Raw genomic sequence first — 102,973 nt, forward strand, 5'->3', positions numbered from 1 at the left:
ATGCAGGAACGGGTTGAATTTATCGGTGGGGAATTTGAGATAATGAGCGAAGCTGGCTTGGGCACCGAAATTACTGTGCTATTGAATTTGGAAGAGTTAACGTATGGAACAGCCAATTAATATTGTCATTGTCGATGATCATCAGGTGGTGTTAGATGGTTTTACGGCACGTCTAGAATTGGAGCCCGGTATTGAGGTGGTTGGTACCGCCAGTAATGGACTAGAAGCGATTGAAGTAGTAAAGCTGCTGCGGCCGGACGTGATTTTGATGGACATTAGCATGCCCATAATGAACGGTATAGAAGCCACTGGGGTGATCAAAGAAGCAATGCCAGACAGCAAAATCCTCATGTTGACCATGCATGATAACCGAGAATATATCATGAAAGTGATGCAGGCGGGGGCGATGGGGTACATGCTAAAAGAAATTTCTGCTGAAAAAATGGTCCAAGCGATCAAAACCGTCAATCAAGGCTCGACCTACTTTTGTGAATCCGTCACACAGACGTTATTTACGCAGGAAGTCATTCCGGCTAGCCAAAAACCTAACCCTTTAAGCCGCAGAGAAGAGGCAGTGTTAAAGTTGGTTGCTCAGGGACACAGTAGTAAAAAAATCGCCACGTTATTGAACATCAGTTACCGAACAGTAGAAACGCATCGCCATAACATCAAACATAAACTCGATTTGCACTCTACCGCTGAGTTGGCGAAATACGCATTTGAAACAGGACTAACTTAGCAGCGTGGCGGAGTTCATCGTGGGATGAGTGCTCGCTAAAAACGAGCACGTGTAAGTGGCTAACGCATATTACTGTGCTTTGTACTCGGTCTGGGTAATGCTTCCTAGTTCTAGCATTGGAGCAACGTCTATATCTTCAGCGTTCATCATTGCTGAAATACGCTGTACTGAAGACAACAGCAAAGTTTGTTCCCATTCTTCCAGTTTTTGGTAGCGATTAATGAAGTGTTCCTGTAACGGAGTTGGCGCTTGTCTTAACGCCTCCTGTCCCTTAGCAGTCAGTACCGCATGGACTTTGCGTTTGTCTTGTACACTACGTTGACGCTCAACGAACTGGCCTCGTTCTAGCCTGTCCAGTATGGTCGTCGCTGTTGCTTGGCTCATATTAGTATGGCTAGATAATTGCTTTATCGTCACGTTATCTAACTCATTGATGGCTTGCATCAAAATCAATTGTGGGCCGGTCAAGCCAGACTCTTTGCTTAGTTTTTTTGAGTGTAAATCAATAGCGCGGATGATCTGACGAATCGAGACCAATACTTCTTCGTACTTTTCCAATTTTTTCATCCAGTCTGTGTGAATATTTAACGAGCCGACACTAACTTAAAAGTACGTCTATTTAAAGAGATCCAATAAAAAATTATCTCAATAATATTCATTTTTTCTTCTACTGATAAGTCAGCACGATACCAAACCTACCGATTAACAAATCAACCCGATTTATTTGGGTTCTCTTCAATCGCAAAAAGCTCTAAAACCGATAGTGAAAACGATAAATTTATTATAGCAGTAATTATTTGTGGTCTAACTAATTGAAAAGCTAGGTGCTACCTCTCTTTGCCAAAAATCTTTGATAATCATGTGGTAAATTTGGCTTTTTTGTCGGTTTTTATAGACAAAATCAATATGGGTGTTAGGATCTTGCGCCGTCATGGAATGTAAATCGCATCGTGTTCGAATGATTTTTTATAGTTGGATGCGAAATGAGTACAGAGAAATAGAGAGGAACGATGACAAAGGGTATAGATAAGTACAGTATCGATAGTACCGACTATACAGTGGGGCAAGATAATGTGCAGAAATGGGGATTTGATGTTCATAACCCTGTGTTTGGTATTAGTGCAGGTTTAATCGCACTATTTTTGGTCGCAGCATTAGTTTTAGACGCTCACACTGCTAAAACAGTACTTGATGGGCTAAAGTGGAAAATCATCGGCTCATTCGATTGGTTGTTCATTATTTCAGGTAATATTTTCGTTATTTTCTGCTTTGCGTTGATCTTGTCGCCTCTGGGTAAGATCCGGCTCGGTGGCAAAGATGCGGTAGCCGACTATTCTTTTATGTCTTGGCTGGCAATGCTATTTGCAGCCGGTATGGGTATCGGTTTGATGTTCTGGAGTGTTGCAGAGCCGGTCGCTTACTTTACAGGCTGGTATGAAACGCCGCTTGGTGTCGAAGCAAACACGCCTGAAGCAGCAAGACTGGCATTGGGCGCGACGATGTTCCACTGGGGACTTCATCCATGGGCGATTTACGGCGTTGTTGCACTTTCCTTAGCATTTTTTGCCTACAACAAAGGCCTGCCACTTTCAATGCGTTCTATTTTCTACCCGCTGTTGGGTGATCGTGCTTGGGGCTGGGCTGGCCATATTGTTGATATTCTTGCTGTGCTTGCCACATTGTTTGGATTGGCGACGTCACTGGGTTTAGGCGCACAACAAGCAGCGAGTGGTATTCATCATGTATTCGGTGTTGATGCAGGTATTGGTTTACAGATCGTTGTTATTACGGTCGTTACGTTACTTGCAGTTGTTTCGGTTGTCCGTGGTATTGATGGTGGTGTGAAAGTTATCAGTAACATCAACATGCTGGTAGCTTTCTTGTTACTTGTTCTCGTCGGTTTGATTGGCTGGGCAGCGAGCTTAGGATCGATTCCAACGACACTCATGGCTTATGTTGAAAACATCATCCCTCTGAGCAATCCGTTTGGTCGTACTGATGAAGCGTGGTTTCAAGGTTGGACTGTGTTCTATTGGGCTTGGTGGATTTCATGGTCACCATTTGTAGGCATGTTTATCGCCCGTGTTTCTCGTGGCCGTACCGTACGTGAATTCATTACCGCTGTTCTGCTTGTTCCAACGTTTGTAACAGTGATTTGGATGTCAGTATTTGGTGGATTGGCAATAGAGCAGGTCGTCGATAAAGTAGGAATACTGGGTGAGAATGGCTTAACTGATGTTTCGTTGGCTATGTTCCAAATGTTTGATGCGCTCCCATTCGGTAACATACTGTCAATCATAGCGATTGTACTGGTATTGGTGTTCTTTATCACGTCATCAGACTCTGGCTCTTTGGTTATCGATAGTATTACTGCTGGTGGTAAGGTTGATGCACCTGTGCCGCAACGCATTTTCTGGGCGTTCATGGAAGGGGCTATCGCAGTTGCTCTGCTGTGGATTGGTGGTTCAGAAGCGGTTCAGGCACTCCAGCTGGAGCGATTTCAACCGCATTGCCGTTTACTATTATCCTGCTTGCTATGTGTGTCAGCTTAATAATGGGTATGAAAACAGAACGCGACTACTAAAGTGTAAAGTAGCTTATCTAACAGCGAGTTATCAAGCCAGCATAATGCTGGCTTTTTTTTGTGCTATCTTTCTGACGATCGACAAAAAAATGGCACGTAAAAGTATCTATTTTACAAAGAGTTAGTGATAGGTGTTGGTGGTTAAAATTTGGTGGATATCTGTAGGAAAGCGTGTAATATCTCCGCACCTTAATAGTTGTCTAAATTCAAGTTCATCTAATGAAGCTATCACTAAAACAAAAACTTATTGGAGCGAGTTTATCTGCCGTCGTTGTTATGGCAGCAGCTCTTACTTGGTTGTCTGCCAGTCAATTGTCCGAACAAACGCGTTCAGGTGTTTATGCCAGAGCCCAGAGCTTGAGTAGTTCTGCTTCAGAAGGGATCTCCGACTGGGTGAGCATTAGAAAAGAGATTGCCTCTGCATTTAATGATTACTCTACGGAGCAAGATGTTGTTCCTTTCTTACAACAGTCCCGTAAAGCGGCTGGCTTTGACGATATCTTTTTAGGAACACCAAGCGGGGGGATGTTCCGTTCTCACCCTGAGCGCAATCGTGCTGATTACGATCCCAGAACACGCCCATGGTACAAAGATGCCAAAGCGGCAGGAAAGCAAATTATTACAGCGGCCTATCAAGATGCAATTACCAATGCGTTGTTGGTGACGATTGCTGAGCCTGTGATGAAAAGTGGCAAACTGGTTGGTGTCGTTGGTGCAGATGTACTGATTGACCAACTGATCAGTGATGTTATTAATATTGACGCAGGCAAAAATGCCCACGCGATGTTAATTGATATGAAAGATGGCACTTTTCTCGCTCACCCTGATAAAAGCTTAGCTCTTAAGCCCATCAGCAGTTTGCTTAAAGGGTTTTCTGAGAGTGATATTCAGCGTGCTGCCGAGCAGGCGAAACTGGTCAGTATTGTTGTTAATGGTCAAGAGAAGTTTTTTTACTTCAAGCAAGTCGCGGGTACCCAGTGGATATTTGCTATAGAGATGGACCGTGCTACGGAAGAGTCAGGCAAATCTGACCTGATACGTGGGTTACTTATTGCAGCCGTATTGATTACTGCGTTGGTGATTGCGTCAGTATCGTGGCTGGTGAGTTACTTGTTCCGTGACTTAAGCCGAGTATCTGATGCACTGGAAGAAATCGCGTCTGGTGACGGTGATCTAACACAACGTCTAGAGCCTCGCAGTGATGATGAAGTTGGTCGATTGGCAGGTAGCTTTAACCGTTTTGTCGGAAACATGCACACCATGGTGACAAAGTTAAGCCATGTGTCAACCGCTCTTGCTGAGCAAGCTCGGACTGCTGCACAACAATCTGAGGAGCGTAGCCAGCGAATTTCTTATCAGCAAGATGAGATCAATATGGTGGCAACTGCAGTCAACGAAATGGCGGCAGCAACGCAGGAAATTGCTGGTAATGCGGACAGCACGGCAAATAACTCTGAAGAAGCAGTAGCGTCTTGCGCTCATGGTTCTACTCAGGTTGCTCAGACCCAAAGTTCAATACAGAATCTGGCTCAAGAAGTGCAAGTTGCGACAAACGTGATTCAAGAGCTTGAAGCGCATGGTAACAGTATTAATACGATACTATCGACTATTCAAGGGATTGCAGAGCAAACCAATTTACTTGCGTTAAATGCAGCCATTGAAGCGGCACGTGCCGGTGAGCAGGGGCGCGGCTTCGCTGTCGTTGCTGACGAGGTTCGTGTATTGAGTCAGCGTACTCATGCGTCGACGCAAGAAATCCAAGAAACGATTGAAATGCTGCAGGGAACCACAGCGAAAGCCGTTAATATCATGGGAGATAGCCGCCGACTGGCAGAAACGAGTGTTGATGACGCGAATTCTGCAGCAACGAGCTTAACTCAGATTCATAGCGCTGTAGAAAGAATTAGTGATATGGCGATGCAAATTGCCTCGGCGGCAGAAGAGCAAGCTTCAGTGACTTCGGAGATAACACGGAACACAGAAGGGATCCGAGATGTGTCTAACGAGTTGTCACAGGAAGCGGGACAAGCTGCAGAGCAGGCGGCGTATTTGTCGCAGTTATCCCATGAGTTGGAACAAGAATTAAAGCGTTTTAAACTGTAACGTTTAAGTCGCTAAGCGAGTACTAATCGTAGTAAATAACTGGTCATTCTAGCTTGTTAAAATACTCGCTAACGGCGTTATAAATTTCTTGTCATAACGTTCGCGTCATAATAAATAAAGGAGCCGAGTCGGCTCCTTTATTATTTTCGGACTTTATCTTCAGGACCGCTACAACCAAAAGTGGCTAATGGGGTCGCTATCGTCGTAATGGTGGGCGATTTGCGCTTGCAGTAATTCAGCAGTCGCGATGGCATCAGTAAGTGCATGGTGTGGCGTGTAATCAGGTAAACCATAACGACGACGAGATTGCGCCAGCCTGACGGATTCAGGCTTCTTACCTTTTATCTTTTCCCACAAGTTGCGGGCTCGAGTGTGTTGGATGGTTTCTTCGAGTTTGAGTGTATCGACAACAGGGAACTCGATGCCTTCTCCGATTCTACTCTTAAGGGCATTGTTGAGAAATTCACGCTCAATACGGCGATAATGAACCACGACGATTTTGCCACTTAAGCAAGGCAGCAATTCTTCAAGAATATCGCTTAAATCCGGCGCGTCGATCAAGTCACTATGGGTGATGCCATGAATAATGACCGAGTCTTCTTTTAACTGTTTCTTAGGTCTCACTTTCCAATGGCGTGAGTCACGTAAGAATACACGTCTCAGATTGAAGGGGACCAATCCAATCGTAATAATGTCGTGTTTCTCTGGGTTTAAGCCCGTAGTTTCGAAGTCCATTGCCACGAACTCTATCTCAGAAATAGGGGTCTCTGGTGCTGGAAGTTCCGTACTATAAAACGCGACTAAACGATCATCATTTGCCAGCTCGCGTTTTTGAGCAAACTTTGCTGGCCACTGAATGATAGGTTTTTCAAAAAGCCATTTGAACATGTTCAACCTCACTTGAAGCTCTTTGTTGCTTGATAGCGGAACTTAAGGAAGTTCTGACCATTACTTAAGATTTGGAATGCATCTTTTAGATTACGACGCTCGAAATCTGACAGGTTTTCTGGCTCGATATTATTGTCTGGCTCGATGTTGAGTTCGACGTCAGTGGCTTGGTGACGAATTCGCACCATTGAGATAAATTCCAACGCGTCCTTTAGATCTTGTGCCCGACCTTTCGGTAATATCCCTGCGTCAATGATATCATCAAGGCGTTCAAATGAGTTTTGAGCTCTAGAGCCAACAGCGAGCGAGTGCACCCTGATTAAGTCACTAATGGCGCAGTGCCACGACGTTTGAGGTTGATTGAGTTTTTGTGTTGACCGTCTTTCTCCATGACAAAGTCTTTAAAGAAACCAAGTGGCGGCGTACGGTTAAGCGCATTACGAGCAAGGCAAGCGAGGAACCGGTTATTTTTACGCGCGCGACGCACAATAAAACTGGTGAGCTGCTCAGCCCACTTCAAGCGACCGTAGACACCATCTAAGTCAAAAAAGATTGATGCATTGAGTAGCGCTTTAGGGTTTGGGTTATCGATCCAATCAGCGAAGCATTCTTCCCATTGCGAACGCGTCATGCGCCACATGGGATTCGTTGCCATGATGTCACCGGTACAATATTTATAACCGCATGCGTCAAGACCATCACTGACAAATTTGGCGAGTTCTGCAAAGTATTTGCCATGCTTCTCTTCCTCGTAGCTTTCGTCAAGAATAATCGCATTGTCTTGATCGGTAACTAAAAGCTGTTCATCTCGCCCCATCGAGCCGAGTGCAAGGAAACAGTATGGGATAGGCGGTGGACCTAATTCTTCCTCTGCCATCTCAAGTAATCGCTGTTTGAAACTACGGCCGATCACCGACATCGCGCTGCCAACCATATGAGAATTAGCATCTTCATTTACTAAGCGAACAAAACTGCTTTTCACTTCTGCTGCGACAGCTGCCAAATCTTCGATAGTTTGTTGCTGGAAAATACTACTAACAAGCAGGAGTGAGCTTTGAGATTCATAACGAACGATGTCCGTCGTTTCAATAATACCGATTGGCAATTGATTTTTAACGACGGGTAGATGATGAACGTTATAGCGCAACATGGTTAGCATCGCTTCATAAACGTAAGCGTTGTGATCTAAAGACATCACTTCGGTTGTCATCACAGTAGACACTTCGTCTTGTGGAGAAATCCCTTCAGCGAGCACTCGTGCACACAAATCTCTGTCCGTAATTATACCGACAACTGGGGATTGTGGGTCATCGTCGTCTTGAACGAAATCCGGATCAACAATAAGCAGCGCTGAGATATTGTCATTTGCCATCAGTTGCGCTGCTTGTTGTATTGTGTGATCACGTGGAATCGTTGGCACATCACGGGTCAATAAGTTTTTCACCTTTGACGTCGTCAAATCATTCGCATCTTTGTTGACCGATATCGCTTGACGCAAACGAGAGCTGTTTTCCACCTCGACAAAGTCAGCAAAAGAGTCGTACTCCTCATAAATTTCTTGAAATAAATCTACAGGGATACAATAGAGGAGGGTGTCCTCGATGGCTTTAACCGGGAAACGGACTTTGTTGTTGGTAAGAAGCCCCATTTGGCCAAATAGATCGCCTTCGTCTAGTCGGTTATAGAGTTCTCCTTTTCGTCGATATACTTCGACGACACCACTTCTGACCACATAGAGATCTTGAATATCGTCACCAAAATGGATGATGGGAGTATCTTGGCGATAATACGAGATTTCGACGCTTTCTGTTATTTTGGTGAGAACATCTTCAGGAAGTTCATTGAATGGGGGGTACTTGGCGAAAAAGTTATAGATCTCGAGAAGTTCTGCTTCCATCAAGGTACCTTTTGGTTGTGCAAAGAATAAAGTAATCTTAACGTAGTTTTAAAACAGAGTCTTATCTGATATCTATTTTTGCTGTTTATTCATAAGATTCGGATGTGTAACACGGCAAATCGTAGAGAAATTGGTTAGCATACTGTCTGATCTTAGTCTGTTGTCTGAGTCAGCGGTTTACTTAGATGGGTGTCAAAGATCGTTTTCGTGTCTCTCATGGAAGGAAATGGAATGATAAGAAGTTTGTTATTTTTACCGCTCGTCGTTTTTCCTGCAGTTAGCAGTGCGTCAGATGCGAAGCAAGTTGAAAAGTTTGGTTATGAACACATTCACCTTGATATTGGTGGCGGTACCACCGATGAAGAATGGTTGGATAATTCAAACGTGACGTCAATTGGCCTAGGTGGTAATTATTTGTTTTCCGATAATTGGCTCATGAATATCGACTTTTCCGCGCAATTTTTTCACCCTGACAATTATACGCTTCGGGTCGATCGTCTCATGGCGGGCGCTGGTTATCGTTATGGTATCAATGAGCGATTTGATGTGTACGGTATATACAGTTTAGGCGCGATTAAAGCGAAAGCGACGGATGATGAGACGGACAAAAGTTTGTCCTCTGACAGCGAGTTTATTCATGCTTTTGCAGTCGGGGGGAGCTACTTGGTTACTGAACAGTTAAGTGCGACAGCGGAAGTAAAATTGAACTTCAGTGATATTGTCGATGAAAATATTTATAAGTTTGCTTTTAACTACCAGTGGCACGATGTGATTGGAACTGGTCTATATTATCAGTTTCGTGACACCGATTATGCAGGTGAAAAGCCAGGTTATATCAATGAGGTTGGTTTAAGCTTTAAGTTTGTTTATTAGATTAAATAAATGTATTCGGAGCACCGTTTATCGGTGCTTTTTGTTTATTTGAGCGTACAGTGCTCCAACCACTTGCATTTTCGAAGCATTTTGACAGAAATGAGATGCGAAAATCCGACGAAACTTTTATCCTAACCCAGTTTTTTAAAGGAAGTTGAATATGATCATCAAACCTAGAATTCGTGGATTCATCTGCACGACAACGCACCCTGTTGGCTGTGAAGCTAATGTAAAAGAACAAATAGCTTACACGAAAGCACAAGGCCCAATTAAAGACGCGCCAAAACGTGTTCTTGTTGTAGGTGCATCAAGTGGCTACGGTCTTTCTTCTCGTATCGCGGCGGCATTTGGTGGCGGTGCAGCAACCATTGGTGTGTTCTTTGAAAAAGAAGGCACAGAGAAGAAACCAGGTACTGCAGGTTTTTATAATGCAGCGGCTTTTGAAAAGTTAGCGCGTGAAGAAGGCCTCTATGCGAAGAGCCTAAACGGCGATGCTTTTTCAAATGAAGCAAAACAGAAGACTATTGATCTGATCAAAGCAGACTTAGGTCAGATTGATATGGTGGTTTACTCTCTGGCTTCTCCAGTACGTAAAATGCCAGAAACGGGTGAAGTCATTCGTTCATCTCTGAAGCCTATTGGTGAGACTTACACATCAACAGCGGTCGATACCAATAAAGATGTCATCATCGAAGCAAGTGTTGAGCCAGCAACAGAAGAAGAGATCAAAGATACAGTAACCGTAATGGGTGGCGAAGACTGGGAACTTTGGATCAACGCGCTTTCTGAAGCGGGTGTGTTGGCGGATGGTTGTAAAACCGTTGCGTACAGTTACATTGGTACCGAGCTGACTTGGCCAATCTATTGGGATGGCGCATTAGGTAAGGCTAAAATGGACCTAGACCGTGCGGCTAAAGCGCTTAATGATAAACTACAAGCAACAGGTGGCAGCGCAAACGTTGCGGTTCTGAAGTCTGTAGTGACCCAAGCAAGCTCTGCAATTCCAGTGATGCCACTGTACATCGCAATGGTGTTCAAGAAAATGCGTGAACAGGGTGTGCATGAAGGTTGTATGGAACAAATCTATCGCATGTTCAGCCAGCGTCTTTATAAAGAAGACGGTAGCGCACCAGAAGTTGATGAGATGAATCGTTTACGTCTTGACGACTGGGAACTGCGTGACGATATCCAGCAACACTGCCGTGAGCTATGGCCACAAATCACCACAGAGAACTTAAAAGAATTGACTGACTACGTTGAGTACAAAGAAGAATTCTTGAAACTATTCGGTTTTGGTGTTGACGGCGTAGACTACGAAGCGGACGTAAACCCAGCAGTAGAAGCAGATTTCATTCAAATCTAATCTATTTGCTAGATATGACAAAGGCGCTCATTGAGCGCCTTTTTTGTGTTTCATGTTTTATGTTGTGTATGCTTGATGGCTTGTCGCTTAACACATCAACTTAAGATAATAAGAATGGTACCTGCTAACGTCATTAAGATATTCGCTATCGCATAAGTGCCGGCGTATCCGAGAGCCGGAATCGTCGATTTCGCATAGTCGTTGACCACATCCATGGCTGGAGCACAAGTACGCGCACCAATGATCGCGCCAAACAACATTGCTCTGTTCATTTTTAGCAGATACGCACCGACAAGATAGGCAAGTGCGACAGGAACCACGCTGACGATAAATGCGAGCCCAATGACCTGAGGACCCACTTGAGTTAAATGCTCGAACATCTTGCCCCCAGCACTTAAACCGATCCCGACCATGAAAAACATGAGACCGAGGTCTTTAACCATGTTTAACGCCCCTTGAGGAACGTAGCCAAAAGTTGGGTGGTTGGCTCTTAAAAAGCCTAGTGAAATGCCTGACAACAGCAGGCCTACAGCGTTACCTAGGCTAAAGGAGACTTGACCGAACGTCATTGTCACCAAGCCAAACATAATCCCTAAAATAAAGAAGCTGCAAAATGCCAGCAAGTCTGCCATTTGACTGTGTATGGAGATAAATCCAATTTTTTCTGCAAGTCCGTGAACTCGGCTCTTCTCTCCACTAACTTGAAGAATATCGCCTTTAGCTAAAACAATGTCTAAGTCCATGGGCATTTCAATTTGTGCACGAACGACTCGGTTTAAAAAACAGCCGAACTCTGAAAGGTTCAAATCAGACAGACGTTTGCCTGCAATAGAGTCGCTTTTTACCACAATTTCTTCTTCAACGATGCGCAAGTCGAGTAGATTACGATCAAAGACTTCTTTACCATGACGAAAGCTTGGATCTAGACGCGCATGACTATCCGGAAAGCCAACTAAAGCAATTTCATCACCTTCTTGTAAAATCGCATCTCCATCGGGGTGGGCGAGGATACCATTACGCCGTATCCGTTCAATATAGCAACCAGTTTGTCGATAAATGCCTAACTCTCTGAGGTTTTTCCCTCCCGTCCAGTCGATCAGTTCTGGTCCTACACGGTACGCACGAATAATAGGCAAATACACTTTTCTTTGACTGTTGTTACCAAGGCCACGCTCTTTTGCGATTTGTTGCGCTGAATCTGATAGGTTTTGTTTTTGCAGTTTTGGCAATAGCTTAGCGAACATGATCATGCTGATTAAACCAACTAAGTAGGCCATTGCATAACCGACAGAGAGGTTTTCCAATACCACTGCAAAATCCATATTTCTTGGAACTGTCGCTAAGCCTGAGTTTAGGGCATCTTGAGCACCTACTAGAACGGGGGTCGCAGTAAGTGCGCCTGCCATCATACCCGCAGAGAGTCCAAAATCGAGCCCAAAATAATGGCTGAGCCCGTAAGTTAAGCTCAAGGCTGACACGAGCACCGTCATACTTAAAATAAAGTAGTGTTTGCCATCTCTAAAAAAGATCCCGAAAAAATTGGGGCCAGCTTCGATACCAACGCAATAAATGAATAGCATGAAGCCAATGGTTAACGCCTCAGCGTTAAAAGAGAAACCAAGATGGCCCATGATAAGCGAAGTAACAAGCACGCCAATGGAGTTACCGAGTTGTAGTTTACCAATACGTATCTTGCCGATAGCAAGACCAATGGCTAATACAAAGAAGATCAAGAGGATAGGGTTTTGTTCTAGAAGTTGTACGACGTCTATGTTCACAGCGTGGCTCGGTAGATTATGTGCCAAAAGATATATTTAAGAACGAATTGTAACCAAATATTCTGAAAAGATAAGTGAATTTTTTAAGTTTTGACATTATTTGATGTAATGCAACTGTTGTAATACTAATCGTAGTAAATAAGTGTTCATTTGAACCAGCTACAATGACCAGTGATTTACTGCGATTAGTATAACGTAAGGTCTGGGTTTAGAGCGGATACAAAAAAAGCCGTTATACACGGCTTTTAAAAATTCACTTGTCTTTTATTACGCTTCGTCGAACAGGCCTAGATGTTCTTTTGCATAGGCTTCGAACTCATCGCAACCGCCAATATGTTCTTGGTCGATAAAAATTTGAGGAACTGTTTCAACAGGCTTGCCTACGGTCTTTTCAAGATCAGCCTTAGAAATGCCTTCTGCGTGGATATCAACATAACGGTAGTTAAAGTCTTCACGTTTTTGTTTTAGTGTTTCTGCATGCTCTTTTGCACGTACACAGAAAGGGCAAGCTGGGCGACCGAAGATAACAACGAACATAATCTTAATTTCTCCTAAACATATTTTTCTAGACAGCGTACACCTGCACAGGAGTATCGAACGCTCCCTTTTGTTGAGATAACTATGCCTTATCCAAATATAGAAATAAAGCAGCAATTGCCTCTCGCTCTCATAGTCAAAACCTATCGGACAAAATCTATACGAGCATTAACGAGCGTGATGTGATTTGACGCATAAAAGCATGTGTATCGTAAGGTTATTGGTAGCAAAGTGGATTTGGTCAACTTTTTTTTTCAGAAAATCATAGCACTCTAGTGAGAGTGGATATTTGGGGAGAAAGTGTATGTTTCAGTTTATGACGGCAACTCGAATTATTTTTGGTGAAGGGGCACTACAGTCGTCGTTATCGGTCATTAATCAATTTGGTTACAGTGTGTTACTGGTGTCAGGACAAGACACTAAAAGAGCTGCGCCGATTTTAGCTTACCTAAAGTCTCAAGGGATGCGTTACCAGCATGTAGCAGTGCGCGGTGAACCCTATATTACCATGGTAGAAGAGACAGCCGTAATAGGTCGTAAATTTCAACCTGATATGGTTATTGCAATAGGAGGTGGAAGCGTCATCGATATGGGCAAAGCACTGGCTGCTATTATTCCAAACTTGGGGGATGTTTATGATTACGTAGAAGTGGTAGGTAGAAATGTGCCTTTAAAAACCAAACCTATTCACTTTATCGCGATACCAACGACTGCAAGCACGGGGGCTGAAGTGACCCGTAATGCTGTATTAAAATCTGGACAAGACCAAGTTAAAGTGAGTTTAAGAAGCCCGGATATGCTCGCTGATGTAGCCATCGTGGACCCTACGTTAACTTATGGAACAGACCAATACACGTCTGGACGTGGGGCGATGGATGCTTTCACTCATCTCATGGAGGCGTATGTCTGCGGAGATCCCAATCCACTCACTGATATGATATGTGAGGAGGGATTGCGTCGTTTGAGCCGCTCGGTCATATCCGCCTGCAAGTATGATGATCATATCGCGCGTTCTGATCTGTCTTTTGCTGCTTTGCTGGGTGGCATGGCGATCACTAACGCAAAGCTTGGAGCCGCACATGGGTTGGCCGCGGCTTTGGGTGGTAAATTGTCTGCACCGCATAGCATTATCACTGCGCGCCTTGCTCCTCATGTGATGAAAGAAAACATTAAAGCGGCAAAAAGGGTCGGCCGTAAAGAGGTGATTGAGCGTTATCGTCGACTCGCACAGCTTGTCACTAAACGCGTCAACGCGAATGAATATGATGGTGTGCTGTGGGTCAATATGATTTTGGATAAGTTAGACATTCCTTTGCTAAGTCGCTTTGGGTTGTGTCAGACATCGTTTGAACAGATAGCCAAAGATGCGCTTAAATCTATCGCCATCAAAGGTAATCCTTTGCCATTGAACGAAGAGAGATTGATTTATATTTTGAAGCAGGTGTGTGAAAACTGTGAAGAAAAAGCAGAGGAGGACGACAATGGAAGTTACGCTGTCGACATCTTAGAGCAGGAGTCGAGATCGAATTTTTCTAGTGTCAATGATTAGTGCTTCTACCTCGAGTCATATCAACCAGAGAAAGCGAAGGAGCAAGTAGTTGTTAAGGCGCAAGTAGTTGTTAAGGCGCAAGTAATAATTAAGGCGTAAGTAATAGTTAAGGCGGGTATACTCTCTGAGTATTGAAGGCCGTAAAGAAAAAGAAAAGGGGAGCTAAACGGAGCTCCCCTTTATACTCTTCACCAATACTGAGTTTAACTAAGCGGTGATCTCACGATCGATCATATCGCTAATATTGACTCAATTTATCGTAACGACTGTCCTTTAGGGCGTCTTTGACTCGCTTTAGGTTTTCGCGGAAACCTGAACCACGGCGGAGTGTAAATCCTGTTGCGAGTACGTCAATCACCGTCATCTGTACAACGCGGCTAGCCATCGGCATATACACGTCTGTATCTTCAGGAATGTCTAAAGTGATAGCTAATGAGCTAGCTTTCTCAAGCGGCGAGTCTTTTGCCGTAATGGCAATAACGGTTGCGCCATTTTCTCGAGCGAGGTTTGCTATTTCTACCTGACTCTTAGTGCGACCTGTATGAGAAATAAGTACGACCACATCATTATCACTGCAGTTGATACAACTCATGCGCTGCATAACGATATCTTCAAAACAGGTAATTGGGATGTTAAAGCGAATAAACTTGTTTTGAGCGTCTCGGGCAACAGAAGATGAAGCACCAAGACCGAAGAACGAAATACGTTTCGCTTGAGTTAGAAGATCCACTGCACGGTTAACTTGCATGGCATCCAAACTGTTTTTTGCTACATCTAAACAGGCCATGGTCGATTCGAAAATCTTATGCGTGTAAGCATCTGGACCATCATCCTCTTCCACGTTGCGGTTAACATATGGCGTTCCGTTAGCCAGGCTTTGTGCCAAGTGAAGTTTGAAATCCGGAAACCCTTTGGTATCCAGACGGCGGCAGAAGCGGTTAACAGTAGGCTCACTCACGTCAGCCATTTTGGCTAACGTTGCAATGCTAGAATGAATAGCAGTTTGTGGAGACGCCATAATTACTTCTGCAACTTTGCGCTCTGACTTACTGAAATTCTCCAGATTTTTTTGAATTTTTTCTAATGTATTCATAGTGTTCACGAGGGTATGCAGAACAACTCGCTGGCTCTGTTAACGTGTGTTTTAGGGGCGTTAACGATAACAACCAGCGCCATAAATGCAGTATAAACCTGATCTTCAATCGGGCTAAACCAATAACGGATACTAATTAGTGAGAATTTGACAGGCCTCAAACAAAATGTTCTAAAAACTACAGAATTGAATGGTGAACCACAGAAGTTTCGCTCTACTAAAGCGATATTAGTGGTTGAGTTACATCAAAAAGAAAGAAATTTTCAATTTTATGTAACTCGAACTTGTCGTTATTGCGCCAAAATATGGGCAGCCAAATCCTGTATTTTTGAGGTCAATATCGGCGCTTGTTGCGCTATCTCTCTTTGCTCATCGAGGACGGCATTGAGTATTTCTGTCGTCGTCAATGGGTTCGCAAGGACAACGCGGAACACTATGGTATTCATGCGTTGCCACTGTGAAGGGTTAAGCCGAGTACGAGAAACAAAAGACTTGCCTGTTTCGCGTTGGCGTTTTTGGATAAATTGGGTCAACTCGTTAAGCAGTTCATTGAGTTGCTCTTGTTGTTTTCCTTCTGCTTTCTCCAGAGCCTCATGAATACGAGGTGGTAGATAGCGATAGGTAAGTAAACACAGCTCAGGCTCAGAAACCAGTTCAAAGTCATCTTGTTGTTTGATGAGATCGGCGAAATAGCGTGCTTTAGCGATACTTTGATCAATGAGCAATTCATAACCTGGTCGGCTGATTATATGCATGGCGGCATAGACCAACATGGCCATTCCAGAGCGTGAGCCTTCCAACGTGTGACTGCCCAAATCTTTCGAGCCTTTACGCAAAATGTACTGTGCATGATGCTCGACGGACTTCATTGCATCGGGGTCTTTAAAGAGCACCATGCCGGCTCCCATCGGGATGTACAGTTGTTTGTGTGCATCAATAGTGACTGAATCGGCCTGTTCAATACCACTCAATAGGTGACGGTGGTGATTAGACATGAGCGTAGCGCCGCCCCAGGCCGCATCGACATGGAAGTGGCAGTCATGTTGACGGCAAACATCCGCGATGTCTTTAAGTGGATCAACACTGCCTGTTTCAGTTGTGCCAGCGACACCGATGACGGCAATGGGCTTGATCTTCTGCTGCTCGAGCTGAACAATTTTTTGTTTCAAATCGTCGACAATGATTCGGTTTTTGCTGTCGGTTTTTACGGGAACTAAACCATCTTGACCTAAACCAAGCACATCTGCGGCTTTCTTTAGCGAATAATGTCCACGCTCTGAAACTAGAACAGCTAGGCCTTGATAGCCATAATGCGTCATGGCTTTGAATAGACCTTCTTTCTCAACGCCTTTGAAGTCATTACGTGCTCTCAACGCTCTATTTCTTGCTACCCAAAGGGCGGTGATATTGGCAATCGTACCGCCTGAGCAAAAAGCGCCAAGTGAGTGATTGGCACTGTGCATCCACTGACTGTAGAACGCATCCGTTTGACCGTAAATTAAACGATGTAGCATGCCTAGAACCTGACGCTCTAACGGCGTAAAAGCTTTCGACGTTTCAATTTTGACCAAGTTTTGGTTTAAGGCGATCATGATCTTCGATAGCGGCATCAAGAAGTAGGGTAACGCCGAGGTCATATGACCAATAAAGCTTGGAGCAGCAGTATGAACAGAATGAGATACAAGCGTATCCAGCAGGTGTTCTGTGTGCTCGGAAACGAATTCAGGTTGTTCGGGGATCTGAGCAGAAGAAAAGTCTTTTTCGATCTCACGTAAAGGCTTTTCTTCTGCCACGATGTGCTCGCGAAGAAATTGATTTAAGTTTCTAGAGAGGCTTTCCTCTATTTTTGTTAACGTTGAGTCTGGACCTTCTGGGACTGTAAAGATCTTCAACAAGCTCTCGAAGTTAACGTCAGCAGTTCTTTGTTCCTTAACCATAGCGAAGAATCATTTCTAGTTATTTTGGTAGTGCAGGCCGAACAATCTAAACTAAAACGGGCGCAAAGTCCCGTTTTTATTAGTAGAGCGAATGCAAGTGAAAAGAAAATAATTAAGAATAGACCTTATTCCCCAAAGAAGCACACGCGACACCCATGCCGTCGCCCAATCATAAGGGAAGCATGGTGACAGTTTATCATTCAGTGCTATTTGAAAGGCGCGACGATGTCGTTACTCACAGTGCTGTTTTTCAATACTTTCTATGGATTGATTGTACTTGTTGAGCGCGGAATCTATCTGCTTTGGGTGGCTGAGCAAATCAGCGAAAGCAGAGCGAAGCTCATAGTTTTTCGGGTGATTAGCTGACTGACGGTCATTGAATGTCTGTTGAGCCGCTTTGCCCAGCGCATCGCTTCTACTCGCGAGCTGCTTCACATCATGTTGCTCAAGCTTCAACCACGCTTCGATGGGTTGCTCTGTCGCAACACGGCTTGGATCGTTAGCTAAAAAGTAATGTACCGCTTCTCGGCTCAATTCAAAGTGGTGTTTGCGGCCTTCAAGAAACCATTGACTCACTTCGTCTAACTCTGGGTATTGGGCAGCGGTTAAATCGACAAGATCCTGATACCACTGTAGAGATGCATCGACGTAACCGTCATATTTATTCGCCAGGCACTGCTGATCCGCGGCAAAAGTAAAAGTAGAGCTAGTTGCGATGAGCGCTGCAACGACAAAGCGTTTCATTCGTTTTCCTTTTAAAGTCTTACCATTATAACTAACCGTTAAGCGTATCCGAGGATAGCGGCTTTCATTTTGTTTTGCTGTATCGTTCCATTTTGCTACCCATTCCATAAGCAAATGGAGGACAAGTGAATATGAAAGCGTGGTCAATGTATTGACCACCTTGATGTTAATCAGGTATTTGAGTTATTGCTGCATTGTAATAGATGTGAAACTGAAAACCTGAGATCTAGCTAGCAAGTGATACAAAGAAAAGCATCATAACGGGTACAAGTAAGCTCAAAATAAAGCCGCTCACGATGGCAATCGGTACGCAGCGTACTCCGCCTGTAGTTTGTATGACTGGTAGCGTAAAGTCCATAGCTGTTGCTCCTGCGTAACCAATAGAAGTCAATGGGTAACTACGGATAAGCAACGGAATGACCACCAAGGCAACAAGCTCACGCATAAGCTCGATCAAGAACGAAGCCCCGCCAAATACGGGACCAAATGCATCTCCCATTAAAATGCCAGCTAATGAATACCAACCAAATCCAGAAGCCATCGCCAATGCTTGATAAAGTGGAAGGTCCAAAATAAAAGAGGCAATGATGCCGCCGAGCATGCAGGTTGCAATGATCACGGCCGCAATGGCCATACCTTGTTTGTTTAATAAGATCTGGCGAAGTGTAAGGCCACTGTTACGCAGTTGGATGCCAATAAAAAACAGCAATAGAAACAATATCCACTCACTTGCTGTGTCAACCCAGCCTAAGCCAATAGGTAAGATAAGTCCGGCAACCAAACCACCGCCAACAACGACGATCAACTTTAGCGATTCCAAAGCCATCGCTGACAAAGGTAGCTTCGTGTGAGTTTGATCGGTTCGAAGGGGAATAATTTTGTCTACGACAGGTAGGGCTAGGAGATTACAAACACTCAAGCAAACAAAAAAAGTGCCTGCATAAAGTAAGATACTTTGTAAATTACTGCCCAAGTTATCTAAGGAGGCCAAACTAAGACCCATCAACGACAAAATGATGTAGATAAGGTAAGAGGTGGATTGGTTGATTCTCTCGAGTATCGATGCACGAGAAATTGGTATTAAATAGCCCACAACCAGTGGTGCGAAAATAAATAGCATCCCTGAGAACATAAAGCTCAATGATTCCTTTTTGAGATCAGTTTAAGAAGGTTATTCCAGACAATCCGCAGCTCATTGTGTGCAATGGACTACGTTCAAAGTATTTGATCATAGTTTGACCTTGCCCATCAAAGCCATCACAGGCCGCTGGCAAACAGAACGTTACTCATTCCGTCCTTAAAGTCATCGTCGCTGAGATTGCTAAGTGCGTACAACACTTCCGCACCCACGATATCGAATTCAACTTCGTGGTCTTCGATCTCTTCATCTTGATTACGGAACATCAACAAGTGATTGGCAATTCGCGCAATATCGAGATAAGAAACCTCTGAACGTGATTCTGTCAATTTCTTGTTTGACGACACTTCGCGGAAATCATTATCGAATCCCCAGCGCTTTAGGACTAAGTTGCTGGTATCCGCGCAGCGCGTTTGAAATATTTGTAGAGCAATCTCCGGGTCAAGGTAGTTCCCGTTGTCGAGATATAAGTGATATTCGTTAATAAGACAAAATAAGCCTATATCGGCTAACAAGCCAACCAACAGCGCTTTTTCTTGCTCTAAATGACCGTAGGTGTCTGGAGATTGCTTTCGAAATTCTTGAACTACCATCACCATCGTTGCACCTAATTCGCGAGAAACGGAGGCACTCTTAACGAGAATCTCATTGCATTCTTTAGTGAGGTTTACTGAATGTTTTAATTGTTCAATTGCTTGGGCTGTCACTATGTCGCGAACCCGCAAAATGCCAAGTCGAGAAACCGCAGTAGTGAGATCATTACAGGTGATATTCCGACGGTTAAAAACAACAGAGTTAGCAACTCGAATGACGACAGCGGCGAGGTCCGGGTCCTCTATTAGACAATTTGCCGTATCGGCAATAGTTGTCGTCTCTTCCAAACACAATTGTTGAATCTTTAGCACAACATCAGGAATGGGAGGCAGAGAGATTTTGCCAGTGGAAATTGATTGTTCCACCAACTGCGCAAATTCAGACTCTAGAGCTAGTATCAGCTTTTCTTTATGATTTGGTAGCCAAAAAAACGATAAATGTTCCATCATGACGTTGTAATTATTAATTTTCGTACAGTGTACCCTTACAAGACATTCATTAGCAACGAAATGCGCATGTCATCCTCGCAATTTCTATATTGATCATAGCGATGGCGTAATTGGGGCATCCGTGGTGGGGTGTATAAAAGTTGCGACTTACTGAGATAAATGTGAAATTAATCACGTATGGAATATATATACTTTTTTATCTGTGAGCTATGTCCTAACTTATTTTTCGTCGTTAAGTATGATTGAGCAGTTGGTGAGCACAAATCACAAAAATATCATCAACAAATGATTATTTATTAAATTCGCTACAAGCTGCTGTTTATCTGGTGACATCGCTAATCGGGGTAATTTATTCAGATTAAAGAGGTCAATGGACATGACAGACCAAGCTTTTTTTAAATACGTACGTAATTTTAGTCACTATCAGAAACGTTCCATGTTCGGTGGTATCGGTTTGTTCAGTGACGACGCCATGTTTGCACTTGTAAGCAACGACTGCTGTTACTTGAGAGGTGGGAACGGGTTAGACGAAGCATTCACTGAACTTAACTGCGATAAATATAAGCACGTTAAACGACAATCGACTGCGACAGTTAACTACTATGACGTGACGGATCTCTTCGAGTCTGGCTTTGCTGGCTTGGATGATCTACTGCAAAAGTCAATTGACTTTTCTGTAAATGAACGCAAATACCAAAAGTCTTCTGCAAGCAGACGCCTTAGAGATTTGCCGAATATGCAATTGACGCTTGAGCGCATGGTTAAAAAGGCGGGAGTTGATGATGTAGAAACATTTCTGCAACTTGGGCCGGTAGAAGTATTCAATAAAGTGAAAGTCGCCTACGGTAATGATGTTGACGTCAAGTTATTGTGGAAATTCGCTGGTGCTATTGATGGTATCCATTGGAAGCTGTTACAAGAACCCCGTAAAAAGCAGTTGCTTTCAATGTGTGAATAGATCAACTTGGGTTCAGATGATGGATTTGTTTGGATGAAGTTGGCGAGTCGCAAAAGTGAGTGTCGAAAGTGGAATAAGGATGTAACTCTTTTGACCACTTCATCTAGGTCAGTCATTGAAGCCTAATTGCATCATTGATAACGTGGTTAGATATTAATTCAGCATAAAAAACCGAGGCCAACTATTTGGCCTCGGTTTTTTATGTTCGCTATGTGTACACTCTAAGTGGTCGTACTAAAACTTAAAGCGTGTAGTTAGCATGATTTGGTCGCCGTAGAAGTCGTTGATACGCGCTTCAGCACCAAGAGAGAATAGCTCTGTTGAATGGAAACGAGCGTAGGCAGAGCCTGTGAAATCATCGTCATCATCGATTGAGACGTAGCCGACTTTACCACCCACTTCTAGTTGAGGACCTAACCATTGGCGAATGCTAGGTTGAGCTCCATACCCATATCTGTGCTACTGGAATGCGTCGGTTGAACAGTGCGAAGCAGCATTTCACCCGTAAGATCTGCCCAGTTGTTGACTGGTGAATGAAAGCCAAAGCCAACAGCAGAGTCGAAATCGTTATCAAACTCAGAGTCAATTCGAGCGACGACGTGTGCATTTGGATGAATCGACTTGCTCATTCCAGCTCCAAACGTCACCGGGCTGACGCCGATACGAGCTTCGAAATAGTCGTAGCTAAAGTTACTCATCGTTGCAGGTGTAGCGGCTAGAGCCTGGCTTGATGCCAGCAATAGGGCAGTGGCTAATAGTGTTTTGCGCATAACTTACGATAAACCTTATTGATTGTATCCATGGATCGCCAGTTTTACTCATCGCAGTCAGGGTTGTGTCATTCTAGCTTGTCAAAGTGCTATTTTTAACCATTGCTTGACGTTGATTCGTATAACCATTTGAACCGTAATCTGATTTGTACGACATCATAATAAAAATGGAGGTCGACGACCAACTCAAATGTGTCGATATTTTGTCAATTTACGTGATAAGTATATTTAAGCAATATTTATGCCTAAATGATATGCAATGCTGTGTTTTGCACAATTGATTTAGCATGCATGTTTACTCCGGGATGTTTTACTCTCCAAAGCTGGCTCTGCGATCTGCCATGGCGGTTAAGATGGCTTCTGCATCCAGTATTTTTGTCCAAGAGAGCAGGTTATCGTCGTTTTTTATCACAAATGTTGTCAGTTGTGAGGTGATGATTTGTCTTAATTCCTCTCCTTTCCACGGCTTAGCGATATAGTAGTCTAGACTTTCATGATTGATTGCTTCAACGGTGTCTTCGAGCCCGGCTTGCCCCGTCAGCAGTACTTTCCGCGCTGACTGAGTGTCAGCGTTTTGGTTCAGCTCTATCAAAAAGCTTATCCCTGTTTGCTCCGGCATAATATGATCACATAATATCAGCGCAAGTTTGACGTCATCCTGTGCCATATCCTCAATGACTTGCCGCGCTTCTGTGACAGACTCGGCGCCTTCTAGAATAAAATTGTCTTCAAATGGTGTGAGATCTTGTAGAACGCTCTCCAACACTGCTCGTTCGTCATCGACGCATAAAATCAGATATTTAGTCATGTTTCACTCCCTCTTCGAAAACCGGTAACCAAACGGACATACAAGTATATTTATTGGGCTCTGAATCAACATCAATCCATCCTTCGTGCGCCATAACGATCTGTTGACAGATGGACAGTCCGATACCTAAACCAAAATTGCCTTCCTTTTTTGTTGTAAAATTGAGCTCAAAAATTGCATTTTTTTGCGAGTCTGGGATGCCACATCCATTATCTTCGAATGAAACCACTGCATATTTACGCTGATTTTTCTCTCTCAATCGAGTTTGTATTGTTAATACCCCTTTGTCGGGGAAAGCATCAATGGCGTTTGAAACAAGGTTCGTCCACACTTGTTGCAGCGCTATAGGTTGGCAGAGGATGCGTGGCAGCTTTGCATAGTCCGTAGTCACTTGGTGCATTTTCAGCTTGTTTTCGAAAATAACCAAGGTATCTTCAATGCCTTCATGAATATCAGCGTAGTGCATACGTTCGTCATCTTGTCGCGCATAACCTTTCAAACTTTTTACCATGTCTGCGATTCGGGCAGCACAGACGTTGATCGAGCGAAGTGAGGAGCCTACTTGGTAATACTGCGACAATATACTCAGTGTTTCGCTCGCTTTTGCTTGTTGATGAGATAACTGGATTAATAGTTCAGCATCTGATTCCAAACCAAGGTTAACCACTTTTTTTGCCAATGCTCGGTCAGATAGAGTAAAACGAAGTTCATTTACTCTTGCTCGAAGCTCCGCGGTAGAAGCAGGGATTGAACGCTGAGCTTTCGATAGTATCTCTATCCCTTTATTCTGTAACGCTTCCGGTGGTGATTCAGCGAGCAAATGCTCAAGTGTGTGGGTCAAATTTTCCACGCCGCGAAGAATCGCAGCGATAGGGTTATTGAGCTCATGAGCTACGCCTGCGACGAGTTGTCCGAGCATGGCCATTTTTTCTCTCTCAATGAGTTGTTGATGGGCGGACTCGAGCGACTCAACGGTTTTCTGTAGCTGCAACTTGGTATTGATGCTGCGTTGTAGGCGACGGTTAAAGTGACGCAACAATAAATTGGTGAAAAGAGGGAGAAGATTCGAATCACTTTGCATGACATTGCGAAAAGTGTTGCGATCCAGTTTTATTACCTCGGTTTTAGTCAGAGTCAATGCAGTAGAGAAGGAGCATTCTCCGGTCACAAAAGACATGCTGCCCACAATATTTCCTTTTGTGTACCGAACCACTTCACGTTGGACACCATGTTCATCACGTTTATATAGGGCAACGTCACCATTGGTGATGAACCATAAGAAACTATTGGGCTCACCTTCTATTGTCAGCAAATGCTCTGGAGAGTAGGTCCGACATGCATTGGTTTCATCACGGGATGCAAAAAAGTGTTCTAATGCACTAATGACCTGCTCAGCCAACTCGTTATCAGACATTGAGTGATAGTCTTGCAGAAACCCTGCTTGATAGGTGCGCATTTGGTTCTCGATGTGAGCTCGCATCAATTTATGCGGGTCGAGTACTTGGCTGTAACTCAGCAGATCTTCGCCACTTTGCCGTAAAATAAACTGAGTCAACTCTTTCTTAACAGTGTTGAACAGGACATTGTCTGGAAGTGGTTTGGTGAGACAGTGATCTAGTCGACCTTCATTTACTGCCGTGAGAATGGCATTGATATCAGAAGAACAACTGATGAGAATTTTTCTGGCGAGTTCAGTATGGGGCGTTCGGTCTAAGCGATAAGAAAATCGACACCATTAAATTCGGCATGATGACTTGCAATAACCAGTGCGACGGTTTGTTCGCGCTCTTCGAAGTACTCTAGCGCGCTATTTGCCTCCTCGATTGACTCAACAGAAAGAATATCGAACTTGCTGGCGAACGCCGATAGCTCCAACCGAAACTGTTCGGCACTGATAGGATTGTTGTCGAGGCACAGTACAGCATAACGATTCAAGGGGGCGGCTCCAATTTAATATACCTGCAATGACATTATCAATAAAATGAGAGAATGAGTGCGAGCTGGGTATGATTCCTAGGGACTGGGTTAAACTAAGCATCAATAGTCTGATTTATCTCAATGTTTTATTAAGATGCTCAAATAAATTCAACTTGTTACTGTGTCTGAAGTTCAAGTCATTCTGGTCGAACTAAGTATCTTGAGGTTATTTGGGTATAAGGTAGACTGAGCACAAACCATTGAAAAGTGACATTATGCAAAACTTAAAAAAAATCGGTGCCATTGGCGGCGCTATTTCTCTGGCGCTTTGTTGGCCCTTGGCTGTGGGGCAAATAGGACAATCCATCATTGAGGACGGCGTCCAAAATCTGGACGACAGTATGCTAAAAGGGGAAGTGGTAGAGTATCAACGCGGTTATCTTTCTTCTGTCGTCTTAACACGTTACACGGTCGTCGATGCCGATCTTAAAGCACTACTAATGAACGACGGCTTGCCGACCACCTTTGATGTCACAAGCGATGTGAGCCATGGTTTAACCAGCCTAACCGCTGATTCTAAGTTGGTTGATAACGATTTTCTTCCTCTGTCGATGCATAGCCAAACCCAGCTCAATGGCAACACGGCATTTACTCTCAATTTAGACAGCTGGCATTACCGTAACGAAACACAAGGTGTCTCTGTTTCCACCAGCCCAGCACAAGTAACTGGCGATGTAACAGTACTTGGCGACATTAATTATCAGGTGTCGGTTCCTTCCGTACAGGTTGATTTTGTCAATGGCGAAGAGTTACACCTCAACGCACTCACAGGGAAGGGTAAAGGAAAGCAAGTGAAAGGGTACTGGCTGGGTGAGCAAACATTTAATTTAGAGAAATTGGATGTGGTTGACTCAACATTAACACCAGTCTTTTTCATTGAAAATGCAAGCTACACTGGCAATACAGGTACGGATGAGTCTGGTGAGAAGCTAAGCAGTCAACTAAATCTAGAAGCCCAAAAACTGCGTTTGACTGATGGTACAGATGTCGATGACTTTAAACTTGATTTTGCTATCAGGGACGTTGATAGCCAGTCATTTGATCAAATCATGTCAATTTATCAAAATACTCCTGTGCTTGATGAGCAAGATGTGTCGCGTTTGTTGCCGCACATCGACACACTATTTAGCAAAGGCTTTAATTTGTCTGTCAATGAGCTATCGCTTGCTTTCGGAGAGGGTAAGTTTCATAACGAATGGCAACTGTCTATCCCTGAAGGAACTGACAATGTTACCCAAGATCCAATGAAGCTAATGAACGCGACCAATGGAATGCTGAGTACTTATTTCTCAGATGCGTTAGTCGAGCGTTACCCATTCATTCAAGAAAGTATCGATGAGTTGTTAATCATGGAGCTCATCAATAAAACTGATGACGGTTACGAGCTAAAAGCCCAAATTAGTGACGGAAAATTGAAATTTGAAAACGGGCATGAGTTGCCTCTACTCGCACTAATAATGCCAGCTTTGATGCAAAAATAGAGTATTTTTTGTCTGAGCCTATATTGTTTAAGTACTTATCCAAGAAAAAGAGGTCGTAGGACCTCTTTTCTTGTTTTTATAAGCTCTAAAACGTGATATTAATCTCGTAATATTTACGTAGCAGGAGCAATGAGCATCATGGAACAAAATACGGACAGCGTATTTAACTTCAGTGCAGGACCAGCCGGTCTGCCAAAAGCAGTTATGCAACAAGCACAAAAGGAACTTGTGGATTGGCAAGGTCTTGGAACCTCGGTGATGGAAATCAGTCACCGAAGCAAAGAATTCATTAAAGTTGCTGAAGAGGCAGAGCAAGATCTTCGAGATCTGCTTAACGTGCCAGACAACTATAAAGTACTGTTTTGCCAAGGTGGTGCTCGTGCTCAGTTTGCCGCTGTTCCATTAAATTTGTTGGGTGATGCAACGACTGCAACATACATTGATGGCGGTTATTGGGCGGAAAGCTCGGTAGCCGAAGCCAAAAAATACTGTCAGCCAGACGTTTTTAACGCTAAAACTGAGATTGACGGTAAACTGGCTATTTTGCCAGCGAGTGACTGGAAGATCGCACCAGATGCGGCATATGTTCATTTTTGCCCAAACGAAACTATTGATGGTATTGAAATCAATGATCTACCCGTGACGGACAAGCCAATTGTTGCCGATATGTCCTCAACAATTTTATCGCGTGAGATTGATGTATCCAAGTACGGTGTGATTTATGCTGGCGCGCAGAAAAATATCGGCCCTTCAGGTATCTCTATCGTTATCGTACGTGATGATCTACTCGGCATGGCTAAGCAAGTATTGCCAACCATTTTAGATTACACTGTGCTTGCTGAAAAAGACTCTATGTTTAACACGCCACCGACATTTGCTTGGTATCTATCAGGTCTAGTATTCAAATGGCTTAAAGATCAAGGCGGTGTAAAGGGGATTGAAAAAGTGAACCGTGAAAAAGCGGCGTTACTTTATGATTATATTGATCAGTCTGATTTTTACCGCAACGAAATCCATCCGGTAAACCGTTCACTTATGAATGTCCCTTTCCAATTGGCTAAACCAGAGCTTGATGCGACGTTTCTTCAGCTCGCTGATGAGAAGGGCTTAAAAGCGTTGAAAGGACATAGAGCTGTCGGTGGTATGCGTGCATCTATTTACAATGCGATGCCGTTAGCAGGTATTCAAGCTCTTGTTGATTTTATGAAAGAGTTTGAACAAGCACACGCTTAATATCCATCGCAGTTATTCACTGAGATAAGTAAGAAAGAAAAAGCGCCGTAATTTACGGCGCTTTTTTAGTTTTCAATGTTCTCAGGTGACACTTTCCAACGGTGAATTTTTCAAGGAACGATGCCTTCAAGGAGCAATGGTTTTCACGGAACGCTTGTAGTCGAAACTTATCATTTCCCAGAGCATACTGTTTTACAAGGACTGCCACAGCTGGTGGTAACGACCTTGTTGAGCGATTAACGTTTCATGATTGCCTTGCTCTATAATCTCACCTTGCTCCATCAAGCAAATGTTGTCCATATTCTCCAAACCTATCAATCGATGGGTAATAAAAACAACGGTCTTGTTAGCAAAATGGACATCGAATAGCGTCATGATTTTTTGCTCTGTTCGTTTGTCTAAACCTTCCGTTGGCTCATCTAAGAGTAGAATAGGGGAGTCACGTAGTAGAGCGCGAGCGATCCCGATTCGACGCTTCTCTCCACCGGAGAGTTGTCGTCCTCCATCTCCCAGCCAAGCATCTAATCCCGGCTGTTCTAAGAGTTCTCCTAGTTCTACTTTCGCCAAAATATCAGCAAGTTGCTCATCGGTCGCTGTTGGTGCGGCCAAAAGCAAATTGTCACGCAGTGTCCCATTGAGTACATCGACACGTTGACTAACAACCGTGATCGCAGCACGGAGGTCTGGCTCGCTCCAGTTTTTAAGTGGGACGCCACCAATAAGAATGTCACCTTGATTTACGTCCCAGTAGCGGCAAAGTAGCTGGATCAACGTAGACTTTCCAGATCCCGTTTGCCCAACTATCGCGGTCTTACTGCCGTTCATGAGTGACAATGATAGTGCTTTAAGGACCTTTTGTTGACCATCAGGGTAAGTGAAGTCGACGTTGTTAAACTGGATGTTCAGTGGTGCATGGCTGTGTTGTGATTTGAGCGGAAATTCCACCTCTGGCTTAGCGAGAATGATCTCGTTCAACCGACGTGCAGAAGTCAGTGTCTGACCTAAGTATTGAAACGCGCCCGCTATTGGCATGAGTATTTCAAAGCTCGCCATGGTTGCAAAGGCGAACAACGCGATCCAAGGGTCGGGCGCTCGTCCACCGACGCCATCCGCCGCAAACCACAACACAGCAACCAATGTTAAGCCATTGACCAGCAATAATAAGCCTGATGCCATACCTGTGAGGTTCGCGTTCACGAATTGGTTTGAGAGTAACTGATGTTGTTTTTCCAAGATACGGCTACGGTAACGCTCTTCGGCACCAAAGATACTTAATTCACTATAGCCTTGCAGCCAATCAAGTGTCGCAATACGAAGTTGCGCTTTATTCTGCGTCAGATGTTCGCCATTACGTTTTCCTAGCTTGTAAAAGAGCACGGGCCAGACAAATAGCATGATGGTGAGAATAGCACCCAATAATAGTGCTAAATGCCAATCGAAAAACGTCAGAACAGCGGTTAAACACAGTATGCCGAGTGCGCCAATGACGACGGGGCTGATTAGACGCAGATAGACATGATCCATTGCGTCGATATCTGCAACTAAGCGGTTAAGAAGGTCTGCATCGCGCAAGTTGCCAATACGACCTGGAATCAACGGAGTCAGCTTCTGAAAGAAGAAAATACGCAAGTCCGTTAATAGCTTAAATGTCGCGTTATGGCTCACAACGCGTTCACCCCAACGACCTGCTGTTCGGGACATTGCCGCGCCTCGAACGCCAGCGCCAGGCAACATATAGTTGAAGGTTTCGCGCGCAATAGTCAAACCTGCGACGGCTGCAGCGGATATAAACCAACCTGATAACGTCAACAATCCGATGGATGCCGCTAGTGTAAGAAACGCCAGAAGCATGCCAAGAGAAAGTCCAAACCAATGTTTTTTATACAGTTTTAGATAAGGGAGTAATTCACGCATCTAAGTTCCCCTTGTCTGATTGTTGATGGGCTACGTTCGACTCCAACATTTCTTTAAACAGTCCGTCCTCTGTGGACAGCGCTTGATAACTGCCACGCTGTACGATCGTGCCGGATTGCATCACCAAGATTTGATCAACGTTTTGTAGCGGTGTCAATTGGTGAGTAATCATTAAATTCGTCGACGTTTGAGTGTATTTATTGATGCCATCCATGACTAATTTTTCACTCCGTGCATCCAAGCTCGCGGTGGGTTCATCGAGAAGCCAAAATCGTCCATTCTGCAACATCGCTCGCGCGAGCGCTAAACGTTGAGCTTGACCGACTGATAGACCACCAGAACGATCGGAGATTGGATAGTCCAAGCCATGCATATTGACGAACTCAGTTGCATGCGCATCTTCTAGAACGCTGTTGACTTGACTGTCTTGAATGCCTTGCTTTCCTAGTGTGATGTTATCGCGGATATTGCCATGCAAAAGGGTCGGGTTCTGACCTATCCAGCTTATGGTTGAACGCCAAGTACTTAAGTCGAGCAGAGAAAGTTCGTAGCCGTTAACTTTTAGACTACCTTGATATGGCATAAAACCAAGAATCGTATTTACTAAGCTGGTTTTTCCGGCACCACTTGGTCCGACGATAGCGGTACTTTTGTTGGCTTCTAGTTGAAAAGAAACCGGCCCGACAAGTTGTTTACCTTCTGGACTAAAAATGATCAAGTCGTTCGCTTCTACTTGAATAGGGCCCGTAGTATCCAATGTTTGACTGCCATCTTTAACGTGGTCCACTTCAAGGTTTAGAAACTCGACAATATTTTCTGCTGCACCTACCGCTTGCTGTTTCGCGTGATAGAAGGTCCCTAAATCACGTAAAGGTTGATAAAACTCAGGCGCAAGGATGAGAATGAAAAGCCCAGAAAACAATGTCACAGTGGCCCCGTAATACCCAAAGTTTAACTCGCCGATGTAACTAAATCCGAAGTAAACGGCGGTAATCGCGATAGAGATAGAAGTAAAAAACTCGAGTACAGCTGAAGAGAGAAATGCAATTTTGAGTACTTCCATCGTACGAGTACGAAATACTTCTGATGCGCCTCTCATGACCTCGGTTTCTGATTCTACTCGGTCAAATAGTCGAATTGTTGTCAGTGCTTGTAGCCGATCATAAAAATGACCAGATAGGCGCTGCATTGCTTTAAAGTTTTTTCGGTTCGCTTCTGCCGCTTTTCTGCCGACCAAAGCCATGAAGATCGGCACTAGAGGTGCGGTCAGTAGGAAAATTAAACCCGCAGCCCAGTTGACGGGGAATACCACAATCAGAATGATAAAAGGCACGAAAACAGACAGTGACATCTGAGGCAAATAGCGTGAGAAAAAGTCCTGCATGTCTTCCACTTGTTCAAGCAGTAGGGTTGCCCAACTGCCCGCTGGTCTACCTTTGATATAGGCAGGACCGAGCTTATGGACTTTATCTAAAATAAGCTGGCGAATATATACTCGGATCTGCTCTCCGCAGCGGTAACCTGCGACTTCACGACCCCAACTACATGCTGCGCGACCTATTACCGCTCCAATCAAGCCGCCGAAGTACCAAATGAGTTCACTTTTATCGACTTGTTCGATGATAAGTTGGTGAAGAATGGAGGCGAGCAGGGCTGCTTGAGCCAATAAAAACACGCTTGACAGTACGCCTAGGCCGATAGCAATCATAAGCCAGCGTTTGGCTAACTTACTTTGTTGCTTCAGCCACTTGTTCAAGCTGCTTTGCTTTTTCTTATCCATTATGAAGGCTTAATATTCATTGTGTTATTGAGGGGGTAGTATACAAAATAAAACCCAGCGGGAATACCGCTGGGTTTTAAGGTTATGGCATAAAATGACGAGTTACTTATCGTTTAGTGCGTCCAAAAACCGTTCTGCATCTAATGCAGCCATACAGCCAGTTCCGGCGGAGGTAATTGCTTGGCGATAGTTATGATCCATTACGTCACCAGCGGCAAATACGCCGGGGATGCTGGTTTGAGTGGCGTTGCCGTCTAGGCCTGATTGAACGATGATGTAGCCATCTTTCATCTCCAATTGCCCTTCAAAGATCTGCGTATTGGGCTGGTGGCCAATCGCAATGAAGGCACCCATGACATCGATGTCTTCCGTTGAGCCGTTCTTCACATCTTTAATGCGGACACCGGTAACCCCCATGTCATCGCCAAGAACTTCATCAAGAGTACGATCGGTATGAAGGACAATATTGCCGCTCTCTACTTTATCCATTAAGCGGTTGACTAAAATCTTCTCAGCTCGGAATGAATCGCGACGGTGAATTAGGTGAACTTCTGATGCAATATTTGAAAGGTAAAGCGCTTCTTCAACGGCAGTGTTACCACCACCAACCACGGCCACTTTCTGATTCCGGTAAAAGAAGCCGTCACAGGTAGCACACGCTGATACACCACGTCCCTTAAAGGCTTCTTCTGAATCCAGTCCAAGGTATTTCGCGGATGCGCCGGTAGAAATGATCAATGCGTCACAAGTGTATTCACCAGAGTCACCTTTAAGGCGAAACGGACGTTGGGTGAGTTCTACTTGGTTAATATGATCGAAGACGATTTCTGTCTCAAAACGTTCTGCATGTTCTTTCATGCGTTCCATCAGGTCAGGACCAGTCAAACCTTCAGCATCGCCCGGCCAGTTTTCAACTTCGGTAGTTGTGGTCAACTGACCACCTTGTTGCATTCCGGTCACCAGTACTGGATTTAGATTAGCACGCGCTGCATACACGGCAGCGGTATACCCCGCTGGACCAGAACCAAGAATTAATAGTTTACAATGTTTTACGTCGCTCATTATGGCTCCAAAAAGGGCTGAACATTAAGTTGATTGTATGGAAATTCTTATGTCATTAAAAGTATAAACAATGATTGTGATCGAATAATTGGTTATAGATTAGAACGGGCTTACAGATGATGTAATGAAGTTAGCTTCTAGCATAAAATTCTATTTGTAGTGTAGAACACTAGTTTCAAATATCGCTTAGATGATAAATTGAAGTATGGTGCTGTGTATGTAAGTTTTTATGGTTCTTTGTCTTATTTTTTGTTTTTTGTTGAAGCTATCAACGTTAAAAGCTGGCAATTGCAGAATATTTGCGTAACCTAGTATGTGAAATAAATGTTAAATAAATGTACCTCATTAAAGGAGCCAATGATGTTACATTCACGCGAAAACACTCTGCATTTAACACAACTCAGTATGTCCGCGATTGAGCAACTTTCACCATCGTTTGATCAACTTCCACATACTGATCATGCTGATGGTCAATATCGATTACGACGTTATTCGGTCGTCAAGTTTGAAAATGGCGATGTTGTTGATCTTAATCGAAGTCACTTTGTCCAGTCTTCGGAGATCAACCACTTTCAAGGGGATGTGATTCGCCAGTTTGAACCGATTGAAAAGACCATACTCAATAGTGCTGGTTTTAGAGAAATGTGTGAGGTGTTCGTGAATGCGAACGCTCTCTCCAATGGACAAGAAATCGAAGTTCATCAAATCCGAATTACCGCACTCCAAGATGAAACGCAAGTTGCACCAGAAGGCGTACATCAAGACGGTTTCGATCATATTGCAATGGTAGGTGTGCGCCGTCATAACATCATTGGTGGTGACATTTTGCTATACAGTAGCCATAACCAAGCCCCTTTCTTCCGTAAAGTCCTGGAAAACGGAGAGGTGGCGATGTTGGCAGACAGCAAACTTTGGCACAACGCTTGTCCAATTCGCTCGGTGATTGATGACCAAGCGGGTCACATGGATTTGTTTGTACTTACGGCAACGGATAAGCAAAATGGACTTCAATCTTAATCATATCAGACAACAGTTTCCGGCGTTGTCTCAGTACCACAACGATAAGCCGGTCACTTTTTTTGACGGGCCCGGTGGTTCCCAAGTGCCGCAATCAGTATTGGACGCCATGGTTGAGTACCTTGGGCATTTTAACTCCAATTTAGGCGGTCACTATTTTTCCAGCCAAAAGACGGTCGATATCATGCAAAATGCGCGTGAGTCAGCTCAAGCACTGCTGAACTCACCGTCGTCTGGGAATATCGTATTTGGGGCGAACATGACAACGCTGACTTTCCAATTAAGTCGGGCGATCAGTCGTGAGTGGCAAGAGGGTGATGAAGTCATTGTCACGTCATTGGATCACTATTCAAATGTGTCAAGTTGGCAGCAAGCGGCTGAGGACAAGAACGTAACAGTGCATCAGGTGCGGGTTAACGAATCGGACTGCACCTTAGATCTTGAGCATTTTGAACGCTTACTTTCGGATAAAACCCGTTTAGTGGCAGTGACGTATGCGTCTAACACCACGGGTTCGATTGTCGAGATGCAGCGTGTTATTGAAATGGCACATCAGTCGGTGCTTTAGTTTATGTGGATGCCGTTCATTATGCCCCGCACCATCTGATTGACGTTCAATCATTGGGATGTGACTTTTTAGCGTGTTCTGCTTACAAGTTCTTCGGTCCACATGTAGGAATCGCTTACGTAGCGGATCAGTGGCTACACAGTATTAAACCTTATAAAGTCGAACCTGCGACGAACATAGGCCCTGGCCGGTTTGAAACCGGAACGCAAAGTTTCGAAGGTCTAGCTGGAGTTTCTGCGGCGATTGAATATCTTGCTCAATTCGGAGACAAAGGGCTTACACTTCGTCAAAGGCTCGAACAAAGTTACGCGATTTATAATCAGCATGAGCAGCAACTGAGTGCTCGCTTTTTACAACGATTACGTGGGCTTAGTGGTGTGACATTACTTGGAATCGACGATGACGATAGTCAGCGTCGTACGCCAACGTTCGCTGTCACGTTTGACAAGTATCCTCCGGAGTTTATCGCTAAAACTTTAGGAGAACACAACATTTGTGTTTGGAATGGACACTTCTATGCATTGGGCTTAGTACGTCAACTTGGGATTGAAAAATCAGGCGTGGTAAGAATTGGTTGTATGCACTATAACACCGTTGAAGAAGTTGACATGTTGTTTGATGTACTGGAAAACATCTTAGATATGTAGCATTGCTGATAATAAAAGCTCGAGCAATTGGCTCGAGCTTTTTTGTATTATGCCGGAGTACAGTAAGCAAACTTGTGAGTAAGAACTATGCGCTGACTTCGACTTCGTATGATGTGAACTTTCTAACATTAATCACACCGGTATCAAAGATGAGGTACTGACCTTTGATGCCTTGCAAAATCCCAGTCACAACAGGATTCTTATCAAAATTATGTGAGGTGATTTTCGTTGGGTGTTGCTCTACCGGATAACTTAGATCTGTGATGCTCTCACTCAGAACTTCAATCGCATCCTCTCCATACTGCTGTCTGATTTCTGCAATTTTTTCTTCTACTAGTGGCAGTAGCTCTGCAAAACGCTCTTGCAGAGCGATTGGCTCACCGTCGCCCTTCAGTAGTGTGCGCCAGTTCGTTTTGTCAGCGATATGTTTCGCTAGCTCGACTTCAATCAAACCCGAAATGTGACGCGTCTTAACTTTGAATACGGGTAAACCCTGCGTCGCGCCTTGGTCTATCCAGCGTGTTGGAATTTGCGTATGGCGGGTGATGCCAACCTTCAAGCTTGATGTGTTGGAAAGGTAGACGAAATGGTCCACCATACAGTTTTCTTCCCCCCATTGTGGCTCACGGCATGTGCCTTGGTCATAGTGACACGTTTCGGGCTTCATGATGCACATATCGCAGCTGGCAAGTTTTCTCATACACACAAAGCAGTGGCCTTGCGAGTAGCTTTTTTTGGTTTTCTTACCGCATGAGCAACAATAAATATTGCCAGTGTGAGTGAGAGTCAGTGATTGACCCAGATAAGGTGAAAGATCGACTTCCTCTTCACCGACAGGAAGACGATAGCTGACAGTACCATCGAGTGACGCTCGCATTTTATTCAAGGTACCGGAAGCAATTATTGACATGACATTACCCATTATTATGTTTTTGCACAGTATATACTGATCATAAGGCAAGGGGCAGGGGGAGGTGAGTGATAGGGTAATTTATCACCGACAGTTTTTGCTGATCTCACGCGTTGCGTGAAGTGATACGCAATTCATTTTAATAGTTACTAATCCTACAAAATTGTAGGGGAATCCTGCTTGCGTTGTTGGCCTAATCTACCCAAAGTAAACATGTTAACTAAAAATGAACTCTCCGCCAGGACGCAACAGTAAAAGGTCAAGTGAGCAAACCTCATTCGTTAACCACCCTGTGTTACGCAGCGCTAATTTAGGTTTTACTGCCCATGAGCAAGATACATAAATTCATCTTTTCTCTTTCTACTTGTACCATATTGCTGGTCATCTTCTATTACCTGTTTGGTGATACACGTAAACTGGAGATTACGCCTGATAGGTTCAACTTTTATGCGACCAAAGATTCAGACGAAGGTGGAGTCAGCGAGGCTGAAATAAGTATCGATCAACAAAGTATTACTTTGAACTGCGACATCAAAAAAGACCAGTACGCGTGGCCGTATTGTGGTATTTCGATATATATCGATGTAGTGAATGCAACGCAAGGTCTAGACTTATCTAGCTATCATACTATTCGGCTCAAGTTGCGTTATGAACAGGCCGGAGATGATGAGCAAAAGAAAGCGCTGCGTTTGTACTTGAGAAACTACAACCCAGAGTATTCTAATCCCGATGATGAATACACCATCAAGTATAATGGCATGCAGTTTTCTCCCTCCGATTTTGGTGAAATGATTGAAATTCCCATTGAGAATTTGCAAGTTATGACTTGGTGGCTAGCCGACAATAAAGTCGCCATCGAACATTCGGCCCCCGAGTTTACCAATATTACCCGGATTGACATTGCCACTGGAGCAAGCGCTCCTTTAGGTAAACACAAGATCATCTTTGAAAAGATAGAACTAGAAGGGCAATATTTTTCGCTAGAAACTCTGCTGCTGTGGTTAGTGTTTGTTTGGATGATGTTAGGGCTGACTTTTTCGTTAAATGAGTTACATCGCAATCGACGCGCGTACGCGAACGCGATGCGACGCCATCGCCATTTGGAAAAAGTGAATAGTTCATTACGGGAAAAAAACAATGAATTTGCAGAGCTTGCTCATCGTGATGCCGTAACTGGTGCGATGAATCGCCATGCTGTACGGAATTGGCTTGATGAACAATCAAAACATCTGAGGAGAAAAAATGATGCCTTGTCCATTCTTTACATGGATATTGACCATTTTAAAACAGTCAACGATACGTTTGGCCATCAGATAGGAGATGATATTCTTCGCGAATTCGTCATGGTTGTAGCGGGCGCTCTGAACACGGGTGACAAGCTTGTTCGTTGGGGTGGGGAAGAGTTTGTCGTTTTTTGTCCGAGTACGAATATTGAGTACGCGATCAGTCAGGCCGAAAAAATTCGTAAAAAAGTCAGCGCACATATTTGGGTTCACGGAGAAATACTCACGTGCAGTATTGGTGTCGCGAACTTGCACAATGAGAGTGTAACGGAAAGTATCGCCCGAGCGGATGAAGCACTGTACAAAGCAAAGAGAAATGGACGCAATCGAATTGAAGTTGATTTTAAGGTGTCTGGTTGTGATGCAAATCGTAGTAAATAACTGGTTATTGTAACTAGTTAAAATACTCGATAACTTCGTTGGCTTGTTCGTTTACAAACTAAGTTGATTGTAGAATAGCGACTTATCGTAAAATTTCGCCTCGTTCTCAAGCATTTTTCCTACTCTATTTATGAGCACTTATTTACTGTGATTGGTATGGATTGTTTACTTCAGGTTTGAGTAGGTATGGTTGGTCGCGAATAACAAAACCCAAAAAATGGTGGTCGAACGACCACCAAAGGGGGAGTTGCTGGACTTTAACTGATGCCAGTTGCCAGCAGTGTAGTGCTAAAATTGTTGAGTTCTTTTTACCAGAATATCCATGCAAACAGTGTTAAAACGCCAATACATACAATGTTGAGTACCAGACCGATACGCATCATCTCTTTTTGCTTAATATGACCCGTACCAAATACGATGGCATTAGGAGGGGTCGCGACTGGCAACATAAAGGCGCAAGATGCAGCAACCGCGATTAACGCTGACAGGATGACCGGAGACATACCTAGTGCTTCTGCAATGGTGGCAAAAACGGGGACAAGCAATGCAGCGCTAGCGGTGTTACTTGCAAACTCAGTGAGAAATACCACAAAGGCGACAACCGCTAAAATGGTGAGAAGTATACCTGCTTGCTCCAAAAATCCTGATAAGCTATGAGCGAGGAAGACACTTGTCCCCGTCTCTTTTAAAATGTTACTTAAACAGATACCACCACCAAACAGAATCAGCACGCCCCAATCGGTCGTCTTTTCAATATCCTTCCATTCAACTGCGCGAGATGCACCAAGCAGCAGTATGGCTCCGATAGCAACCAGAGTATCAAATTTGGCGAACCCGCCCAGCATGGCGTTAATTGGCTTACTGAAGATCCACAATGTCACGGTCAGTAGGAAAATAGCCAAGGTGATCTTTTTGCCATTGGTCCATTCTACCGGCTTATGATCCAGCTCGAACTTGTGGCTCAAGTCAGGTTTAGTCATTGCGTAAAGAATAAAAATTGCAATTGGCATTAATAGCATAGAGATCGGTAAGCCAAGCTCCATCCACTCTGTGAAGTTTAAGCCTACCTCTGCCGCTGCAATCGCGTTTGGAGGGCTACCTACTAGCGTCGCAATGCCACCGATCGAGGCACTATAAGCAATACCAAGTAAGACGAATAAATAGGTGCTGTGGCTTTTCTTTGCATCCAGTTTTGTCATTACACCCAATACGAGCGGCAACATCATTGCTGTCGTGGCGGTGTTAGAGATCCACATCGACAAACCCGCACTAACACCAAACAGCATGAAAACAGCGACCGACATTTTGCCGCGAGCCAGCAAGAGTACTTTGTCGGCAATTGCTTGGTCTAATTTCTGTTTATGTAAGGCAGCGGCAAGGGCAAAGCCACCTAAAAACAAGAAAATGATTGAGTTAGAAAAATTGTTGAGTGCGGTTTGGGTATTGAACACCCCGAGAAATACCGCAAGTAACGGTATCAGTAATGCCGTGATACTGACGTGTATCGCTTCTGTTAACCAAAGTATGGCGATAAAAACTAAGATACTCAGGCCTGTTCTGATCTCTAGATCGAAAGGTAGGGTGTTAAACAAGGTAATGAACAACAGAATATTTGCGTTCAATATCATGCTGTTGCGGGTGAAGAACCAATTCTTCAATGTCACAGCGAGTGCGGTCATGGGTTGTGCTCCTTTTGCATTGCCTTTTTATCGATTTTTTATGGCAAAGTAACTAACTTGTAGGTGTTCGTTGAATAAATGTTACTGTGAATGCGGCAAGGATTTTGGCTTGAATCGTAGAGAAAATAAGAAAATGTGAAGTGAATAATTGGAAATGGGTAGATCACTACCCATTTCTTTTTACAAAATTGTTACCTTTTTATTCTATCGGTATTTGTCTCTCTTCCCGAGGCTCTTTGACGGCAATGATCGGTTCTTTAGGGCCTAAAAATCGAGGTTGAGTGTTAATGATATAAAGGTCTAAGAATGCTTTTACACGGGCAAGGAGTTCACGCATTCGCATTGACACAATCTGGGTGTTTGCCTCCGGCCCTGCGACAGCAAAGCACTGTGCGTCGATGTTGTACGCATCAGCAATGAAGAGCGCTCGTTCGCAATGAAAGCGCTGCGTCACGATCAGGAAGCGCTCCGAAGCAAATATCTTCTTAGCTCGGACAATGGAATCGAGTGTTCGAAAGCCAGCATAATCGAGATGGATAAATTGCTCCGGCACGTTGGCTTTAAGCAGATCACGTTTCATTGTCCACGGTTCATTGTAAGAGCGATGAGCGTTGTCACCGCTAAGCAAAAACTGTTTTACTTTTCCTTTGTCATAAAGGTCAATAGCTGCATTGATGCGATGAGTATAATAAGTATTGAGGGTCTTGCCGATGTATTTACTGGTACCCAATACGACGGCCACCTCGTGTTGAGGTAGCTGGTTATAATCGGTAAAAATCTTGTCTTTAGCTTGAAGCACTACCCAGCGGTCAATGGCAATGACGGAAACAAACAGGCTAAAAATAGCGATCGACAAAATCAAAGCAAGTCTTTTCAAAGACAACTTAGGGATCCACTTTGACTTTATGCGAGAAAACAACAAAACGTTCCATATCCTTAAATAAAAGAGTCTGCCCACATCATATCTGATAGAGATAAAAAGAGAGAAGTCGATTTATGCCAAAATACGGTTAGAATGCTAAAAACAGCTTAAAAAACAAAAGCCCCTATCAAGTAGGGGCTTAATTACTGCTCAAAATGTCTTATTATTTAGAACGCGGTACGTTTATAGCGTCGGTACACCGGTTGCCAGAACGCTTGTTCTATGGCTTGGTGCAGCGCTTCATCAGTAATTTCTAAAGCAACACCTTGCGCAATGGCTTTCTTTGCAACGGCAAACGCGATTTTCTTGGATACCAAATGAATCTCTTCCAATGGCGGTAATAGCGCACCTTGACCGTAGATAGCGAGAGGAGAACACTCTGCAAGAGCACGGCTAGACTCCATCAACATTTCATCAGTAACACGTTTTGCGTTAACCGCCAACACACCAAGCCCAATACCTGGGAAAATGTAGCTGTTGTTACATTGGGCAATAGGGTAGCTACGACCTTCGTGAACGACAGGCTCAAATGGGCTGCCTGTGGCGACTAACGCTTCTGCGTTTGTCCAACGAAGGATATCGTTCGGCGTTGCCTCAACACGACTCGTTGGATTTGACAATGGGAAGACAATAGGTCGAGGACAATGCTTGTGCATCTCTTGGATGACTTCCTGACTGAATAGACCCGGAGCGCCGGATACGCCGATGAGTACAGTTGGCTTAGCGTTACGCATTACATCAAGTAGTGAGAAACCATTGCTTCATTTTCCCAGTTATCCGTATTTACTCGTTTCTGCACCAGTCGTTGTTGGAAATCGAGTAAGTTTGGCATACCTTCTTGGAGCAGGCCCCAGCGGTCGACCATGTAAACTTGAGAGCGAGCTTGTTCATCAGAGATACCTTCCGAGACCATTTGCGCAATGATCGCTTCGGCAATGCCGCAACCTGCAGAACCAGCACCTAAGAACGTAATTCTCTGTTCAGAAAGTTGGCTACCTGCTGCTTTACATGCCGCCAACAAAGAGCCAACCGTTACAGCAGCCGTGCCTTGAATATCGTCATTGAAGCAGCAAATGCGATTTTTGTAGCGTTCCAAAAGTGGCATTGCGTTTTTTTGCGCGAAGTCTTCGAACTGAATTAATGCATCTGGCCAACGGCGCTGTACGGCCTGAATGAACTCTTCGACAAACGCATCGTACTCTGCTCCAGTAATGCGTGGGTGACGCCAACCCATATACATTGGGTCTGCCAAACGTTGTGGGTTATTGGTGCCGACATCTAAAACAATCGGTAAGGTATAAGCTGGACTGATGCCTCCACATGCCGTGTACAGGGCAAGTTTACCAATTGGAATGCCCATGCCGCCAATGCCCTGATCGCCTAAACCTAAGATACGCTCGCCATCGGTAACGACAATCACCTTCACGTTGTGGTTCGCGGCGTTGTTTAACAGATCATCAATACGGTCTCGGTTTGGGTATGAAATAAACAGACCGCGGCCACGACGGTAAATATTAGAGAAGTTTTCACACGCGGCACCAACTGTCGGTGTGTAGATGATTGGCATCATTTCAGAAACGTGGTTCTGCACTAAGCGGTAGAATAATGTCTCGTTGGTGTCCTGGATGTTGCGCAGATAAATATGCTTATCCATGTCACTTTCAAAGCTAGTGTACTGTTGGTATGCACGTTCTACTTGTTCTTGAATAGTTTCTGTTGTTTCTGGTAACAGACCTTCTAGGTTAAAGGAGATGCGTTCCTCAGCCGAAAATGCACTACCTTTGTTCAACAGAGGAGTGGCCATAAGCGCTGGGCCCGCATAGGGAATGTATAAAGGACGTTTATCGTTGTTCATTGGGTGCCTTGTGTAGGGTTAGAGGAGCGGACGAATTTTAACGGCATCACCATTTAGTTGTAAAGATTCGTTGACTTACATCAATGTAATATCGTGAAAGTAGTCAATTGATGATGCAAATATCAGTAAGTATTGCTTTGAATCGCGTGTAAGTGTGCTTGGTTCAGCTCGGCTCGCTTAACCAAGCATCAAAAAACGGTTTGTGTATAATGCAATTTCACATCACCATCTAAATCACTGCTATATGTTCCAACTACCTATTGATAGCTTACAAGCCGAGTTTGACCAAAGCATCCAACAAAATCACTTAGTCATCGAGGCGGAGACCGGGTCAGGGAAATCAACCCGATTACCAATGTGGGCCACGAAACATGGTCGGGTGTTGGTTATCGAACCACGTCGAATTGCTTGTACTTCGTTGGCTGAGTTTCTTGCCCAACAATCGGGAGAGCCTCTCGGTCATCGAGTAGGGTACGCTATCAAACTCCATGCCTGTTTTAATGAGTATACTGATGTGGTCTTTGCCACACCAGGTGTCGCGCTGAGATGGTTCGCGGAAAATAAGTTAGAGCATTTTGATATTGTCATTGTGGATGAGTTTCATGAGCGTCGCTGGGATATCGATCTATTAACGGCCATCTTAAAGCAAGAGCAACGCCATCGAGTAGTCGTCACGTCAGCGACCATAGAAGGTGCAAAACTTGCTTCTTACTTAGGTGCAAAGAGATTACGCGCAGAAGGACGTTGCTACCCAGTCACTGTTGTTCACCGCTCGAGCGACAGTCGTCACTTGCCTAATAAAAAAGATTGCGAAGTTGAAGTGGTTCGAGCAATCACAGAAGCACTCGAAGATGAGCAAGGAGATATTCTGGTGTTTCTTCCTGGGCGCAAAGAGATCACGCAATGCGCGCAAATGCTCCAGCACTTGAAAGATGTCTTGATCGTTAAATTGCACGCTTCGGTCAGTGACGAAGAAAGGCATCTAGCTCTGAATACACAAAACCAGCGAAAAGTCGTGTTGGCAACCAATGTTGCAGAAACATCGCTAACCATTCCAAATATACGAGTGGTCATTGATTGTGGACTCGAGCGTAGAACGCTGCAACGTAATGGTCGCACTGCGCTGACTCTAACATACATTTCCAAAGCCAGTGCGGCTCAACGAATGGGGCGTGCAGGACGTATCGCAGAAGGTACTTGTATTCGCTTGTTTGGAGAGCATGCGCCTTTAGAGTCCGTTACCCCTCCTGAGTTGCAACGAGAAGAATTAATCGAACCCGTATTGGCGTCCGCGAGTTGTGGATACCCCATTGCGAGGCTGACATTTTTGGATCCGATACCTGAAAAGTCCCTCGCTCTGGCTTATCAAACATTACAGGCAATGGAAGCGATAGATGAACAAGGTGAAATTACACTGCATGGACACAAAGTGTATCCATTACCAATCGATGCGCTGTTTGCTGATCTTGTTACACGAATAACCGCAAAAGCCGAAAAAGAAGCAATGATTGACTTAGCCGCCGCATTATCTGTTCCTGCACAACTGTATCAGTTGCAAACTGGTGAAGCGGCCGAGGCATTAGCCCAGCAAGAGCAAGCAGGTTGTGATGCGTCATTGATGATACGTTTGGTTCGTGGAGAGTCGTTTACGGGGTTAGTGGTTGATCCTAATGTTTTGAATGAAGCTCAAGGTTTATCAAAGCAAATGAGAGATGTGTTTGAATTACCTGATTTAGAGGCTGCGACACGATATCGGCGCTCTGAATTGGTCAAGTCGATTGCAGCGCTACACCCGGAATTAGTGTTTGTACGCCGACAGCGTCGCCGAGATGCCCTAGGCAATGGTTTGATGGAGATGGTGATAGGACGGCATAGCCGCTTCGCTGATAAGGAAGAAGCGGCATTAATACTCGATAGCCATAGTGTGCCTGGTAGAGGGGTAAAACAGACGTTGAATTTAGCGTCGGTAATGATGCCTATTTCGATGGAAACGCTAAGAGAGTTACCGCTTGGCGAATGGCAGCAAGGGGAAACAAATTACGAAGAAGCCACGCCCAGAGCGACAATGCACTTAGTGTATGCGGGTAGAACGATATGCACTGAATACCAAGCATTACTAGGGGATGTCGCGATTAACTCCATTATCGAAATGATTGAAGAAGAAACGTTGTGGCCTGGATTCGCCACTCTGAGAAAACAGCAAATCCAGCACTGGAAGATATACAACACGCTCGGACTTAACTCGGATTCGATAGATAACGTGGCGTTGGAATCGTTAACGTTTTCTGGTTGGCTGAACGAACAGCTCAAAGCTTTAGGCGTGGAAGATATTGAGGATATGGCATTAATTGAGCCAGACGACCTCCCTTTTTCTGGCATCCCTGAGTGGGAATATGATGACTTTGCCCAGACATACCCATTACTCGTTGTTTTGCCAGAGTTAACTTTGAGTATCGAATACTATCCATCGCGTAAATTGGTCCAAGTGATACACCTGCAAGGTAAACGAAAAGGGGATCCTAAACGTTGGGAGTTACCCCGCTGGTCGGGCTGGAAAGTCCAATACAAAAAGGCAAGCCGCGTTGTTGATATCAAGTAATAAACAGATCCAAAAAGAATCACTATGGGTGTAATCGATGAAGGTATTTGAACGTGAGCCTTACTAAGGCTCTGAAGATTTGCTTCATTTATACTTTGTAACGTGAAATATTAATCAATTGGTTTCCTATATGGCGAACCTGTACATGACTTGTTATGAATCTGGTTTTAATATTTCCTTTTGCATGTATTTTAGGGCATAAAAGACGATTGTTTTATATCCTATTGATATATCGAAATAGTTGAATCATATTAGAATTGTCTGAATTAAATGTGTTGAGGACATCGTATGGTTCATCAAGGCAAAACGTGTATTGAGTTTGACTACACCAGCTTTTTAGGTGCAACAGCAAGTAAAAAATGGACCTTCTTCGAAGCTTTCGCCACCATTGCGCCCATTTTTGGACTGATGTGGAAGAAGAATATACAAGATTCCATCAACCCAGAAGAGCGGTTATGGGAGGCAGCATTGAAGTCGTTGTCTTCACGTCAAAGTGATGAGTCTAACTTGGTGTGCTTAACCCGATTAGCGCAGGATGAAGGTGTGCGTGAATTGCGCATTGTGATGCCTTATGCATTGGACGCCAAGCAAATTGAGTACATCGAAAATCGAAGTCATCTAAAAGTTGACACGACAGAACAAGATATTTTGAACATCAAGTTTTAATGTGGTCTGCATTTTTCTTGAACATTTGCAGTCACAGTGATGTGGGAGATTTCTGCTACTCAAGTTACTGTTTTTTGATTTTATTAAGCCAACAGAAAAAGTCCGCATCATAGCGGACTTTTTATTACTGTTGTTCTGAGTTATTGCTGTTGCTCTAAGTTATTTGTTCTGGTCAGAAAACTCAGTCGATCAATCCATATTCCTTGCTCAGGATATCAATGATTTCAGCTTTAGGGTTATCGCTCAGATTCAGAGTCTTACCTGTAATTTTTTCTGCGATGCCAATGTAGGTTTTCGATATGTCCATCAAAGATTCAACAGGCAGCGCGTTCTCGCGTGCTAACGCTTCTCTCTCTGGCATGCGTTCTTTATTTAATAAAATATCTGGATCAGGGAAGTGGTTTAGCAGAAACTGACGGAAGCCTTCTTTCGAATTTTCTACAATTTTGCCAGCTTGGTATTCTTTTGCATCCCAAATTCGTGAAGAGTCTGGTGTGCCTACTTCATCCATGTAAATGAGCTTTTCTTTGCCGGCAGCATCCTGCACGTAGCCAAACTCGAACTTAGTATCGACGAAGATTTGATCGATAGCGGCTAGCGCATCACTAATGACATTAAAGCCTTCTTTTAACAATTTTTCGTACAGAGCAATATCGTCGGCGCTAGAGAAGTTAAAAGCGTCAAAGTTGTCGACTATGTTTTGGCGAGTGATGTTTACATCATCGGCTTCCGGTACACCAGGAATACCTTGCAAAATACCCTTAGTTGATGGCGTCATTAATAACTCTGGAAGCGCTTTATCTTTTTCTAATCCTTCAGGAAGTTGGATACCACAGAACTCACGTTCGCCGTTTGCGTAGGCACGCCACATAGAGCCAGTAATGTATTTGCGGCAAATCGCTTCAATTTTTACAGGTTTAGCTTTTTGTACAATCCAAACAAACGGGTGAGGGATGTCCAAAATATGGCTGTCCGCGAGTCCGTTGTCTTTGAAGAGTTTAAACCAATGATTAGAGATAGCGTTGAGTGCTGCCCCTTTACCTGGAACACCTTGGAGGCCACCCTCTGCATGCCATATGCAATCAAAAGCAGAAATGCGGTCACTAATCACCATAATTGCCAATGGGGCGTCTGGTGCCACATCGTATCCTTTTTCTTTAATCAGGCGCGCGCTGTCTTGTTCTGTTAACCAGTAAACGGAGCGAACTTTTCCACTGTGAACGGGTTTATGGGTGCGAATTGGCAGGTCGTCATTGACGGCAAGTACTTGATTGGCAAGGCTCATTGCGACATTCCTATCATCTTAATCAAACGTCATAAAGAGAAGATATTCAGCGAGCAGTCATGGCTGAATAAATCGAATGTGGGCATCATACCAGAACTATTTGAACTCTCCAGAGAAAAAGCAAACGTTTGCCTTAATTGTTTGTACTCGACTTGAGTGGACACTTGAGTTTCGACAGATTAATTGAGTGTAGATAAAAAATGCCTCCTTTAATCGGAGGCGAGTGCAGGATGGTTAACGTCGATCTTAATTAGTGGTACTGGTTTACTCTGCCTTCGACGAAAAAGACTTCACACTGATAGCGATGTGCAATATCGCGCAGCATCGATTGATTCATAGTGGCGATGTTATTGGATGCAACTACCGCACTGGCATTTCCTGATTGAATGGCCTTAATGACAATTTCTACCTCGGAAAGCTGCTGAGAGGGTTTCATCTGAATAATGTTTTTACAGCAAATGTTGGAAGCAGTGAGTTGGTCAAAATCCGGACGCGGGCACTCAGCAGTATACAAAATCCATTGTGGCTGTTGGGATAATACCGCTAACTTCATTAGAAGCTGCTCAGAAACATCCATTGGCTGAGTTGTTTGAGCCAACACATTGTAGCGTGAGTATGTATGGGTTTGATTATGTAACTGCATCTTACTGTTCCTTTATACATGCTGTATGTGTATACAGTAGTTTGTTTTGGCCACCTGATCAACCAATTTTTATACAATTTCTCCTCATATATTGATTTAATTTTTCTCGCTATTATTTTTATATTATTGATTTTTCTCGCTATTATTTTGAATGTGACAAGTTTGATAATGATTGGAAAATGTGACGAAAATAGAATTATTGATGGGATATCTACTCATAAGAACCACTGTATATACAGTGGTCTAACCGAAAACAGCGTGTGTTAGCTGAGCTTTGAATTAGCAAGGTACAGCGTCTTGGCTTTTTCTTATCTCGATGACAGGTTAGGTGAGCAGGAGAGGGCGTTATGACGGAATCGTCAACCTTGAGGCTGTCGATGAGAGTAGAAGTCAACGGGGCGTGTTCATGAAGAGCAACGGGGTAATAGACCTATTCGAGAAGTCAGCACCCCACGATCTAAAAGCGCCTTATAAAAGGCGCATTTAAAATCAGTCCATTGATGTTACAACGAGTTAGCTTGCTTTTTGCGCCATGCGTTCACGCATTTGAATCTCGCCTTGATTAAATAAGCGAACGTCAATTTTAGCCATGTCATAACAAGCTTTGCACGAGCTATTGTGTTTACCGTCTAAGTAGTCAAGACGAGTTACGAGGCTTGTTTTTTTGCACCAATCACAGTTGCCGATTTTAGTGAACATTGATTTTCTCCCCACCTAGTTAAATTTGAGTCGTTAGGTGTATTCAACAGATAGCATTATTGCTGAAAAAGAATGGGAAGTTAAATGTCTGTTAACGTATTTGAGAGAGAGATCGTTTGCGAATCTCAATATTGCGGGGGTCATAAGCCATGGGCTGAATTATGTATGTCGAAAATTACTTTTGTGTAACATTTTGTAAAATGGTTTTTAATGCTTGATTGAGACGCGTCATTTCCGCATCGCTGCCCTTGGCATCAGGATGGTAAAGTTTTGATAGTTGGCGATAGCGAAGTTTTATCGCCTGAGTGTTGGGAATGGTTTGCGGTGTGTAACCGAACATGGCACAGGCGATAGCAAGAGAGTGGTTATCAGATTGTTTTTTAGTTTGTTTAAACTCTTTGAATATTGTTTCTAACTGACGTTTAAGCTTTTTATTCGCGTATGTCAGCTCTTTCACTCTGATCGCAAGTTCTGCCGCTTGGTTGGTCTCTTTTGTAAGCTTAATATGATGCGTATATTTGTAAAAAACCAATCCGCTGCCGCCGATCAGCAGAGCGGCGGCTCCAGCCGCTAGCCATAAGCCAAGTTGATCTGTACTCAGACTAACCAGAGAGGTTGATTGGGGAGCTTTTGCCGATTGGGTGGCTTCATCAAGTGCTTTTATTTCAGAGACTTGTCGTTCTCTTAGTTGGTTAAAGCGTTGTTCTAGGTAATGAGCGTACTCTTGTTCCGCTTGTGGATTGTTTAACGCTGCAAGTTGGTACCAAGCTTCGATCAAGTGAGAAGAATCTAGATTGTTTTGTTTGTGAGCAAGAAAATGTGCGAATAAGTAACCATGATCATCAGGATCGTTTAAGGCGATTGACGCTAGCCAGTAGATCGCTTGTGTATTATCAATCGGACCGTGTTCACCCGAAGCAAAATCTTGTGCTAGTAGTTTTTGAGCGGGTAGGTAACCTTGCTGTGCTGACTGATTCAGCAAGTAGCGGATGTCGGCTGGTGAATCAGCATTAGGAGCGTGCGCGAGTTGTTGCGCACGTTCGAATTGCTTCTGAGCGGTTGTCGGCATTTGGGATGCGAAACTACTACCACCAAAATAAAAAACGACAGTAAGTAAAAGGGCAATAGCTCTTAACAGCATAGGCATGTAGGCCTAGTATAACTAGGCCCGCTCCGTTAACTCTGAATATTACCTGCTATGGTGCAACCAATTTACTTCAGTGGCAAGATTTGGATTTCTACACGGCGGTTGCAAGCACGACCTTCCGCTGTCTTGTTAGAGCAAATTGGGTTACGTTGGCCATAACCACGTGCAATAGCACGGCCTGCTGCGACATTTTGACCGACTAGGAATTGACGAACTGATTCAGCTCGACGTTCAGAAAGGGATTGGTTGTAAGACTCACGACCTGTGCTGTCAGTGTAGCCGTCAATCACTAGGCTAGTATCTGGATATTCAACCAAGATACGAGCGACACCGCGAAGCGTATTATGAATGCTTGAGGTTAATTGGTAAGAGTTCGTGTCAAAGCCAATACCGTTTTCCATACGAAGTAGTAGTTGGTTTTCGCCAACACGTTGTACTTGAACACCAGAATTTTTCAATTCACGGCGCAGCGCAGCTTCTTGTTGATCAAAATAGTAACCAACGCCAGCTCCTGTAGCACCGCCGGCAGCGGCACCAATCAATGCCCGTTGGCGACGCTCTTTAGCGTTATCACCAGTAGCTAAGCCGATAGCAGCACCAGCCACAGCACCGGTAATGGCACCGAGTGTTGTAGAGTTGGTTTCGTACTCACCCGTTGTTGCGTTTTGACGTTGAGTGGCTTGACAGCCAGTAAGTGCTAGCACAAGAGCCAGCGCAATAGACACCTTGTTCAAGGGTAAATCTCCATATAAAAATAAGGCAAATGCGATTATTGAAGTCGATTATTAACGAGTTGTTTTTGATTTATGTTAAGCCAAAGTAAGAAGCGACAAGAAAAGTACGAGATTCTCTTAACGCTTCCGGTTACGAGGCTGGCTCAAATTAAAGGGTAGCCTATTTGGAGGGAGTATCGAGCATTTTTCGTGCTTGCGCGCCGTCAACGCCGCGGTTGACGGAAACCTTTCTTCCTTTTTTAAGGCCAACTTCATAATCTGCAGTCAGGTTTTTCATGGCTTCTTTAAGTTGTTTCTTAAAGGTTTCGCGATCGATATTTTGAAATTCTTTATCAATGTAGTCGTTGATTTTGTTTGCTGACTCATCATCTGGCGTGATCACTGGCAGTTTTTCAATGGCACCCTCAACCCAACCAGAAACAAACGAGTTCACGCGTCGAGTTACTTCCGGTGAAGAGGTGCCGCTGCCTGCAAAACTGTTACGGAATTGTCCAGTGCTCTCGTTCATTTCGCGGTAGATAATATCAAATGCAAATGCAGCAAAGATGGCGCGATCGGCTTCACCGATAAACTCAACACGTTTAAGCCCTTTGTGATTGAGCAATACCGCCTCAACGCCAAACTTGGTATTGATTCCGCGTATTACGCGTAAAAGGGTCGAGCTAATATTCGCTGGCAACAAGTGAGAAGATTGTGTCTTCCCCATCTTAATAAACTCAATATCGTCTTTATCTAGACCATATTTGAGCATCAGGCGATGAGCATCTTGATGGCGTTTGCTGCCTCATTGACGTTGGCGGAATTGCCCAGTTCTAAGCACTTGGCGATTTTTTTCAGAGCTTTTTGTTTATCCATCGACAACCAGTAACGAAAACAGAAAATTTAAGAAGTCAGACATATTACCTTTTTTGACACAAAAACGAAATACAGGAGTGGTTCGATCAGCACCCACAACATCCTTAACAAAGCCGCGCTGTGGGTGACTAGATGAGAATGATAGTTGGCTATAGCCCCAGTTGGTTTAGCAAGTCATCGGCATCGTCTTTTTTGCTCGATGGGACAGACGTTTTTTCTGCCATGTTTTTACGAGCCGCTTCTAAAATGTCATCAGGACTCTCGTCTTCGGCAATCTCAAATTCTTCCAATTGAATAAACTCAGTTTTATCCATGGCAAGCTCGAGATAAAAGATGTTGTTGTTTTCAGTAGAAAAGGTCACACGACGCGCCTGAGGACGATCAAGGTTAGTATCAACTTGCAATATCACCTGTTTGTTTAGTGCCAGCATTTTTGGTTGGTTTTGAGTAATATTGGTTTGCAGTTCTTTGCGGATTTTGTTGGTAAAATCACCCACTAACTGATTCATGAGCTCTCCAAGTACATCGCCAACTTCATCAGAGGTGTGTGAAATCGCCAGTTCATCTTCTGGCATGCCCATGTTACGCATGTAGTTGGTGTAAATTTCCAACGCGGCTTTTGCCGTAAAGTTGATTACCACTAAACCTGTAAACCCACCATCAAATAGAACAAAACAACCAAAGTCAGGCTTGAGACTCGTTTTATTGATTTTTTGCACCATCGCGGAATAGTTTACCTGAGAGGAGGTGGCTGAAGTTAAAACGCCAGACACCGACTGGCAAAGTTTTAGAAGAATATCTTCCGTTGTCACTATTTTATTTTTTTTCATTCTGAAAGCTCATATAGACATACTGTGTTCACCCAATGTACGGCATCACACCTAAAAAAATAAAGCTTAAGTTTAATTATTGTTGTGAGATTCTGATTTGATCGCTTTTTTAAATGTTGTAAAGTTACATGACTCAAAGAATATCCCGCCATTCTTGCTCCTTTGCTCGTCACTCAGCGTTAGCAAAAGCCAGGGTGTAGAATGCGCAAAATAATTAAATAACCCGTAGCTGATGGGATCAGTGCCGTAGGGGCAGGAAGCAAATGTTACCAAGATTACACTCGCAAACTGATGTTGACCCGCTCGTTCTCAAGTTTTTAAAAGAACTTGAACAAGTAGGATTTACTGGCGATATCGAGAGCCAATATTCAAGTCGACTAGCAGTCGCTACCGATAACAGTGTCTACCAACAACTTCCTCAAGCAGTTGTTCACCCTAAAACGACACAAGACGTTGCGCTGATAGGTAAACTCAGCAACCAAGAAAAATACGAACGAGTCACTTTTTCACCGCGCGGTGGTGGTACTGGAACCAATGGACAGTCACTGACCAAAGGGGTGGTGGTTGATCTATCTCGTCATATGAACAAAGTGTTGGAGATTAACGAAGAAGAAGGCTGGGTACGCGTTCAAACTGGTGTCATTAAAGATCAATTGAATGATGCAGTTCGACCTTATGGCTATTTCTTCTCTCCGGACTTATCAACCAGTAACCGAGCCACGATCGGTGGTATGGTCAATACGGATGCCTCAGGTCAGGGCTCGCTGAAATACGGAAAAACGTCAGATCATGTTCTGTCATTGCAAGCCGTATTCGCTGATGGCTCAATTTTAGAGTCAGACCTGTCTCATGGTTTCCCTAGCGAAGGCGAGTTTGCGGCAACCGCTTTAAATGTGACTGAATCCGTATGCCGAGAAAAGCGTCAACAAATTAATGACAAGTTCCCACCGTTAAACCGCTTTCTAACCGGTTATGATCTTAAAAATGCGCTGAATGAAGACGATGACCGTTTTGATATTACTCGCGTATTGTGTGGCGCGGAAGGATCATTAGCATTCATTACGGAAGCTAAGCTGAACCTCACTCGGATTCCGAAAGTACGTACTTTGGTGAACGTGAAGTACAACAGTTTTGACGCGGCATTGCGAAATGCGCCACTGATGGTACAAGCGAACGCAATGTCAGTGGAAACCGTGGATTCCCGAGTGCTTAACCTAGCAAAACAAGATATTGTTTGGCATACGGTGAGCGATTTAATCACGGATGTACCGAATAAAGAAATGCTGGGCATCAACATCGTTGAGTACGCGGGTGAGGACGAAGAAGAAATCGACTCACAAGTCGCGGCCCTTACCGCTAAGCTAGACACCATGCTTGAAAGTGAAGAGGCCGGTATTATCGGGTACCAAGTCTGTAATGACTTGTCGAGCATTGGTCGAATCTACAACATGCGTAAAAAAGCGGTGGGCTTACTTGGTGCGGCAAAAGGTCGGGCTAAACCCGTCCCATTTGCAGAAGATACCTGTGTACCACCAGAAAACTTAGCGGATTTTATTGCTGAATTCCGTCAGCTTCTCGATAGTAAATCACTGAATTACGGTATGTTTGGTCACGTTGATGCGGGAGTATTGCATGTGCGTCCAGCGTTAGATTTGTGTGACCCCCAACAAGAAGCCTTAATGCATGAAATCTCTGACGAAGTCGTTAAGCTGGTGGCGAAGTATGGCGGTTTAATGTGGGGTGAGCATGGTAAAGGTTATCGCTCCGAATATGGCCCGGAATTCTTCGGCGAAGAGTTGTTCACCGAATTGCGTCGTGTGAAAGCCGCATTCGATCCTCACAACAAGATGAACCCGGGTAAAATTTGTACGCCGTTAAATAGTGATGCAGAGTTGGTTAAGGTTACGGATACTAAACGTGGCTATTTCGATCGTCAGATTGACGTACAAGTCCGCGATAGCTTCAAGCAAGCGATGGAATGTAACGGCAACGGATTGTGTTTTAACTACGATACCAGTTCACCAATGTGCCCATCGATGAAGGTTACTGCTGATCGCCGTCATTCTCCGAAAGGGCGCGCTGGTCTAGTTCGCGAATGGCTACGTCAGTTGACCGAACAAGGCATCGATATTCTTGACTTAGAAAAGCAGACGCTGGAAAACAAATCTTCGATTAAATCCATGATCGATCGCGTTCGCCATACGGTAAATCGACGTCACGAGTATGATTTTTCTCATGAAGTCTACGAAGCTATGAATGGCTGCTTGGCATGTAAAGCGTGTGCAAGCCAGTGTCCAATCAAAGTGGACGTACCGAGTTTCCGCTCGCGTTTTCTCAATATTTACCATTCACGTTATCAGCGTCCGGCGAAGGATTACTTGGTGGCGAACATTGAAACCATGTTACCGCTGATGGCGAAAGCGCCGAGTGTGGTCAATGGTGTCTTAAAGCAATCTTGGGTGAAGAGCTTAACCGCTTCGACGGTCGGTTATGTGGATGCGCCGTTGTTGTCCGTGCCGACATTGAAAAAGCGTATTGAGTCTTTAACCACGCCTTACGACTTGCAACGCTTAAATGGCCTGTCTGAGCAAGAACGAAACAAGCATGTTTTGATCGTTCAAGACCCGTTTACGAGTTACTACGATGCGGATGTTGTGGAAGATTTTGTTAAGCTGTTAAAGAAACTGGGTATGAACCCGGTGATGCTGCCGTTTAAACCGAATGGCAAAGCTCAGCATATCAAAGGGTTTTTAGCACAGTTCAAAGATACGGCCATGGATACCTCTAAGTTTTTGTCTATGGTGGCGGAACTCAATATTCCGATGGTCGGTGTCGATCCTGCTCTAGTACTATGCTATCGCGATGAGTACGAAGAAATTTTGGGCAGTAAACGTGGTGACTTTGATGTTTTAACCGCGCACGAGTGGTTGTACCCGCGACTCGCTGAGTTTACCAAAGCGGATTCAACTCAGAGTGAACCCTGGTACTTGTTCGCGCATTGTACTGAGAAGACCAAACTTCCCAATGCGGAAAAAGAGTGGGGGGCGATTTTTGCCCACTTTGGCGCAAGGCTTACTACGGTGCCTGTTGGTTGTTGTGGGATGGCTGGTACCTTTGGGCATGAGGTCGACAAGTTACAGATGTCTAAAGACATTTATAACCTAAGCTGGAAGCCAAATTTAGATAAATTGGATAACGAGCGGTGTTTGATCACGGGGTATTCTTGTCGAAGTCAAGTGAAACGCTTTGAAGGAACCAAACCAAAACACCCGGTGCAAGCGCTATTAACTTTGCTATAACTCGCTTCTTAATACACTGATATAGCAATCTAGCCATAAAGCCCAGTCACGCTGGGCTTTTTAGTGGCTCATCGCTTACAACTTTATAAATGTATAACTTCGGACTGCAAAGGATTTGAAACGTGAGAAAGCTTGAACTCAAAATACCACCTGTTGCGGTGTTTTTACTGGTCACCCTAATCATGTACTGTGTGAAAGAAGTCACGCCTGGTTTTATGATTCATGTGCCTTTCGACGACTTCGTGGTTTCGGCGCTTGTTATTTTATCTGGATTTATTGGCATTGCTGGCGTGTACGAGTTTCGCAAAGTAAAGACGACAGTTAACCCAGTCAAGCCAGAAGCGGCCTCTTCTGTCGTTAATACTAGCGTCTTTGCGTATACACGCAATCCAATGTATTTAGCGTTGTTACTATTGATCATCGCATTGGGGCTCTGGTGGGAGCACTTAAGTGTTATTCCTTGCGGCATTTTATTTGTGTCTTATATGAATCGATATCAAATCAAACCGGAAGAACGAGCGTTAGAGCGATTGTTTGGCGACGAGTATCTGAAATATAAAAATCGTGTGCACCGTTGGATATAGGGGATTGTACAGGTAGGTGCACTCGTGCAAAGACGTTTAGATGGTCTTTAAGCGATGACGTTTATTCGGACACGATGAGCGAGAAGCGTTTGGTAGAGAGGGTTTTTACGAGTAGGAATCACTTTACAGAAAAGATTAACTGCGACGACTTGTTAAATCGTCGCCGCAAGAATAATCTCAAATTACGTTATAATTTGGGCAGTCCTTGATTAGGCCGCCTCAGTGAACTTTGCTAAAAATGCGTCTTTGCGGGCATGGAAGCGTTCAACCAAATCATCTACCGCGTCTTGGTCGTAAGGCTTCAAGCCACTCGCAACCATACGCTTGATACCAGTGCCTACCACAATGCCATCTTCTTTGAACGCAAAGTTCAGGGTAACGACACCGCGCTTACCTTCAACGTCGAAAGTTGCGCCTGTAAATTCTACTTCTGGGTGGGTGAGATCAAGGCGAGAAAACTCAACTTCCATACTTTCATAAATCACTAATGGACGCTGGCAGTTGATCATCATTTGTTGTTCTTCCATGAGAGGAACCATGATGTGTGGGAAGTTTTTCCCAGAAAACTGAACGTAGTTTGTGACAACGTGTTCAATAAACGCTGCATCGTGATTGGTTTCGCCTTCACGAGACATATGCAAATATTCTTTGCCCGCCTCATCAATCACGGCGCTTTCTTTCTCACACTTATTTTCGATATGCAGACCAACACCATCGCTTACCATACCTGAGAACTTAAAACGCATTTTTTTGCTGATGCCTTCTTTGCTTAATAAAACTGCAAAGAGTAGGTCGCCAGGAACACAGAAGCGCTTGTTATCTTCATCATGAATAGGGTTGAAATCACCCGCTACACGCTTAGCAAAGTGGCTAGCTTGTTCGCGAGTGAATTGAAATTGGTGATTAGTGTTTGAAAAATAAGGTGTTAGAAACATAATTTATACGTAGTAACCATAACTGTCAGGGATTATATGCGAAACGGGGTTTGCCAATGGTCCATCCAGTGACAATTTATCGATTATAACCGTTGTTTCGTTTACTTTCATTGCCTTTAAGTATAGACCAAAGCTCCACATTGATGTGGAGCTTAACGTGAGTATAAATGAGACTAAGGTGTACTTTTCTAGTGAGGTTCTACGCTTTGTGTTGCTTGTCTGCTAGTGCGGTGGTGATGTCCCAACACAACCGAGCCGCTAATCGCGCGGTTTGGCTATCGATATCGTAATTCGGGTTATACTCTGCGATGTCGGCTAGCATCAGCTTATTTTTGTAGTGAAGAACTCTCTCTAAGAACGGCGAGATGATGTCATAACTCACCCCACGAGCTGCGGGGGCGCTTACCCCTGGAGCTGTTGCCGCAGGGAATACGTCTAAATCAATAGTGAGATAGAGATAGTCACAATCGTCGATAAAACGTTGTAGCTGCATCAGATGATCGTTGTGGTTTAAATAGCTGAGTTGATGATCTTCAACGTACCAGACGTTAAGTTCATCTGCCTTTTGGAATAATGCTTGTGTATTGCTACTGCGGCTAACGCCTAAGCATGCGTAATGGAAAGACCAGTCATTGTTCTGACAAAAGTGCTGAATTTGATTAAAAGGCGTACCCGAGCTCGGCTTCACATCTGCCAGTGGACTTTCAAAAGCACGTAAATCAAAATGTGCATCAAAATTGATGATACCGATTTTCGGCTTTTTCTCTGGATGATGAGATTTAAAATACTCGGCTAACCCTGAGAATGACGCCCAAGCAATTTCGTGTCCACCTCCCAGCACGACAACAGGGGTGTGGGGAAGGGCTTCTGAAATGACCTTCGCGCAACGTGCTTGGCTTTCTTCCAGTAAGTCATCCTCACAAACAATGGTGCCCAAATCATAGAGCGGTGCGTCGTTATGCCATGCAAGGTTTGCTAAAGCACGGCGGATAAGATCGGGGGATTTTTTCGCTCCCGTTCTACCTTTATTCCTTGCCACTCCTGCATCAGTAGCAAAGCCCACCACTGAAACCCCTTGTGTTACTGTATCCAGCTCGCTGGTGGACAGGTGCTGGATGACATGATGAACGCGTTGACCAAGTTTTCCGTCTTCAGGGTCTTGACGGCCTTGCCAATGAAATAGAGGATTGTGTAGATCAGACTGTGACATGTTAACGGTCTCCATGCGCAATATACTCACCATTGACTATACGTCCTATCAGACGTTTTGCCCCGACTTGATAGCTTAAATCTGAAGGGTGTTCGATATCCCAAATAGAAAAGTCTGCGTCGTAGCCCACATCAATAACCCCACGGGTTGTCCCATAGCCAAGAGCTTTCGCTGCATGCTGAGTTACGCCGCGTAGAGATTCTTGGGGAGTCAGACGGAACAAAGTACATGCCATGTTCATCATTAACGTCAAATCTGAAAATGGCGATGTGCCTGGGTTAACATCCGTTGCGATCGCCATCGGGATGTTGTGTGCTCTCAATAAATCAATGGGTGGTAATTGCGTTTCTCTTAAGAAATAAAATGCGCCAGGAAGCAGCGTCGCAACGGTATTTGATTGAGCCAACGCAACAACACCGTCCTCATCGAGAAACTCAATATGATCAGCGGAAAGACCATTATAGCGTGCTGTAAGAGCGGTGCCTCCAAGGTTAGAAAGCTGTTCTGTATGACCTTTAACTTTTAAACCATGTTGTTTTGCCGCGGTGAAGACTTTTTCGGTTTGTTCAAGGTTAAAGCCGATGGATTCACAAAACACATCAACGCTGGTGGCGAGGTTTTCTTTTGCAACTAACGGAATCATGTCCTGACATACATGTGCGATGTAGTCGTCTGCACGACCAGTAAATTCAGGTGGCACGGCATGAGCGGCGAGCAGCGTGGTTGTTATCTTCACATTTCGCTCACATTCCAAGGCTTTTGCCGCACGAAGCATTTTCAATTCGTCCTCGAGTGTTAATCCATAACCCGATTTCACTTCAATAGACGTTACACCGCTGTTTAATAACCCATCTAAGCGAGGAAGCGCGAGCTCAACTAACTGTTCTTCTGACGCTGCTCTTGTCGCATTGACGGTAGATAAAATGCCACCACCTTGCTGGGCAATCTCTTGGTACGGTACACCATTCAGGCGCTTCTCAAACTCATTCGAGCGATTGCCTGCATAAACAAGATGAGTATGACAATCGATGAGGCCTGGCATCATTAGCATACCTTGTAGATCGAGTGTCTGAGCGTAATGTTGAGGAGACAAGAGTGATTCGGTATCTGGCTTGTCCTCACCACTGCATCGTGTACTTATGGCAACGATTTTTCCCGATTGAATACCTACACGAGCAGGGGGGGTGGGTTGATAGCCAGTTTCTCCTGGTGTCATGGTAACCAGACGTGCATTTTCAATCAGCAAATCCATTTTTGTATCCTGTTCGTTTATGTTATAAATGTATATACAATTAAATAAGGTAAAACCAAACCTTTAACAATAATCGTGGTAAGAAAGTGTGATCACAGCGTACAAGTCAGTGTTTGTTAAAGAAGCACTTTTGAGCTGAGTTTATATTTGTTGCCCGGGTGATAGAGAAGTGCGGTACTGACCAATTTATCTTGGCTCCAGGTCCTTCGGTTTAATAGTAGACATGGTTCATTCGCTTGCATGTTTAAATCATGCTTAATACGGCTTTCTGGAACAATCGCCTCAACCGTGTGTTCAATTGCACTGAGCGGGCAATTATCTGAGAGATATTGATTAGGCGTTATTTGCGTAAAGTCTTGTTTTAGGTAGCTTGGTGCGTACTGGCTGTTTACCCAACGCAGTTCCAGTTGAATGGGTGTGCCGTTCTCGTAATGAACGATTTCGCTATAGAATACTTGTGTGCCAAGCATGACACCAAGTTTGGTTGCAATCTTATCGTCTGCCTTTATGGTGATTTGCTGGAGTACTTTGCTTTGATATTGGCATCCTCGGTCACGAACTTCCTGAGCAATATTACGAATGTCTAGTAAAGGCGACTCTGACTTTTCGCTAGGCTCGCAAACAAACGTGCCGAGTCTTGGACGGCGTTGCAGCTTGCCTTCGTTAACTAGATCTCGAATCGCTTTGTTAACGGTCATTCGGCTGACAGAAAACATCTCGGTTAACTCGAGTTCTGTGGCGATACGCTGTCCCACTTCCCATTCTCGTGACTCGATTTTTTCGAGTATAAATTGCTTTATTTGTTGGTAAAGTGGTGTGGACATGCGGATTCCTTTTATTTGACTATACAAATACTGCTTGCTTTACCTGTAGATTGCAACTCTTTCGTTCACTATTCCGGGTATACTTCAATGAGCATGACTCACGTATCAAGAGACGAGCAGTGCTAAAGTGAAGCTCGAAATGCCCCGTATTCTTGAGTTGTATTGCTTGAAGCAAACATGACAATTGTGTAAACAAGAAACACAAATCAAAATCATAAAGTCACATAAGGTAAGACATGTTCAAAAAATTAAAAGCATCGCTCGGTATTGGGGCTGCAAAAGTGGATACCATTTTACAAGAAATGAGTGTCTACCAAGGCGCAACGTTACAAGGGTATGTCCAGATTACAGGCGGTGACATTGAGCAAAAAATAGATGCGATCACCATTAAGCTGAATACCGAAATGAAAGTAGAAGTGGATGATAGTGTGAGTTATCAAACATTTACTATTGACCAGCTTAAAGCGGTAGAGCCTTTTGTGATTCAACCCAATGAAGAGAAACAAGTGCCATTTCAGTTGAAGTTGCACGACGAAACGCCGATAACGCTGGTCAATGCATTAAAAAATCAATGCCACGTTTGGTTAGAAACCACGTTAGATATCGACTTTGCCATGGATCCACGTGATCGTGATTACATCGAAGTCAAACCTTTACCTGTGGCCTCACGTGTTATTCAGGCCATAGAACAAGCGGGCTATACGATGGTAAAAGCGGATGTGGAAAAAGGCTTTTTGCGTGGGGGAGCGTTCACTTCACGTTCTGGGGTTTATCAGGAACTCGAGTTTCGCAACAATGGCTTCGTTACCATGAAAGAAATTGAGCTTTCCTTTATTTTACAAGGGCAGGTGATCCATTGCTTAGCCGAGGTTGACCGAGCATTAAGTCTAGCTGGCGATCAGTACCGTTCTTTTACTCTCCCCATCAATGCGTCAGATGCACAAGTATCGTCTGCTATCTCGCCTATCTTAAGTTTATAAGTAAGCGAATGCACTGGTAAGCTGAGGAGCAGAGAAGTACCGATATCCACGCTATGAGGCGATATCGGTACTGATTTGTGCGCTGCCCGTACAGGACTGAAGGACAGCGTATTCGCTTTTCAATCGGTTAACTTTGAGCGATTTTAACTCGGATTTTGCTCTTAGCGACAGTTGAAAGGTTTAGGTTTTTCACGGCTGCTTTAGCCTCACTTTCGTCAGGCATTTCGACAAACGCGAAACCTTTTGATAAACCTGTTTCTTGGTCTAATACCAAGTTGCACTCTGTTACGGTGCCGTGTGCGGAAAAAAGAACACGAATTTCATGTTCTGTTGTTGAACGCTCAAGATTGCGAACTAAAAGTTTCATAATGGTTGCCTAATATAAAATGCAGCCTAAGTGTCGCAGGTAAGTCAAAAAAAACCAAGAAAATATGAAGGTAATCATAACCACCAACGCTTGCTTATCGAAGGTTGTTTCGTTTTTTATTCAAGGGACGGCATTAAATACATAACCAGTTGTCATCCCCACGTTTGCTGGCAATATCAGAATAAAGTAGCGACTTAATACAGTGTCCATGATTTCATATCGCATATATATGGAATGTGCGCTAGTTAATAATTTTCGTCTAACTCCTCTTCGAGATCGTGATAATTATAACAAAATCGCCTGCTACTGGTAACGTTCCCGAAATATATTCGATAATATCGCATCATTGACAGAAATGACAAAGATGCTTTGGTAAATAGCTTCTATATTCTGGCTTTACAAAGAAATTTAACGTCAACATATGCTTGCATTTTTTATTGGGAACGTTTGCATGAATCCTACATAAATTAACGTGAGACTATGGAAATGAAACGACACACTTTAGCAATGGCAATCGCGCTTGGACTTATTACCGCACCGACCTTCGCAGCAACTGATGTGGATGCGCTAGAGCAGCGAATTAATGAATTGGAGCAGCGGTTAGAGCAAACAGAGAAAGTTTCAACAGAAGCAAACGATAAAGCGTCAAGTTTTGAGTTCCACGGCTATGCGCGTTCAGGATTACTCGTTAATGATGATCTGAATGGTGCTACAGGGAGTGGGCCATATATGACAGCTGCAGGCGCAATTGGTGCGCCAGTTGGACGTCTTGGCTTAGAAGATGACCATTATGTCGAGGCAAACTTAATCCATAAGCGTTTTGCAGATGATGGTTCGAGTGCACTATTTCGTATTATGCTTGCCGATAGTACTGAAACGAACAATGAATGGACGTCGAGTGAAAGCCAACTTAACGTTCGTCAGGTCTATGCTGAGTTAAATCAACTGACCATGTTTGCTGACTCAGAGACCTTTTCTGATGCAACGTTTTGGGCGGGCAAACGTTTTGACAGAGATAATTTTGACATCCACTTCTTTGATTCAGATATTGTGTTTTTATCTGGTACAGGCGCGGGCGTTTATGATGTTCAGTTGAGTGACGCATGGAAAGCAAACTTTTCTATTTATGGCCGTGATTTCGGTGAAATTGATAGTTCTTCAACAGACGTTGAAAACTATATCGCGACGATGAATAACCGCTTTGGCAACTGGCAACTGATGCTCAGTGGTATGACGTCGAAGGATAATGACGATCGTGAGAAAGGCGCTGCAGAGAACGGTTTCCATGCCATGTTGGCTTACCATAGCGACAGCTTCTTTGGTCTCAGTGAAGGCTTCTCGAAAACGGGTGTCTTGATGGGGAATGGGCTAGGTGCAGAACTAAAAGGCATTGGTTCAAACGGTGACTTGCTTGATGATGCGAAAGCGGTACGCCTGTTTAGCTATGGCGTGACGAGAATTGGAGATAATTGGCGCGTTGCGCCTGCATTACTGGCTGAGCATAGTCAGGATCGTTTTGACGACAATGATGAGTTTACGTGGGCCTCAGTTAACGTACGATTGGCTCAAGAATTTACCCAAAACTTTGAGATGGTTTACGAAGGTTCATACCAATACATGGATTTGGACAATGCGATGGACAAGGCGAGTGGTAGCTTCTACAAAGTGACATTGGCCCCGACACTGAAGATGTCAACAAGTGCTGGGTTCTTTGACCGACCAGAGCTTCGCTTTGCTACCAGCTACGTTGATTGGAGTGAAGACTTAAATGGTTACGCTATCAGTCAAGATGCTGGTGCTGCAACGATGGGCGAGGGTGGTGAAGTCATCTTTGCGCTTCAAATGGAGACTTGGTTCTAACGCCATCGTAACCAATTACAAGCTCACAATGCCAACCCTCTCCGGTTGGCATTTTTGTGGTCATTAACTAGAGATGAATCAACAGGATTGGCGATCAATGGTTTTAAAGGTTAAAACGACTTTACTCATTTCAAATCCCCGGTTTTCGATTCTATCTAACAATAACTTAGCGCCATTTACTCCGGCTTTGTCAAAGGCATAATTAAAGGTCGAAAGTGTGGGCGTACAGACAGATGCAAGTTCATCATCTCCCACACCAAGTACCGCAATATCTTCACCTGGTGTGAATCCAAGCTCTTGAATCGCTTGCATTGCACCGACGGCAATACGGTCAGTCGCGCAAAACAACCCATCGAGTTGTGGAAACTCTGCCAGTTTTTGTTTCGCGAGTTTATAGCCAGATTCGATACTAAAATCACCACGAGCATGAAACAGGAGCTCAAACCCGTGTTGATGTAAAGATTGAATGAAACCCTCAGATCGCTGCTTATCTACCGCAATATCGTCACCTTGTACGCCAATAAACCCCATCGATTGACAGCCTTTGGCGACCAATCGATTGCCAGCTTCAAACCCGACTCTGGAGTCGTCGTGAATAATACTTGGGATGTTAAACATGGACCGTCCTGACCAACAATAACAACGGGAACCGCAGAGTTTTGAATCGCTTTAACCAGCGCACTATCTAAGTTTGTTGCGTAGAGAATGATACCCTCAACGCGCTTTTGGTTAAAAATTTGAATATATTCAAGCTCTTTATCATGAGCTTGATGGGTGCTAGCCAACAGAACGTGTTTCCCTGCTTGTTCAAGCACAGCGGTTAAACCGTCCACACCTTGCGCTGTAGCATGAGACGAGACCCGAGGAACAATGACACCTACGAGGTTAGTTGTGCGCGATTTAAGATCTTTAGCAACTTGATTGGGAACGTAGCCGCACTCCGCCACGGCTTGGCGTACTTTCAGCTTGGTGGCTTCTTTCACACCATACTCATCGTTTATAACCCGTGAAACTGTTGATTTCGAAACGCCAGCTAGACGGGCGACATCATGCAGACTCGCCATTATTTATATCCATTGTTTATTTTTAGTTTTGGGATTGTTTGCAAAGAATCAATCAAACTCTTTTCTATTAGGTGGCAATTTTAACTGCCTTGTTTCTAATTAGGGAGAAAATTTAAAGATCGCCCTCACATTCTCATGCCTTTATCTTTGATCAATTGACGTTAATGCGCAAAAATCCTTATTGCAAACGTTCCCAAAAATGGCAAGCTCAAAATATAATCCAATGGGGTATGAAATGAATTATCCGGCAGTAGCAAAAGAGCTGTTAACTCTATTAGGCGGTAAAAGCAACATTACTGCACTGGCGCATTGTGCGACGCGTTTACGCCTTGCCGTAGCTGATGAGCAAAAAATAGATGAACAAGCTATCGATAACCTTGAAGGGGTAAAAGGCCAATTTAAGGTGGCAGGTCAGTACCAAATTATCTTTGGTTCTGGCATCGTTAACCAAGTTTACGCAGAACTGGCAAAGTTAACCGGCATGAGTGAAATGTCCACGAAAGACGTTGCTTCTGCTGGGGCAGATAATCAAAACATTATTCAACGTGCCGTCAAAGGATTGTCCGACATTTTTGTCCCAATCATTCCAGCGATTGTCGCGGGTGGTTTGTTGATGGGTATTTACAACTTGCTGACGGCGCAAGGGTTATTTATCGACGGCGAATCGTTGATTGGCGCGAACCCAGGTTTGGCTGATTTGGCGAATATGATTAATACGTTCGCTAATGCTCCTTTTGTATACTTACCCATTTTATTAGCGTTTTCAGCCAGTAAAAAGTTTGGCGGCAACCCTTTTCTAGGCGCTGCTTTAGGCATGTTGATGGTCCATCCTGAATTATTGAATGGATGGGGCTTTGGCGGGGCATCTGTTTCCGGTGATATCCCAGTTTGGAACATACTCGGGTTCGAAATTCAAAAAGTGGGCTACCAAGGCTCAGTGCTTCCCGTTTTGGTTTCGGCGTTTATTCTGGCGAAAGTTGAACTCGGCTTGCGTAAAGTTGTGCCATCGGTGCTAGATAACTTGCTGACTCCGCTGCTCTCAATTTTTATTGCCGGTTTATTAACGTTTACGCTTGTTGGGCCGTTTACACGTGATATTGGTTTCCTTCTTGGCGATGGCTTGAACTGGCTCTACAACTCAGCGGGTTTTGTTGGTGGCGCGGTATTTGGCCTTCTCTATGCGCCATTTGTTATTACTGGGATGCATCACAGCTTTATTGCTATCGAGACTCAACTTCTTGCGGATATCGCGACAACTGGCGGAACCTTCATCTTCCCGATTGCGGCGATGTCGAACATTTCCCAAGGTGCAGCAGCGTTGGCTGTTGGTGTGATGAGCGAGATAAGAAGATGAAAGGTATCGCGATACCATCAGGCGTAACTGGTCTATTGGGTATTACAGAGCCCGCTATGTTCGGTGTGAACCTGAAACTTCGTTACCCATTCATTGCGGCGGTATGCGCGGCAGCTGTATCCAGTGCTTTCATTACTATGTTCAATGTCAAAGCTCAGGCTCTAGGTGCAGCAGGTCTGCCTGGTATTATCTCCATCACTCCAGAAAAAATTGGCTACTACATTGCGGGTATGGCGATTGCGTTTATTACTGCGTTTGTGCTGACGGTACTTTTGGGACTTCGTGAGCGAGCGAAACTAAACAAGAAGGCGACAGCTTAACTATAACTCCTGAGGGTGGAATCCCCCCATTCCACTGCTTTTCCGAAATGCTCGGGGAGCTAGCCAAGCAGAGTCGGCTTGGCTAGCCTTTTTTATATTTTATCTCGGTAGTACTAAGAGTGAATAACGACGAGAGTGAGTGGTGTTAGCATGAACTCACACTGGCTATCGAGAATTTGAACGTTAGGGTAAGAAAGATGAATCAAGTTTGGGTAACTGGAGACGCAGTTGTTGATCTCATTCCAGAATCTGACACGACGCTGCTCAAGTGTCCGGGCGGTGCTCCAGCCAACGTCGCTGTTGCGGTTGCTCGGTTAGCGGGTAAAAGCGGCTTTTTTGGCCGTGTGGGGCGTGATCCTTTTGGTGATTTTATGGAATCAACATTATGTCAAGAAGGCGTCAATACTCAGTTTTTAGTTAAAGATCCTGACCAGCGCACTTCAACTGTGGTTGTTGATCTGGACGATGACGGCGAACGAAGTTTCACCTTTATGGTGAAGCCTAGTGCAGACCAATTTATGTCTATAGAAGATATTCCTGCTTTCAAGCAAGGTGATTGGTTGCATGTCTGTTCGATCTCGCTAGCAAATGAGCCGAGTAGAAGCAGTACTTTTGAAGCCATGACACGAGTAAAAGCCGCTGGTGGTTTCGTTAGTTTTGATCCAAATTTACGTGAAGAGGTGTGGCAAAACCGCTCAGAAATCATTGGTGTCGTGATGCAAGCGGTCGAGATGGCTGATGTTGTTAAATTTTCCGAAGAAGAGCTCCTTTTCCTAACTGGCTCTGATTCGATGGAGCACGGCCTCAAACACATATCGGACTTAGGAATACCTCTCGTTTTAATCACTCAAGGTGCTAAAGGGGTGTTGCGAGTGTTTGAAAAGCACAGTGAGTTAGTCACTGGGCGAGTAGTCACTCCCACTGATACGACAGGCGCAGGAGATGCGTTTGTGGGTGGTTTACTCGCGAGTTTAGCTCAGCATGAAAATTGGAAAGACCTTCATGTTATCAACACTGCCATTCTTTGGGCGAACGGTTGTGGGGCATTAGCGACCACACAAAAAGGCGCGATGACTGCGCTCCCGACCCAGTCTGAATTGCTGCAGTTTATTCATCAATGATCGCCAGATCCAATTTGAGTGAGAAAAATATATGAGCTTAAACAGCGGTTGGACGATAGAACAAAGGTACCGTCGGTTAGAGCAGATAGCTCAACACGACATTGAGGCGATGGCAAATAAGTGCCGTCAGGACGCGGGTTATCCCAATTACCATATCGCCCCTAAATTCGGCCTACTTAATGACCTAACGGGCTATGTTATTTCAATGGTGAACATCATATTTTCTACCAATGGACACCGGTTGGTCCCGTGCATGGGATGAAGTATTGGTATCATGTTTCGACCAAAGACTTTGTCCATTTCACTGATCACGGTGTAGGTCTGAGTCCGGATCAAGATTATGATTCGCATGGCGTTTATTCCGGTGGTGCACTAGTAGAAAACGACAAAGCGATATTGTTTTTCACTGGCAACAAGCGTGATGAAAATTGGAATCGAGTCCCCACACAGTGCTTTGCTACGATGTCTTCCAATGGCGACATTGAAAAACATGGAATTGTGATTGAGAATCAATATTACACCGAGCACTTTCGCGATCCAAAAGTCTGGAAACAGGGCGATGATTACTTCATGGTGGTTGGGGCACAAACCAGAGATGAGAAAGGCTCAATGGTGTTGTATCAGAGTAAGAGCTTAGACTCTTGGCAACATAGAGGCCCAATCAAAACGCGTTTTTCCGACCTGGGATATATGTGGGAATGCCCGGATTTTTTCGAAATCGATGGTAAGTCGGTGATGCTGTTTTCACCCCAGGGCGTATCAAGCTCCAATCCTTATGACTTTAAAAACATCTACTCTGTTGCGTATATCGTTGGAGATAGACTCAACATTGATACGTTAGAGCTAGAGAACCACCAAGATATCGCACAGCCGGATTACGGCTTCGATTTCTACGCGCCACAAACCTATTTGGATGAACAGGGAAGACGTATTCTTATCGCGTGGATTGGACTACCGGAAATCGACACGCCTTCTGTGGAATATCAATGGGCGGGTATGTTGTCTTTACCTCGTGAGTTGACTTTTAAAGATGGCTATTTGACGCAAAGCCCTTTGTCTGAACTCAAGAACTTAAGAGAGCAAGGTGTCACTTTCGTTGGCACTCACCATTTGGATACATGCAGCTTTCTGATCAAGCTTGAGTTAGAAAATGAAGCGTTTGAGTTAGAATTGAGTAACGCACACGGCGACAACGTCACGTTCAGTGCGGATGAGCACGACTTTAGCTTCGACCGCAGCAACATGTCACATCTGTATGCGCAAGAATTCGGATGTATACGAAAAGCGCCAAGACTCGACGCCAAGCAAACGATAGAGATTTATGTCGATAATTCAGTCATCGAGATTTTCATTAATGGTGGTAAACACACAATGACCAGTCGATTCTTTATTGATGGGCTTGAAACGGTCTCTTTAACGGGGCTTAAGCAAGCGACATTGTTTCCATTGAAGGGTATTAATGGATTGATTGACTAGACCTAATCACAACAGATATCTTACGAACTTGTTGGATACCAACGCCAGTCCAAAAGGAACTTCTGGCGTTGGTATTGTTTTTTTTTCGGTATGGGTGTTCTGGGAGGAACTGAATGATTAGGGAAATCACTCAATCTGATTTCGTGTCTTTTTGGCCAACATTTTCTGCGATTATCCAGGCACAAGAAACGTATGCATTCGATGCTGACATGACGTTAGACCAAGCATTTAGACTCTGGTGTGAAATGCCATTAAAAACGTATGTCTACGCAGAAAATGACCAAGTTTTAGGCTCTTACTATATTAAGCCAAACGCCATGGGGCCAAGCCGTCATGTTTGTAATTGTGGTTACATGGTGTCGAATGCCGCGAGGGGTAAAGGCATTGCTCGCCTAATGTGTGAGCACTCTCAACAAGTTGCGGTTGATCTTGGCTTTAAGGCGATGCAGTTCAATAGCGTTGTGTCGACCAATGAGGTCGCGGTTAACTTGTGGCAAAAGTTGGGCTTTAAGGTTGTCGGTATACTTCCAAACGCCTACCAACATGGTCAGTTAGGGCTGGTAGATTGTTATGTGATGTACAAGTGGTTGCGAGACTGATTTCGCTCCTAAAAAAACACCTGCCGAGATTAGAACTAGGGATCCAAAGCAGGTGTTTTTAGTTAGTTCACTTTACTTAGCGGTTATTTCACTAAGTAGTGTTTCACGAACTCTGTAATTTTTACCATGTCTGCGATGGCGATAAATTCTTCTGTTGTGTGAACTTTCGCCATACCAGTTGATAAGTTAACTGTCGTTAGGCCTTTCTTGTTGAAGTTGTTAGCATCGCTGCCACCACCAGTCCCTTTGGTGCGGGCTTCAATGCCCATGTCTGCAAAGGCAGCTTTGATAGCGGTAACATGAGCGTTGTCTTCTTCAATCACGAACGCATCGTAAGCACGAGTCGATTCGATTTCGACTTCTGCGCCGTGTTTTTTCGCTACGTTTTCGAATGTCGAAATCATGTGCTCAACTTGTGCGTCGAGTTTTTCGCCGTTGAGTGAGCGTGCTTCTGCGATCACTTTTAGTTCTGGCATCACGATGTTGGTTGCTTGACCGCCGTTCACCATACCAATGTTCGCAGTGGTTTCTTCATCAATGCGAAGTAGTTTCATTTGGCTGATTGCGTCTGCAGCTACGATAATCGCACTAATACCTTCTTCTGGCGCAAGACCAGCGTGAGCAGGGCGGCCTTTAATGGTGGCGGTGATCTTCTGTTGACCTGGAGCAGCAGTTACGATGGTGCCAATCGGGCCGCCAGTATCCAGCACAATTGCTTCTTTTGAAGTCACATGCGTCATATCGTAGTTTTTTGAACCAAAGAGACCGCCTTCTTCATAAACGGTAAATGCGATCTCTAGTGTTTTGTGCTCAAGGTTTTCGGCTTGAATGCAACGAACGGCTTCCATAATCGCTGCAATACCAGATTTATCATCACCACCAAGAATGGTGTTGCCTTTCGAACGGATGATGCCGTCTTCGATAATCGGCTCGATACCGATGCCCGGTTTAACCGTATCCATGTGGCAGCTCATTAAGATAGAGCCTTCTTTCTTACCTTCGAGACGTGCGTAGATATTAAAACCGTTCGTCAGGTGTTCCGGAAGAGCAAGTTTGTGAACGGTAAATCCGAGTTCACCTAATTGTTCAGCCAAGGTTTCTGCGATTTCGCGTTCGTTTTTAGATTCGCTGTCGATGCGGACCAGTTGGCAAAAGTGTTCAACTAGACGTTCTTGATTAATTTGTGTCATTTTGATGTCTCTTTTTTCTTGGTTCGAGTGCGCCTCGAAGGGTGGAAGAGGGCTCGAACGGGAACAGTATGTCTCTTATTACACAATTCAACCTGAGTGAAACTGCGTTGAATCAAAGAATAGTCCCACCTGACACGATTCTGACGGTTTTTAATTGCAAGTGGCGTGATTTATTAGCAATGAGACGGTGCGTAAAAGTGGATCTATAAATAATGACGACGTAGAGTTTCGATGTATTGACTTAGTGCGTATAAGAACTACATACGGCATGTTTGGTAACATTTTGTTTACATGTGACCGGCGGGTTTACTTATACATATATTTTATTTTATTTTTATCAAAATCAATGATTTGGATAGGTTTTTAACTTTGGCTACAGCGTAGTTAGTGTTGATGTAACATTAAATTTACAATTGATGATTCCAAGTTAATAAACCGAGATTTACGCCGCTCTATTCCAATTCGTTTCATCCTGCGCCAATTTAGAAGGATAAGGCCAACGCGCCCAATTGACGTAAGGAGAAAGTCATGATGGATACACACAATCCTTTAGGTACAGACGGGTTTGAATTTGTTGAATACACGGCAGCAGACAGCAAAGGCATTGAACAATTGAAAGCGTTGTTTGTATCGTTAGGTTTTGCTGAGATAGCCAAGCATCGTTCAAAAGAAGCGTGGTTGTATCGACAAGGTGACATCAGCTTCATCGTTAACGCGCAGCCCCATAGCCAAGCAGAAGCATTCGCTAAAATCCACGGCCCTTCTGTTTGCGGCATGGCGTTTCGAGTCAAAGACGCAACCACCGCACTGGAGCATGCATTGCAAAATGGTGGCAAAGAGTACAAAACCGAAATTGGGCCAATGGAGCTCAGTATTCCTGCGATATACGGTATTGGGGAAAGCTTACTGTATTTTGTTGATCGTTACGGTAAACAGAGCATTTATGACGTTGACTTCCGTTTCTATGACGATGCACAAGAGCGCTTAGCCCAGTCTGATGTGGGGCTCTACGAAATCGACCATCTGACTCATAACGTTAAGCAGGGCCATATGGATGTGTGGTCTGGCTTTTATGAGCGTATTGGTAATTTCCGTGAAATCCGTTACTTCGATATTGAAGGTAAACTCACAGGGCTAGTCAGTCGAGCCATGACGGCACCTTGCGGTAAAATTCGTATTCCAATCAATGAATCGTCCGATGACAAATCGCAAATTGAAGAGTTCATCCGTGAGTACAACGGTGAAGGCATTCAACACATAGCGCTAACCACCGATGATATTTATAAAACGGTCAAGACATTACGAGACCGAGGCATGGATTTTATGCCGACACCGGATACCTATTATGAGAAAGTCGATCAACGTGTGAAAGGGCACGGAGAAGACGTCAACACATTACGTGAGTTGCAAATTCTGATTGACGGTGCGCCAATGAAAGACGGAATCTTGCTGCAAATCTTCACTCAAACCGTGATTGGTCCTGTGTTCTTCGAAATCATTCAGCGTAAAGGCAATGAAGGCTTTGGTGAAGGTAACTTCAAAGCGCTATTTGAATCGATAGAAGAAGACCAAATCCGCCGTGGAGTACTAAGCGATGCATAAATGGATCACATTCCCTCATCGGGAGGGAGTGTGCTCTAAACAAGCACATGCTGATTTCCCGGAAGAGGCTATTTTTGAGCGTGAAGCAGGCCGGAGTGGATTCTTTGGCCCGGCAGCACATTTTCATCATCAACATGCCCCGACAGGCTGGTCTGAGTGGGAGGGCGAGCTTCGTCCGCGCGCTTTTGATTTCACTCTAGTGGAGAAAGCAAGCCAGATTACTCCTTGGGCTGTGCCGCATCTGTTGCATAACGCAGATTGTAAAATTCGTGTTTGGCGCATGGATGAAACCATGGAGTTTCTGGTGCGCAATGCGGACGGTGATGAACTGCTCTTTATTCACCAAGGGACAGCCGATCTTTTTTGTGATTACGGACATTTGCAGGTCAGTGAAGGGGATTATGTCATGATCCCGCGTTCGACGAGCTGGCGACTAGAACCCAGTGAACCGATGTTCATTCTTATGATTGAAAGCACCGATGCAGCATACACTTTGCCAGAAAAAGGATGGTGGGAAATCACGCGGTGTTTGACCCCGCAGTGCTGGAAACGCCCTCGATCAATGATCAATTCCGCGCCCAGTATTCTGAGAACAAAACTCAGGTACAGGTGAAACGCCACGATAAAGTCAGCGTGATTACTTATCCATTTAACCCATTAGACGCGATTGGCTGGCATGGTGACTTGGCGGTTGTGAAAGTGAACTGGCGTGATATTCGTCCACTTATGTCACATCGTTACCACTTACCACCGTCTGCACATACTACATTTGTAGGAGCAGGATTTGTGGTGTGTACTTTTGTGCCTCGTCCGATTGAGAGCGATCCTGGCGCGCTTAAAGTGCCGTTTTACCACAACAATGATGATTATGATGAAGTGTTGTTCTATCACGCGGGCGACTTCTTCAGTCGTGACAACATTGAAGCGGGGATGGTGACTTTCCATCCCGCGGGCTTTACTCACGGACCGCACCCGAAAGCGTTTAAAGCGGGACGGGAATATAAGAAGAAATTTACCGATGAAGTGGCGGTGATGATTGATACCCGGCATGCACTGCAGTTCTCCGATGAACTGGATAACGTTGAGAACAAAGAATACGTCTACAGCTGGCAAGGAAGTAAAGAGCAAAACAGTAAGGGGCAAGGATGAAATTAGCAACCAAGAAAAATAATACTCGCGATGGCCTGTTAATGGTCGTGAGCAAAGATTTAACGCGCTGCGTACCCGTGACAGAAATCTTCCATGCGATGAACTTAGCACCAACCATGCAAGTAGCGCTCGACAATTGGGATACGTTAGCTCCCCAATTAGAGGAGCTCTATACCGCTTTGAATGACGGTAAACTTGACGGGTACGACGAATTTGAACCGCACTACTGTGAATCTCCATTGCCTCGAGCGTATCAATGGGCGGATGGCAGTGCGTATGTTAACCACGTTGAATTGGTTCGCAAGGCGCGTGGTGCGGAAATGCCGGAGAGCTTTTGGGTAGACCCATTGATGTATCAAGGGGGCTCTGACGCGTTTATTGGTCCTTGTGACAATATAGAGTTTGCCAGTGATGAGTGGGGCATCGATTTTGAAGGAGAGGTTGCGGTTGTCACTGGTGATGTCCCTATGGGCGCAAGCATCGCTGAGGCACAGGAAGCTATTCGTCTTATTATGTTAGTGAACGATGTTTCTCTACGAGGTTTGATTCCGGCTGAGTTAGCCAAAGGGTTTGGTTTTTTCCAGTCTAAGCCCTCATCTGCCTTCTCACCTGTGGCTGTTACACCCGATGAACTCGGGGATGCGTGGTACGAAAATAAAGTGCATTTGCCATTGGTGTCGACGTATAACCACAAGCCGTTCGGCTGTCCAAATGCTGGCGTGGATATGACATTCGACTTTGCAGATCTCATTGTTCATGCCACCAAAACGAGACCGCTGTCAGCAGGTACAATCATTGGTTCTGGTACCGTATCAAACAAACAGGGAACCGACCATGGCACATCGATTGAAGAAGGGGGCGTGGGGTATTCATGTATTGCTGAAGTTCGTATGATTGAAACCATCCGAGATGGTAAACCGACGACTAACTTTATGTCTTTTGGTGACGCAATCAAACTGGAGATGTTTGATGCCGACGGTAACAGTATCTTTGGCGCGATCAACCAACAAGTGAGTCAATACCTCAAGCATTAATGGCAAATTAAAGACAAGGAAGGCGAATGAGTGAATCGATTACGCTTTATGGATATTGGCGCTCGTCTGCAGCTTATCGCGTTAGGATCTGCTTAAACTTGAAGGGACTTAATTACCATTCAACATCGGTACATTTAGTCCGTGATGGGGGGGAGCAACACAGCGATGAATATCACCAACTCAATCAGTCGGAACTGGTTCCCTTCTTGGTGGATGGCGATATTCAACTTAACCAGTCACTGGCAATTATTCAGTATCTTGATGAATATTATCCAGATGTGTCTGTTATTCCTGAGCAGGTTTCGCTTCGCTATCAGGCGCTAGCGCTGGCTCAGGATATTGCGATGGAGATCCATCCTTTAAATAACCTGAGGGTGTTACAGTATTTGGAACGCGATTTAGGCTGCGAACCTCAGCAGAAGGCGGCTTGGATACATCATTGGATACATAAAGGCTTCACTGCCTTGGAAGAAAAGTTGCTCAAGCACCGAAGACTGCATGGCGAGTGTCGGTTCAGCTTAACGGACTCTCCATGTATCGTAGATATATGCCTGGTCCCTCAGGTTTATAATGCATTGCGTTTTGATGTCGATATGGCGCGATACCCAGTGATCAATGCGATTGTTGACGAATGTAATCAACTATCGGCCTTTGTTGATGCCTCACCTGAACATCAACCCGATGCAAATTGCTAAAGAATAGTATTGGGCAAGACATGACCACGCCACAAAATTGCACCCTTTGGTTGCTCTGATTTACATTTCCACTTACTCTTTGAACAACTAGTTGTTTTGGGTGCAATTTATCTATGACCAACATATTTATCGTTGTTGTTCTTCTCGTTGCTTTCTTTTTTGTGATTCAAAAATACGTCATTAAACATGATGACACTCGCGATTATCCTTATCGAACTAAAGGTCCGTTGCTACGAGGCCAAGAAGGTGCGTTTTACAATGCGCTAAGAACGGCGGTTGGCGAACACGCTGTCGTGTTTGCCAAAGTAAGCATGTCGTCCTTAATCGCGCCAAAAGACATCAAAAATAAGAAGCAGTTTTTCATCGCCAGCAACCGTATCTCAAGAAGTTACTTTGACTATGTGATTTGCGATCCGCGCACATTGGAACCGCGAGTGATCATAGAGCTGGATAATGGACAGCCTCTCAACAAAGGAAAAGCAGAACGGCAAAAGCTACTGATGCATGTCTGTAAATCAGCGAATCTGCCATTGATAGGTACCTCGATCAAACACAGCTATCAAGTTGGTCGTTTACGTCGATTGCTGGCCGCACATATTGATTTGATTGAGCCGGACAAAGAGGTACGGTTTTGTAAAAAATGCGGTAGCCCGATGATCATCAAAACCGCCAGTCAGGGTGAGTTTAAAGGAAGACGTTTCTTTACCTGCAGTCGTCAACCCAACTGCACCTACACTGAAAACTACAATGTGGTCTTTGATACTGATGAGTAGTGTTTAATAACACTGCTATGGTTGTATCCCTCTCCGCGTTACTAACAGTTAGGCAGAGACAAGCACCTTGGGAGGATGGCATATCACTTCTATACTTGATCAAAAGAAGAACAGTAGGGAAGTACTATGCGATACGGATGGTTAATTTCAGCGTTACTCATTACCGCACATGCCAATGCGTTGCCAAACATAAAGCCGTTAGAATGCGAGCTAACTGACACACCCCAAGACCATTTTTTGTTTTACCGCGAACAAATGGTTTATCACAGTGATCAATTTGTTATCTTCCAATACTTCAAAGGTCGTGTGAGCACTCAAGTCGATGTGAAAACAGGTGAGCTCATTCGTACTACGTATATCGGTGACTCTTATAGCCCCAAGTATCAAATTTTATTTGGGCAATGCCATGACGTAGAAGAAACGTTGCAACTTTGGATGCTGAAACAAGTGCCTTACGACAATTGATCCAGTCATCATATGCTAACGAAGATCACACTTTTTCCCTAGGGTGGGGACTTGTTGCTGACAAAATCAGCAGAAAACAGTGGTTAAGTTTACATTTTCGCCAAACGGTTCAAAGATAGCGAATTTCTGCTTGCACCCTAAGAGGGTTATGGCTAATATCCCTCTCGTTCCAGAGAAATGCGTCCGTAGCTCAGCTGGTTAGAGTACCGCCTTGACATGGCGGGGGTCGGTGGTTCGAGTCCACTCGGACGCACCATTCTGAACTGAATGGTCAGGAACAAAAAATTTGGGTCCGTAGCTCAGTTGGTTAGAGTACTACCTTGACATGGTAGGGGTCGGCGATTCGAGTTCGCCCGGACCCACCAAATTTCGTTCTTTATGAACAAACAACAAAGCCCGCTTTTAGCGGGCTTTGTTGTTTCTAGCGTTTATAAGATAAGGCTAGAGTTCAATTTCCCTTCTTCTACTGTGAATAAATATGTAAGTCATATGCAGTGACTCATATCTGGTGACCACGCTATTCTTCACGACATAAGATTTAGTGTTGTTTAGGAAGCTTGGTCATCCCGTTGGTTGAATAGCAAACTCAGGTACAGCCTGATGTGTGAAGACAAAATTTGAGCGATTCTGCATGCGAAAAACAATAAATGCGGAGGAGGATGGATTGAGTGCCGCGTTCTTTCTTACGGCCCTCGCGCGAGTCCTTGGTTGCAGGAGTATGGTCCAAGAAAGCTGGATCACGTATTCCAGCTTTACTCTCATTTTCCTCAACATAACCCAAAATACTGAATAAACTCGCAATAGGCCTTGGTTTGTTGGTCGATGTCATCACGATAGAACTGAATAACGCTGCCAGGCCTTGCTTGCGCGAGCTTCATCAAACTTAATCTTGAAATACAGCCAAGCTTAGGGTACCCGCCCAACGTCTGACGATCGTTGAGGAGAATGATGGGCTGTCCATTAGCGGGAAATTGAATTGAACCATAGGCTATACCTTCTGATACAATACCACTTGCTCTGCATTCAATAGGTTCTCCTTCGAGACGTAACCCCATACGATCCAGCTTATCACTCACCTTGTAGGGCTTTGAGTAAAAATCTTGCTTGGCTTGGGTGCTGAACAAATCGGATTGATAAGACTCAATGACTGCTAAACAGAGTTCATCTGTGTACTTCGGAATAAAATGGCGCGGAACCCAGCTTACCTTTTTACTCTCAGTTGTCGAAAGTGTCAGTTCAATATTGGGTGACAGAATATCCCCTTCTTTAAGAGCACGACCAGGACTGTCTGGTAAGCCACCCAGTGTATTCCTAAGAACGGTTGATGCACTACCAAAATGATTGTACGCATCAATCCCTCCTTTAACGGCTAAGTAAGCACGAAAGCCAGTTTTTGCATAATTCAGCTTAAGTCGTTGCCCTTTTTTAATTGTAAAGCTACGCCAATTTTCAAGTGGTTGCTCGTCGAGCGTCGCGTTCATATTGGCACCAGTCAGTGCCAATATCATGTCACATTGTGCTTCGAATGCTGCATTCCCCATTATGATTTCTAATGTCGGTGAGTTCATCGGGTTGTTTAACAATTTGTTTGCCCAACAATGTGCGTGAAGGTCTGCAGGGCCTCCTACGCTAAGCCCTAAATGGGCAACACCAAAACGACCGCAGTCTTGAATTAAACTCAACATACCTGGAGAGAGCACCCTTAATCCAGTCATAGTTCCCCTCCTAAGCTTAGAAACTCATCTCTTTGAATCGGTGTAAAGCGGACTTTGTCTCCAGCTTCAAATGGCATCATTGGGTCTCTGTCTATATTGAACAGATCAAGTGGACACTTACCAATAATTTGCCATCCTCCTGGTGTCTCTAAAGGGTACACGGCAGTCTGGCGATCTGCGATTCCGACGCTTCCTTTCGCGACTTTTAGTCGTGGCTCCGCATGCCGTGGTGAAGAAATTTTAGGATCAACGGAACCAAGAAAAGCAAAACCAGGAGCAAAGCCTATAGCACACACGGTATATTCAGTTCTTGAGTGCAACTCGATCACTTGCTCTGTAGTAAGTTTTTTGTTCTTAGCCAGTGTTGCTAAGTCTGGTGCGACATCTGAATGATAGTAAACGGGCAAGGTTACGAGTTTAGAAGCACCATTTAGCTCACTTCTCATGACTTGCTGTCCCTGCTTATGGCACCAGTCAATAAATTCATTGGCCTCAACGTCTAAAGGGTTGTACTCAATTAATACAGATGTATAAGAGGGAATGACTTCGCACACGACTTGAGAATAATGTTTCTGCACTACTTGAGTAAATATACGGAGTTTTTCTATTAATCCGGGATCAATTTCATTGCCGAAGTAAACAATTAAGCAACACTCCGATACTCTGTCTACCGTGATCTTCATTGGTCTATCAGTTTGCGTAGCTGTTGAACAGTATTGATTGATTCTTGGTTATCACCATGCACACACACAGTGTCTGCATTCAGGGATAATTCGATACCGTCAACCGTTGTCACTGTGCCTTTTTCAATTAACTGTTTCACTTGGTTAATGATCAACTGTGGTTCATGGTGGACTGAACCCGGTGTTTGACGGGGAGCAAGCGTCCCTTCACTGGTATAAGCCCGATCGGCAAAAGCTTCAAAAAGCAAGGAAATTCCAGCTTCGTCTGCGATCGACTGATAAAGAGAATTGTCTGCTTTGGCTAGGATCATCAGTGGTACGTCAAATCCTGCTTTTGCAACGCCTTCAACAATCGCACGATAAATGTTTTCGTTACTCATCATGTCGTTGTATAACGCACCATGAGGTTTAATGTAGTCAATTTTTTGCCCAAACAGCTGGCACATGCCAACCATTGCTCCCACTTGGTAAACGACTAAATGTTTCAATTCATCCGCAGTATGTGGGATAGAACGACGGCCAAAGCCTTTTTTATCATCATAACCGGGATGCGCACCGATCGAGACCCCATGTTTTATGGCACTTTGGATAGTTTTAGCCATGATGTCAGGGTCTGAAGCGTGAAAACCACAAGCAATGTTGGCCATATGAACGAAAGGCATGACTTCATCATCCATACCAATAACCCAGCTACCGTAGCTTTCACCTAAGTCACAATTCAATTTCATTGAGGATTCTCCCTAATCTGTTTCTCTATGATTTAATAACCGTCTATTGTTCTAGATTCTGCCTGTCCCTGATAACTATCGTATTAGCAGCTTGAGTTCAGCAAACCGTGTCAGTACTACCATTCATTGGCAAGAACTAAGTCTTAACAGGGGGAGGGCAGAATCTGGCTTTCTAAACAGCTTTTTTCGCTTCAGGTTGATCTTCCCATTTAGGGAATGGTAAACCGTGATTGCCTTTATAATCTGGTGACTTAGGTTGTTCCCAACCTTCGAGTAATTCACTGTCGACTGAGTAAATTTCCACACCTAACGGACGGCATACTTTAAGAGGGTCCTCAGCATCTGGTCCCCATAAATGCACAGATAAATCTCCACCGGGACAAGTTGAAAGTGCACATAGAAGGTCAATCTCGGCAAAAAACTCCAAGTAATCCCCTTTTTGCGCTGGGCAAGCCTTCATGAAGTAGTCGTCATCGGCATTTAGCCAGTACATTGGAAAACATTCAGTACATCATGAACATCAAACTCCGTTAGACCGTAAGGCATTACTGCTCGAGTTAAGTTAGAGTGACAGTGAAAGTCAAAGTCTTCGCCTGTCAATAGTTTGTTGATGTAAGGATCGCATCGTGTACCAAGAAGATCGTGCACTCGACCGCCGTGTTCATCGACACCGTAATCAGCCAGACTGTCTGACGTAATCGTTGCCATCGGGCGCAAAAACGGCAGGTTTGACCATAGACGGTCGTAGGTTGATACGTGTGCACCTTGCAGTTGACGTGTACGAGAAGCCCACATTCTTTCACGAGGGTTGTTCAGGTTCCACATGTTAAAGTCTCCCACTTGTGCACCTTCCGTTGCGACAATACGGAATACATGACCTGCAGGTACAACCCATGCTTGGCCAGTACGAATTGGGATATCGATAGACTTTACCAAGGTTCGCTTTTGAGTTTGTGTCGCGATGTTGTTGTAGAATTCTTTGTTCACATCGAGTGCCGAACCTTTGGTTGCTTGATAAGCGGCTGGGTAAAATTTAGTCATCACATAGTCCTTTAATTAAATAGATTTAATAACCGTTGTTCGGAGTCTTCTAGGTATTTAGATAAGCATGCAGTAGCGGCTTGCCTGTTCCCATTTTTTAAATGAGTAAAAATCTCTCTATCTTTCTCTACCCAAGGTTGTTGGAAGTACTTTTCATCTGGTGCGCAGGCAAAGAGAAGGCGCAATTGGGCGATGATAGAAGCAAAAAATGTATTTATTCTATTACTAGCCAAAATACCTACGATAGATTGATGAAACCTTAAGCTGTTAGTGGCAACTTCAGTCCAATTATCTTGTTCGACTGCAATTTCCACTTTATTTAATGCGTCTTCCATAGCCAGCAAAAGGTGTTCTTCGATCGGATGGTCACTCTGGCTCGCTTGAAGTTCCAGCGTTTTCCTGACCGTAAAAATGTCACTGACATCCTTCCTAGCCAGAATTTTTACTGTCGCTCCTTTGTTGCGTTTATAATCGACCAGTCCTTCACAAAGCAGTTGTCGTAAGGCTTCACGTACCGTATTACGTGAGGCTTGAAGCCTTTCTGCTATATCAATTTCCCCCAGAGTTTGACCAACATAAAGTTTCCCTGAAATCATTTCGTCACGCAGTAGGCTAGCCACTCTCTCGAAGGCAGGTAAGTGGTCGTATTGTTTATCAAGCACAATAGGGAACATTATTTTCCTCCAGTTGACTCAGTGCATGCTGCTGATTGGAAAGGAACTTTTTCAGTCGAGGTTGATTAGACTGCAATAAAGTCTTAGGTTGGTCAGCAGCTTTGATCTCGCCATCTTCCATGAAGACAACGCGATCAGATACCTTAAATGCAAATTGCATTTCATGAGTAACGATGATCATTGTCATTCCTTCCTTGGCCAGTTGCTCCATTACTTTCAGTACGTCCCCGACAAGTTCAGGGTCGAGAGCCGATGTAGGTTCATCAAATAGCATTATGTCTGGTTTCATTGCTAACGCTCGAGCAATAGCGACACGCTGTTGTTGTCCCCCAGATAATTGATGAGGATACTTGTGAGCATGTTCGATCAAACCAACTTTATTGAGTAAAGATAAGCCAAGTTGTTTGAGGCTCTGCTCACTTCCTTTGTTATGATACAAAGGAGCCATGGTGATGTTTTCTAGTACTGTTTTGTGTGGAAAAAGGTTAAACCCTTGAAACACCATGCCTATTTTTTGAATAGACTGATAATAGCTTTTACTAGGCCGTCCTGTGGAAGTAGGCTCAAGAAATGCTTTGTCATCGAAAAGTATTGTCCCATCATTCAACATCTCCATTCCATTGATCGTACGTATCAGCGTTGTTTTTCCTGAGCCAGAAGGACCAATAATAGAAATCACTTCACCTTTTTTAACTCTTAAACTGACACCTTTTAATACTTCCTTACTGCCGTAGGACTTTTTAACTGCCGCTAGTTCAATGATATTTTTTGCGCTCGCCTCTATTGGCGGTTTTTCAATGATATCTTTGTGTGATGTCGCTAATGAAAGCTCCGACTCTGAGATGGCAATGGTTTTCTTATTGGTCACATCAAACCATGCCTCTAAACGATGGATAACCCAATCAAACACGGTCACTATAAGAACGTAGTAACAAGCGACCGCGAGAAGAGTTTCGATCACTTTGAAGTTTTGCGTATACAACCTCTGTCCAACCATGAGTATTTCAGATAGTGATATGACTGATACTAAAGATGTTAGTTTGACAATCGTGACGAACTCGTTCGAAAGAGATGGCAGTGCAATCTTAAAAGCCTGAGGTATCACTATCATCTTTTGAATGCCTGAAAAGGAAATGGCGAGCGCTTTACCTGCTTCCGTTTGTCCTTTATTGACTGATAATAATCCTCCTCTATGAATTTCTGCGATGTAGGCAGACTCACTAACGATTAAAGCGATGAGTCCGGATATAAAAGGAGAAGATAACCAGTCTGCGCTCTCGGGAAGAAATAGAGGAACGTTGTAAATCAAGATGACTAAAACTATCAACGGTAAGCTTCGGAACAGCCAAATATAGCCGCTAGCAATCACACTGATGAGTTTTATATGGGATTGTTTAGCAAGTGCCAAAATCACACCAAAGATATTCCCACAGATCCAGGTTAAGACGCTGAGCTTAATGACAAGCAAAGAAGCCTGCCAAAAGTCTACGTTCTGGAATAAGCTTGTAAAATAAGACCAATCAAATTGCATATGAAACTCCTAGTGAGAGCCCAGCCTTGCGGAAGGGCTCTGCGATTTACTTATAACGTGCCGTTCAAAGCAGCTTCAAATTCTTGCTCGCTAGGAGCCGAGACGCTGTACTTCTCAAGTAGTGCCAGGAACTCTGGAGTCTGCTCAACACGTTTTACAGCGGCTGCTACCTCACTTTTAAAGTCGTCTTGACCTTTTTTTACAGCGAGTCCAACGACAACGGGATAGATGATGTCGCTGGTCAGTTCGAGTTTTCCAGATTTGGTTGCAGCAACCTTTGCGACAGCAGCATCTTCAAACTGTGCGTCTACCATTCCAGCGATGAGTGCTTGGCTTGCTTCTGGTGAAGTCGGGAATTCTCGCACATCAATTTTACCGAGGTTATTAGGCTCACACTCGGATTTTGATACTGCGTGAAGCTTTTTGATCCAGGCTGCGCTTGAATCGAACTTACCCGCTTACCGCAAAGGTCGCTGGGTTTAGAAGGCTTAAACGCACCAGTTTTAGAAGCGAGAAGCAAGCCGCCAGTTTTCATATAAGGGATGTAATCAATTTCTTTAGCTCGCTCTGGAGTGACGTAAAGTGTTGAGGCAATCACGTCAAATTTACCCAGATTAACTCCCATGATTAAATTTGCGAACCGTGTATCTAAAAAGGTTGGTTCTTTATTCAACTCATTGGAAACGAGGCGCATGAATTCAGCATCAAAGCCAGATGCTACTTTTCCTTCAAGATAGTTGTAAGGGGGGTAGGTGAGATCGGTGCCTATCTTTAAGCTACTTTGTGCAGCAATGCTTGTGCTTAGCATTGAAAGTCCTAAGCCGAATGCTGCAACAATCGCTTTCTTGCTCTTCAATATACTCATATGACTAATTCCTTTTAGATATTTTCATGCTCATTGTTCAACAATTATTGTTGAACAATAATTGTTGAACAATGTATAAGGAATATTTGTGCCAACTTTAAAATAAAGGCTAAGGCACTGATTTTATGTGGTTTAATTAAATTTAGTGCTGGTTGGTTTACGTATGCATGCACTGAGGTGGTGCGACTTTCCCCATAAGTGAGCATCAAAAGCACCTAGATATCAAACGTTCTAGATTGAAGGATCAGCAGTTTCTAGAACAAAGATTGAGCCACTTTAGGAACTCATAACGAGTGGAAAGGTAACGTTAGGTAAACGTGAGTAACAGGCAGGTTTAATGTACCTTCCAGGATTATTATCGAAAAGCATGGTACCTCGAAATCACGCTGTTGGTTGTCAAAAGCGCTATGGCTCGAACAAAAAGTGGAAACAAAAGTATGGTTACCACAAGCGTTCACTGTCTGAAGCCGCCATGTATCGAGTGAAGCACTACACGGGGCATCGCTGACTTTGCGTCACTACAATGCACAAGTAGGGGAGAGTTACGTCATGATTAAGACGTTAAATAAGCTTACTGGGCTAAGTATGCCCGAAACTCAGTATATCGTTTAAAAGATAGCCTATTTAGGTAGAGGTAACTCTTAAACAGAACTCCGCAACAAAGCCTCTCGTCGCTTAAAGCGGGGTAGATCGAATGGATATTAACTAATACAACATTGATTTACGCCTAACCAAAAGCACAAGGGTAGAAACCAAATAAGGCTGGTAAACCAGCCCTTATTTGATCAAACTTTTGATAGAATATCGTTGACCACACTTTTCGGTGGCTGATTGATATCGATGTAAATCGCTTCTTCTTCGCTCGGTTCTATTAGAGTATTAAACTGGCTCTTTAACATGGCTGAACCTTGGAAATAGTGATCTTCTCGGGCCTTAAGCCGTGACCATATTGTGTCAAAATCGCCTTTTAAATAGCAGAACGTGAGGTCAGTGCAACCTGATCTTAATGTTTCTCTGTACTCGGGTTTCAGTGCAGAGCATGCTAAAACTAAGTTGTCTTGCTCTTGGATCAGAGCATTTAGCGTCAGCAACCACTCTTTTCTGTCTTCATCTGTTAGCGGAACGCCATTTCTCATTTTTTCAACGTTTGCCGCTGGGTGGTAATCATCACCATCGAAAAACGGGATGTTTAAAGATTTTGCCAGCGAGTCACCGATAGAAGATTTACCGCACCCAGAAACACCCATAACGATATATTTTTTATTCATAGTATCAACTCATAATTAGGCTTAATGGGCAAGCTTATCGCCACCACAATGCAAGCTCAGGGAACATGATAACCAGAGCAAGAACACAAACTTGTAGTGCAATAAACGGCAGTAGTGCTGTGAAAATTTCACCAAGGCTAATGTCTTTCGGCGCAACAGATTTTAGATAAAACGCTGCTGGACCAAACGGTGGAGACAAGAACGCAACCTGCATGTTTAGACAGAACACCACACCAAACCAAATTGGATCCATTCCAAGGCCAGTGATGATCGGGACGAAAATCGGCATAGTCAGTAGTGCAACGCCAACCCAGTCCAAGAACATACCCAAAACAAAAAGGATCGCCATCATGATAAGCAGGGTAGACATCGCGTTCCCGCCACTTAAGGCGAGAATCGTTTCCTCTACAAAGTCGATACCACCCATTAGGTTATATACGCCAACCAGAGCTGAAGCGCCGATACCAATCCACATGATCATGCCGCAGGTACGCATAGTTGCGATGGAAGACTCTTTGACCATTTTCCAATTTAGCTCTTTGCGAATCGCAGCACTGATAGCAATACCTACCACACCCAGCGCAGAGGCTTCGGTAACTGATGCAACACCGGTGTATATACTACCAAGAACCGTTGCAACTGATAGTAAAGGGAAGAACAGTGCTTTGAAGTAACTCGGGTGAGCTTCAGCATCTTTGGCCAAATCTTCTTCTGATGGCAGCGGTGCAAGAGCTGGATTAAGCTTACAGCGAATCAGTACGTAAGCCATGTAGAACATCGCCAGAATGAACGCTGGTAAGAATGCGGCTTTAAATAGCTCGCCAATAGACACTGACGCTGATAAACCATAGATAATCAGTACGATACTTGGTGGCAGCATAGTACCTAACGCACCACCAGCACAGGTGGTACCAATTGCTAGCTTACGGTCATAACCTAGTCTTAGCATTTGTGGCAACGCAAGAATACCGAGCAGCACTGTTTCACCACCGATAACTCCCGACATAGAAGCAAGGATCACGGCAACAAGTAAGGTCTGAACCGCGACACCACCACGCACTTTACGGCCGACACTTTTCATTGCATCGAACAAGTCTCGAGCGATTCCTGAGCGGTCGAGTAACGCAGCCATCAGTACAAACATCGGCACCGCAAGGAACACATAACCACTTACGAAGCTGAAAATACGGCTGGTGATAAGCGGTAGCGCATCGACACCAAACCAGCCTAAGGTAAAGATCAGTGCGACAAGACCTGTTACGAAAGCGAGTTGCATGCCAGTCAACAATAGACCAATCATCAATACCAGCATCAACAAGCTGCCATACTCGATTCCAATTGATGACAAGTTCGATGTGAAGGTTTGCACACCGACCCAACCTAAAGCAGCTGCTAAGGTCAGAAGGCCAATGACAAGGAACACAGGTTTGTAGCTCCCTACAGAAGGTTTTGTAGAAGATAAGTTATTCATCGCCTTCGTCCCTTAGTTGTTGAATTTCTTTAATCAAATGCAAAATAAATTGAATAAACATCAGGCAAACGGTAAATAGAATGATGCCTTTAAGCAGGGCAGGAAATGGAGGATTCCAAGCGGAGCCCGAGGTTTCTAATCTCAATCCACCCCAAGGTGCAAACCAAGAGTTAGCCACAGTTTGCCACGCTGCATAAATCAATAACCCGCTAAACAGCAACCCTGCTAGATGGTGAAAGACATTCAGGTAACGTTTTGTCTTTTGTGATACCGCATCGTAAACGAGAACGACCCTTACGTGCTTGTCGGTTGCGAGAGCGTAGGCCCCGCCGATCACAAACAGTGCTCCACCAATAAAGGAGGCGGTTTCGTGTACCCACATGGTTGGTGAGTTAAACAAATAGCGGCTCGCTACTTCGTAAAATGAAATGATGACGGTGGCAACAAACAATAAACTAAACAGCTCACTGATTTTGGTTATTGCTTTGTCGAGAATATTCTGGGGCATTTCAGCCGCTAGATTTGTGTCTGATTCTTTCATATGTCTAATTCCAAATGAAATAGGGAGGAGTAAACCTCCCTTTTTTTAACAACTTATAGAAGACCCGAGTCTTTTAGGTAAGTCGTAATAGAATCGTAAACTTTTTTCGCATTAGGAGAGAGCTCGGCATATTTTTCCCACTCGCCCATCGCTATCAGACGGAACTTCTTACGCTCTTCTTCCGACCAGTCGTGAATGGTAATGTTAGGGTTTGCTTCAGCTTCTTTAACGGCTTTCTGGTCTGCGATACGCAGTTGAGTCGTAATATCTTCAGCGAAGTCACGAACCGATACCGTCATGATCTCTTGAAGATCGGCAGGTAGTTTGTCCCACTTTTTCTGACTCATTGAGATATCAATCGTTGGCAGTGAGTGGAAACCCGGTTGAACTGGGTGAGTTGCGATATCGTTCATGCCTGCTTGCTGGTTAGTAGAGAAAACGGTGTAGTCAGCAGCATCAATAACGCCTTTGCTCAAACCAGTAAAAACTTCTGAACCTGGTAGGTTTACAGGGGTCGCACCTGCAGCCGCAAATACTTGTTGAACCAAACCTTCTGGAGCACGCAACTTAAGGCCTTTAAGGTCGTCAACACCGTTAAGTGGTACCTTAGATACAAACGACTCTACGCCTGTTGTTGAGCCACCAATGTATTTCACTCCGTAAGGTGCATAGAGCTCAGTCATTAACTCATAACCACCACCGTAGTTGATGTATTGAAGTAGTTGGCGAGTGTCTGACCATGCACCAACCATATTACCGATCAGACCAAATGCTGGATCTTGGCCAGTAAAGTAACCTGTTGCGGTAATGTGACCATCGATAATGCCCATTTTGATAGCGCCTAAGGTTTCTGTGTGTTTAACCACAGCACCAACAGGCAGTAGGTCGATTTCAATACGACCACCAGACATTTTCTCTACGCGTTCGGTCCATTCTTTTTGAACTTGAAAGTTCTTGTCACCAGATGGATCACTGGATTGAAATTTGAAGTTAAAGTCAGCAGCGAAAGCGGAAGTGGATAGCAACGCTAGTGAGATAGCTGAGGTTAGGGATTTTTGTATGATGTTCATTCATTCGTCCTTTAATCTATTATCGGATCTACTTGTATTCCTACTACGCCCGATGTTACCGGGAACATTGTGCAAGTTACCGGTAACATCGGTTGAATTCTAGGAGTTTGATCACGTTCCGTAACATCTTTAATTAGTTTTTAACATGAATGAGATGTCTGTTTATGAATGAGGGTTTATATCTTTTCGATAGAATTCTTCGCGCTGAGATAGACTTTGCTATTTGTTTCAGTTATATCTCGTCATTCTGTTCGATGTCATTTGGTAAAAGGGTTGATCGTCATGTTGGAGATGTTTGGCGTCATTAATATATGGACGTATTTGGTCGGTCTGACCATGATCATTCTTGCTCCGGGTCCAAACTCTCTCTATGTATTGAAATCGAGTTCATCGCTGGGTGTTAAGGCGGGTTACAAAGCGGCCTCAGGTGTGCTTATTGGTGATGCGGTCTTAATTTTACTCTCTTACCTAGGTGTTGCTTCGTTAATTCAAACTTCTCCCGTCCTGTTCACGATCATTCGCTACTTGGGTGCCGCATACTTGCTGTATTTAGGGGTGAAAATCATTCATCAGTTAATGAGCAAAAGTGATGATGGAGAATCAAACGTCGCTCGCCCTAAGAAACGCGAAAATGTGTTTGCTAAATCGCTGACTTTGAGTTTGACCAATCCGAAAGCGATTCTGTTTTACGTCTCATTCTTTATCCAATTTATCGATTATACGTATGAACACACGTGGGTTTCATACTTAATCCTCGCGTTTATTCTCGAAGTTTTCAGTATCATTTATTTGAGTACACTGATCTTTCTCGGGTCATCATTAACTCAATTATTCAAAGATAATAAGGTGTTAGCAAAGTTAGGTAACGGGTTGCTTGGCATGTTCTTTATGGGGTTTGCTGCACGACTAGCGAGTTTGAGCTGATATGGTCCCGGCTCGCGTACTTTGTTCATGGTTATTTTATCGACGAAACTCCAGTTGACCCAATATATCGTACGCCCCGTTATTGCAAGTAGAGAGCAATATAACGAGCTGATTTTCGCAAATATATTCAGAGTCTAGAAAAGACACTTTTTAGTCTCAGCTCTATGATCAGGTTCGCGCCAGATTGTCTTCATAAACTTTAAAGCATAATTAGGTTGCTGTTTGGGGCAACAGGTCTTCAATCTGGTGGTCTAACCGTTTTGTCATCTTTAATTTTCATTGCAAATTCTGATTAAGTTCTTACCTCAACAGATTGATTTTTAGCCATAATTGACCAAGCAATTTGGGTTCTTTTCGCCCTTGTCGTAGACCTTGCTTACCATAGTAATGTCGTACGCCCTCCCATGTAGTTGAAAGTCGGTGTGCACACTCATCATTGAGACCCCCCTTTGACAATGGTGGATTGTCGCCAAGCATTATCAGACGTTTGGTAGAGTCGTTGGCTCGAGCCAGTTCATCCATATGTTACAAACCTGTCATCTAGCTGACTTGATAGGTTTTTAGTCACACTTTAATCACAAGTGTGACTGAGGTTCGAAAGTGTTTAACATTAGGGGCAGCGTATCAAAAGTTGATGTAATTTAGGTGGTTGCTAAGCTTAATTGATAATTTAGAAAGAGAGATAGGTTGCTGTATCTTTAACAAAGTTCTTCGCACTGGCCGCTTGTTTTTACATATAATTAGACGAGTGGATTGCATGGGCTTTTGAAAGGGTAATGTCACTGATTTGATTCGGTGTGTTTTAACATAGAACGCGGTATTTCAGGGAAGTAAAACGGGTAATGCGAGTTTTAATTGTAGAAGATGATCGATTAATTAGTGAGTCACTAGAGCAGCGCTTTAACGATCTAGGTCATGGTGTGGACTGTGCTTATGATGGTGATGTGGCGTATTCACTCGTTTCTCATACTCAATACGATTTAATTATTTTAGACCTCAACCTTCCCAATCGAACAGGGGAAGAAATCACCAAAAAAATCCGACAAGTCTCAAATACACCTATATTAATTTTAACCGCTCGGAAAGAAGTCTACGACAGAATTAATTTGCTGGACTTAGGTGCGGATGATTTTTTAAGTAAGCCATTCGACTTGGGAGAGTTAGAAGCACGCTGTCGAAGTATTGTCCGCCGAAGCCAGGGTAATGATAATAACGTGGTAGAGCTGGGCAACTTGAGTTTTGATTCAGCGACGGCAACGGTAAAAGTGAAGGGCGAAAATATCACGCTCAAACAGCGAGAGTATCGTCTATTAGAGGTCTTTGTCAGCCACCCTAATCGTGTGATGAGTAAAGAGGAAATTATTGATCATTTGTATGGTTATGATAACCCCCCTAACCATAATGCTATTGAGACCTATGTAGGGCGACTGCGAAAAGCGTTGGGAGACAGCAATGTGGAGATTAAAACTCTACGCGGTTTAGGCTATGTATTATCCGTGCAATCATAATGTTCTCTATTTCAACGCGCTCACTCCGATTCCAGCTGCTCGCCTATTCGACCAGTACCTTACTTTTTATTGGCCTTATCTCTATGTTAGGTGTGAAGCGATATGCCTATGAAACCGCGCAACACACCTTTGACCGTCCACTGGCAAATGCCGCATTACAAATTCTGGAAGAAGTCCGATTGGAAGCCGGTGAGTTAAGTGTTGATTTGCCGTTTTCTGCATTTAGTGGGCTTGCGGACTCACCGCGGGACAAAGTGTACTATTTAGTGGCGACCAAACAAAAAGAGTTCGTAACCGGATATAGCGCGTTATTATCAGAAAAGGTGGTCGTTTCGCAAATCGATGCCAACCCAATTCAGTTGGAAGTTGTCCCTCATTATTTTGACTTGAAGTTTAAAAAGCAGCATGTGCGCTTTGCATTGGTGGGTCGAGTGATTAATACCCGTAAGGGGCCGCATCATGTGTATGTGTTAGTTGGGCAAACGACAGAAGCCCGAACGGATTGGGAGCAGCAACTCTCTAGCGTCGCATCCAAACTTATCTTGGGCGTTGTACTTTGTACGATGATCGTCATTGTCATCTTGATTGCTCAAGTACTCAAACCACTTAAAGTGATTAATAGAAAAATATCACAGCGTTCAAATGTGGATCTAACCCCGATAGATTTACAGGGACCGGAAGAAGTTATGCATTTGGTGAGAACGATAAATAGCTTTATGTTTCAACTAGATGAAACGCTATCAAACTTAAAAAATTTTACAAGCGAGGCCGCGCATCAATTAAAGACTCCCCTCGCGGGTATGAGAGCTCAAGTTGAGCTGATGTTAAGTCGAGAGACCTCAACGCAGTCAATCCAGTCACTGATTCGTATCTTAGAGGCGTGTGGCGTTTTAGAAAGAACGATAGAACAGCTCTTGAACCATGCGACGATAAAACACCGTTTTCGCAGTATGGAACCACAAAGCGTGAATATAAATCATCTCGTGCAATCTGTTTGTCGAGACCTTGCCATTAATGCGCTCAAACGAAATATCGAGCTTAGCTTCCAACAGAGTTTCCTATTTAAAATAACGGGTGATGAGTTTTCGGTGAGGCAGATGTTGCTCAACTTAATCGAAAACGCGATTAAATATTCTCCTGATTCGAGTGTGGTGGAAGTTGAAATTGCTCAACGTGGCACCAAAGCCATTATTTTGATCCGAGATTATGGTGTCGGCATTCAAGACGCGGACAAACCACATGTCTTCGAGCGGTTCTATCGGATCTCGGAAAATAGCCAATCTGGTACAGGATTAGGAATGAGTATTGCGGCCGATGTTGCAGAGAAATCCCATGCTCAATTGTTCTTACTTGATACGGTTCCACATGGCTTAACGGTCGAAATTCAATTCCCATATCGTAGATGGGAGGAGATTTAATTATGTTGCAACGCTTTATCTTTATTACGACATTATGTGGGATGTGTTTGTCGAGTGCTTTGGCCAGTGAAACTCAACCTCGACTCGTTAGAGTATTTGGGGCGGCTTATCTGTCTGAGATGAAACCACTTCTCGATGACTTTTCTGATCGTAATCCGGATATTGATATCCAATATAAATGGATGAGCAGCGAAGACCTTGATCGTTATATTCGTGATCAACAAAAACCACAACCGGATGTGACCATAAGCTCGGTGATGCATCTGCAACTGCGGTTGGTCAACGATGGCTATGCGCTTGAACATAAACGTATTCATAAGCGTAGTTCGAACGTACATGAGTTACTGCCCGATTGGAGCCAGTGGCGCGATGAACTGTTTGGTTTTAGTTTTGAGCCTGCGGTCGTTGTGTTTAACAAGTCGTTTTTAGAGGGGAAACAAATCCCTACGAATCGCATTGAACTTATGTCGTTTATTCGTCGCTATAGTGATGAGTTTATGGGCAAGATTGGGGTTTATGATATTCGTAAAGTAGGCATCGGATATTTGCTTTGGTCGTTTGAGCGGCAGCAAGCTCGCAATTATGGGCAATTTCTCGAGCTATTTAATCTTCACTACGCTCGTACTTTTGACAGTTCACGAGATATGCTGGATGCCTTAAGTTCCGGTGAAATTGTGATGGCTTATAACATTCTGGGGTCATATGCACAGAGTTGGCAACAGCTCAACGATGATGTATCGATCACATCGATGAGTGACTACACCCCAGTGATCATTCGAACTGCGTTTATTAATCGAACAACCAAAAATGTCCAAGGCGCTCAGAAATTTATTGATTATATACTTTCTTCTTCCGGACAGTGGGTGATGTCTGAGCAGACGAATATGCCGCCGATACGCACTGATATTAATAGTGTTAACTCCGCCTCGTATATGCGCCAGCAGTATGCTGAACAGCTGAAACCTTTACCTCTTGACGTACGTTTGCTTGTCTTTGCCGACGAAAGTAAACGGCAGATTGTGATTACGGAATGGGAAAATGCGTTAAAAGATTATGACTGACATGACATTACCTGCTCTTATGGTGTCGTGAGTCAGCGATTTGACAGGTTCATTTTGTAGCTTGATACCACCACTTTTTGGACTTGAAAGTGGCAATAATGGTAAGGAGCACAAAATGACACAATCCCAGTTTATCCCTTGCATGCTTATCCGTGGTGGCACGTCCAAGGGCGCTTATTTTCTCGCCAGCGATCTTCCTCAATCTCCAGAACTAAGAGATCAACTACTGATTCAGATAATGGGGTCGGGAGATGTTCAACAAATTAACGGTATTGGTGGCGGTACCACTTTGACGAGTAAGGTGGGAATTGTTTCTCGCTCTGATTCAGAAGATGCTGAGTTGGATTACCTTTTTGCACAAGTTGGCGTTGAAGAAAAATTAGTCGATACCAAACCCTCTTGTGGCAATATTTTATCAGGTGTTATCGCTTTTGCCTCTGAAAAAGGCCTAATCGAACTTGCTGATGGCACGACGACCGTGCGGGTTAAGAACGTCAATACCAATACAATTATTGATGTAACAGCAGAAACGCCTAACAAATCCCTGAAGTTTGACGGTAGCACTACTATCGATGGGGTTCAGGGAACGGGTTCTCCAATTCTTCTCAACTTTCTTGATGTTGGTGGCGCAAAAACAGGCAAATTATTCCCTACAGGTTCAGTTCGAGAGACGATTAATAATATCGACGTCACTTGTATTGATGCTGCTGTTCCCATGGTCCACATTCCAGCTCAAGCTCTTGGGCTGATAGGTAATGAAACGAAGTTCGTTATCGATAGTAATCAGGTATTGCTCGATAAGATAGAGGCTATTCGTATTATCGCGGGTGAAAAGATGGGATTAGGTGATGTGCGCGCAAGTGTGATTCCTAAGGTGTCCATTGTTTCTCCTCCCCATCATGGCGGCACCATCACATCTCGCTATCTCGTACCGCATAATTGCCATGCCAGTCACGCGGTCACGGGGGCTATTTGTGTGGGAGCCGCGAGTTTAATCGAAGGAACGGTTACTCATCAGCAAGCCAGCGGTTCTTCTGAAACGGTAATGATTGAACATCCCAGCGGAAAAATAGATGTCAAATTGGTTTTGCTTGAAGGTGAACATGAACCTGTTATCGCCCAAGCGGCGCTCATAAGAACCGCAAGGCCATTATTTAAAGGGGATGTCTACGTCGCTTAGCAATAACTTATCGCCCTCTGTTTTGAACTTAAGCCAAATTTGAGAAATATGTATCACTTTTGTTAAAAGACCGTGTTGGTGTCAGTCTGGTGACAGCTTGAGTATTTACGGTGGGCATATCGCAATGAAGCGATTCAAAGTAATCAACACTGCCATAAAGGACTTGAGGAGGCGCTATGCTGCTTAACAACTACTTCAATAAAACGATGTTACGCATCAGCGGACAGCTAGCATCCGCTGCGTTAATGACATTTTCTTTTACGTCACCAGTGAATGCAGACTCGGTGAGTTTTGAAGGTGAACGTATTCAAATGACAGTACCTTACAAAGAAGGTGGAGGTACGGATACTTGGGCTCGATTTTTTGGCCCTTATTTCACTCAATATCTTCCTGGTGAGCCAGTCGTTGTAATTAAGAATGTACCGGGTGGTGGCTCAACCAAGGGCGCAAACCAATTTGCACGACGTGCAAAAGATAATGGTTTGGATGTATTGGCAAGCTCAGCATCGACACAGTACACCTATCTGCTAAATGACCGTCGCGTAAAGTATGACTATAACGACTGGAAAGCGGTACTCGCTACACCGACTGGAGGGGTGGTATACATCAGCCCGGATGAAGGCATAAAAAATGCGGAGCAGTTTGTTGAAAATTTGGACAAGCTGAAATTTAAATATGCGAGCCAAGGTGCCACTACCATTGATCTTGTCCCTCTGTTGGCACTTGATTTACTCGGCGCCGATGTACAAGCCGTATTTGGTATGAAGGGACGCGGCGCTGGACGTTTAGCATTTGAACGAGGTGAAGTAAATTTAGATTCACAAACGAGTTCTGCTTACTTGAAGAAAGTCGTGCCACTGGTTGAAGAGGGCAAGGCGATTCCACTGTTTAGCTTTGGTGTTATTGATGCGCAAGGCAAGCTTCAACGAGATCCAAATTTCCCCGATATTCCTCATTTTGGAGAAGTATATCAGCTAGCCAAAGGGGACATAGATAGCTCGAAAGGATTTCAAGTTTGGCGATCGTTTTTTATCGCAGGATTTGTCGCGCAGAAAGTTTTCTTTTTACCTAACTCGACTCCGCAAGGTATCCAGCAAGCTTGGAGTGAATCAATGGCTAAGCTGGTGGAAAACCCTGAATTTCAACAACGAGCTGAAGATATGTTAGGGAATTATAAGCAGCTTACGGGTTTGGAGGCTGAACAAGCGGTTGATTCCATTCTCTCTTTAGATGAAGAGAGCAAAGAGTGGGTAGCCAACTGGCTGAAACAAAAATACAACACCAGACTTTAATATTTTCAGAATTCCACCCCTTAACAAGACATAAACTAGCGGAAAACAGTGTGACGCGCTGTTTTCCTTTCTAAGCACCCCCGGTCACATCAATTGCAAGTATGTACCGTCTATCGTGCACTGTGAACTCACAAGGATTCTATTATGTTTAGTGAATTACTTGCCGCTTTGCAGACAATTTTAACTTTGCACCATCTAAGCTATATGCTCGGTGGCGTGTTATTAGGTCTTGCAATCGGTATCTTCCTGGGTTGGGAGGTATTGCCGGCTTATCATTGTTACTACCATTTTTATACGGCATGGACCCTGTTTCGGCACTTGCGATGCTAATAGGTTTAGTCGCGGTTATTCCTACTTCAGATACGTTTACCTCCGTATTAATGGGAATTCCAGGCTCGAGTGGCTCGCAAGCGACGGTTCTGGATGGTTTTCCAATGGCCAAAAATGGGCATGCGGCTCGCGCTCTGTCAGCGGCTTTTGCTTCCTCGCTATTCGGAGGGTTATTTGGTGCCGTGGTTCTGACGGGCTTTGTCCTGATTGCTCGTCCGGTCATTCTTGCTTTTGGGTCAGGTGAACTCTTCATGCTCACCTTACTTGGTTTAACCATGGTGGGGTCACTTGCCGGAAAAAGCTTAGTTAAAGGATTATCTGCTTGTGGATTAGGTGTGTTGTTAGGCAGTGTCGGTAGTGCCCAGCGACTGGTGAGTATCGAATGACATTTGATAACTTCTACCTGATGGACGGGATCCCTTTGGTGGTCGTGGGGTTGGGGATTTTCGCCTTACCAGAGATTATCGATCTATTACGCCAGAACAAGCCGATTGCGAATGCGAGCAAGTTAGGCTCTGGCTGGCTCATGGGTGTTAAGGACTTCCTTGCCAACAAGTGGCTTGCCGTACGATGCAGTGTGATTGGCTGTATTATCGGCGCTCTGCCTGGTTTAGGTGGGAGTGTCGTGGATTGGATTGCCTATGGCCACGCGGTTCAAACGACTAAAGATAAACCAAATTTCGGCCATGGTGATGTCAGAGGTGTTATCGCGCCAGAGTCATCCAATAATGCAAAAGAGGGAGGAGGCTTAGTCCCAACATTGCTGTTTGGTATCCCGGGCTCGGGTGGTATGGCAGTATTTCTTGGTGGGATGGTTTTGGTTGGTTTAGAACCAGGCCCTGCTATGGTGAGTACCGATCTCGATGTTACCTATACGATTATCTGGTCACTTGCACTTGCTAACGTGTTTGGTGCAGCAGCCTGTATGCTTATTTCTCCTTGGGTAGCGAAGTTAACCACGGTACGTTATGCCTTATTAGCCCCTTTTATGGTCATGGTTATCTGCTTTGCTGCATTCCAGGCTACGAGAGATTTGGCCGATCTCGTCACTTTGCTTGCAGTTGGTGTACTTGGGGTGTTAATGAAACGGTTTGATTGGCCAAGACCTGCATTCTTAATTGGTTTTGTCCTTTCTGCTGGGATGGAAACCTACTTATATCAAGCCATACAGTTTGATGGTATTGAGTTTTTACTTCGCCCAGGTGTGATGATCATCGGTACGATTACGCTGCTTTCACTGATATTTATGATTCGTCAAAATATGAAAAAAAGCAACGAAGTGACAACCACAGCAAAAGTGCCAACTCGTCGACCTCAAGTGATTTTTGCGGTATTGGTTAACCTCGCTTTTGCTTACGGTATTTATGACGGTTATCAACAAAGTTTCTTAGGTGGGATATTCCCAATTGTCGTTGCAAGTGGCATGTGGCTGTTGTCTGCAATAGTTGTTGTGCAGCTTTTAACGCGTCCAGAAGGTTCCCCTGTCTACTTTGACAATGAGTATGAACAAGGATATGCCCACGATAGCAATACGGCTTCCATCATGCATTATGTTTACTGGATTGCTGGGCTCGTAATAGGCAGTTACTTAGTTGGTTATGTTATCTCTATTGCGATTTTTTTCTGTGCATTCTTAATGAACAAGGCCGGAATGAGCTTGTGGCGATCACTTGCAACGACGGCTGCAGCTTCAGGCTTCTTGCTTGGCCTAACCCACATCATGTTGCTTGATTTGCCTATTGGTCTGTTACAAGAAACTGTTTCTTTACCTTGGCCGCTGGGCTAAAAAGGAGAGCGTTATGCCAATAAAAACCATCATTATGCCATTTGCTTCTCAGGAAGACGGTAAGCACAGACTGGAAGGGGCATTAAACGTGGCCCAATTCTTTAGCGCTCACCTTGATGTGTTGCACGCACAAGTGGGGGCCGAGAAGCTAATGCCGAGTGAAAAACGCCTGATTTCCAGAAAGTTTTACGATCAGATAGACAAAATTGTTCGCGATTACGTGAATGATGATATGTCACAAGCCAAGCAAAGCTTTGAGCATCTATGCCAAAAGTTTGGGATCGATGAACATCAGTCCGATTCCCAGCAAACGAGTGCCAAGTGGCATGACATCTTTGGTTATCGTGGAGAAATTGTCGCAGAAAGAGGCAAGGTTTCAGATCTAATCATCATCCCTCAATCTCTTAATGGACAAACAAGTGTCAGTTTTGAAGCTGCAGTGAGTCACGGGGGAAAGCCCATATTGATCATGCCAAGGCAGCAAACTCATTTTTCACCCGAGACGGTCATGATTGCATGGAACGGTGATAAACCTGCTGCAAATGCAGTCAATAGTGCTCTCCCTTTGCTTAGAGAGGCTAAGCAAGTTGTGGTGGCCACGAGTGAGAAGTACTTACACAATAAGCCAACACAAGAGGATCTTGCTCGCTATCTAGCGCGGCATAATATAGATGTTGAGTGTATTACGTTTACTCATAAAAGCAGAAATACAGGATCCCAGTTACTAGAAGTTGCTTCTGAGATTAATGCTGATGTTCTAGTGTCGGGGGCTTTTGCTCACCAAAAGCTTCATCAGAAAGTTTTTGGTGGTGTTACTCAAAAGTTACTCACACGCGCTAAAATTCCGCTTTGGATGATGAGTTAATTTTTATTTTGTCAGTTAGATGACAGGTTGATCTGTTAATTTATAAACATGGCTGGTTAGCAATTTATCCGTCCGCCCAAGAAAATCTGCAAGGTTCAAAATCTCCTTCCTTGCGTCGCTAACCAGCCTCACTTTTTTAAGCTGCTTAATGTAACGTTAAGCAGCTTTTATCATTTTGGAACAACAGTAGTGAACTGTAATGATTACGTCGCCTCCAATCAACATACCTCCACTTGATTACGGACCCTATATTATCTGAGCCATGTTATCTAAGTTGTTCTCTTATCTACCCAATGAAACTGTTTTTAGAAGACTATACGACCTACAACTCCTCTAATTCGGAGGTTGAAAAATAGCTCTCCCTACTCAGTTGATACGACGCCCACGCAGGACTCTTTCTCTGGAGATCGTTGTAATTCTCAGGTCAAAGATTCATTAGTGATGCTTTCAAACAAAAAGCCCCAGAACCAAAAGTCGGAACTGGGGGCAGATAAACGCATCTTACTCAACACAAACCATTTTAAGATTTAAGCCCGGCAGCGGTCATCAGTAGTCGAAAACCCATAGATACGATACCAAGTGCGACAACACTTGCAGCCCAGATACCGATCATCCAGGCCCATTGTTCGATTCCTTGTTTCATTTTCATCATTCGCTCTCACAATTGGATTAATGGTAGGCTTCGTCTTCTTTCACTTTTCCAGAAAACACATAGTAACTCCAGAATGTATAGGCAAGTATTATCGGAATGATCAGCACCGCACCAAATAACATAAAGCGTTGACTTATCTCCGGAGCTGCCGCATCCCAAATTGAAATATTAGGTGGAATAATATTCGGCCAGATACTAACCCCAAGTCCAGCGAAGCCCAAAATGACGATGATTAATGCCATAAGAAATGGGCTGCGTTCTTTGTGTTTTCTTACCGAGTCAACAGTTTTGAAGCACACTAGACCCGTAATAACAGGTACAGGAAGCAAATAGAAAATATTAGGCGTAGAGAACCAGCGCTCAGCAATGGATGGAAACGCCAGAGGAGTCCACGCACTAACAATAATTAATGCAGCTATCATCACCGCTAGGGTTTTGTTGGTAAAACCGAACATGGTTTGTTGCAACTCGCCTTCGGTTTTCATAATCAGCCATGTACTACCTAACAGTGCATATGTTGCAATTAATGCAAAGCCACAGAAAATCGGGAATGGTGCCACCCAGTCTAGTTGTCCACCGACATAGACGCGACCCTCTACATCAAAACCTTGAATGACTGCGCCGACAACGATGCCTTGGAAAAAGGTTGTGCAGATTGAACCGACCATAAATGAACGGTCCCAAAATTGTCGATGGTTTTCCAGGGCCTTAAAGCGAAATTCAAATGCAACGCCACGAAAGATTAGTGCGATGAGCATGAGTGTTAGTGGAATGGTTAACGCTTCTATAATCACCGCGTATGCAAGTGGAAATGCTCCGAATAACGCAGCACCACCCAGTACAATCCAGGTTTCGTTCCCGTCCCAAACCGGGGCTACGGTGTTCACCATGACATCTTTATGTTTTTCGTTTTTAACAAACGGCATCAGGATGCCAATCCCCAAGTCAAAGCCATCCATTACAATGTACATAAGTGTGGCAAAAACGATGATCGCGAACCAAATCACGGATAAGTCAAATAGCATATTCTTTACCTTAAATTCTTAACTTGTGAGGTTAAATACGACCTGAAATTGTGCTCATTTCATGATGTTCGTGGTCTTTAGTCTCAGGGCCTTGTTTGATCTGACGAATCATATAGTAGTAGCCAAACCCAAACACCGCGCTGTAAACAACAAAGAAGCACAGGAGGCTAATGCTCATTTGTAAATCGCCATGAGCAGATACCGCATCATGAGTTTTCTGAAGTCCGTATACGACCCAAGGCTGACGGCCAATTTCTGTCGTGAACCACCCGGCAAGAATCGCGATAAGTCCAGTCGGCCCCATCAGTATTGAAAACTTCAGGAACCAGTTTGTGGTATAAAGCGCGTTTTTACGATGTAGCCATAGGCTGTAGAAGCCTTGTAAAATCATTAGCATACCAAGCGCTACCATGATTCTGAATGACCAGAACACCACGAGTGAATTTGGTCGTTCGTCTTTTGGAAAATCTTTTAGCGCTGGAATAGGCTCAGTTAAACTATGGCGTAAAATCAAACTGCCTAGTACAGGAATCTCAAGCGCGTACTCTGTTTTTTCTTTTTCCATATTTGGAAAACCAAACAGGATTAGGGGAGTGGGCTCACCATCTGCGTTTGACCAATGCCCTTCAATTGCGGCGATTTTTGCGGGTTGATGTTCTAGGGTGTTCAAACCATGCATGTCACCAATAAGTGCTTGAATTGGAGCAACAATGACAAGCATTCCTAGTGACATTGCAAACATTTTTTTAACTGCTGAACTGCGATTGCCTTTCAGTAAGTGCCACGCTGCCGATGCACCAACAAATAAAGCTGTACTCAGAAATGCCGCAACACCCATATGCATTAATCGATATGGAAACGACGGGTTGAAGATGACTTCAAACCAATCAACAGGAACGACACGTCCATCTACAATTTCGAAACCTTGCGGCGTTTGCATCCAGCTGTTTGAAGCGAGAATCCAAAATGTTGAGATGATGGTACCTAAAGCCACCATAGAGGTAGCAAAGAAATGAAGTTTCTCACCGACACGGTTCCAACCGAAAAGCATTACGCCAAGAAATCCTGCTTCTAGAAAGAATGCAGTTAATACTTCATAAGTAAGTAATGGGCCCGTAATGCTACCAGCGAAGTCAGCAAAACCACTCCAGTTAGTACCAAACTGGTAAGCCATAACTAAGCCAGATACGACACCCATACCAAAGTTTACTGCGAAGATTTTCGACCAGTAATGATAAAGGTTTTTGTAATCAGGATGACGAGTTTTCAACCATAACCCTTCAAGCACAGCTAAGTACGTGGCTAAGCCGATGGTAATTGCGGGGAATATAATGTGGAAAGAGACAGTAAAAGCAAACTGTATTCTCGCCAGCATAAATGCATCAAGACCAAACATAAACTTCCTATGAGCTTAATAATAATTTTAGGGTGCTATGTTAATCGCTGTTTTTGAGAGACTATAGATACAGAAAAAGGCTAGAAATATATAACAGTTTAAATCAGGTAGTGTTATTGTTTAATGGCGCTTATTTACTGATGAGGATCTAGTTTTGGCAAAGTATCAGGAGCTGGTGGAACAGTTGAAACGGCAGATTTTGTCAGGTATTTGGAACCCAGGTGACAAACTTCCTTCTTTACGAAAACAATCTGAGCATGCTGGAATGAGTCTGATGACCGTGCTCCATGCTTATCAGCTACTGGAGTCTCAAGGTTGGATCATTTCTCAACCACGGTCTGGATACCGTGTTGCACCGAGAGTGAAAGAGTCCAATGTTCAACAGACTCCGATGGCTGTATCTTCTACAGAGCAAGTCGATATCAACGAATTCATATTCGAAGTGCTTCAGGCTAGCAAAAACCCGCAGATGGTAAACTTTGGATTCGCGTATCCGAGCCCTGATTTATATCCTCGTTATCATGTGACTCGTGCCTTATCGGCTGCGGCGCGTCACATGCCGATCTCAAATTCGTTTGATAACCTGCCGCCGGGTAACGAGCAGCTGAGATCGATTATTGCCAAGCGCTATGCCGCAAAGGGGATTGAAATTTCTCCAGATGAAATCGTGATTACTGCAGGGGCATTGGAGGCTTTAAATTTGAGCTTACAGGCCTGTACACGTCAAGGTGATTGGGTGGTGGTAGAGTCACCAACATTTTATGGAGCTTTACAATCGTTGCAGCGCTTGGGGTTAAAAGCGTTATCTGTACGTACAGATCCAATATCAGGCATTGATCTCGATTCATTAGAGCGGGCTTTGCAAACGCATGATGTAAAGGCATGTTGGTTGATGTCTAACCATCAAAACCCGTTGGGCTTTACGTTGTCAGATGATAAAAAGAAACAGGTTGTTGATACTTTAAAGCGTTATAACGTCGCTTTGATTGAAGATGATGTTTATAGCGAGCTCTATGATGGGACGGAACCCATGAGTTCGATGAAAATGTATGATGATACGGGTAATACCATGCTGTGTTCATCCTTCTCAAAATCGTTGATTGCTGGTCTGCGTATAGGCTGGGTAGTCGCAGGAAAACGAGCGCTTGAAATTCAGAAATTACAGCTAATGAGTACTTTGGCAACCAGCGCCCCGATTCAGATGACTCTGGTTCATTACTTAACCAGCCGAAACTACGAGTTACACCTCAAACAATTACGTAAAAAGCTTGCTGAACGTAAGAAAAAAATGACTGAACTGCTTAAGTCACTCCTTCCCGATGAGGTGCGCATCGTCAGTCAAAGTGGAGGGTATTTTGTTTGGATTGAATTGCCAGAATACGTTGACACTATGCAGATATACCGTGAAGTGTTGCAAAAAAATGTCAGTATTACTCCCGGTAAAATGTTTAGTCCAACAGAACAATATAACCACTGTATTCGGCTTAATGCCTCTTTTGAACTCGATAAACACCATATTAGGGCGATAGAGGTTTTAACAAACAGTATTGTTTCGCAAATTTGTATACTCAAGTGATCTTAAAGTGCCGGATTCAGAGCGAATCAATTCTTGCTACACAAGCATCTAGAGCTTAGTTGAGCCTAGAGGCAGGGAATTGAGGAGGTAATAACTCATGCTATATGCTCATTGCCTCCTCAACGAATCTTACTCGAGCTTAGGTTTCAGTCAAAACACCAAGCTCGCGCGCTTGAGTGAGGGTTATTTGATCTGATACCAAGTTATGCAGGGTGGCTTCGGAGAGTTGCAGAACTTTGACATTGTCGGTCGGTGGTGAAACATGCACTTCGATCGTATTGTCTGACTCGCTGATACGCGACCACAAATGACGATCAACTACATACACATAAGCACCTTTAGGTAATTCTGGATTGTTCTTGGTCATCAAATTTAGCCACCAACTAGCTCTTCGTAGCCCTGCTTGACCTTCTATAGCTTGCAGTGTTTGCATCGACTGAGAACGGATTGCTTGCTGAGTCGCAATGGATACATCTAGTGCTCCAGGATAGCTTTCGCTAAATGGGTTGGTAAACAACCCATCATACGTTTACGAGTCATAGGACCTGTATCTTCAATTTTGCCATCGGCATAAGCATGAAGAACACCACGAGGCCATAGTTCTTACGAAAGTTCGGATATTCAGGGTAGTAGTAACCCTCTGGCTCTTCTTCGGCATTCAAATGATAAAGGTTACCAAAGAATTCATCGAAGCCATAGTTAGTCAGTAGGTGCTTGTCTTGATCACCTAAATGATTTTTACCAAATAGAGCTGTCATATAGCCTTGCTGCTTAAGTAAGTCAGCAATAGTTGGAGTCCAGTCAGCAATGCCTTAATCAGAGCCAGGCATACCAAGAGTTAACAAGCACTAACTCAATGGAGTAACAGGAGAGCTGTCTCTTTATAGAGACTGTAACCTTTGATTGTTTTGCTGTTTTATTGAACAGGACGTACCTTGGTGAACTAAAGTTCGTCAAAGGGTAAGTCATATATTGGGAAAGAAAAAGGCCAACGTAATTGTTGGCCTTAGATACTAATGCTAGGAAGTTAAGCACGATTACTTAGTAGTTGGTGCTGTTTTTAGTTTTTCCATTACAGAGTCCAGATTAAATGACGCTGGTGTTTGGCTCGGTGGAAATTCTTTAAATGTTTCTAAGAATTTCGCGACGTAGGCTTGTGCAGGCACGTATAAGTAAACGTGATCCAGCACCCAATCCCAGTAAATGTTTGAAGTTACATCAGCTTCTTCATAAGGATCAGAGCGTAAGTTT

At 44.1% G+C, this 102,973-nt stretch carries 77 protein-coding genes, 2 tRNA genes and 16 pseudogenes (1 of these 95 only partly in view); 41 read left to right on the top strand and 54 right to left on the bottom strand.

What is annotated here, in order from left to right; genetic code table 11:
- Both SU60_RS10600 and SU60_RS10605 read left to right on the top strand, forming a co-directional pair.
- Window positions 1–120, top strand: the final stretch of a protein-coding gene (locus SU60_RS10600) for a cache domain-containing protein (RefSeq protein WP_041155478.1). Its footprint begins 1,245 nt before the window's first position; 120 of the gene's 1,365 nt are visible here — the last part of the coding sequence; its start codon lies off the left edge, out of view; it ends in the stop codon at window positions 118–120.
- Window positions 104–739 carry a response regulator transcription factor gene (locus SU60_RS10605; protein WP_041155479.1) on the top strand — a complete coding sequence of 212 codons (636 nt, stop codon included), beginning with the start codon at window positions 104–106 and terminating at the stop codon, window positions 737–739. The genes SU60_RS10600 and SU60_RS10605 overlap by 17 nt, the downstream gene beginning before the upstream one ends.
- Before the next feature lie 69 nt (window positions 740–808).
- On the opposite strand, the gene SU60_RS10610 is transcribed toward SU60_RS10605, so the two are convergent.
- Window positions 809–1,297, bottom strand: coding sequence for a MarR family winged helix-turn-helix transcriptional regulator (locus SU60_RS10610; protein WP_041155552.1), 489 nt, complete (start codon window positions 1,295–1,297; stop codon window positions 809–811).
- Window positions 1,298–1,749: 452 nt separating this feature from the next.
- Here SU60_RS10610 and SU60_RS10615 point away from each other — a divergent pair.
- Both SU60_RS10615 and SU60_RS10620 read left to right on the top strand, forming a co-directional pair.
- Window positions 1,750–3,323: pseudogene (locus tag SU60_RS10615) on the top strand (BCCT family transporter).
- 219 nt (window positions 3,324–3,542) lie between these two features.
- Window positions 3,543–5,426: a methyl-accepting chemotaxis protein gene (locus tag SU60_RS10620; protein ID WP_041155480.1), complete on the top strand. Its 1,884-nt coding sequence runs from the start codon at window positions 3,543–3,545 to the stop codon at window positions 5,424–5,426.
- A gap of 168 nt (window positions 5,427–5,594) precedes the next feature.
- Here the strand turns inward: SU60_RS10620 and SU60_RS10625 are convergent, their stop codons facing one another.
- Both SU60_RS10625 and SU60_RS10630 read right to left on the bottom strand, forming a co-directional pair.
- Window positions 5,595–6,314 carry a 3'-5' exonuclease gene (locus SU60_RS10625; protein ID WP_041155553.1) on the bottom strand — a complete coding sequence of 240 codons (720 nt, stop codon included), beginning with the start codon at window positions 6,312–6,314 and terminating at the stop codon, window positions 5,595–5,597.
- Between the two features lie 8 nt (window positions 6,315–6,322).
- Window positions 6,323–8,211, bottom strand: a pseudogene (locus SU60_RS10630) (DUF294 nucleotidyltransferase-like domain-containing protein).
- A gap of 231 nt (window positions 8,212–8,442) precedes the next feature.
- On the opposite strand from SU60_RS10630, the gene SU60_RS10635 reads away from it, so the two are divergent.
- Both SU60_RS10635 and fabV read left to right on the top strand, forming a co-directional pair.
- Entirely contained in the window at window positions 8,443–9,084 is a 642-nt protein-coding gene (locus tag SU60_RS10635; RefSeq protein WP_041155481.1) for an outer membrane beta-barrel protein, read from the top strand.
- A 160-nt stretch (window positions 9,085–9,244) separates the two neighbouring features.
- A complete protein-coding gene (gene fabV / locus SU60_RS10640) occupies window positions 9,245–10,447 on the top strand; it encodes an enoyl-ACP reductase FabV (protein ID WP_041155482.1) in 1,203 nt (400 codons plus the stop codon).
- 95 nt (window positions 10,448–10,542) lie between these two features.
- Here fabV and SU60_RS10645 read toward each other — a convergent pair whose 3' ends face one another.
- Together SU60_RS10645 and SU60_RS10650 are read right to left on the bottom strand one after the other, a co-directional pair.
- The gene (locus tag SU60_RS10645) at window positions 10,543–12,225 is read right to left on the bottom strand and encodes an aspartate:alanine antiporter (protein WP_041155483.1); all 1,683 of its coding nucleotides are present in this window, start codon (window positions 12,223–12,225) and stop codon (window positions 10,543–10,545) included.
- A gap of 267 nt (window positions 12,226–12,492) precedes the next feature.
- Window positions 12,493–12,762, bottom strand: a complete 270-nt coding sequence (locus SU60_RS10650; RefSeq protein WP_041155484.1) for a GrxA family glutaredoxin — start codon at window positions 12,760–12,762, stop codon at window positions 12,493–12,495.
- Between the two features lie 304 nt (window positions 12,763–13,066).
- Here SU60_RS10650 and SU60_RS10655 point away from each other — a divergent pair, with 304 nt between their 5' ends.
- Complete coding sequence (locus tag SU60_RS10655) at window positions 13,067–14,311, top strand: iron-containing alcohol dehydrogenase (protein WP_041155485.1); 1,245 nt, start codon at window positions 13,067–13,069, stop codon at window positions 14,309–14,311.
- A 238-nt stretch (window positions 14,312–14,549) separates the two neighbouring features.
- Here the strand turns inward: SU60_RS10655 and SU60_RS10660 are convergent, their stop codons facing one another.
- From SU60_RS10660 to SU60_RS10680, 5 genes are all read right to left on the bottom strand, one after another.
- Window positions 14,550–15,404, bottom strand: coding sequence for a MurR/RpiR family transcriptional regulator (locus SU60_RS10660; RefSeq protein WP_041155486.1), 855 nt, complete (start codon window positions 15,402–15,404; stop codon window positions 14,550–14,552).
- Window positions 15,405–15,694: 290 nt separating this feature from the next.
- Complete coding sequence (panP, locus tag SU60_RS10665; protein WP_041155487.1) at window positions 15,695–17,341, bottom strand: pyridoxal-dependent aspartate 1-decarboxylase PanP; 1,647 nt, start codon at window positions 17,339–17,341, stop codon at window positions 15,695–15,697.
- Between the two features lie 231 nt (window positions 17,342–17,572).
- Window positions 17,573–18,085 carry a hypothetical protein gene (locus SU60_RS10670; protein ID WP_041155488.1) on the bottom strand — a complete coding sequence of 171 codons (513 nt, stop codon included), beginning with the start codon at window positions 18,083–18,085 and terminating at the stop codon, window positions 17,573–17,575.
- Between the two features lie 226 nt (window positions 18,086–18,311).
- Window positions 18,312–19,217, bottom strand: a complete 906-nt coding sequence (locus SU60_RS10675; RefSeq protein ID WP_041155489.1) for a LysO family transporter — start codon at window positions 19,215–19,217, stop codon at window positions 18,312–18,314.
- 125 nt (window positions 19,218–19,342) lie between these two features.
- Window positions 19,343–20,263, bottom strand: coding sequence for an HDOD domain-containing protein (locus tag SU60_RS10680; protein WP_041155554.1), 921 nt, complete (start codon window positions 20,261–20,263; stop codon window positions 19,343–19,345).
- A gap of 373 nt (window positions 20,264–20,636) precedes the next feature.
- On the opposite strand from SU60_RS10680, the gene SU60_RS10685 reads away from it, so the two are divergent.
- Entirely contained in the window at window positions 20,637–21,224 is a 588-nt protein-coding gene (locus tag SU60_RS10685; RefSeq protein WP_041155490.1) for a TfoX/Sxy family DNA transformation protein, read from the top strand.
- Between the two features lie 234 nt (window positions 21,225–21,458).
- Here the strand turns inward: SU60_RS10685 and SU60_RS10690 are convergent.
- The 3 genes and pseudogenes from SU60_RS10690 to SU60_RS10700 form a co-directional block, all read right to left on the bottom strand.
- Window positions 21,459–21,994: pseudogene (locus SU60_RS10690) on the bottom strand (hypothetical protein).
- A gap of 310 nt (window positions 21,995–22,304) precedes the next feature.
- Window positions 22,305–22,802, bottom strand: a complete 498-nt coding sequence (locus SU60_RS10695) for a response regulator (protein ID WP_041155491.1) — start codon at window positions 22,800–22,802, stop codon at window positions 22,305–22,307.
- A pseudogene (locus tag SU60_RS10700) lies at window positions 22,795–24,737 on the bottom strand (ATP-binding protein). Before SU60_RS10700 ends, SU60_RS10695 begins: the two are co-directional and overlap by 8 nt.
- 257 nt (window positions 24,738–24,994) lie before the next feature.
- On the opposite strand from SU60_RS10700, the gene SU60_RS10705 reads away from it, so the two are divergent.
- On the top strand, window positions 24,995–26,260 hold the full coding sequence (locus SU60_RS10705) for a DUF945 family protein (RefSeq protein ID WP_041155492.1): 1,266 nt from the start codon (window positions 24,995–24,997) through the stop codon (window positions 26,258–26,260).
- Between the two features lie 138 nt (window positions 26,261–26,398).
- On the top strand, window positions 26,399–27,493 hold the full coding sequence (serC, locus tag SU60_RS10710) for a 3-phosphoserine/phosphohydroxythreonine transaminase (RefSeq protein ID WP_041155493.1): 1,095 nt from the start codon (window positions 26,399–26,401) through the stop codon (window positions 27,491–27,493).
- Window positions 27,494–27,685: 192 nt separating this feature from the next.
- Here serC and cydC read toward each other — a convergent pair whose 3' ends face one another.
- The 3 genes from cydC to trxB all read right to left on the bottom strand — a co-directional run bounded on the left by cydC (window position 27,686) and on the right by trxB (window position 32,249).
- Window positions 27,686–29,407: a heme ABC transporter ATP-binding protein/permease CydC gene (cydC, locus tag SU60_RS10715; RefSeq protein ID WP_041155494.1), complete on the bottom strand. Its 1,722-nt coding sequence runs from the start codon at window positions 29,405–29,407 to the stop codon at window positions 27,686–27,688.
- Complete coding sequence (gene cydD, locus SU60_RS10720) at window positions 29,400–31,187, bottom strand: heme ABC transporter permease/ATP-binding protein CydD (protein ID WP_041155495.1); 1,788 nt, start codon at window positions 31,185–31,187, stop codon at window positions 29,400–29,402. Before cydD ends, cydC begins: the two co-directional genes overlap by 8 nt.
- Before the next feature lie 102 nt (window positions 31,188–31,289).
- Entirely contained in the window at window positions 31,290–32,249 is a 960-nt protein-coding gene (trxB, locus tag SU60_RS10725; RefSeq protein WP_041155496.1) for a thioredoxin-disulfide reductase, read from the bottom strand.
- Window positions 32,250–32,606: 357 nt separating this feature from the next.
- Here trxB and SU60_RS10730 point away from each other — a divergent pair, with 357 nt between their 5' ends.
- Window positions 32,607–33,266 (top strand): 2OG-Fe dioxygenase family protein, encoded by a 660-nt coding sequence (locus SU60_RS10730; RefSeq protein ID WP_041155497.1) that lies wholly within the window; start codon window positions 32,607–32,609, stop codon window positions 33,264–33,266.
- Window positions 33,250–34,481 (top strand): annotated as a pseudogene (locus SU60_RS10735) (cysteine desulfurase-like protein). Before SU60_RS10730 ends, SU60_RS10735 begins: the two are co-directional and overlap by 17 nt.
- Window positions 34,482–34,566: 85 nt before the next feature.
- Here SU60_RS10735 and SU60_RS10740 read toward each other — a convergent pair.
- Window positions 34,567–35,391, bottom strand: coding sequence for a DUF2797 domain-containing protein (locus SU60_RS10740; RefSeq protein ID WP_041155498.1), 825 nt, complete (start codon window positions 35,389–35,391; stop codon window positions 34,567–34,569).
- Window positions 35,392–35,717: 326 nt separating this feature from the next.
- Here SU60_RS10740 and SU60_RS10745 point away from each other — a divergent pair, with 326 nt between their 5' ends.
- Window positions 35,718–37,055, top strand: a complete 1,338-nt coding sequence (locus SU60_RS10745; RefSeq protein WP_041155499.1) for a GGDEF domain-containing protein — start codon at window positions 35,718–35,720, stop codon at window positions 37,053–37,055.
- 308 nt (window positions 37,056–37,363) lie between these two features.
- Here the strand turns inward: SU60_RS10745 and SU60_RS10750 are convergent, their stop codons facing one another.
- The 3 genes and pseudogenes from SU60_RS10750 to SU60_RS10760 all read right to left on the bottom strand — a co-directional run bounded on the left by SU60_RS10750 (window position 37,364) and on the right by SU60_RS10760 (window position 41,511).
- Window positions 37,364–38,734 (bottom strand): SLC13 family permease, encoded by a 1,371-nt coding sequence (locus SU60_RS10750; protein WP_041155500.1) that lies wholly within the window; start codon window positions 38,732–38,734, stop codon window positions 37,364–37,366.
- Window positions 38,735–38,933: 199 nt separating this feature from the next.
- Window positions 38,934–39,656 (bottom strand): SanA/YdcF family protein, encoded by a 723-nt coding sequence (locus SU60_RS10755; RefSeq protein ID WP_041155501.1) that lies wholly within the window; start codon window positions 39,654–39,656, stop codon window positions 38,934–38,936.
- Window positions 39,657–39,823: 167 nt separating this feature from the next.
- A pseudogene (locus SU60_RS10760) lies at window positions 39,824–41,511 on the bottom strand (NAD-dependent malic enzyme).
- A gap of 244 nt (window positions 41,512–41,755) precedes the next feature.
- Between SU60_RS10760 and SU60_RS10765 the strand changes: the two are divergent.
- Together SU60_RS10765 and SU60_RS10770 are read left to right on the top strand one after the other, a co-directional pair.
- Window positions 41,756–44,110 (top strand): helicase-related protein, encoded by a 2,355-nt coding sequence (locus tag SU60_RS10765; protein ID WP_041155502.1) that lies wholly within the window; start codon window positions 41,756–41,758, stop codon window positions 44,108–44,110.
- Between the two features lie 288 nt (window positions 44,111–44,398).
- Window positions 44,399–44,776, top strand: coding sequence for a hypothetical protein (locus SU60_RS10770; protein WP_041155503.1), 378 nt, complete (start codon window positions 44,399–44,401; stop codon window positions 44,774–44,776).
- Window positions 44,777–44,957: 181 nt separating this feature from the next.
- Here the strand turns inward: SU60_RS10770 and SU60_RS10775 are convergent, their stop codons facing one another.
- The 7 genes and pseudogenes from SU60_RS10775 to SU60_RS10805 form a co-directional block, all read right to left on the bottom strand.
- Window positions 44,958–46,061, bottom strand: a complete 1,104-nt coding sequence (locus SU60_RS10775) for a phosphoribosylaminoimidazolesuccinocarboxamide synthase (protein WP_041155504.1) — start codon at window positions 46,059–46,061, stop codon at window positions 44,958–44,960.
- A gap of 250 nt (window positions 46,062–46,311) precedes the next feature.
- Window positions 46,312–46,704, bottom strand: coding sequence for a SulA-like leucine-rich domain-containing protein (locus SU60_RS10780; RefSeq protein WP_041155505.1), 393 nt, complete (start codon window positions 46,702–46,704; stop codon window positions 46,312–46,314).
- A gap of 513 nt (window positions 46,705–47,217) precedes the next feature.
- The gene (locus SU60_RS10785; RefSeq protein ID WP_041155506.1) at window positions 47,218–47,403 is read right to left on the bottom strand and encodes a hypothetical protein; all 186 of its coding nucleotides are present in this window, start codon (window positions 47,401–47,403) and stop codon (window positions 47,218–47,220) included.
- A 175-nt stretch (window positions 47,404–47,578) separates the two neighbouring features.
- Window positions 47,579–48,544, bottom strand: a complete 966-nt coding sequence (locus SU60_RS10790; RefSeq protein WP_041155555.1) for a J domain-containing protein — start codon at window positions 48,542–48,544, stop codon at window positions 47,579–47,581.
- Between the two features lie 71 nt (window positions 48,545–48,615).
- Window positions 48,616–49,284: a YiaD family glycine zipper/OmpA-like lipoprotein gene (locus SU60_RS10795; RefSeq protein ID WP_041155507.1), complete on the bottom strand. Its 669-nt coding sequence runs from the start codon at window positions 49,282–49,284 to the stop codon at window positions 48,616–48,618.
- Window positions 49,285–49,444: 160 nt separating this feature from the next.
- Window positions 49,445–50,139: pseudogene (locus tag SU60_RS10800) on the bottom strand (DUF2786 domain-containing protein).
- 149 nt (window positions 50,140–50,288) lie between these two features.
- Window positions 50,289–50,969, bottom strand: coding sequence for a DUF3334 family protein (locus SU60_RS10805; protein ID WP_041155508.1), 681 nt, complete (start codon window positions 50,967–50,969; stop codon window positions 50,289–50,291).
- Window positions 50,970–51,232: 263 nt separating this feature from the next.
- On the opposite strand from SU60_RS10805, the gene ydiJ reads away from it, so the two are divergent.
- Entirely contained in the window at window positions 51,233–54,268 is a 3,036-nt protein-coding gene (gene ydiJ, locus SU60_RS10810; RefSeq protein ID WP_041155509.1) for a D-2-hydroxyglutarate dehydrogenase YdiJ, read from the top strand.
- A 122-nt stretch (window positions 54,269–54,390) separates the two neighbouring features.
- Window positions 54,391–54,852, top strand: a complete 462-nt coding sequence (locus SU60_RS10815; protein ID WP_041155510.1) for a methyltransferase family protein — start codon at window positions 54,391–54,393, stop codon at window positions 54,850–54,852.
- A 209-nt stretch (window positions 54,853–55,061) separates the two neighbouring features.
- Here SU60_RS10815 and SU60_RS10820 read toward each other — a convergent pair whose 3' ends face one another.
- The 4 genes from SU60_RS10820 to hutC all read right to left on the bottom strand — a co-directional run bounded on the left by SU60_RS10820 (window position 55,062) and on the right by hutC (window position 59,073).
- Complete coding sequence (locus SU60_RS10820) at window positions 55,062–55,787, bottom strand: DUF3581 domain-containing protein (protein ID WP_041155511.1); 726 nt, start codon at window positions 55,785–55,787, stop codon at window positions 55,062–55,064.
- A gap of 199 nt (window positions 55,788–55,986) precedes the next feature.
- Complete coding sequence (gene hutG / locus SU60_RS10825; RefSeq protein ID WP_041155512.1) at window positions 55,987–56,997, bottom strand: formimidoylglutamase; 1,011 nt, start codon at window positions 56,995–56,997, stop codon at window positions 55,987–55,989.
- Window position 56,998: 1 nt separating this feature from the next.
- Window positions 56,999–58,249: an imidazolonepropionase gene (hutI, locus tag SU60_RS10830; RefSeq protein ID WP_041155513.1), complete on the bottom strand. Its 1,251-nt coding sequence runs from the start codon at window positions 58,247–58,249 to the stop codon at window positions 56,999–57,001.
- Window positions 58,250–58,365: 116 nt separating this feature from the next.
- Complete coding sequence (gene hutC, locus SU60_RS10835) at window positions 58,366–59,073, bottom strand: histidine utilization transcriptional repressor HutC (RefSeq protein WP_041155514.1); 708 nt, start codon at window positions 59,071–59,073, stop codon at window positions 58,366–58,368.
- A gap of 236 nt (window positions 59,074–59,309) precedes the next feature.
- Here hutC and SU60_RS10840 point away from each other — a divergent pair, with 236 nt between their 5' ends.
- The gene (locus SU60_RS10840) at window positions 59,310–60,053 is read left to right on the top strand and encodes a sporulation protein (RefSeq protein WP_041155515.1); all 744 of its coding nucleotides are present in this window, start codon (window positions 59,310–59,312) and stop codon (window positions 60,051–60,053) included.
- A 127-nt stretch (window positions 60,054–60,180) separates the two neighbouring features.
- Here SU60_RS10840 and SU60_RS10845 read toward each other — a convergent pair whose 3' ends face one another.
- On the bottom strand, window positions 60,181–60,420 hold the full coding sequence (locus tag SU60_RS10845; protein WP_041155516.1) for an RNA recognition motif domain-containing protein: 240 nt from the start codon (window positions 60,418–60,420) through the stop codon (window positions 60,181–60,183).
- A 486-nt stretch (window positions 60,421–60,906) separates the two neighbouring features.
- On the opposite strand from SU60_RS10845, the gene SU60_RS10850 reads away from it, so the two are divergent.
- Window positions 60,907–62,280: a carbohydrate porin gene (locus SU60_RS10850; RefSeq protein WP_084735762.1), complete on the top strand. Its 1,374-nt coding sequence runs from the start codon at window positions 60,907–60,909 to the stop codon at window positions 62,278–62,280.
- A gap of 78 nt (window positions 62,281–62,358) precedes the next feature.
- Here SU60_RS10850 and SU60_RS10855 read toward each other — a convergent pair.
- Window positions 62,359–63,344 (bottom strand): annotated as a pseudogene (locus SU60_RS10855) (LacI family DNA-binding transcriptional regulator).
- Window positions 63,345–63,579: 235 nt separating this feature from the next.
- On the opposite strand from SU60_RS10855, the pseudogene SU60_RS10860 reads away from it, so the two are divergent.
- The 4 genes and pseudogenes from SU60_RS10860 (at window position 63,580) to SU60_RS10875 (ending at window position 68,214) form a co-directional block, all read left to right on the top strand.
- Window positions 63,580–65,018, top strand: a pseudogene (locus SU60_RS10860) (sucrose-specific PTS transporter subunit IIBC).
- 197 nt (window positions 65,019–65,215) lie between these two features.
- A complete protein-coding gene (locus SU60_RS10865) occupies window positions 65,216–66,139 on the top strand; it encodes an aminoimidazole riboside kinase (protein WP_041155518.1) in 924 nt (307 codons plus the stop codon).
- A 31-nt stretch (window positions 66,140–66,170) separates the two neighbouring features.
- Window positions 66,171–67,615, top strand: a pseudogene (locus SU60_RS10870) (sucrose-6-phosphate hydrolase).
- 113 nt (window positions 67,616–67,728) lie between these two features.
- Window positions 67,729–68,214, top strand: coding sequence for a GNAT family N-acetyltransferase (locus SU60_RS10875; RefSeq protein WP_041155519.1), 486 nt, complete (start codon window positions 67,729–67,731; stop codon window positions 68,212–68,214).
- A gap of 83 nt (window positions 68,215–68,297) precedes the next feature.
- On the opposite strand, the gene SU60_RS10880 is transcribed toward SU60_RS10875, so the two are convergent.
- On the bottom strand, window positions 68,298–69,404 hold the full coding sequence (locus tag SU60_RS10880; RefSeq protein ID WP_041155520.1) for a M20/M25/M40 family metallo-hydrolase: 1,107 nt from the start codon (window positions 69,402–69,404) through the stop codon (window positions 68,298–68,300).
- A gap of 528 nt (window positions 69,405–69,932) precedes the next feature.
- On the opposite strand from SU60_RS10880, the gene hppD reads away from it, so the two are divergent.
- The 8 genes and pseudogenes from hppD to SU60_RS10920 all read left to right on the top strand — a co-directional run bounded on the left by hppD (window position 69,933) and on the right by SU60_RS10920 (window position 75,487).
- On the top strand, window positions 69,933–71,006 hold the full coding sequence (gene hppD, locus SU60_RS10885; RefSeq protein WP_041155521.1) for a 4-hydroxyphenylpyruvate dioxygenase: 1,074 nt from the start codon (window positions 69,933–69,935) through the stop codon (window positions 71,004–71,006).
- A pseudogene (locus SU60_RS10890) lies at window positions 70,999–72,155 on the top strand (homogentisate 1,2-dioxygenase). Before hppD ends, SU60_RS10890 begins: the two are co-directional and overlap by 8 nt.
- The gene (locus SU60_RS10895) at window positions 72,152–73,189 is read left to right on the top strand and encodes a fumarylacetoacetate hydrolase family protein (protein ID WP_041155522.1); all 1,038 of its coding nucleotides are present in this window, start codon (window positions 72,152–72,154) and stop codon (window positions 73,187–73,189) included. Before SU60_RS10890 ends, SU60_RS10895 begins: the two are co-directional and overlap by 4 nt.
- 26 nt (window positions 73,190–73,215) lie before the next feature.
- Entirely contained in the window at window positions 73,216–73,884 is a 669-nt protein-coding gene (gene maiA, locus SU60_RS10900) for a maleylacetoacetate isomerase (RefSeq protein ID WP_041155523.1), read from the top strand.
- Window positions 73,885–73,997: 113 nt separating this feature from the next.
- The gene (locus SU60_RS10905; protein WP_041155524.1) at window positions 73,998–74,657 is read left to right on the top strand and encodes a DUF2726 domain-containing protein; all 660 of its coding nucleotides are present in this window, start codon (window positions 73,998–74,000) and stop codon (window positions 74,655–74,657) included.
- A 126-nt stretch (window positions 74,658–74,783) separates the two neighbouring features.
- The gene (locus SU60_RS10910) at window positions 74,784–75,122 is read left to right on the top strand and encodes a hypothetical protein (protein WP_041155525.1); all 339 of its coding nucleotides are present in this window, start codon (window positions 74,784–74,786) and stop codon (window positions 75,120–75,122) included.
- A 179-nt stretch (window positions 75,123–75,301) separates the two neighbouring features.
- Window positions 75,302–75,378, top strand: a tRNA-Val gene (locus SU60_RS10915).
- Window positions 75,379–75,410: 32 nt separating this feature from the next.
- Window positions 75,411–75,487: transfer RNA gene (locus tag SU60_RS10920), tRNA-Val, on the top strand.
- Window positions 75,488–75,889: 402 nt separating this feature from the next.
- Here the strand turns inward: SU60_RS10920 and SU60_RS10925 are convergent.
- From SU60_RS10925 to SU60_RS22625, 10 genes and pseudogenes are all read right to left on the bottom strand, one after another.
- The gene (locus SU60_RS10925) at window positions 75,890–76,837 is read right to left on the bottom strand and encodes a 5-oxoprolinase subunit C family protein (RefSeq protein WP_041155526.1); all 948 of its coding nucleotides are present in this window, start codon (window positions 76,835–76,837) and stop codon (window positions 75,890–75,892) included.
- Entirely contained in the window at window positions 76,834–77,520 is a 687-nt protein-coding gene (pxpB, locus tag SU60_RS10930; protein WP_041155527.1) for a 5-oxoprolinase subunit PxpB, read from the bottom strand. The genes SU60_RS10925 and pxpB overlap by 4 nt, the downstream gene beginning before the upstream one ends.
- Window positions 77,517–78,248 carry a 5-oxoprolinase subunit PxpA gene (locus SU60_RS10935; protein ID WP_041155528.1) on the bottom strand — a complete coding sequence of 244 codons (732 nt, stop codon included), beginning with the start codon at window positions 78,246–78,248 and terminating at the stop codon, window positions 77,517–77,519. Before SU60_RS10935 ends, pxpB begins: the two co-directional genes overlap by 4 nt.
- Before the next feature lie 172 nt (window positions 78,249–78,420).
- Window positions 78,421–78,741 (bottom strand): DUF1989 domain-containing protein, encoded by a 321-nt coding sequence (locus SU60_RS22120; protein ID WP_209419699.1) that lies wholly within the window; start codon window positions 78,739–78,741, stop codon window positions 78,421–78,423.
- Window positions 78,729–79,289 carry an urea carboxylase-associated family protein gene (locus SU60_RS22125; protein WP_209419701.1) on the bottom strand — a complete coding sequence of 187 codons (561 nt, stop codon included), beginning with the start codon at window positions 79,287–79,289 and terminating at the stop codon, window positions 78,729–78,731. The genes SU60_RS22120 and SU60_RS22125 overlap by 13 nt, the downstream gene beginning before the upstream one ends.
- Window positions 79,290–79,300: 11 nt before the next feature.
- Window positions 79,301–79,963: a GntR family transcriptional regulator gene (locus tag SU60_RS10945; RefSeq protein ID WP_052481523.1), complete on the bottom strand. Its 663-nt coding sequence runs from the start codon at window positions 79,961–79,963 to the stop codon at window positions 79,301–79,303.
- A complete protein-coding gene (locus SU60_RS22365; RefSeq protein WP_245228396.1) occupies window positions 79,944–80,726 on the bottom strand; it encodes an amino acid ABC transporter ATP-binding protein in 783 nt (260 codons plus the stop codon). Before SU60_RS22365 ends, SU60_RS10945 begins: the two co-directional genes overlap by 20 nt.
- Window positions 80,727–80,849: 123 nt before the next feature.
- A pseudogene (locus SU60_RS22370) lies at window positions 80,850–81,494 on the bottom strand (amino acid ABC transporter permease); the annotation flags it as partial.
- Between the two features lie 50 nt (window positions 81,495–81,544).
- Entirely contained in the window at window positions 81,545–81,808 is a 264-nt protein-coding gene (locus SU60_RS22620; RefSeq protein WP_425337377.1) for a type 2 periplasmic-binding domain-containing protein, read from the bottom strand.
- Window positions 81,802–82,359 carry a transporter substrate-binding domain-containing protein gene (locus SU60_RS22625; protein ID WP_209419705.1) on the bottom strand — a complete coding sequence of 186 codons (558 nt, stop codon included), beginning with the start codon at window positions 82,357–82,359 and terminating at the stop codon, window positions 81,802–81,804. The genes SU60_RS22620 and SU60_RS22625 overlap by 7 nt, the downstream gene beginning before the upstream one ends.
- Before the next feature lie 373 nt (window positions 82,360–82,732).
- Here SU60_RS22625 and SU60_RS21355 point away from each other — a divergent pair.
- Window positions 82,733–82,971: pseudogene (locus SU60_RS21355) on the top strand (IS5/IS1182 family transposase); the annotation flags it as partial.
- A gap of 173 nt (window positions 82,972–83,144) precedes the next feature.
- Here the strand turns inward: SU60_RS21355 and SU60_RS10960 are convergent.
- From SU60_RS10960 to SU60_RS10975, 4 genes are all read right to left on the bottom strand, one after another.
- Window positions 83,145–83,627 (bottom strand): gluconokinase, encoded by a 483-nt coding sequence (locus SU60_RS10960; protein ID WP_041155530.1) that lies wholly within the window; start codon window positions 83,625–83,627, stop codon window positions 83,145–83,147.
- 34 nt (window positions 83,628–83,661) lie between these two features.
- Complete coding sequence (locus SU60_RS10965; RefSeq protein WP_052481526.1) at window positions 83,662–84,939, bottom strand: TRAP transporter large permease; 1,278 nt, start codon at window positions 84,937–84,939, stop codon at window positions 83,662–83,664.
- A gap of 151 nt (window positions 84,940–85,090) precedes the next feature.
- Window positions 85,091–85,639, bottom strand: a complete 549-nt coding sequence (locus tag SU60_RS10970; RefSeq protein ID WP_014234027.1) for a TRAP transporter small permease subunit — start codon at window positions 85,637–85,639, stop codon at window positions 85,091–85,093.
- A gap of 53 nt (window positions 85,640–85,692) precedes the next feature.
- Window positions 85,693–86,709 carry a TRAP transporter substrate-binding protein gene (locus tag SU60_RS10975; protein ID WP_041155531.1) on the bottom strand — a complete coding sequence of 339 codons (1,017 nt, stop codon included), beginning with the start codon at window positions 86,707–86,709 and terminating at the stop codon, window positions 85,693–85,695.
- Window positions 86,710–86,991: 282 nt separating this feature from the next.
- Between SU60_RS10975 and leuE the strand changes: the two genes are divergently transcribed.
- The 8 genes and pseudogenes from leuE to SU60_RS11020 all read left to right on the top strand — a co-directional run bounded on the left by leuE (window position 86,992) and on the right by SU60_RS11020 (window position 97,073).
- Window positions 86,992–87,633: a leucine efflux protein LeuE gene (gene leuE, locus SU60_RS10980; RefSeq protein ID WP_041155532.1), complete on the top strand. Its 642-nt coding sequence runs from the start codon at window positions 86,992–86,994 to the stop codon at window positions 87,631–87,633.
- 842 nt (window positions 87,634–88,475) lie between these two features.
- On the top strand, window positions 88,476–89,141 hold the full coding sequence (locus tag SU60_RS10990) for a response regulator transcription factor (RefSeq protein WP_041155534.1): 666 nt from the start codon (window positions 88,476–88,478) through the stop codon (window positions 89,139–89,141).
- The gene (locus tag SU60_RS10995) at window positions 89,141–90,559 is read left to right on the top strand and encodes a sensor histidine kinase (RefSeq protein ID WP_052481524.1); all 1,419 of its coding nucleotides are present in this window, start codon (window positions 89,141–89,143) and stop codon (window positions 90,557–90,559) included. Before SU60_RS10990 ends, SU60_RS10995 begins: the two co-directional genes overlap by 1 nt.
- Before the next feature lie 2 nt (window positions 90,560–90,561).
- Window positions 90,562–91,620, top strand: a complete 1,059-nt coding sequence (locus tag SU60_RS11000) for an ABC transporter substrate-binding protein (protein WP_128814660.1) — start codon at window positions 90,562–90,564, stop codon at window positions 91,618–91,620.
- A gap of 115 nt (window positions 91,621–91,735) precedes the next feature.
- Complete coding sequence (locus SU60_RS11005; protein ID WP_041155537.1) at window positions 91,736–92,800, top strand: 4-oxalomesaconate tautomerase; 1,065 nt, start codon at window positions 91,736–91,738, stop codon at window positions 92,798–92,800.
- A gap of 176 nt (window positions 92,801–92,976) precedes the next feature.
- Window positions 92,977–94,092 carry a Bug family tripartite tricarboxylate transporter substrate binding protein gene (locus SU60_RS11010; RefSeq protein ID WP_041155538.1) on the top strand — a complete coding sequence of 372 codons (1,116 nt, stop codon included), beginning with the start codon at window positions 92,977–92,979 and terminating at the stop codon, window positions 94,090–94,092.
- 299 nt (window positions 94,093–94,391) lie between these two features.
- Window positions 94,392–96,208, top strand: a pseudogene (locus SU60_RS11015) (tripartite tricarboxylate transporter permease).
- Window positions 96,209–96,221: 13 nt separating this feature from the next.
- Complete coding sequence (locus tag SU60_RS11020; protein ID WP_041155539.1) at window positions 96,222–97,073, top strand: universal stress protein; 852 nt, start codon at window positions 96,222–96,224, stop codon at window positions 97,071–97,073.
- A 520-nt stretch (window positions 97,074–97,593) separates the two neighbouring features.
- Here SU60_RS11020 and SU60_RS21360 read toward each other — a convergent pair.
- From SU60_RS21360 to SU60_RS11030, 3 genes are read right to left on the bottom strand one after another with little or no spacing between them, the layout of a single operon-like run.
- Window positions 97,594–97,722 (bottom strand): DUF2474 domain-containing protein, encoded by a 129-nt coding sequence (locus SU60_RS21360; protein WP_084735760.1) that lies wholly within the window; start codon window positions 97,720–97,722, stop codon window positions 97,594–97,596.
- A gap of 20 nt (window positions 97,723–97,742) precedes the next feature.
- Window positions 97,743–98,750, bottom strand: coding sequence for a cytochrome d ubiquinol oxidase subunit II (gene cydB / locus SU60_RS11025; RefSeq protein ID WP_041155540.1), 1,008 nt, complete (start codon window positions 98,748–98,750; stop codon window positions 97,743–97,745).
- A gap of 31 nt (window positions 98,751–98,781) precedes the next feature.
- Window positions 98,782–100,146 (bottom strand): cytochrome ubiquinol oxidase subunit I, encoded by a 1,365-nt coding sequence (locus SU60_RS11030; protein WP_041155541.1) that lies wholly within the window; start codon window positions 100,144–100,146, stop codon window positions 98,782–98,784.
- A 154-nt stretch (window positions 100,147–100,300) separates the two neighbouring features.
- Here SU60_RS11030 and SU60_RS11035 point away from each other — a divergent pair, with 154 nt between their 5' ends.
- Window positions 100,301–101,722, top strand: coding sequence for an aminotransferase-like domain-containing protein (locus SU60_RS11035; protein WP_041155542.1), 1,422 nt, complete (start codon window positions 100,301–100,303; stop codon window positions 101,720–101,722).
- Between the two features lie 139 nt (window positions 101,723–101,861).
- Here SU60_RS11035 and SU60_RS11040 read toward each other — a convergent pair whose 3' ends face one another.
- The 3 genes and pseudogenes from SU60_RS11040 to SU60_RS11050 form a co-directional block, all read right to left on the bottom strand.
- Window positions 101,862–102,239: a hypothetical protein gene (locus SU60_RS11040; RefSeq protein WP_041155543.1), complete on the bottom strand. Its 378-nt coding sequence runs from the start codon at window positions 102,237–102,239 to the stop codon at window positions 101,862–101,864.
- 5 nt (window positions 102,240–102,244) lie between these two features.
- Window positions 102,245–102,567, bottom strand: a pseudogene (locus SU60_RS11045) (sulfatase-like hydrolase/transferase); the annotation flags it as partial.
- Between the two features lie 192 nt (window positions 102,568–102,759).
- A pseudogene (locus SU60_RS11050) lies at window positions 102,760–102,973 on the bottom strand (arylsulfatase); the annotation flags it as partial.

It is taken from the genome of Vibrio mytili, assembly GCF_000830505.1.
Taxonomy (GTDB): Bacteria; Pseudomonadota; Gammaproteobacteria; order Enterobacterales; family Vibrionaceae; genus Vibrio; species Vibrio mytili.

Excerpts from the sequence above, each read along its gene's own strand:
- SU60_RS10605 (WP_041155479.1), top strand. The coding sequence starts at position 104 with ATGGAACAGCCAATTAATATTGTCATTGTCGATGATCATCAGGTGGTG.
- SU60_RS10620 (WP_041155480.1), top strand. The coding sequence starts at position 3,543 with ATGAAGCTATCACTAAAACAAAAACTTATTGGAGCGAGTTTATCTGCC.
- SU60_RS10625 (WP_041155553.1), bottom strand. The coding sequence starts at position 6,314 with ATGTTCAAATGGCTTTTTGAAAAACCTATCATTCAGTGGCCAGCAAAG.
- SU60_RS10635 (WP_041155481.1), top strand. The coding sequence starts at position 8,443 with ATGATAAGAAGTTTGTTATTTTTACCGCTCGTCGTTTTTCCTGCAGTT.
- fabV (WP_041155482.1), top strand. The coding sequence starts at position 9,245 with ATGATCATCAAACCTAGAATTCGTGGATTCATCTGCACGACAACGCAC.
- SU60_RS10650 (WP_041155484.1), bottom strand. The coding sequence starts at position 12,762 with ATGTTCGTTGTTATCTTCGGTCGCCCAGCTTGCCCTTTCTGTGTACGT.
- SU60_RS10655 (WP_041155485.1), top strand. The coding sequence starts at position 13,067 with ATGTTTCAGTTTATGACGGCAACTCGAATTATTTTTGGTGAAGGGGCA.
- SU60_RS10660 (WP_041155486.1), bottom strand. The coding sequence starts at position 15,404 with ATGAATACATTAGAAAAAATTCAAAAAAATCTGGAGAATTTCAGTAAG.
- panP (WP_041155487.1), bottom strand. The coding sequence starts at position 17,341 with ATGGTTAAGGAACAAAGAACTGCTGACGTTAACTTCGAGAGCTTGTTG.
- SU60_RS10670 (WP_041155488.1), bottom strand. The coding sequence starts at position 18,085 with ATGAAACGCTTTGTCGTTGCAGCGCTCATCGCAACTAGCTCTACTTTT.
- SU60_RS10675 (WP_041155489.1), bottom strand. The coding sequence starts at position 19,217 with ATGTTCTCAGGGATGCTATTTATTTTCGCACCACTGGTTGTGGGCTAT.
- SU60_RS10680 (WP_041155554.1), bottom strand. The coding sequence starts at position 20,263 with ATGGAACATTTATCGTTTTTTTGGCTACCAAATCATAAAGAAAAGCTG.
- SU60_RS10685 (WP_041155490.1), top strand. The coding sequence starts at position 20,637 with ATGGACATGACAGACCAAGCTTTTTTTAAATACGTACGTAATTTTAGT.
- SU60_RS10695 (WP_041155491.1), bottom strand. The coding sequence starts at position 22,802 with ATGACTAAATATCTGATTTTATGCGTCGATGACGAACGAGCAGTGTTG.
- SU60_RS10705 (WP_041155492.1), top strand. The coding sequence starts at position 24,995 with ATGCAAAACTTAAAAAAAATCGGTGCCATTGGCGGCGCTATTTCTCTG.
- serC (WP_041155493.1), top strand. The coding sequence starts at position 26,399 with ATGGAACAAAATACGGACAGCGTATTTAACTTCAGTGCAGGACCAGCC.
- cydC (WP_041155494.1), bottom strand. The coding sequence starts at position 29,407 with ATGCGTGAATTACTCCCTTATCTAAAACTGTATAAAAAACATTGGTTT.
- cydD (WP_041155495.1), bottom strand. The coding sequence starts at position 31,187 with ATGGATAAGAAAAAGCAAAGCAGCTTGAACAAGTGGCTGAAGCAACAA.
- trxB (WP_041155496.1), bottom strand. The coding sequence starts at position 32,249 with ATGAGCGACGTAAAACATTGTAAACTATTAATTCTTGGTTCTGGTCCA.
- SU60_RS10730 (WP_041155497.1), top strand. The coding sequence starts at position 32,607 with ATGATGTTACATTCACGCGAAAACACTCTGCATTTAACACAACTCAGT.
- SU60_RS10740 (WP_041155498.1), bottom strand. The coding sequence starts at position 35,391 with ATGTCAATAATTGCTTCCGGTACCTTGAATAAAATGCGAGCGTCACTC.
- SU60_RS10745 (WP_041155499.1), top strand. The coding sequence starts at position 35,718 with ATGAGCAAGATACATAAATTCATCTTTTCTCTTTCTACTTGTACCATA.
- SU60_RS10750 (WP_041155500.1), bottom strand. The coding sequence starts at position 38,734 with ATGACCGCACTCGCTGTGACATTGAAGAATTGGTTCTTCACCCGCAAC.
- SU60_RS10765 (WP_041155502.1), top strand. The coding sequence starts at position 41,756 with ATGTTCCAACTACCTATTGATAGCTTACAAGCCGAGTTTGACCAAAGC.
- SU60_RS10770 (WP_041155503.1), top strand. The coding sequence starts at position 44,399 with ATGGTTCATCAAGGCAAAACGTGTATTGAGTTTGACTACACCAGCTTT.
- SU60_RS10775 (WP_041155504.1), bottom strand. The coding sequence starts at position 46,061 with ATGAGCCTTGCCAATCAAGTACTTGCCGTCAATGACGACCTGCCAATT.
- SU60_RS10780 (WP_041155505.1), bottom strand. The coding sequence starts at position 46,704 with ATGCAGTTACATAATCAAACCCATACATACTCACGCTACAATGTGTTG.
- SU60_RS10785 (WP_041155506.1), bottom strand. The coding sequence starts at position 47,403 with ATGTTCACTAAAATCGGCAACTGTGATTGGTGCAAAAAAACAAGCCTC.
- SU60_RS10790 (WP_041155555.1), bottom strand. The coding sequence starts at position 48,544 with ATGCTGTTAAGAGCTATTGCCCTTTTACTTACTGTCGTTTTTTATTTT.
- SU60_RS10805 (WP_041155508.1), bottom strand. The coding sequence starts at position 50,969 with ATGAAAAAAAATAAAATAGTGACAACGGAAGATATTCTTCTAAAACTT.
- ydiJ (WP_041155509.1), top strand. The coding sequence starts at position 51,233 with ATGTTACCAAGATTACACTCGCAAACTGATGTTGACCCGCTCGTTCTC.
- SU60_RS10820 (WP_041155511.1), bottom strand. The coding sequence starts at position 55,787 with ATGTTTCTAACACCTTATTTTTCAAACACTAATCACCAATTTCAATTC.
- hutG (WP_041155512.1), bottom strand. The coding sequence starts at position 56,997 with ATGTCACAGTCTGATCTACACAATCCTCTATTTCATTGGCAAGGCCGT.
- hutI (WP_041155513.1), bottom strand. The coding sequence starts at position 58,249 with ATGGATTTGCTGATTGAAAATGCACGTCTGGTTACCATGACACCAGGA.
- hutC (WP_041155514.1), bottom strand. The coding sequence starts at position 59,073 with ATGTCCACACCACTTTACCAACAAATAAAGCAATTTATACTCGAAAAA.
- SU60_RS10840 (WP_041155515.1), top strand. The coding sequence starts at position 59,310 with ATGTTCAAAAAATTAAAAGCATCGCTCGGTATTGGGGCTGCAAAAGTG.
- SU60_RS10845 (WP_041155516.1), bottom strand. The coding sequence starts at position 60,420 with ATGAAACTTTTAGTTCGCAATCTTGAGCGTTCAACAACAGAACATGAA.
- SU60_RS10850 (WP_084735762.1), top strand. The coding sequence starts at position 60,907 with ATGAAACGACACACTTTAGCAATGGCAATCGCGCTTGGACTTATTACC.
- SU60_RS10865 (WP_041155518.1), top strand. The coding sequence starts at position 65,216 with ATGAATCAAGTTTGGGTAACTGGAGACGCAGTTGTTGATCTCATTCCA.
- SU60_RS10875 (WP_041155519.1), top strand. The coding sequence starts at position 67,729 with ATGATTAGGGAAATCACTCAATCTGATTTCGTGTCTTTTTGGCCAACA.
- SU60_RS10880 (WP_041155520.1), bottom strand. The coding sequence starts at position 69,404 with ATGACACAAATTAATCAAGAACGTCTAGTTGAACACTTTTGCCAACTG.
- hppD (WP_041155521.1), top strand. The coding sequence starts at position 69,933 with ATGATGGATACACACAATCCTTTAGGTACAGACGGGTTTGAATTTGTT.
- SU60_RS10895 (WP_041155522.1), top strand. The coding sequence starts at position 72,152 with ATGAAATTAGCAACCAAGAAAAATAATACTCGCGATGGCCTGTTAATG.
- maiA (WP_041155523.1), top strand. The coding sequence starts at position 73,216 with ATGAGTGAATCGATTACGCTTTATGGATATTGGCGCTCGTCTGCAGCT.
- SU60_RS10905 (WP_041155524.1), top strand. The coding sequence starts at position 73,998 with ATGACCAACATATTTATCGTTGTTGTTCTTCTCGTTGCTTTCTTTTTT.
- SU60_RS10910 (WP_041155525.1), top strand. The coding sequence starts at position 74,784 with ATGCGATACGGATGGTTAATTTCAGCGTTACTCATTACCGCACATGCC.
- SU60_RS10925 (WP_041155526.1), bottom strand. The coding sequence starts at position 76,837 with ATGACTGGATTAAGGGTGCTCTCTCCAGGTATGTTGAGTTTAATTCAA.
- pxpB (WP_041155527.1), bottom strand. The coding sequence starts at position 77,520 with ATGAAGATCACGGTAGACAGAGTATCGGAGTGTTGCTTAATTGTTTAC.
- SU60_RS10935 (WP_041155528.1), bottom strand. The coding sequence starts at position 78,248 with ATGAAATTGAATTGTGACTTAGGTGAAAGCTACGGTAGCTGGGTTATT.
- SU60_RS22120 (WP_209419699.1), bottom strand. The coding sequence starts at position 78,741 with ATGTACTGGCTAAATGCCGATGACGACTACTTCATGAAGGCTTGCCCA.
- SU60_RS22125 (WP_209419701.1), bottom strand. The coding sequence starts at position 79,289 with ATGACTAAATTTTACCCAGCCGCTTATCAAGCAACCAAAGGTTCGGCA.
- SU60_RS10945 (WP_052481523.1), bottom strand. The coding sequence starts at position 79,963 with ATGTTCCCTATTGTGCTTGATAAACAATACGACCACTTACCTGCCTTC.
- SU60_RS22620 (WP_425337377.1), bottom strand. The coding sequence starts at position 81,808 with ATGGTAGACGCACAGTTTGAAGATGCTGCTGTCGCAAAGGTTGCTGCA.
- SU60_RS22625 (WP_209419705.1), bottom strand. The coding sequence starts at position 82,359 with ATGAGTATATTGAAGAGCAAGAAAGCGATTGTTGCAGCATTCGGCTTA.
- SU60_RS10960 (WP_041155530.1), bottom strand. The coding sequence starts at position 83,627 with ATGAATAAAAAATATATCGTTATGGGTGTTTCTGGGTGCGGTAAATCT.
- SU60_RS10965 (WP_052481526.1), bottom strand. The coding sequence starts at position 84,939 with ATGCTGGTATTGATGATTGGTCTATTGTTGACTGGCATGCAACTCGCT.
- SU60_RS10970 (WP_014234027.1), bottom strand. The coding sequence starts at position 85,639 with ATGAAAGAATCAGACACAAATCTAGCGGCTGAAATGCCCCAGAATATT.
- SU60_RS10975 (WP_041155531.1), bottom strand. The coding sequence starts at position 86,709 with ATGAACATCATACAAAAATCCCTAACCTCAGCTATCTCACTAGCGTTG.
- leuE (WP_041155532.1), top strand. The coding sequence starts at position 86,992 with ATGTTGGAGATGTTTGGCGTCATTAATATATGGACGTATTTGGTCGGT.
- SU60_RS10990 (WP_041155534.1), top strand. The coding sequence starts at position 88,476 with ATGCGAGTTTTAATTGTAGAAGATGATCGATTAATTAGTGAGTCACTA.
- SU60_RS10995 (WP_052481524.1), top strand. The coding sequence starts at position 89,141 with ATGTTCTCTATTTCAACGCGCTCACTCCGATTCCAGCTGCTCGCCTAT.
- SU60_RS11000 (WP_128814660.1), top strand. The coding sequence starts at position 90,562 with ATGTTGCAACGCTTTATCTTTATTACGACATTATGTGGGATGTGTTTG.
- SU60_RS11005 (WP_041155537.1), top strand. The coding sequence starts at position 91,736 with ATGACACAATCCCAGTTTATCCCTTGCATGCTTATCCGTGGTGGCACG.
- SU60_RS11010 (WP_041155538.1), top strand. The coding sequence starts at position 92,977 with ATGCTGCTTAACAACTACTTCAATAAAACGATGTTACGCATCAGCGGA.
- SU60_RS11020 (WP_041155539.1), top strand. The coding sequence starts at position 96,222 with ATGCCAATAAAAACCATCATTATGCCATTTGCTTCTCAGGAAGACGGT.
- SU60_RS21360 (WP_084735760.1), bottom strand. The coding sequence starts at position 97,722 with ATGAAAATGAAACAAGGAATCGAACAATGGGCCTGGATGATCGGTATC.
- cydB (WP_041155540.1), bottom strand. The coding sequence starts at position 98,750 with ATGCTATTTGACTTATCCGTGATTTGGTTCGCGATCATCGTTTTTGCC.
- SU60_RS11030 (WP_041155541.1), bottom strand. The coding sequence starts at position 100,146 with ATGTTTGGTCTTGATGCATTTATGCTGGCGAGAATACAGTTTGCTTTT.